105 protein-coding genes, 3 tRNA genes and 1 pseudogene (2 of these 109 cut by a window edge) are annotated in these 112,712 nt (G+C 64.4%); 38 read left to right on the top strand and 71 right to left on the bottom strand.

Translation table 11 applies throughout. From position 1 onward, the window contains the following. From NCT32_RS07270 to NCT32_RS07255, 4 genes are all read right to left on the bottom strand, one after another. Positions 1-661 carry the 5' portion of a hypothetical protein gene (locus tag NCT32_RS07270; protein ID WP_250490033.1) on the bottom strand. 119 nt of this gene lie to the left of the window's left edge, so 661 of the gene's 780 nt are visible here — the first part of the coding sequence; the start codon lies at positions 659-661; its stop codon lies off the left edge, out of view. 490 nt (positions 662-1,151) lie between these two features. Beyond that, positions 1,152-2,051: a DMT family transporter gene (locus tag NCT32_RS07265; protein WP_250490032.1), complete on the bottom strand. Its 900-nt coding sequence runs from the start codon at positions 2,049-2,051 to the stop codon at positions 1,152-1,154. 67 nt (positions 2,052-2,118) lie between these two features. Next, complete coding sequence (locus NCT32_RS07260; RefSeq protein ID WP_061117301.1) at positions 2,119-3,030, bottom strand: YihY/virulence factor BrkB family protein; 912 nt, start codon at positions 3,028-3,030, stop codon at positions 2,119-2,121. A gap of 82 nt (positions 3,031-3,112) precedes the next feature. Next, entirely contained in the window at positions 3,113-3,283 is a 171-nt protein-coding gene (locus NCT32_RS07255) for a hypothetical protein (RefSeq protein ID WP_250490031.1), read from the bottom strand. 164 nt (positions 3,284-3,447) lie between these two features. On the opposite strand from NCT32_RS07255, the gene NCT32_RS07250 reads away from it, so the two are divergent. Beyond that, entirely contained in the window at positions 3,448-4,923 is a 1,476-nt protein-coding gene (locus NCT32_RS07250) for an NCS1 family nucleobase:cation symporter-1 (RefSeq protein WP_250476667.1), read from the top strand. A gap of 7 nt (positions 4,924-4,930) precedes the next feature. On the opposite strand, the gene NCT32_RS07245 is transcribed toward NCT32_RS07250, so the two are convergent. Next, entirely contained in the window at positions 4,931-5,254 is a 324-nt protein-coding gene (locus NCT32_RS07245; protein WP_061117303.1) for a hypothetical protein, read from the bottom strand. Positions 5,255-5,455: 201 nt separating this feature from the next. Further along, positions 5,456-5,899, bottom strand: coding sequence for a diacylglycerol kinase (locus NCT32_RS07240; protein WP_250490030.1), 444 nt, complete (start codon positions 5,897-5,899; stop codon positions 5,456-5,458). 186 nt (positions 5,900-6,085) lie between these two features. Between NCT32_RS07240 and NCT32_RS07235 the strand changes: the two genes are divergently transcribed. After that, the gene (locus tag NCT32_RS07235; protein WP_250476665.1) at positions 6,086-6,355 is read left to right on the top strand and encodes a hypothetical protein; all 270 of its coding nucleotides are present in this window, start codon (positions 6,086-6,088) and stop codon (positions 6,353-6,355) included. 129 nt (positions 6,356-6,484) lie between these two features. Then, a complete protein-coding gene (gene tehA, locus NCT32_RS07230) occupies positions 6,485-7,534 on the top strand; it encodes a dicarboxylate transporter/tellurite-resistance protein TehA (RefSeq protein ID WP_250490029.1) in 1,050 nt (349 codons plus the stop codon). A 42-nt stretch (positions 7,535-7,576) separates the two neighbouring features. Here tehA and NCT32_RS07225 read toward each other — a convergent pair whose 3' ends face one another. The 7 genes from NCT32_RS07225 to NCT32_RS07195 all read right to left on the bottom strand — a co-directional run bounded on the left by NCT32_RS07225 (position 7,577) and on the right by NCT32_RS07195 (position 18,656). After that, complete coding sequence (locus NCT32_RS07225) at positions 7,577-8,362, bottom strand: 3',5'-cyclic-nucleotide phosphodiesterase (protein ID WP_061117306.1); 786 nt, start codon at positions 8,360-8,362, stop codon at positions 7,577-7,579. 20 nt (positions 8,363-8,382) lie between these two features. Next, on the bottom strand, positions 8,383-10,611 hold the full coding sequence (locus NCT32_RS07220) for a CHASE2 domain-containing protein (RefSeq protein ID WP_250490028.1): 2,229 nt from the start codon (positions 10,609-10,611) through the stop codon (positions 8,383-8,385). Next, the gene (locus NCT32_RS07215) at positions 10,608-12,866 is read right to left on the bottom strand and encodes a SulP family inorganic anion transporter (protein WP_250490027.1); all 2,259 of its coding nucleotides are present in this window, start codon (positions 12,864-12,866) and stop codon (positions 10,608-10,610) included. Before NCT32_RS07215 ends, NCT32_RS07220 begins: the two co-directional genes overlap by 4 nt. Before the next feature lie 11 nt (positions 12,867-12,877). Further along, positions 12,878-13,531 carry a FecR domain-containing protein gene (locus tag NCT32_RS07210; protein ID WP_250476661.1) on the bottom strand — a complete coding sequence of 218 codons (654 nt, stop codon included), beginning with the start codon at positions 13,529-13,531 and terminating at the stop codon, positions 12,878-12,880. An 8-nt stretch (positions 13,532-13,539) separates the two neighbouring features. Continuing rightward, positions 13,540-15,306, bottom strand: coding sequence for a ShlB/FhaC/HecB family hemolysin secretion/activation protein (locus NCT32_RS07205; RefSeq protein ID WP_250490026.1), 1,767 nt, complete (start codon positions 15,304-15,306; stop codon positions 13,540-13,542). After that, the gene (locus NCT32_RS07200) at positions 15,279-17,576 is read right to left on the bottom strand and encodes a filamentous hemagglutinin N-terminal domain-containing protein (RefSeq protein ID WP_250490025.1); all 2,298 of its coding nucleotides are present in this window, start codon (positions 17,574-17,576) and stop codon (positions 15,279-15,281) included. The genes NCT32_RS07205 and NCT32_RS07200 overlap by 28 nt, the downstream gene beginning before the upstream one ends. A gap of 162 nt (positions 17,577-17,738) precedes the next feature. Next, positions 17,739-18,656, bottom strand: a complete 918-nt coding sequence (locus NCT32_RS07195; protein ID WP_250476658.1) for a LysR family transcriptional regulator — start codon at positions 18,654-18,656, stop codon at positions 17,739-17,741. 215 nt (positions 18,657-18,871) lie between these two features. Here NCT32_RS07195 and NCT32_RS07190 point away from each other — a divergent pair, with 215 nt between their 5' ends. From NCT32_RS07190 to NCT32_RS07180, 3 genes are all read left to right on the top strand, one after another. Continuing rightward, a complete protein-coding gene (locus tag NCT32_RS07190) occupies positions 18,872-19,198 on the top strand; it encodes a hypothetical protein (RefSeq protein ID WP_250490024.1) in 327 nt (108 codons plus the stop codon). A gap of 30 nt (positions 19,199-19,228) precedes the next feature. Then, a complete protein-coding gene (locus NCT32_RS07185; protein ID WP_061117312.1) occupies positions 19,229-19,462 on the top strand; it encodes a hypothetical protein in 234 nt (77 codons plus the stop codon). A gap of 67 nt (positions 19,463-19,529) precedes the next feature. Then, positions 19,530-20,060, top strand: coding sequence for a cupin (locus tag NCT32_RS07180; protein ID WP_250490023.1), 531 nt, complete (start codon positions 19,530-19,532; stop codon positions 20,058-20,060). A 5-nt stretch (positions 20,061-20,065) separates the two neighbouring features. Here NCT32_RS07180 and NCT32_RS07175 read toward each other — a convergent pair whose 3' ends face one another. Next, entirely contained in the window at positions 20,066-21,016 is a 951-nt protein-coding gene (locus NCT32_RS07175) for a DMT family transporter (RefSeq protein WP_250490022.1), read from the bottom strand. A 356-nt stretch (positions 21,017-21,372) separates the two neighbouring features. On the opposite strand from NCT32_RS07175, the gene NCT32_RS07170 reads away from it, so the two are divergent. Next, on the top strand, positions 21,373-21,837 hold the full coding sequence (locus NCT32_RS07170; protein WP_250490021.1) for a YqjD family protein: 465 nt from the start codon (positions 21,373-21,375) through the stop codon (positions 21,835-21,837). 105 nt (positions 21,838-21,942) lie between these two features. After that, complete coding sequence (locus NCT32_RS07165; RefSeq protein WP_061117315.1) at positions 21,943-22,398, top strand: hypothetical protein; 456 nt, start codon at positions 21,943-21,945, stop codon at positions 22,396-22,398. A 41-nt stretch (positions 22,399-22,439) separates the two neighbouring features. Here NCT32_RS07165 and NCT32_RS07160 read toward each other — a convergent pair whose 3' ends face one another. Both NCT32_RS07160 and NCT32_RS07155 read right to left on the bottom strand, forming a co-directional pair. Continuing rightward, positions 22,440-22,715 carry a DUF1488 domain-containing protein gene (locus tag NCT32_RS07160; RefSeq protein WP_061117316.1) on the bottom strand — a complete coding sequence of 92 codons (276 nt, stop codon included), beginning with the start codon at positions 22,713-22,715 and terminating at the stop codon, positions 22,440-22,442. Between the two features lie 209 nt (positions 22,716-22,924). Next, entirely contained in the window at positions 22,925-23,149 is a 225-nt protein-coding gene (locus tag NCT32_RS07155) for a zinc ribbon domain-containing protein (RefSeq protein ID WP_061117608.1), read from the bottom strand. 159 nt (positions 23,150-23,308) lie between these two features. Here NCT32_RS07155 and NCT32_RS07150 point away from each other — a divergent pair, with 159 nt between their 5' ends. Continuing rightward, positions 23,309-23,854 carry a DUF4142 domain-containing protein gene (locus NCT32_RS07150; protein ID WP_250490020.1) on the top strand — a complete coding sequence of 182 codons (546 nt, stop codon included), beginning with the start codon at positions 23,309-23,311 and terminating at the stop codon, positions 23,852-23,854. Between the two features lie 48 nt (positions 23,855-23,902). On the opposite strand, the gene NCT32_RS07145 is transcribed toward NCT32_RS07150, so the two are convergent. Continuing rightward, positions 23,903-24,586 carry a carbonic anhydrase gene (locus NCT32_RS07145; protein ID WP_250490019.1) on the bottom strand — a complete coding sequence of 228 codons (684 nt, stop codon included), beginning with the start codon at positions 24,584-24,586 and terminating at the stop codon, positions 23,903-23,905. Positions 24,587-24,863: 277 nt separating this feature from the next. Here NCT32_RS07145 and NCT32_RS07140 point away from each other — a divergent pair, with 277 nt between their 5' ends. Next, positions 24,864-25,175 (top strand): zf-TFIIB domain-containing protein, encoded by a 312-nt coding sequence (locus NCT32_RS07140; protein WP_250490018.1) that lies wholly within the window; start codon positions 24,864-24,866, stop codon positions 25,173-25,175. Between the two features lie 67 nt (positions 25,176-25,242). Continuing rightward, positions 25,243-25,749 carry a CBS domain-containing protein gene (locus NCT32_RS07135; protein ID WP_061117318.1) on the top strand — a complete coding sequence of 169 codons (507 nt, stop codon included), beginning with the start codon at positions 25,243-25,245 and terminating at the stop codon, positions 25,747-25,749. A 168-nt stretch (positions 25,750-25,917) separates the two neighbouring features. On the opposite strand, the gene NCT32_RS07130 is transcribed toward NCT32_RS07135, so the two are convergent. From NCT32_RS07130 to NCT32_RS07110, 5 genes and pseudogenes are all read right to left on the bottom strand, one after another. Continuing rightward, complete coding sequence (locus tag NCT32_RS07130; protein ID WP_250490017.1) at positions 25,918-27,303, bottom strand: glycosyltransferase family 9 protein; 1,386 nt, start codon at positions 27,301-27,303, stop codon at positions 25,918-25,920. Positions 27,304-27,458: 155 nt separating this feature from the next. Then, positions 27,459-27,783: pseudogene (locus NCT32_RS07125) on the bottom strand (helix-turn-helix domain-containing protein); the annotation flags it as partial. A 161-nt stretch (positions 27,784-27,944) separates the two neighbouring features. Then, on the bottom strand, positions 27,945-29,249 hold the full coding sequence (locus NCT32_RS07120) for an RNA polymerase sigma factor (protein WP_061117321.1): 1,305 nt from the start codon (positions 29,247-29,249) through the stop codon (positions 27,945-27,947). Further along, positions 29,246-29,644, bottom strand: a complete 399-nt coding sequence (locus NCT32_RS07115) for a VOC family protein (RefSeq protein WP_061117322.1) — start codon at positions 29,642-29,644, stop codon at positions 29,246-29,248. Before NCT32_RS07115 ends, NCT32_RS07120 begins: the two co-directional genes overlap by 4 nt. Positions 29,645-29,731: 87 nt before the next feature. Beyond that, positions 29,732-30,085 carry a YciI family protein gene (locus NCT32_RS07110; protein ID WP_061117323.1) on the bottom strand — a complete coding sequence of 118 codons (354 nt, stop codon included), beginning with the start codon at positions 30,083-30,085 and terminating at the stop codon, positions 29,732-29,734. Positions 30,086-30,419: 334 nt separating this feature from the next. Between NCT32_RS07110 and NCT32_RS07105 the strand changes: the two genes are divergently transcribed. Next, positions 30,420-30,818 (top strand): DUF2917 domain-containing protein, encoded by a 399-nt coding sequence (locus NCT32_RS07105; protein WP_061117324.1) that lies wholly within the window; start codon positions 30,420-30,422, stop codon positions 30,816-30,818. 12 nt (positions 30,819-30,830) lie between these two features. On the opposite strand, the gene NCT32_RS07100 is transcribed toward NCT32_RS07105, so the two are convergent. Together NCT32_RS07100 and NCT32_RS07095 are read right to left on the bottom strand one after the other, a co-directional pair. Continuing rightward, positions 30,831-32,486, bottom strand: a complete 1,656-nt coding sequence (locus NCT32_RS07100; RefSeq protein ID WP_061117325.1) for a tannase/feruloyl esterase family alpha/beta hydrolase — start codon at positions 32,484-32,486, stop codon at positions 30,831-30,833. A 125-nt stretch (positions 32,487-32,611) separates the two neighbouring features. Beyond that, entirely contained in the window at positions 32,612-33,472 is an 861-nt protein-coding gene (locus NCT32_RS07095) for a LysR family transcriptional regulator (protein ID WP_061117326.1), read from the bottom strand. Positions 33,473-33,571: 99 nt separating this feature from the next. Between NCT32_RS07095 and NCT32_RS07090 the strand changes: the two genes are divergently transcribed. Both NCT32_RS07090 and NCT32_RS07085 read left to right on the top strand, forming a co-directional pair. Then, positions 33,572-35,008: a DHA2 family efflux MFS transporter permease subunit gene (locus NCT32_RS07090; RefSeq protein WP_284508493.1), complete on the top strand. Its 1,437-nt coding sequence runs from the start codon at positions 33,572-33,574 to the stop codon at positions 35,006-35,008. Positions 35,009-35,062: 54 nt separating this feature from the next. Next, on the top strand, positions 35,063-36,058 hold the full coding sequence (locus NCT32_RS07085; protein WP_250490016.1) for an aldo/keto reductase: 996 nt from the start codon (positions 35,063-35,065) through the stop codon (positions 36,056-36,058). Between the two features lie 7 nt (positions 36,059-36,065). On the opposite strand, the gene rarD is transcribed toward NCT32_RS07085, so the two are convergent. Further along, complete coding sequence (gene rarD, locus NCT32_RS07080; RefSeq protein ID WP_061117329.1) at positions 36,066-36,941, bottom strand: EamA family transporter RarD; 876 nt, start codon at positions 36,939-36,941, stop codon at positions 36,066-36,068. Positions 36,942-37,268: 327 nt separating this feature from the next. Between rarD and NCT32_RS07075 the strand changes: the two genes are divergently transcribed. Then, a complete protein-coding gene (locus NCT32_RS07075; protein ID WP_061117330.1) occupies positions 37,269-38,324 on the top strand; it encodes an AI-2E family transporter in 1,056 nt (351 codons plus the stop codon). A gap of 60 nt (positions 38,325-38,384) precedes the next feature. Here NCT32_RS07075 and NCT32_RS07070 read toward each other — a convergent pair whose 3' ends face one another. The 11 genes from NCT32_RS07070 to NCT32_RS07020 form a co-directional block, all read right to left on the bottom strand. Then, on the bottom strand, positions 38,385-40,049 hold the full coding sequence (locus NCT32_RS07070; protein WP_061117331.1) for a SpoVR family protein: 1,665 nt from the start codon (positions 40,047-40,049) through the stop codon (positions 38,385-38,387). Then, the gene (locus tag NCT32_RS07065; RefSeq protein WP_061117332.1) at positions 40,046-41,311 is read right to left on the bottom strand and encodes a YeaH/YhbH family protein; all 1,266 of its coding nucleotides are present in this window, start codon (positions 41,309-41,311) and stop codon (positions 40,046-40,048) included. Before NCT32_RS07065 ends, NCT32_RS07070 begins: the two co-directional genes overlap by 4 nt. A 216-nt stretch (positions 41,312-41,527) precedes the next feature. Further along, a complete protein-coding gene (locus NCT32_RS07060) occupies positions 41,528-43,450 on the bottom strand; it encodes a PrkA family serine protein kinase (protein ID WP_008349646.1) in 1,923 nt (640 codons plus the stop codon). A 409-nt stretch (positions 43,451-43,859) separates the two neighbouring features. Then, complete coding sequence (locus NCT32_RS07055) at positions 43,860-44,621, bottom strand: hydratase (RefSeq protein ID WP_061117333.1); 762 nt, start codon at positions 44,619-44,621, stop codon at positions 43,860-43,862. A 128-nt stretch (positions 44,622-44,749) separates the two neighbouring features. After that, positions 44,750-46,483: a methyl-accepting chemotaxis protein gene (locus NCT32_RS07050; protein ID WP_061117334.1), complete on the bottom strand. Its 1,734-nt coding sequence runs from the start codon at positions 46,481-46,483 to the stop codon at positions 44,750-44,752. Between the two features lie 178 nt (positions 46,484-46,661). Then, complete coding sequence (gene rbsK / locus NCT32_RS07045; RefSeq protein WP_250490015.1) at positions 46,662-47,612, bottom strand: ribokinase; 951 nt, start codon at positions 47,610-47,612, stop codon at positions 46,662-46,664. A 21-nt stretch (positions 47,613-47,633) separates the two neighbouring features. Beyond that, on the bottom strand, positions 47,634-48,656 hold the full coding sequence (locus NCT32_RS07040; protein ID WP_061117336.1) for a LacI family DNA-binding transcriptional regulator: 1,023 nt from the start codon (positions 48,654-48,656) through the stop codon (positions 47,634-47,636). A 185-nt stretch (positions 48,657-48,841) separates the two neighbouring features. Next, positions 48,842-49,831 (bottom strand): ABC transporter permease, encoded by a 990-nt coding sequence (locus NCT32_RS07035; protein ID WP_061117337.1) that lies wholly within the window; start codon positions 49,829-49,831, stop codon positions 48,842-48,844. Further along, positions 49,832-51,421 (bottom strand): sugar ABC transporter ATP-binding protein, encoded by a 1,590-nt coding sequence (locus NCT32_RS07030; protein WP_061117338.1) that lies wholly within the window; start codon positions 51,419-51,421, stop codon positions 49,832-49,834. It abuts the gene before it with no gap. Between the two features lie 244 nt (positions 51,422-51,665). After that, positions 51,666-52,628, bottom strand: a complete 963-nt coding sequence (locus tag NCT32_RS07025; RefSeq protein WP_061117339.1) for a sugar ABC transporter substrate-binding protein — start codon at positions 52,626-52,628, stop codon at positions 51,666-51,668. A 314-nt stretch (positions 52,629-52,942) separates the two neighbouring features. Continuing rightward, a complete protein-coding gene (locus NCT32_RS07020) occupies positions 52,943-53,224 on the bottom strand; it encodes a hypothetical protein (RefSeq protein ID WP_061117340.1) in 282 nt (93 codons plus the stop codon). A gap of 240 nt (positions 53,225-53,464) precedes the next feature. Between NCT32_RS07020 and NCT32_RS07015 the strand changes: the two genes are divergently transcribed. The 3 genes from NCT32_RS07015 to NCT32_RS07005 all read left to right on the top strand — a co-directional run bounded on the left by NCT32_RS07015 (position 53,465) and on the right by NCT32_RS07005 (position 55,438). Further along, entirely contained in the window at positions 53,465-53,761 is a 297-nt protein-coding gene (locus NCT32_RS07015; protein WP_061117341.1) for a PsiF family protein, read from the top strand. Positions 53,762-53,982: 221 nt separating this feature from the next. After that, positions 53,983-54,453, top strand: coding sequence for a hypothetical protein (locus NCT32_RS07010; protein ID WP_061117342.1), 471 nt, complete (start codon positions 53,983-53,985; stop codon positions 54,451-54,453). A 394-nt stretch (positions 54,454-54,847) separates the two neighbouring features. Then, positions 54,848-55,438, top strand: a complete 591-nt coding sequence (locus NCT32_RS07005) for a YSC84-related protein (protein WP_061117611.1) — start codon at positions 54,848-54,850, stop codon at positions 55,436-55,438. A gap of 97 nt (positions 55,439-55,535) precedes the next feature. On the opposite strand, the gene NCT32_RS07000 is transcribed toward NCT32_RS07005, so the two are convergent. The 9 genes from NCT32_RS07000 to mltG form a co-directional block, all read right to left on the bottom strand. Continuing rightward, the gene (locus tag NCT32_RS07000; protein WP_061117612.1) at positions 55,536-56,606 is read right to left on the bottom strand and encodes a glycosyltransferase family 4 protein; all 1,071 of its coding nucleotides are present in this window, start codon (positions 56,604-56,606) and stop codon (positions 55,536-55,538) included. Positions 56,607-56,872: 266 nt separating this feature from the next. Next, complete coding sequence (gene otsA, locus NCT32_RS06995; RefSeq protein ID WP_061117343.1) at positions 56,873-58,258, bottom strand: alpha,alpha-trehalose-phosphate synthase (UDP-forming); 1,386 nt, start codon at positions 58,256-58,258, stop codon at positions 56,873-56,875. 92 nt (positions 58,259-58,350) lie between these two features. Next, positions 58,351-59,589 carry a mechanosensitive ion channel family protein gene (locus NCT32_RS06990; protein WP_061117344.1) on the bottom strand — a complete coding sequence of 413 codons (1,239 nt, stop codon included), beginning with the start codon at positions 59,587-59,589 and terminating at the stop codon, positions 58,351-58,353. 182 nt (positions 59,590-59,771) lie between these two features. Beyond that, positions 59,772-60,128, bottom strand: coding sequence for a Rap1a/Tai family immunity protein (locus NCT32_RS06985; RefSeq protein WP_061117345.1), 357 nt, complete (start codon positions 60,126-60,128; stop codon positions 59,772-59,774). Positions 60,129-60,234: 106 nt separating this feature from the next. Then, the gene (locus NCT32_RS06980) at positions 60,235-61,023 is read right to left on the bottom strand and encodes an ankyrin repeat domain-containing protein (protein ID WP_250490014.1); all 789 of its coding nucleotides are present in this window, start codon (positions 61,021-61,023) and stop codon (positions 60,235-60,237) included. Positions 61,024-61,078: 55 nt separating this feature from the next. Beyond that, entirely contained in the window at positions 61,079-61,864 is a 786-nt protein-coding gene (locus tag NCT32_RS06975; RefSeq protein ID WP_061117346.1) for a TatD family hydrolase, read from the bottom strand. Between the two features lie 28 nt (positions 61,865-61,892). Then, positions 61,893-62,933 carry a DNA polymerase III subunit delta' gene (locus tag NCT32_RS06970; protein ID WP_061117347.1) on the bottom strand — a complete coding sequence of 347 codons (1,041 nt, stop codon included), beginning with the start codon at positions 62,931-62,933 and terminating at the stop codon, positions 61,893-61,895. A gap of 20 nt (positions 62,934-62,953) precedes the next feature. After that, on the bottom strand, positions 62,954-63,574 hold the full coding sequence (gene tmk / locus NCT32_RS06965; protein ID WP_061117348.1) for a dTMP kinase: 621 nt from the start codon (positions 63,572-63,574) through the stop codon (positions 62,954-62,956). Next, the gene (gene mltG / locus NCT32_RS06960; RefSeq protein WP_061117349.1) at positions 63,575-64,585 is read right to left on the bottom strand and encodes an endolytic transglycosylase MltG; all 1,011 of its coding nucleotides are present in this window, start codon (positions 64,583-64,585) and stop codon (positions 63,575-63,577) included. A 104-nt stretch (positions 64,586-64,689) separates the two neighbouring features. On the opposite strand from mltG, the gene NCT32_RS06955 reads away from it, so the two are divergent. Both NCT32_RS06955 and NCT32_RS06950 read left to right on the top strand, forming a co-directional pair. Beyond that, positions 64,690-65,688 (top strand): folate-binding protein YgfZ, encoded by a 999-nt coding sequence (locus NCT32_RS06955; RefSeq protein ID WP_061117350.1) that lies wholly within the window; start codon positions 64,690-64,692, stop codon positions 65,686-65,688. Positions 65,689-65,700: 12 nt separating this feature from the next. Beyond that, a complete protein-coding gene (locus tag NCT32_RS06950) occupies positions 65,701-66,522 on the top strand; it encodes an NRDE family protein (RefSeq protein WP_061117351.1) in 822 nt (273 codons plus the stop codon). A 5-nt stretch (positions 66,523-66,527) separates the two neighbouring features. On the opposite strand, the gene NCT32_RS06945 is transcribed toward NCT32_RS06950, so the two are convergent. The 9 genes from NCT32_RS06945 to NCT32_RS06905 form a co-directional block, all read right to left on the bottom strand. Next, on the bottom strand, positions 66,528-67,481 hold the full coding sequence (locus NCT32_RS06945; protein ID WP_061117352.1) for an alpha/beta hydrolase: 954 nt from the start codon (positions 67,479-67,481) through the stop codon (positions 66,528-66,530). Between the two features lie 50 nt (positions 67,482-67,531). Next, complete coding sequence (locus NCT32_RS06940) at positions 67,532-68,392, bottom strand: SDR family oxidoreductase (RefSeq protein ID WP_061117353.1); 861 nt, start codon at positions 68,390-68,392, stop codon at positions 67,532-67,534. 16 nt (positions 68,393-68,408) lie between these two features. Beyond that, positions 68,409-69,413: an NADP-dependent oxidoreductase gene (locus NCT32_RS06935; RefSeq protein ID WP_061117354.1), complete on the bottom strand. Its 1,005-nt coding sequence runs from the start codon at positions 69,411-69,413 to the stop codon at positions 68,409-68,411. Positions 69,414-69,443: 30 nt separating this feature from the next. After that, positions 69,444-69,923, bottom strand: a complete 480-nt coding sequence (locus NCT32_RS06930; protein ID WP_061117355.1) for a PaaI family thioesterase — start codon at positions 69,921-69,923, stop codon at positions 69,444-69,446. Between the two features lie 5 nt (positions 69,924-69,928). Then, positions 69,929-70,231, bottom strand: coding sequence for a Dabb family protein (locus NCT32_RS06925; RefSeq protein WP_061117356.1), 303 nt, complete (start codon positions 70,229-70,231; stop codon positions 69,929-69,931). 70 nt (positions 70,232-70,301) lie between these two features. Continuing rightward, positions 70,302-71,480 (bottom strand): acetyl-CoA C-acyltransferase, encoded by a 1,179-nt coding sequence (locus tag NCT32_RS06920; RefSeq protein ID WP_250490013.1) that lies wholly within the window; start codon positions 71,478-71,480, stop codon positions 70,302-70,304. A gap of 15 nt (positions 71,481-71,495) precedes the next feature. Continuing rightward, positions 71,496-72,131, bottom strand: coding sequence for a bifunctional nicotinamidase/pyrazinamidase (gene pncA, locus NCT32_RS06915; protein WP_409241523.1), 636 nt, complete (start codon positions 72,129-72,131; stop codon positions 71,496-71,498). After that, positions 72,124-74,208, bottom strand: coding sequence for a 3-hydroxyacyl-CoA dehydrogenase NAD-binding domain-containing protein (locus NCT32_RS06910; RefSeq protein WP_061117359.1), 2,085 nt, complete (start codon positions 74,206-74,208; stop codon positions 72,124-72,126). Before NCT32_RS06910 ends, pncA begins: the two co-directional genes overlap by 8 nt. Positions 74,209-74,374: 166 nt before the next feature. Next, positions 74,375-76,033 (bottom strand): 3-(methylthio)propionyl-CoA ligase, encoded by a 1,659-nt coding sequence (locus tag NCT32_RS06905; RefSeq protein WP_061117360.1) that lies wholly within the window; start codon positions 76,031-76,033, stop codon positions 74,375-74,377. Positions 76,034-76,139: 106 nt separating this feature from the next. Here NCT32_RS06905 and NCT32_RS06900 point away from each other — a divergent pair, with 106 nt between their 5' ends. The 5 genes from NCT32_RS06900 to NCT32_RS06880 all read left to right on the top strand — a co-directional run bounded on the left by NCT32_RS06900 (position 76,140) and on the right by NCT32_RS06880 (position 80,037). After that, positions 76,140-77,729, top strand: coding sequence for a YdiU family protein (locus NCT32_RS06900; RefSeq protein ID WP_061117361.1), 1,590 nt, complete (start codon positions 76,140-76,142; stop codon positions 77,727-77,729). A gap of 47 nt (positions 77,730-77,776) precedes the next feature. Beyond that, complete coding sequence (gene msrB, locus NCT32_RS06895; RefSeq protein WP_061117362.1) at positions 77,777-78,193, top strand: peptide-methionine (R)-S-oxide reductase MsrB; 417 nt, start codon at positions 77,777-77,779, stop codon at positions 78,191-78,193. 131 nt (positions 78,194-78,324) lie between these two features. Then, positions 78,325-78,861 (top strand): septation protein A, encoded by a 537-nt coding sequence (locus NCT32_RS06890; protein ID WP_061117363.1) that lies wholly within the window; start codon positions 78,325-78,327, stop codon positions 78,859-78,861. Further along, positions 78,858-79,172: a BolA family transcriptional regulator gene (locus NCT32_RS06885; RefSeq protein WP_061117364.1), complete on the top strand. Its 315-nt coding sequence runs from the start codon at positions 78,858-78,860 to the stop codon at positions 79,170-79,172. Before NCT32_RS06890 ends, NCT32_RS06885 begins: the two co-directional genes overlap by 4 nt. An 82-nt stretch (positions 79,173-79,254) precedes the next feature. Further along, positions 79,255-80,037, top strand: coding sequence for a peptidylprolyl isomerase (locus NCT32_RS06880; RefSeq protein ID WP_061117365.1), 783 nt, complete (start codon positions 79,255-79,257; stop codon positions 80,035-80,037). A gap of 132 nt (positions 80,038-80,169) precedes the next feature. On the opposite strand, the gene purL is transcribed toward NCT32_RS06880, so the two are convergent. After that, positions 80,170-84,207: a phosphoribosylformylglycinamidine synthase gene (gene purL / locus NCT32_RS06875; RefSeq protein WP_061117366.1), complete on the bottom strand. Its 4,038-nt coding sequence runs from the start codon at positions 84,205-84,207 to the stop codon at positions 80,170-80,172. 459 nt (positions 84,208-84,666) lie between these two features. Here purL and NCT32_RS06870 point away from each other — a divergent pair, with 459 nt between their 5' ends. The 3 genes from NCT32_RS06870 to pgi all read left to right on the top strand — a co-directional run bounded on the left by NCT32_RS06870 (position 84,667) and on the right by pgi (position 89,459). Continuing rightward, a complete protein-coding gene (locus NCT32_RS06870) occupies positions 84,667-85,959 on the top strand; it encodes an FAD-dependent oxidoreductase (RefSeq protein ID WP_061117367.1) in 1,293 nt (430 codons plus the stop codon). A gap of 108 nt (positions 85,960-86,067) precedes the next feature. Next, a complete protein-coding gene (locus tag NCT32_RS06865; protein WP_250490012.1) occupies positions 86,068-87,630 on the top strand; it encodes an NAD(P)H-hydrate dehydratase in 1,563 nt (520 codons plus the stop codon). A gap of 194 nt (positions 87,631-87,824) precedes the next feature. Next, the gene (gene pgi / locus NCT32_RS06860) at positions 87,825-89,459 is read left to right on the top strand and encodes a glucose-6-phosphate isomerase (RefSeq protein ID WP_061117369.1); all 1,635 of its coding nucleotides are present in this window, start codon (positions 87,825-87,827) and stop codon (positions 89,457-89,459) included. A 50-nt stretch (positions 89,460-89,509) separates the two neighbouring features. Here the strand turns inward: pgi and NCT32_RS06855 are convergent, their stop codons facing one another. Next, positions 89,510-90,325 carry an ABC transporter ATP-binding protein gene (locus NCT32_RS06855; RefSeq protein ID WP_409241524.1) on the bottom strand — a complete coding sequence of 272 codons (816 nt, stop codon included), beginning with the start codon at positions 90,323-90,325 and terminating at the stop codon, positions 89,510-89,512. On the opposite strand from NCT32_RS06855, the gene NCT32_RS06850 reads away from it, so the two are divergent. After that, entirely contained in the window at positions 90,210-90,878 is a 669-nt protein-coding gene (locus NCT32_RS06850) for an arylesterase (RefSeq protein ID WP_284508492.1), read from the top strand. The two genes, NCT32_RS06855 and NCT32_RS06850, sit on opposite strands and share 116 nt — an antisense overlap. Before the next feature lie 123 nt (positions 90,879-91,001). Beyond that, complete coding sequence (locus NCT32_RS06845) at positions 91,002-91,343, top strand: hypothetical protein (protein ID WP_061117372.1); 342 nt, start codon at positions 91,002-91,004, stop codon at positions 91,341-91,343. Positions 91,344-91,445: 102 nt separating this feature from the next. Here NCT32_RS06845 and NCT32_RS06840 read toward each other — a convergent pair whose 3' ends face one another. The 8 genes from NCT32_RS06840 to tig all read right to left on the bottom strand — a co-directional run bounded on the left by NCT32_RS06840 (position 91,446) and on the right by tig (position 100,647). Then, entirely contained in the window at positions 91,446-93,371 is a 1,926-nt protein-coding gene (locus NCT32_RS06840) for a SurA N-terminal domain-containing protein (protein ID WP_061117373.1), read from the bottom strand. 282 nt (positions 93,372-93,653) lie between these two features. Next, positions 93,654-93,730 (bottom strand) — tRNA-Asp (locus NCT32_RS06835). Between the two features lie 26 nt (positions 93,731-93,756). After that, positions 93,757-93,832, bottom strand: a tRNA-Val gene (locus NCT32_RS06830). Between the two features lie 77 nt (positions 93,833-93,909). Continuing rightward, positions 93,910-94,236, bottom strand: coding sequence for an HU family DNA-binding protein (locus NCT32_RS06825; protein ID WP_311394663.1), 327 nt, complete (start codon positions 94,234-94,236; stop codon positions 93,910-93,912). Positions 94,237-94,452: 216 nt separating this feature from the next. Next, complete coding sequence (gene lon, locus NCT32_RS06820; RefSeq protein WP_061117374.1) at positions 94,453-96,876, bottom strand: endopeptidase La; 2,424 nt, start codon at positions 96,874-96,876, stop codon at positions 94,453-94,455. 186 nt (positions 96,877-97,062) lie between these two features. Next, the gene (clpX, locus tag NCT32_RS06815) at positions 97,063-98,334 is read right to left on the bottom strand and encodes an ATP-dependent Clp protease ATP-binding subunit ClpX (protein ID WP_035498697.1); all 1,272 of its coding nucleotides are present in this window, start codon (positions 98,332-98,334) and stop codon (positions 97,063-97,065) included. A 174-nt stretch (positions 98,335-98,508) separates the two neighbouring features. Then, entirely contained in the window at positions 98,509-99,162 is a 654-nt protein-coding gene (gene clpP / locus NCT32_RS06810; RefSeq protein ID WP_008349755.1) for an ATP-dependent Clp endopeptidase proteolytic subunit ClpP, read from the bottom strand. A 138-nt stretch (positions 99,163-99,300) separates the two neighbouring features. After that, complete coding sequence (gene tig / locus NCT32_RS06805) at positions 99,301-100,647, bottom strand: trigger factor (RefSeq protein ID WP_061117375.1); 1,347 nt, start codon at positions 100,645-100,647, stop codon at positions 99,301-99,303. 529 nt (positions 100,648-101,176) lie between these two features. Here tig and NCT32_RS06800 point away from each other — a divergent pair. After that, positions 101,177-102,325, top strand: a complete 1,149-nt coding sequence (locus tag NCT32_RS06800; RefSeq protein WP_250490011.1) for a glycerate kinase — start codon at positions 101,177-101,179, stop codon at positions 102,323-102,325. A gap of 13 nt (positions 102,326-102,338) precedes the next feature. Here NCT32_RS06800 and NCT32_RS06795 read toward each other — a convergent pair whose 3' ends face one another. Both NCT32_RS06795 and NCT32_RS06790 read right to left on the bottom strand, forming a co-directional pair. Then, positions 102,339-103,778, bottom strand: coding sequence for a PepSY domain-containing protein (locus tag NCT32_RS06795; protein ID WP_250490010.1), 1,440 nt, complete (start codon positions 103,776-103,778; stop codon positions 102,339-102,341). 205 nt (positions 103,779-103,983) lie between these two features. Beyond that, positions 103,984-104,394 (bottom strand): DUF2946 domain-containing protein, encoded by a 411-nt coding sequence (locus NCT32_RS06790; protein ID WP_061117377.1) that lies wholly within the window; start codon positions 104,392-104,394, stop codon positions 103,984-103,986. 283 nt (positions 104,395-104,677) lie between these two features. Between NCT32_RS06790 and NCT32_RS06785 the strand changes: the two genes are divergently transcribed. After that, a tRNA-Leu gene (locus NCT32_RS06785) sits at positions 104,678-104,764 on the top strand. 59 nt (positions 104,765-104,823) lie between these two features. On the opposite strand, the gene NCT32_RS06780 is transcribed toward NCT32_RS06785, so the two are convergent. Continuing rightward, positions 104,824-105,015 (bottom strand): hypothetical protein, encoded by a 192-nt coding sequence (locus NCT32_RS06780; RefSeq protein WP_250490009.1) that lies wholly within the window; start codon positions 105,013-105,015, stop codon positions 104,824-104,826. 369 nt (positions 105,016-105,384) lie between these two features. Between NCT32_RS06780 and NCT32_RS06775 the strand changes: the two genes are divergently transcribed. Continuing rightward, the gene (locus NCT32_RS06775) at positions 105,385-106,227 is read left to right on the top strand and encodes a squalene/phytoene synthase family protein (RefSeq protein WP_061117378.1); all 843 of its coding nucleotides are present in this window, start codon (positions 105,385-105,387) and stop codon (positions 106,225-106,227) included. On the opposite strand, the gene NCT32_RS06770 is transcribed toward NCT32_RS06775, so the two are convergent. Together NCT32_RS06770 and NCT32_RS06765 are read right to left on the bottom strand one after the other, a co-directional pair. Beyond that, positions 106,224-107,138, bottom strand: a complete 915-nt coding sequence (locus tag NCT32_RS06770; protein WP_061117379.1) for a DUF1501 domain-containing protein — start codon at positions 107,136-107,138, stop codon at positions 106,224-106,226. The genes NCT32_RS06775 and NCT32_RS06770 overlap by 4 nt on opposite strands. Positions 107,139-107,153: 15 nt before the next feature. Beyond that, positions 107,154-107,519, bottom strand: coding sequence for a hypothetical protein (locus tag NCT32_RS06765; RefSeq protein WP_061117380.1), 366 nt, complete (start codon positions 107,517-107,519; stop codon positions 107,154-107,156). A 244-nt stretch (positions 107,520-107,763) separates the two neighbouring features. On the opposite strand from NCT32_RS06765, the gene ompR reads away from it, so the two are divergent. The 4 genes from ompR to NCT32_RS06745 all read left to right on the top strand — a co-directional run bounded on the left by ompR (position 107,764) and on the right by NCT32_RS06745 (position 111,270). Next, positions 107,764-108,489, top strand: a complete 726-nt coding sequence (gene ompR / locus NCT32_RS06760; RefSeq protein ID WP_008349770.1) for a two-component system response regulator OmpR — start codon at positions 107,764-107,766, stop codon at positions 108,487-108,489. Between the two features lie 61 nt (positions 108,490-108,550). Next, positions 108,551-109,915: an ATP-binding protein gene (locus NCT32_RS06755; protein WP_061117381.1), complete on the top strand. Its 1,365-nt coding sequence runs from the start codon at positions 108,551-108,553 to the stop codon at positions 109,913-109,915. Between the two features lie 195 nt (positions 109,916-110,110). After that, entirely contained in the window at positions 110,111-110,659 is a 549-nt protein-coding gene (locus NCT32_RS06750; protein WP_061117382.1) for a peroxiredoxin, read from the top strand. Positions 110,660-110,745: 86 nt separating this feature from the next. Continuing rightward, on the top strand, positions 110,746-111,270 hold the full coding sequence (locus NCT32_RS06745) for a carboxymuconolactone decarboxylase family protein (RefSeq protein WP_061117383.1): 525 nt from the start codon (positions 110,746-110,748) through the stop codon (positions 111,268-111,270). 39 nt (positions 111,271-111,309) lie between these two features. Here the strand turns inward: NCT32_RS06745 and ispF are convergent, their stop codons facing one another. Both ispF and ispD read right to left on the bottom strand, forming a co-directional pair. Then, positions 111,310-111,801, bottom strand: coding sequence for a 2-C-methyl-D-erythritol 2,4-cyclodiphosphate synthase (ispF, locus tag NCT32_RS06740; protein ID WP_061117384.1), 492 nt, complete (start codon positions 111,799-111,801; stop codon positions 111,310-111,312). Between the two features lie 26 nt (positions 111,802-111,827). Next, entirely contained in the window at positions 111,828-112,562 is a 735-nt protein-coding gene (gene ispD, locus NCT32_RS06735) for a 2-C-methyl-D-erythritol 4-phosphate cytidylyltransferase (protein WP_061117385.1), read from the bottom strand. A gap of 126 nt (positions 112,563-112,688) precedes the next feature. Here ispD and mfd point away from each other — a divergent pair, with 126 nt between their 5' ends. After that, positions 112,689-112,712, top strand: partial view of a transcription-repair coupling factor gene (mfd, locus tag NCT32_RS06730; protein ID WP_061117386.1) — the beginning only. Its footprint extends 3,450 nt past the window's final position; 24 of the gene's 3,474 nt are visible here — the first part of the coding sequence; its start codon is at positions 112,689-112,691; its stop codon lies off the right edge, out of view.

Below are 112,712 nucleotides of genomic sequence, written 5' to 3'. Positions count from 1 at the left end.
GCTTGCGCGCCTGCGCGTAGGAGTCGTTGCCGGCGCGATTCGCGGCGGCGGCCCGCGCCGTCGCCGATGGCGCGCCGCGGCGTTGCACGGCGGCGCCCTGGACGGGCGCGGCGGTCGATCCGTCGACCTGCGGCGGTCGTGTCGCGGACTGCGCGTAGGCCGTCGTCGCGAGCGTCGTGTCGGAGCCGTCCGTGCCGGTGTCGGCGACGGTGGGTTCGTCGGCGGCGTCGGCGACCGGCGCATTGTCGGCAAGCGATGCGGTGTCGATGGGCGCGGGTCCATCGTTCGACGCATAGCGGACCGCGTTGCCGGGAGCCCCGGCCAGGGGCGTTTCCACGGCCCCCGCCGACTGCGTTTGCGCGGCGATGGCGGGCTGGTCGATGCCGAGCGTGCGGCGCGCGCTCGCCATCGCTTCGGCGTACACCCGCTGATCGTGGTTGAACCACATGCCGTACGCCACGGTGCCGAGCACGCCGATGCCAAGCGCGGTCGCCGATGCCATCCACAGCGCGAGTCGCCCGAAACGCAATGGCATGCGCATGGGGCCGGGTTCGTCGTCGTAATCGATTGCAGTCTCGGGCGAATTGGTGACAGTGGGATCATTCGCGGGACTTGCGTGCTCCGCGATGCTCTCCTCGGGTAGCTTTGCGTGCTGAGGCATGACAGCGCTCTCCAGAACGTATTCGTCAGACAGCGGACCAGCGCGGACGCACGGCGCGCTCGCCCGATATTCGCCCCGCGCGTCCCATCATCTGAACAATGAATGCGATGTGCCTGCGCGGAACGTCACAGCCGGATGCCGGTTCAGCCTGCACTGCCGGGCCATTTTTTGCCAAACAATGTAACTCGCGCCACATACCGCGACAATCCGGGGCGGCGATGAGGCGCGTGAACGAAGATGCGGATGATCGCGCGCAACACCCGGCGAAAAGGGCGCGAGCAGGGTCGGACGGACCGGTGCGCCGTGATTTCACCGCATCGCGCGAGACGATGGCGAAGCAGGTTCGGCCACTCTGCAGCATTCTTCATTCCAGCCCCGATTTGATGAGCGGCGCATACATCATTCTTCAGAGGAAGTTCCCGCACGTATGTGAGGTGGCGCACATACGCGCGTGGCGGGACTTTCGGTGTGGAGTGCGAGCCTCATGCCCTCATCGGCGTTTGGACGATACGACGAGCGCGATGCCGCCGAGTATCGCGACCGCGCTCGCGGCGAGGCGCGCGGTCAGCGGTTCGCCGAGCAACAGCACGCCGCCCGCCGCCGCGATTACGGGCACGCTCAGTTGCACCGTGGCGGCCGTCGCAGGCTTCAAGCCTTTCAACGCCGCGTACCAGATGACATAGCCGAGTGCCGAGGTCAGCGCACCTGATGCGACGGCGTAGGCGAAGCCCGCAACATCGAAGCGCGCATGCGCGAATGCGAGCGCGAGGGCCGACACGGCGAGGGCGAAGGGCAGCGCGCGCCGGAAATTGCCCGCCGTCTCGGCGACGGGGTCGGACCGGCCGCGTCCGCGCAGCGAGTAGACGCCCCAGCCGATGCCCGCGGCGATCATCAGCGCCGACGACAGCGGATCCGGCGCGGCGAGTCCCGGCAGTACGAGCCACACGAGGCCGGCGAGCGCGAGCAGCAGGCCAAGCCACTGCGTCGCGGCGAGACGCTCGCCGATCGCGATCCCGTAGCCGATCATCGTCGCCTGCACGGCGCCGAAGAGCAGCAGCGCGCCCGCGCCCGCCGCGAGCCGCACGTAGGCGTAGGAGAACGGTGCAGCATAGACGATGAGCGCGAGCGCCGACGTCCAGTTGCCGGCGCGTCGCGCATCGTCGCGAACATGGCCGCCGCGCACGAGCAGCATCATCCACAGCACGAGCGCCGCCGACGCGATGCGCACGAGCGTGAAGCTCGCAGCGTCGATTTGCGTGCCCTTGAGCGCGAGACGGCACAAGAGCGAGTTGCCGGCGAAGGCGAGCATCGCGATGACGGTGAGCACGGCCACGCGCGTGCCATGCGGCGAGGACGCGGCTGAGGCGGCCGTAGACGTGAGCTTGGACATCGGAAGTGTGCCGGACGGTGCCGCATCACTGTAGCGCGGGCGCGCCGTGAAGGCATGCTGCAGTGCTTCAGCCGGTGGTGAAAGGCTGCGGCGGCGCATTGCCTTCGATGCCGAAGCGCTCGAATTCGGAAATCACCTGCGCGCCGAAGAGCAGCAGGGTGGCGAGCGCCTCGAGGCTGAACAGCACGACGATCGACGTCGTGAGCGAGCCGTACACGACGCTCACTTGCGAGAGCGTCGCGAAGTACCACACGAGCACGTGGCGCGTGATTTCCCAGAGCACGGCCGCCGTCACGCTGCCGAGCAGCGCGAGCCTCAGCGACGGCCTTCCGACCGGCATCACGAGATAGATCGACGTGAGCACGAAAATCTCGCCGGCGACGCCGAGCAGATAGAGCAACACCCGCGACACGCCTTTGAGCGACACCTCGACGCCGAGCAGATCGACGCTATTGCTGCCCATCGCCTGCAAGCCGTTCGAGACGAGCGTGACGATCAGCATGCCGACGCCGAGAAACAGGATGTAGCAGTACGGCAGGAGCGCCGAGAGCAGAAAATGCCGCCGCCGGATCGCGACGCGATGCACGAAGATCACGGACATCGCGTTCTCCAGCACCGTGAAAGCGAGCGAGCTGAAGAAAATCATCGTGACGAGCAGAAGCCAGCCGAGCACCGCGCGATGGGCGAGAAAGTTGGCGAGCTCACGTACCACTGCGCGCGCCTGGCCGGGCACGAGCCATTCGAGCAGATGCGCGAGCGTGTCGAGCAATTGCTGCTGTCCGATGAATTTCGACAGCACGATCACGATCAGGATCAGCAGCGGAACGATGGACAGAAGCGCGTAGTACGCGACCGCGCCCGCGAGCAGCATGCCCTGATTGGCGCGAAAAGCCCGCAGCGTGCGCATCGCGAAGGCGAAAGGATGACGTGCGACGCTTTTCACCTGCGGGCCCAGCACGGGGCCCAGAATCTTCGACATGGAACCTCCGCGGCGCGATGCTGCCCATCTTGTCCGGACGAGCAAGTATCGCTCCCGTTTGCGCTCGCGCGCACGGAAGATGTCAGCCCGGGCGACGCGCCTCGCTGCGTGCGGCCGCCTGCTGCGCGGCTTCTTCGAACGCAAGATCGAGCAGGGTGTCCACGTCCCCCGCGGGGAGCTCGGTGGCGTCGACGTTGCGCAGTCGGCAGAAAAGCGCGAGCGCCTCGGCTGCGGCGGCGAAAGCGTCGTTCATGTCGCGGGAATTAAGGCGTCGTTTTCTCATGGTTCACATAACGGCAGCCGCACGGCCGGACTTTAATATGCCGCGACGCAGCGCACTGCCGCATGCACCTTCATCTTTTGGATGGATTAATCTAGGTACATAACACGCGCCCGTCGAAGGCACAGGAGGACATCATGGCCGCATCCCACGCAACCTCCGCCGCCGACGCTCTCGGCGCCGACGCCGAAATCGTCAACGCCGACGAACGCCTCTACAACCACGATCTCGCGCCCGTACCGCGCGCGAAGCGAACCTGGACCGGCTACAGCATCTTCGCGATGTGGATGTCCGACGTGCACAGCGTCGGCGGTTATACCTTCGCCGCGAGCCTCTTTCTGCTCGGCATCTCCGGCTGGCAGGTGCTGCTCGCGCTCACCATCGGCATTCTCATCGTGTATGTGCTGATGAACTGGGTGGGCAAGCCAAGCCTCAGGCACGGCATTCCGTTTCCCGTGATGGCGCGCGTCTCGATGGGCGTGATGGGCGCCAATCTCGCCGCGCTGATCCGCGGCGTGGTCGGCATCGTGTGGTACGGGGTGCAGACGTATTTCGCGTCGAAGGCGGTCGCGACGCTGCTGCTTCTGTTCGTGCCGTCGGTCGCCGCGTGGCGCGATACGAGCTTTCTGCGCCTCGACATGCTCGGCTGGGTGAGCTTTCTTTTCATGTGGCTGCTGCAGCTCATCATCTTTCAGCGCGGCATGGAGATCATCCGCAAGTTCATCGATTTCTGCGGGCCGGCGGTGTATGTCGTGATGTTCGTGCTGATGGGCTGGATCCTGTACCGCGCGGGCCTCGGCAGCCTCAATCTCACGCTTTCGGGCAAGGTGCTGTCCGGCGACGAGCAACTGCACGCGATGGTCAACGCGACCCTGCTCGTCGTGAGCTACTTCGCCGCGTTGCTGCTGAACTTCGGCGACTTCTCGCGCTTTGCGAAGAGCGAGCGGCAGATGAAGATCGGCAATTTTCTCGGCTTGCCGTTCAATTTCGTTGCGTTTGCAATCATCACGGTGATCGTCACGGCGGGCAGCGAAAAGGTGTTCGGCACGATGATCATGGACCCGGTCGAGATCGTCTCGCGCATCGAGAACAAGGTGTGGGTCGCGATCGGCAGCATCACCTTCATCATCGCGACGATGGGCATCAATATCGTCGCTAACTTCGTCTCGCCCGCCTATGACATCGCCAATCTGTTCCCGAAGCATGTGGACTTCAAGAAGGGCGGCCTGATCGCGTCGATACTCGCGGTGATCGTGTGCCCGTGGATCTTCGTCGACAGCCCGAAGGCGATCACGATCTTCGTGTCCGTGTTCGGCGCCGTGCTCGCGCCGATGTACGGCGTGATGATGGCCGACTACTATCTCGTGAAGCGCCAGCAGGTCAAGACCGCCGATCTCTACACGATGCAGCCCGGCGGACGCTTCTACTACGATGGCGGCTGGAACAAGGTCGGGCTCGCGGCGCTCCTCTTGTCGGGCGCGATCTCGGTCGGTTGGGAGCTGTCGACCCAAATGCTCAAGCTCCTGCCGCCGAACAATCTCGGCTGGCTGATCGGCGCGGCCGCGGGCGCGCTGCTCTACGTCGTGCTGATGCGCATGGCGAATCGACAATAGAACGACTTCATTTGATCCACTTGCGCACGTCCTGCTCCCATTCGGGCTGGCCGCAGTTCGGCGGATTCTCCGGGCCGAGCACGGTGATGTAGCCCTTGTCCTTCATGCACGCCTCGTAGGCGCGCACCTGCACGCAGCGGCCTGCGCCGGCTTTCTTCGCGGCGGCCTTGCACGCGGACATCGAATTGTCCATGCCGCTGAAATCGGCATCGGCGTTGGCATCGTTCCATGAGGGCGGGTTCGCGCTCGCCGAGAACTCGACGGGCGTGCTGCACGCGGCGAGCGCCAGTGCGGCAGCGGGAAGAAAACACGAGCGGAAAAGTCCATTCATCTGCTTGAACTCCTTTTTCTTAAGCTCTTGTTGAAGGCCCACGATCCGCCGCCTATTATTCCCCGCTGTCGTGACGCGCGTCGCGTTTTTTATTCCGCCCGGAGCCTTCGATGAAACCCATGCCGCTCGCTCGCGTCGCTTGCGCGGCATATCGATGCATTCGTATCGAAGTGATTCGCCGCGCGCAAACGGCCTCGTTGCTTATGGATGCGCGTGCAGCCAGTGCCACGCGAGCGGGCCGCAGATCACGCCCCAGGTCATCGCGGCGATCAGGAGCGCGATCGTGACGGCGGCGCTGCCGCAATCCTTCGCCCGTCCGGAGAGTTCGTGACGTTCGAGCGAGATGCGATCGATCGCCGCTTCGATACTCGAGTTGAGCAGTTCGACAAGTAACACGAGCAGCACCGATCCTGCGAGCAGCACACGTTCCGCGGCGCTCACGTCGACGAGCGCGGCGATCGGCAGCAGCACGATCGCGAGGCACACTTCCTGGCGAAACGCGCTTTCCTCACGCCATGTGGCGGCCATGCCCGCCCATGAATGACGCAGCGCGAAGAGGGCGCGCAAGGGGCCGCGCCGCTTGACGTGCGCACCTTGCGTGGGCGTCGATGAAGAACGTGAAGTGGAATCAGTCGGCCGGTTCATGACGGGAATGTTATCGCGTTGGTCGGAGTGTATCGCACGTGCCGATACGAAAACGTTTGCCGATCCGAAGCGCACGTAGCGGCGATGAATGGGCTTGTCAGGGGATTCGCCGGACCTTCATACTGTCGCGCAATCGCGAGGCGAAAGCACTCACGCCGATAACTAAAAGAGAGCCGGGGAATCATCATGAAGTCACGCTTCACCGCTGTTCATCTACGTCCTGTCGAGCTTGCCGATCCGCATCTCGCGCATCTGTACATGGAGTGCGTCGATGCGCAAGCGCGCCTCTCCGGTGCGAGCAAGCTCGCGGCGGCAGCCGTGTTCGAGGCGCGCGAAAAGTCGCTCGATGTCTTGTGGTCACGTCTCGATGCGCTCGACCCGAGGCTATGCCGCGAACTGAAGCACGCGGTGCAGGACTGGCATGACATCGCGGTGAAGCTGCGCGGCGGCGAATGATTTGAGACGCGCGAGCAGCGCAACGAGACGCTGCGACATTCGCGCGGAAGGCCGCCGCCCTTAACCTTTCTCCAACGACACGACGCGCGCGCTCCTTCGCTTTCGTCGGAAAATTTACGGAGAAGGGCAATGGACAGCAACAATGGTACGAACAATCATGCACCGATGCCGGTCGCGTTCTTCGGCATCGCCGTCGGTTCGCTCGCGCTCGCGGGCGCATGGCGCGCGGCCGCCCGCGTATGGACGATTCCCGAGGCGGTGCCCGCGCTGCTGACGGCGAGTGCGCTCGTCGTCTGGCTCGCGTATCTCGTCGCCTACGGGCGCAAGTGGCTCGTGCAACGCGACGCGGCCGTCGCCGAGCTGCGTCATCCGGTGCAGTCTTCGTTCGCGGCCCTCGTGCCGGTATCGACGATGCTCGCCGCGCAAGCCGTGCAGGCGTATTCGCGCGATTTCGCCATCGCGCTCTTCGTGATTGGCGCGGTGAGCTCGCTTGCGCTCGGCGCGTATCTGCAAGGACGGTTCTGGCAAGGCGGCCGCAAGCCCGAGCCGATCACGCCCGCGATCTATCTGCCGACTGTCGCGCCGAGCTTCGTCGCGGGAACGGCAGCGGCCGGTCTCGGCTTCACGCAACTCGGCATGTTGTTCTTCGGCGCGGGTGTGTTCTCGTGGCTCGCGATCGAATCCATCGTGCTGCATCGCGCCGCCGTGCATGAGCCACTGCCCGAAGCGCTGCGCCCGAGCCTCGGCATTCAGCTTGCGCCGCCGGTCGTCGGAGGCGTGTCGTATCTCGCGATGACGCATGGCGTACCGGATATGTTCGCCTACATGCTGCTCGGCTACGGTCTTTATCAGGCGCTGATGCTGACGCGTCTCGTCCCGTGGATTCGTCAAACCGCATTCACGCCTTCGTACTGGGCCTTCAGCTTCGGCGCGGCCGCATTGCCGACGATGGCGATCCGGATGCTCGAACGCGGCGCGACGGGGCCGATGGTGTGGATCGCGCCGGTGGCGTTCGTCGTGGCGAACGTCGTGATCGGTCTCATGATCGCGGGGACGCTGCGGGCGATTGCACGAGGCACCCTGTTGCCGGTCTCAACGCCTGCTGCGCCCGCGAATGTGACACCGCTCAAGGACAACGTGCGCTCCATCGAAAGCCGTGCCGTAGCAGGCTCACGTTGAGCGCTGATGCAATCGATTAGCGATGCAACTATCGGCGGGACGTTACAAGATCAACACCTCGCCAGAGCGCAACGCACGTAGCGACACTCCCGGCAACGCGGCGCGCAGTTCATCGAGAATCTGCGCGCCGTGCGGCGGTTTCAGATGCGAAATCAGCAATTCGGCCTTCATCTCGACGCCGCGCACATCATCCGCGATGAGACTCGGGCAATAGTGATGCGCCGCATGCGCCAGCTTGATCTGCGCATCAGGAAACGCGGTCTCGACGATCACATGGCGTAATCCGGGCAACGCCGAAATCGCCGCCCAGAACGCGGGATTGGTCGTCGTATCGCCGCTGAAGGCGAGACACGCTGTCTCACTCGATACCGCGAAGCCCATCGACGGCACCGTATGTCGCGCAGGCAATGCCGCCACGGTGCGCTCATTCAACGTAATGCGCTCGCCGACCTCCAGTGCTTTGAACCGCACGCCCGGCGCCTGCGGCGAAGGAATGCGCGTGAAGTCCGGCCAGATCAGGTTGTTGAAGATATGCGCCTGCAGGATGTCGAGCGTCGCGCGGCTCGCGTGGACGATCAGTGGCGCGTCGCGGGCATCGCCCACGGCATCGATCATGAGCGGCAGATACGCGATGTGATCCAGATGCGAATGCGTGAGAAACACATGATCGACGCGCGCGAGCTCATCGTCGGTCAGAACAGCGACGCCTGTGCCGGCGTCGATCATGATGTCGTGATCGACGAGCAGCGCGGTCGTGCCGCCGGCGTCGTTCGCCGCGACCGGGCCGCTGCTGATCGCGCCGCTACAGCCGAGTACCCGAACCTTCATGATGCGCCCCGCCTGATGGTCTATTTCGTATCGAATGCGCTTACGCAGTCCCAGTCCTCGGGCAACGCGACGCCTCGCAGCGCATCGATACGCTTGCGATAGATCGCATACACCTGTCGCTCAGGATACTGCGCCGCGAGCGTCGCGAGTAGCGTTTGCGCTTCGTCCCACTCGCGCGCGCGATAGTGCGCGAGCGCCGCGTGCCAGCGCGCGAGCGCATCGGCATGTTCGTGCGGCGGCTGCGGCTCGAACACCGCGATCGGTGCGACGCGTCCCTTCACGCGCACGCGATCGATCTCGCGGAATACGACATCCGGCACCCGCTCGCGCGTCGCCTCGCCGACGATGATGTCGATATCGAAGCGTCGCGTCAGTCCTTCGAGCCGCGCCGCGACGTTCACCGCATCGCCCATCACGGTGTACGCCTTGCGCACGGACGAGCCCATGTCGCCGACCGTCATCGGTCCCGTATTGATGCCGATGCCGATCCACAAGGTCGGCCAGCCGCGCGCCGTGAGCGTGCGGTTCAGTTCGACGAGCGCGGCGCGCATGCCGAGCGCCGCGGCGAGCGCATGGCGCGCATGATCCGGATCGTCGACGGGCGCGCCCCAGAAGCCCATGATCGCATCGCCGATGTACTTGTCGAGCGTGCCGCGATGCGCGCGGATCACCTCGGTCATCGTGCCGAGATACTCGTTCATCAGCCGCGCGAGCGCTTCCGGCTCCAGTGTCTCGGCGATCGCGGTGAAGCCGAGCACGTCGCAGAAGAGCACGGTGAGTTCCGCGCGACGGCCCGCCATGCTGTAGTCCTCGGGATGCCGGCTCATCTCCTCGACCAGTTCCGGCGGCACGTATTGCCCGAAAAGCGCGGCGAAATAGCGTTTCGCGCGGGCCTCCACGAAATAGCCGTAGGACATGTTGAGCACATGGAGCGCGAGCACGGCAAGCAGCAGGGACGCCACGGGAATCGACCAGCCGAGCCGCGCGAACGCGAAGAGATCCGCCGCGACGATCGCAGCGAACAGCATCGCGCTGGAAAGCGTCGCGCGGGCGGGGCTGCGCCACGGCCACAGGAAGATCATCGCGAGGCCGGCGAGCACGAGCATCGACGCCTGCAACGCCGCCGCGAAAGACGGCTCGAAGCGGATCGTGCCGTCGAGCATGCCGGCGATGAGGTTCGCGTTCACCTCGACACCCGGATACACCTCGCCGACGGGCGTCGTGCGCTGATCCATCAGCCCCGGCGCCGTCGTGCCGACGAGCGCGATCTTCCCCGCGAGCGCGCCCGCCGGAATGCGCTGCCCGAGCACATCGGCGATGGAGTAGTAAGGGAAGCTGCCCGTCGTGCCGCGATAAGGCACGAGTGCCGCGCCGTTTTCATCGACGGGAATGACGCGCGTGCCGCGCGGCGTCGTGAGCGCGAGTCCCGCGAGCGGTGACGTTGGATCGGACGGATCGTCGAAAACGGGTGTGACCGAGGCATCGCCGAAAAGGGCGCGGAACACTTCGAGCGAGAGCGCGCCGTACACGCCGTCGCGAAATGCGCTGATGAGCGGCACGCGGCGCACGGAGCCATCGAAGTCGATCACCGGATTGAAATAACCTGCGCGCCGCGCCGCGCTTTGCAGCGCGCTCAGGTTGCCGCCATAACCCGTCCAGTCGAAGAGCGTGAACGGATGCGTGCCGAACGCGCGCTCGTTCATCAGCGGCGACGGAATCGCGCCGCTCGATGCGTCCCGATTCGAGAAGTAATAGCCGAGCACGACGGGACGACCCGCGAGGGCATCGGCGAAGCGCTGATCGTAATCCAGACGCGGCGCGAGCCGCTCGAGCGCCTGCCGGTAAGCGGCGTTGTCCGCGAGCGGGCCGCGCGCGAGCTCGTCGAGCACGGCGAGGCCCGAGCTCGCGTCGGCTTCCGCGAACACCATGTCGAAGCCGAGCACCGCGACATGCTCGCGCGAAAACAGCGTATCGGCGAGCGTCGCCATGCGCGCGCGATTCCACGGCCAGCGGCCGAGTTCCGCGAGACTTTTTTCGTCGATGTCGAGGATCGCGATGCGCGCATCGGTCGTGCGCGGCATGAAGAGGCGCACTTTCGCGTCGTAGAGCATCGCGGCCAGCGAATCGATGAAGCGGATGTCGTAGCGCGCGAGCGCGTGCCCCGCGAGCGCGACGACGATCGCGAGGCCCAGAACCCAACGCACGCCCGAGCGTTTGAGCACGGACGCAAAGGGTTCGCGCGCACTCATTGCGCGGCCCGGATCTGCTCGTTCGCGGCGACGAGCCGCGCCGCGAGCACCCGCGCGACGAACTTGTGCATGCGCGCGGCGAGCGCGGGATCGTCGCTTTCCAGTCGCTTCAGGGTCGCGAGCGCGAGGCGCAGCACGACGGTCGGCTCGTCGGCGACGACGTCCGCGCTGCGCCGCGCGCCGGTGTACACGGCCATTTCGCCGACGATCGTGCCCGCGCCGAAGCTGCGCAGCCGCAACGTGCGCCCCTCGCCGACGCTGAGCGCCACCGTCACGCGTCCCGTTTCGACGAAATAGATCGAATCGCCCGGATCGGCCTGCCGGAACACGTACTCGCCGGGCGCGAGCGCGAGCGTGTCGAGATGCGGGCGCAGCGCGTCGAGCGTGTCGGGCAAGGTCGATTCGAACCCGCCCGCGCGCGTCGCACGCGACGGATCCAGCGCGCGCAGCATCTGCGTTTCGATCCATTCGAGGCCGCTGTCCAGATCGGCGAATTCATGCGGGCCGCTCGCGCCTTTCGTATCGGTGATGCCTTTGGCGAACCACGCCTTCAGCCCCGGCGAAAGGCCGGTCAAAACGAGCTGCGCGTTCGCGCGCGCGCAGGCCTCGCGCAGCCTCACGAAGCTCGCGGTGCTCGACGCATCGACGCCATGCACGCGCGCGAAATCGACGAGCACGAAGCGCACGCCCGGGCGTGCATCGGGGGCATCGGCGCTCGCTTCGAGGCGTGCGAGGATATGCGTGAGGATCGAATACGCGGTGCCGAAGAACAGAAACCCCTGCAACGCGACGCCGTAGAGCGCGCGCGCCTCGCCATCGAGCGCGCGGCTTTCGTCGACGGTGCGCTCGACGTTCGAGCGCCGGCCACGCCCGTCGAATTCGAGGCGAAAGCAGCTCACGCGGCCATAGCGCACGACGAACAGCATGCACGCGGCGACCACGCCGAGGAGCACGCCCGCGACGATCCCATACACGGCGATGATCGCCATGATCGCGGGAATCAGCAGATAGTCGTGCCACGGCAGGCGCCGCAACGAGTTGATGAGCCATTCGTTCAGCATGGCCGCGCCGATGAAGATCTGCAGCCCCACGAGCACGGGCTTCGGCAATAGCGCCATCAGGCTCGGAAAGCGCGCGACCACGACGAGGCAGAAGAGCGCCGCCAGCACGCCCGCGCGCCGCTCTCGTACGCCGAGACGCCAGTTGGTGATCGTGCGCGTCATCGACTGCGCGCCGACGAGTCCGCCCGCGAGCCCGGTCAGCACGTTCGCGATGCCCGCCGCGCGCATCTCGCGATTGAAGTCGACATCGCGCGAGGTCGTCACGCCGATGCTCGTCGCGTTGAGCAGCACGGTCATCGACGAGACAGCGGCGACGGCGAGAATCTCGGGCGTCCGCGAGACTAGCGTCGGCAGCCAGGCGTCGTGCAGCAGCGGGAACGGCAGGCGCATGCCGGTGATCGACTCGTAGTGAAACAGCAGCCCCATGCGGCGCGCGTCTTCCAGACTCTTGCCCGCTCCGTGCAGCCCGCCGTAGAAGATCACGATGCCGAGCGCGATCATCGACGGCAACACGATCACGTAGCGCGACAGCGGCGTGATGCGCGTGAGCACGAAGAGGCCGACCCCCACGACGAGCGCGGGCACGCTCGCGAGCCACGGCAGCGCCATGAAAAGACGCGGCGTCGCGGCGCCGACGGGCGCATCGGTGAGCACGCGCAGCGCGCCTTCGAGCAAGAGCAGGCCGGTGCCCGCGAGAAAGCCGCCGATCACCGGAAACGGGATGTACTGGATCAGGTTGCCGCGTTTCCAGTGCGCGAGCGCGAAGAGCAGCGCGCCCGTCGTCAGCGACGACACCGCAATCAGCATCAGCACGGTGGCGAGCACGGCGCCGTCGTCGCCGCCCGCGGCATGCACCGACAGCGCGACGGACGAGGCCAGTCCCGCGAGCAGCGCCGTCGCGTTCGAATCCGGCCCCGCGATCATGAAGGGCACCGAACTCGTCAGCGCGACCACGGACGCGACGATCACGCAGCTCAGAAGCGCAGTCGGCATGCCGGCGGAGATCCACGGCGTGAGCCCGGCCGAGAAGATCGTCGCGCCATAGCCGGCGGCGTAGGCGAGCGCGAGCAGCGCGGTGAGCACGCCCGCGAGGGCATCGACGCCGAACGCCGCGATGGCCGAGCGACCGTTCGATGCGCTCGCATCGGTCCTCGCGCGCATGAGTTTCGTGTCGCGGCTCGCGTTCTCGCTCATCGCGGCTCCCGCTAGCGGCACGCCGCCGAGGGCACCACCGGCGTGACGCGCGACGCCGGGAGCACCCCGAACGGCGAGCGCGCGCTGATGACGATCGTGCCTTCTCCCGCGCGCACGATCTGCCGGTCCACCTGATTGATCACGACGATCTGCCCGTCATAGACGACGATCTGATCGCCCTTGCAATCCGCATTGCCGCCGGGTTCGAGGTTCGCGCAGTCCGTCACGGAATATTCGGTGCCGCGTATGCCGATGGTAGAAGTCGGCGTCTTCACGCGATAGTTCTCCGGCTTGCCTTCCTTCGCGACGAGCCCGTCCACGGCGCGCAATCCGCCTTTCACGAGCGAGAGAAAGCTGCGGTCTTCCTGCGGCGCGTTCGCCGCGTAGCGGAAATCGTCGACGCGAAAGACCGAGCCGGGCTTCAGATACACGCGTTGCTTGTCGGTGAAGATCATCACGATCTCGGACGCGACGCCCGTCTGCACGGTGTCGCCGTTTTCGATGTTGCCGCCGACCGCCGCCACGCGCTGCGCGCCGTTCGCGCCTTGAATCGCGACATTGCCGACGAGCGCCGTGATGGTGGCGACCGGCTCGGCCGCCGCCACGCGCACCGATATCGCCAGAAGGAGAAGCAGAAGCGGGAGGAATCGTCGGGCGCGCGTCATGATCGGTTTCAGAAGGACTTCGTGAGCGCGACCCAGAAGCGGTTCGCGTGGCCCGTGCCGAGGGTCGGCGGGACGTAGCCGAGGGTGTGCGCATACGACATCGACAGCAGGAACGCATGCGGCGCGGTGAAGGTGGCGCCGACGCCCAGTCCCGACAGCCTCACGTGATCGCTGCCGGGCACGACCGGATGCGCGACGATCCTGCCATCGGCGGTATCGATGAAACCGGCCAGCGTGACGAGCACCGGCACGAGCGATTGCCTGAGCGTCTGACGCACTTCGAAGGTCGCGATATACGCTTCGTCGACGGGCGCGTCGCCGGTCGCATAGGCGCGCACCGCGTAGGGGCCGCCGAGCGAGATCTGTTCGGACGAGTCGAGATTGCGCGAGGTCGCCTGGCCGCTGAGCGAGAAGTAGAGTTGCGTGCCGTTGGCCTGATCGCCGATCACCTGCGTATGCGTGACGGCGAAGACGAACTTCGTGAACGAGCCGGCGATCTGCGAGGCGACTTGCTCCGGCTGCGGCGACTTGAAGCGCAGGTTGCCTTGCTGGATGCCCGTGTCGAAGGTCGTGATGCTTTTTTCGAGCGTCAGATTGCCCGACAGCCCGAGGCGCGCGACATCGCTCGTCTTGTCGCTCACGGAATCGAACGCGCCCAGATGATCCGACAGCAGCTTGTGGTCGTAGCCGAGCGTCGTGTACACGTTTGCCGCGGGCGCGCGCAGCAGCGGATAGCTGACGAACGTCGAGAAGACGTTCGCGCTGCCGTAGGCGTCGAGTTCGTCGAACTGGCCGCCGACCGAATAAGTCGAGCGGGTATAGCCGATGCCCCACGCGAGGCCGCTGCCGCCGAGCGGCACCGTATAGCCGATGTTGCCGTAGAACTGCCCGGTGATCGAGCCGAGCAGCCGCGCACCCAGCTGATCGCCGATGCCAAGCGGATTGTTCCATTGCAGCGCGCCGATGAGACGCGCGGTGCCGGTCGTCGTCTGGCCGTAGTTGTCGGCCTGCATGCTGCCCGACAGGGGCTGCGCTTTCGGCACCTGCATCGTCATGTCGGACGTGCCGGGAAGCAGTCCGGGCGAGATCGTCGCGGTCGCGCCCGTCGTGCCGGCCGCGTCCTGCGCGAGCAGCGTGGCGCGGGTCAGCGCGTGCTCGTCGATCACGTCGCCCGGTTCGAGCCCGCCGAAAAAGCGCGCGATGACCGTATCGCGCGTGCGTGACCGATTGTCGATGCCGATGCGCCCATAGCGCCCCTCGCTGAGCGCGATGCGCACGATGCCGTTGTCGATCTGTTGCGGCGGCACGTAGGCCCGCGCGACCAGATAGCCATGCCGGCGATAAAGCGCGCTGACGCGATCGGCCGCGCTTTCTAGGTCGTCCAGCGAACGGTCCGCGCCGATGAGCGGGCGCACGACGTCGAGCAGCGTCGCGGCCGGAAAAAGCGTGTTCCCGGTGAACTCGAAGCCTTTCACCTCGAAGCGGATGCCGCCGGGCGCGCTCGACGCGGGCGGCGGCCCGGGCGCGGGCGTCACGTTCAGGCGAAGGTCGGAGGGCGGCACGGGCGCGGGCGATTGCTGCTGCTGTTCGCGCAGGATGCTGCCCGCGTTCGGCAGTGCCTGCGCGTGCGCCTCGCGCATGTCGCGCGCCGTCGCCGCGACGAGCGTCGCGAAAAGCACGGCGAGCCGGCGGGCTGCGCCGCTGCGGCGTCGTTCGCGGGGCCCGAAGCGTCGCACGCGCCTGGGCTTCACATGCGGCATACGTGACCGGGCCATGCGTCGTCAGGCAGGCGGCTGCCGTCGCTCGACGAATCGGTGCGCTGCTGCACGAGCGGCGCCGACTCGGGCTGAAGCCCGGGCGTCGCATTGGACAAAGGCGCGGGATTGGCGGCGTCGGTGCGTACGGAATCGAGAATGCCGGGCAGCGCCGCGGCGGTTGTGACGGCGGTTCCCGGCGTTTGCGGCACTTGCGGCGCCACCGGCTGCACGGGCGGCGTCACGGGTTGCACGGGCGCGCCGGCGATGCGCAGCGTGCCGCCTTGCGTCGTGATCTTGTAGCCCGTGGGGCCGCCCGTCGCGGTGATCGTGATCGCGTAGGTGCCGACCGCGGCGCCCGGCACCGCGCCCGTGCTCGTCACCGTGAAGACGAAAGGTTCGTGCTTCGTCGGACTGTCGGCGAATGCGCCGCCATAGTTCGCGCCGTTGTAGCGCAGCGCGAGCGTGACGTCGTTCGGTCCGAGCGTGCGGGGCACGTCGAACGGCACGTCGATGTTGATCGCCGTCAATGTGACTTGCTGGAGCGCATTGAACGCGAAACGGTTGCCCGGGGATGTTGCGGCGCGCGCATCGGCGCCGCCCGTGTACGCGTCGCCCCAGAGCGCGAGATTGCCGCTTTGCAGGCCGCCGAATGCGTCCGCATCGGGCGCGTCGGAGTAGACGAGCCAGCGTCCGTTCGGCGAGGAAAGGGCACGCGCGCCCGCGCGGTTCACGAAGGTCGCGGCCGCGAGCGTGATGGCCGTGCCGCTCGCGCGGCTCGCGATCGGCGCGGCGAGCGTGAGCAACGGCGCCGTGAGCGTTATCGCGCCGCTCGCCGAGACGCCCGTCAAACCCGCGACGCCGCCGATGGTGAGCGGCGCGTTATCGTCGAGGGCGATCGAACCGGCGTCGGCGGCGAGCGTGCCGATGCGATTGCCCGCGTTCGTCAGTCGATAGGCGCCGGTGCCGCCTCGCAGCGCGACATTGGCTACTTCGATGGGCGCGCGCTGCGTGGCCGTGCCGCCCGTCGTCATCGAGAGCGTGCCGCGCGGCGCGCTGATGGGCGCGTGGAGCCGGATGCCGCTTTGCGCCGCGAGCGAAAGCGTATTCGCGCCGCGCCACGCGACCGGGCCATCGATCAGGACGAAGCCGAACGGCTCGAAGCCCGAAGGCGATGCGGCGCTGATCGACACATTGGTCGATTCGAGCACGCGCGAGAGCGTCGCGCTCTGAATCGTGCCGAAACGCCGTCCGATGGGATCGTCCGCGCCGACGAGCGCCGCGAAGTCGCTCGCGATGCGCCACGTGCCGGTCTGTCCCGAGGCCGCCGCCGTCGTGACCTGCGCATCGGGCGCGACGCGCACCTGCGTGCCCGCCGTCTCGATGACGCCGCCCTTGCCGCCATTGGGCGCGGATGCGTCGAGCGTGCCGCCGACCTGCACGACGCCCGTGTCCGCGACGAGCCGGATCACGCCGTTCTGGTTCACGGCGCTGCGCGCGCGGATGATGCCTGTGTTGTTCACGACGTTGGCGAACAGCGCATCCTCGGCGCTCGCGGCGAGCCACGCCTGGCCGCCGTCGGCCTGAATCAGCCCGTGGTTGGCGGCGAGCGCATTCAGCGCGCCGCGCTCCACCGACAGGCCGATCATGCTGTGGTCGCCGAGCGTGACGGCAATGCGTTCGCCCGCCGCGAGCGCGGCGAAACCGCCGGGCGCGTCGATCGTGCCGGCGTTGATCGCGCGCGTGCCGATCAACGCGACATAGCCGCCGGGCGCGCTCTCGATCGTCCCGAGATTGACGACCGCGCCACCGCCGCGATGATGATGGTGGCGCTCGCCGCCCGCGAACGTGTAATGGCCGCTCATGAAGTCGTTCGCCGACAGATCGAGCGTCGACGCGAGCAATCCGCCGACGTTGACCTGCGCGCCCGGCCCGAAAATCACGCCGTTCGGATTGACGATGAAAACCTGTCCATTCGCGTCGAGCTTGCCGAAGAGCGCCGAAGGGTGCGGCCCGACGACGCGGTTGAGCGCGATCGCGTTCGCGCCCGGCTGATTGAACGTGACCGATTCGCCGGGACGCGTGCTGAATGAATGCCAGTCGATCGCCAGCCGGCCGCTATTCTGCTGAATGGACGTATTCGCGCCCGCGCTCGTAACAGAGCCCGAGCCCGCGACGATGCGCGCGCCGGTCGGCTCCGCGTGCGCAAACGTGAAGAACACGCTCAGGAGCGTGATGGAGCACAGCCGCAGCGCGGAGGAGGCGGGGCTTGCGCGCAGAGCCTTGATCATGTCGGCAGACTCCTTTCTGTTGCGCTGCATCGTCGTCACGAAATGCAGGCGCACCATCAAGCAGTTTAGTGTTCCGAACCATGCTTGCAACTACGCGTTTAGAGAATGTGTGAGCGCATCCCGCGCGTTATTTGTCTTAGGGATGCGATGTTTATATGACGTTCACGCCGGCTCGCGCGCGAGCGTGCCTTCGACGAACTCGCGCAGGAACGCAACCCACGTGCGGATCTTCGCATCGAGATACTGGCGGGACGCATACATCGCGTAGATCGTCATGGTCTGCAGTTCCCATTCGGGCAACACGCGCACGAGCGCGCCGCTTTGCAGCCACGGGAGCGCGGCGAGCATCGGCAACGGGGCGATACCCAGGCCGTTCGACAAGGCGACGGCGAGCGCGTCGGCGGAATTGACGCGCAGCCGGCCGGGCTCGAGTTCCACTTCCACCTGTCCGCGCGGGCCTTCGAAGACCCATCGGTCGACCGGGAAGAAGGTCGTCACGAGTTGCAGGCACGTGTGATCGGTCAGATCCTCGATGCGCTGCGGCGCGCCCGCTCGCTTCAGATAGCCGGGCGACGCGCAGAGAACGCTCGGCATCGAGCAGATTTTCGTGGAAACGAGCGCCGAGTCGGGCAGGGTGGACGTGGTGACTTGCAGGAAGACGTCGAAGCCTTCGTCGAGCATGTCGGGCACGTGCTGCGAGAGCGTCAGCTCGACGCGCACCTGCGGATGCTCCTCCAGATAGCGCGTGAGCGCCGGCACGACGTAATGCTGGCCGAAGGTGATCGGCGCATGCATACGCAGCACGCCGCTCGGCGAGACCTGCGCGTCGCCCGCTTCGGCCTCGGAGAGATCGACGAGCTCGAGCACCTCCTTGCAGCGGGTCAGATAACGGTTGCCGGCGTCGGTGAGCGCGACGCGCCGCGTCGTGCGATTCAGAAGACGCGTGCGCAGATGCGTCTCGAGTTCGGTGACGGCGCGCGATGCCTGCGCCGTCGTAATGTCCATTTGCTGCGCCGCGATCGTGAAGCTCGCTGCTTCCGCCACGCGCGCAAAGATCCTCATGCTGCGCAGTAAGTCCATTGGCCCGCCATCCGTTTGACGAAGCCGGAACTATCCCACGGCGGCAGAAGGGCGTGCAACCGGCGGCGTTTTCCGCACATTCGTTTCAGTGTTCACATCTGTTACAGGGCTTGTAACTCAGCGGGCAAGGGGCGCGGCTACTATCGATTCATGGCTGCATGCGAATTCAGGATCGCATCGCGGTCTGCTTGATCGACTTCTCGGAAGAGGACGAAATGAATATCAGGAGCTTGGTCGGGATCGGAGTCGCATTGTCGGCGGGCCTCGTTTGCGAAGCCGCGTCGGCGGGCGTGAATGTCGGTGTAAATCTCGGGGTGCCGGTCGCGCCGGTCTATGCGGCGCCGGTGTATGCCGCGCCTGCGCCCGTTTATCAGGCGCCGCCGCCTCCGCCAGTCGTGTATCAGCCGGCGCCGGTCGTCGTCACGCCTGCGCCCGCGGTTGTCGTCGGCTGGCATGGCGACCGGTACTGGGATGGTTATCGCTACTGGGGACGCCGCGACCGGTATGCGCATCACGGCGGCTATGGCTATCGCCACTGGTAAGCCGAAGACAACCGGAAGCAGGGCATCATCATGAAAAATTCAATTCGAACTCGAACCAGGGCGCTGATCGCGCCTGTCGCATTGGTGCTGGCCGCGGGGCTCGGCGGTTGCGTCTATGCGCCGCCTTATGGCTATGCGCCCGCGCCGGCGTATGGCTACGCGCCCGCTTATGGCTACGGATATGGGCCCGGGTATTACACGGCGCCGTCGGTGTCGCTCGGCATCGGCTTTTCTAACGGCGGCGGACACTGGCACGGGCGTTGAAGCGGCTCGAGACGAAGTGGAACGCCCGTTGCTGCGTTTTCCCAGACTCTTCGGGAGAATGCGCGAGATGGCTGAACAAACCGTAAACCTGCTCGCGCAAGGCGCGCGCTGCGAACACTTCATGCTGCCGCCCAACGGCTGGGTGCCGAACAATTCACGTCTGCCGGTACTCGTGTGGCGCGGCGCGGTCGACCCGAAAGGCGATTGCGCCGCGCGTTTCGAAGCCTTGTTCGCGCAGAACGGCTGGCCGCCGCAATGGCGCGACAGCGTTTTCGACTATCACCATTTTCATTCGACGGCGCATGAGGCGCTCGGCATTGCTTCCGGCGACGCTGAGCTTATTCTCGGCGGTCCGCACGGCCGCGTGATCGCAGTCAGCGCCGGCGATGCGCTCGTTCTCCCCGCCGGCACCGGCCATTGTCTGCTGACGGCAGGCCGCCGATTTCAGGTGGTCGGCGCGTATCCGCCCGGCCAGCAGTGGGATATTCGACGCGATGCGATCAGCGAGGCCGAACGCATCGCGATGGAAGCGTTGCCTTTCCCGAGCAGCGATCCGGTTGCCGGAGAAGACGGGCCGCTCGCACGTCACTGGCACTGACCGCCTCAGGCTTTACTTTCCTTCGCGCACGACGTCCGGCGCGCGCCGAGCAACGGCACGCGCTTGACGACGCCCGTTGCGAGCGCGGTGCCGATCAGCACGATCGAACACGCCACCGCCATCCCCACCGACACACGCTCGGCGAGAAACAGCGCACCCCACAGGATCCCGAAGATCGGAATCAGAAAGGTCACCGTGATCGCGCGCGCAGGCCCAGCCACCGCGATGAGATGGAAGAACATCATGTAGGCGACGCCGGTGCACGCGACGCCCAGTCCGAGCACCGCGCCCCACGCGTGCAGCGATACCGTCCCCGCGGGCCAGAAGAAGAGCGCGAACGGCAGGAGCACGAGCGTGGCCGCGCTCATCGTGCCGGCGGCGACCGTCAGCGAATCGACGCCCATCAGATGCTTTTTCGTATAGCTCGCGGCCACGCCGTAACTCGCGGACGCCGCGAGCGCGGCCAGCGCGGCGAGCGCGGTGGCCATCGGCGAAACGGGCGCGGCGCTCGCGTCGTGCGCGAACATCTGGTTCCAGACGAGCGCGAGCACGCCGGCGAAACCGATCGCGAGGCCGGCCACGCGCATGCCCGTGAGCCGGTCGTTGAGCCACACGTACGCGACGAGCGCGCCCCAGAGCGGGGTCGTCGCGTTGATGACGGACGTGACGCCCGCCGATAACGTCAGCTCCGCATACGCGAACAGACAGAACGGCGCGGCAGAGTTGAGCACGCCCACGACGATAAGCGGCCACGCGCGCTCGCGCATCGTCGAGAAAGCCTGTCGCGCCGTGCCGCGCAAGGCGAGCATCAGAAGCAGAAATAACGCGCCGATGCCGACGCGCAATGCCATCAGCGGCGCGACGCCGAGATCGGTCACGCCGACGCGGATGAACAGGAACGAGCCGCCCCACAGCGCGGCGAGGATGAACAGTTGAGCGAGATTGACGGGCTTCATGGCGGGCTTCGCAAAAGGAGTCGGGAGGCGAAGCCATCGTATCGGCGTGTGGCGGCCCGACGTTTCGGCCCGGCGTGAAACGAAAGATGCAGCGCTGTCGGCGTGGTTTCGGCTTCGCCGCTTCTTTCGGGACGCTCGCCCGGCTTCGCTCTACGCCGGCATCGTACGCGCGTGCGCTTACGCCGACAAACGAGCAATTCTCACCGTTATGTGAGAAAAATTGCCATGCGCGGCACGGGGTGCGTGGCGGCTTGCACGCGGGTTGCCGGCATGTGGATTCGGTGCGACTCTTGCTGTATTGAAAGTTGGATAGCGGATGTTGCAATGCGACGGACGCAGTCAACCGGAGAAAAGCCATGGACAATGCAAACGGCAGCGCATCCCCGATTCATTCGATGCAGGCGGGCGATCCGCCGCTCACCCGCAAGTCGGTCGAAAGCGCGATGGAAGCGGCACTCGCGCCCGGCATGGCGCACGGACAGGGCGCAAGCGTGACGCCGCTTCCGCCGGCCACGGCGCACGAGCCGGCGGCGTACGCGCCGTATCACGTGCACGGCAGCGTGCTCGAAGGCGGCGACAGCCCGACCGTGCTCGCGCAGCCCGCCGCCACGACGTCCGCGGGGCTGGGCAGTCAGTATCATCCGTCCCGGCCTATGCCGCGCCGCGCGCGCGACGTGCTGGCGGGCGCTCAGGATGTCGTCGCGACACGTTATCGGCAGGCAAGGGAAGGCACCGATGACTACGTCCACGAAAACCCCTGGAAGTCGATCGCGCTGGCGGCGGTCGGCGGCTTGATCGTCGGTCTGCTGGCCGCGCGTTGAACGAGCCGCCGACCGGGTTCTCGCGGCTCCTCGCGGATGACAGCGGGCCTCATCCTTGCTGAACTAGAGGTATCGGCATGTGCTTTTTCGCGGTGCCGGGCCGACATGGAAGAACGTTCGTACGACATCCGCACCGAGAAGTGCGAAATATTCAACCCGGTCACCACCGCGCTCGCCGGTCCGCGAAGGGTGTTGTTCGTACATTCGGAAACGAACGTCGGCGATTCGTTCGCGCTGCTGCTCGCGATGCGCGGGTTCGAGGCTTTGCAGATCGGCAATGCGCCCGGCGTCCTTCAGTTTCTCTGCAACTGGCGGCCCCAAGTGCTGTTCGTCGATACGCTCATCGGTGACGCGCACGATCACGCGTTGGCGCGCGCGCTGCGCGTCGCATTGACGGCGGATCGGATGGAAGGCGAAGTCGAGTTGCTGATCGCGCTGGCCGCCGATGCCCAACGCGACCCGCGCGATGCGCTCTGTGCCGCCGGCTACGACGGCTTTTGCAGAACGCCCTGTCCGGTATGGTGGATGATCGACGTACTGAAGTGCTTCTATGCCGATTGACGCAGGCGGCCGGCCGACGAGCCGCCGCCCGACCCGATGTTTCAGACCGCCCGGGATGCCTTGAAATCGCTGGTTTCCAGTTCGACTGACTGGCCGTGGTTGCGCTCGAGCGCTCGCCGGGCCGCGTCTTCTATTTGCACGCGTCCTCCTTCGAACGCGGAGAGGAGATCGTGCGACGACGTCCCGCTGTTGCCGAAGTGATCGTTGAGCGCATCGAGGGAGACGCTGCACCATACCTCGCGGCCGTCCACGCTGGCCTCGAAAGCGACACGCGCTGCCGCCACGACATGACGCCGCCCGCTGAACTCTATCGTCATCCTTATCACCTCCTGTTATCCGATCGGAACACGTTAAGCGCAATCACCGCGAAAACCGCAACTGTCAGCGGCCCGCGATGGCGATGCCCTCGACTGCGCGCGGCCTTGCGCACCGCGCATCGTCGTCTTGCATGATACGCCCGCCATGCGCGGGACGTTCGGCACGGTGGCTTTGCAATGGCCGTGCCCGCGGTGGCGGCGTAGCGGGGCTAGCGGCAGCAGAAGCAGCCGCCTCGATGCGACATGCCGTAGCTGCCGGCACCCTCCGCGACGTCGCCGGATGAACTCGCGCCGCCCACGCTCGGTGCGCCGATGGTCACGCGTGCCGCCGTCGCGCCGCAGTGCGGACAGGCCGCGGGATCGTCGCGCTCGGCGATGCGGCGGACGGCTTCGAATGCGCCGCAATCCGCGCACTCGTAATCGTAGACAGGCATGACGTTTTCCATTCGAAGAAGATCGCTGATCCAGTCAGTCTAGCAATCGAGACGCCAGCGCTTTTGTTCCGGGCGAAAAGGACGTGGCACCTTCATTGCTCGAACGAAACGGATCAATCGGGAATCAATCGGGAATCAACTGCTCAGGAGGCCATTCTCATGAATCGCAATGCAAAACTGCGCACGACACTCGCTGCGGCGCTCATCGCGACGCTGCCGCTCGGCGCGCTCGCACAAACAGAGGCGGCAAGCACGACCATGGCGAACGACCTGGCGCCCGTGGACAAGGCGTTCGTGCAGGCCGCGTCGGCGGCGGGATCGACCGAGATCGACGCCGCCAAGCTCGCCACGAAGCAATCGCAGGACAAGGACGTAAAAAGCTTCGCCCATCACATGATGGCCGATCACACCAAGCTCGCGATGCAGTTGAAGATGGCCGCGCCGCACGGCGTCACGGTGCCGAGGAACAACTCCGATACGTCGGTGCTCGACTCGCTGAAGCCGTTGCACGGCAAGGAATTCGATACCGCGTACATCCAGAAGGTGGGCGTGCAGGGGCATGAGGAGGCGGTGCAGGTCTTCCAGAAGGAGGCGAACGAAGGCCAGAACGCGAAGCTCAAGCAGTCCGCGCAAAAAGCGCTGCCGACGATTCAGCAGCACCTGAAAATGGCGCAGGATTTAGCCGCGAAGAAGGGCGCGCAGTAAAGCGACGACACGTGCCGCGCGTGGAGCACGCGCGGCGTCGCGCGAGCATCAGCGCGCGTCCTTGCGCAGCATGCGCAGGCGCGCTTCTTCCAGCGATTCGAACTTGCTGTCGGCTTCGTCGAAGACCGACACCTTGCCGCGTCCGATGTCGTAGACCCAGCCCTGCACCTGGAGCTTGCCGAGCGCGAGCCTGCCGGCGACCGCCGGATGCGTGCGCAGGTGAGTGAGTTGGAGGCGGATGTTCTCCTCGACCATCGCCTGGACGATGCGCTCTTCTTCCAGCTTTCTCGCCATCACGACGCTGCGTGCGGCTTCGGCATTGCGCAGCCACGCATGGACGGTAGGCATTTCATCGGCGATTGTTGCACCGGACGCGAGGCCTTTCATCGCGCCGCAGTCCGAATGCCCGCAAATCACGATTTGCCGCACGTTGAGCGCGAGCACCGCATATTCCACGACCGCCGATACGCCGCCGAGCATTTCGCCATAGGCCGGCACAATATTTCCGATGTTGCGGCATACGAAGAGTTCGCCGGGGCGCGTCTGCGTGATCATTTCCGGCGAGACACGGGAATCCGCGCAGGTGATGAAGAGTGTGTGCGGCGCCTGCCGCCGCGCGAGGCTCTTGAAAAGGGCTTCGCTGTCGGGGAAAACGAGGCGGCTGAATTCATCGGCGCCTTGCAGCAGATACAGGAGATCGGGCGCTTCGGCGCCGCCGCGTTCTTCGCTCATCGATTTGTCGGGCATCGTGGGGCCTTTGGTGTGCGGTTGCGGCGCGCGCGACGCGCGCCGTTTCAAACCGAGAGCTTGCGGGGTTTTGAGATGGATCGCAAGTGTTGTACCGCTCCGAGCACGCGTGAGCAGTCTATGCGCGCCCGCGCGGCCAATCCTCCGATGTGTGCCGCTTACTTCGGGTTTTCCGAACTGAAGCGCTCAAAATCTCCCATTTTTCGATCTCGATTCTTCCGTTAGATTGACTTTCATTGAAAGCAATCAGAAAGGAATCGACATGAAATGCCCCGTGTGCCCCGATACCGAACTGCTCATGACCGTGCGCGAGGGCATCGAGATCGACTATTGCCCGCAATGCCGCGGCGTATGGCTCGACCGTGGAGAACTCGATCAGATCATCCGGCGCGCGGCGCAGGCGTCGGCGGCCGAAGCGCAGGCGGGCGGACGCGAGGAGTGGCACGAGCGCGGCCACGAGCGCGAGCACCGCACCCATCGCCACGACGGCTACGAATACGGCGATCAGCGCGGCAAGCGTGAACACGCGCGTCGCAAGAAATCGTTTCTCGGTGACCTTTTCGATTTCGATTGAACGCGAAAACATGAGGCTCATGGGCAGGCTTTGAAACGCTACGGAAAACAGCAACGGAGAACGGCAAATGTCAACGGTGAAGCAAGTCCTGAAGGCGAAAAGCGACATGACGGTACACACCATCGACGCGGAGGCGAGCGTGTACGAAGCAGTGGCGCAGATGTCGCGGGCGGAAGTGGGCGCGCTCGTCGTCATGGTGGGCGACGCGGTGTGCGGCATCGTCACCGAGCGCGACTATGCGCGCAAGGTAATCCTGCAGGACAAGGCCTCACGCACGACCACGGTGTGCGAAATCATGACCGCGCCCGTGATGGCCGTGAGACTCGGAACGAACACCGACGAATGCATGGCGCTGATGACGCGGCACCGCATCCGTCATCTGCCGGTGATCGAGGGCGGAGGGCTCGTCGGCATGATTTCGATCGGCGACATGGTGCGGCATCTGATCGAGGAACAGCAGTTCGCCATCGACCAGCTGGAAAGTTACGTGCGCGGCCCGCGCCACGACATGCCGACGTGCGCGCTCACGCGGCGCAGCCCGATTCCGCAGACGCTCGCGGCGCGCTTCGCGTAGTGGATCGGGTTTGATCGGCTGTCCGCGGTTGGGCGAGTATGAAGCCGGCCGCGGATAGTTGGTCAGGAACGCTGACGTTTTCGAGCGCGGCAATCGTCGAGGTCGTGCTTTGCAGCGGCGCAGGGCGGGGCCAGCCGGCAACGCATCGCTAACCCGTTTGCACGACCGTCAGCGCATGTCAGAGACGAGATGCTGTTGCAGCTTGCGCACGACATCGTCCCAATCGCCGAGGCGACGGGCGCGCACCAGTTGCATCGTCGGATACCACGGCGTGCGATGCGGATCGCTTTCGTAGCGCCAATCCGCTACCTGATTGAGGAACAGATAGCAGCGCTTGCCGAGCGCGCCCGCGATATGGGACAGTCCGCCGTCGTTGCCGACGAACGCATCGAGTCTGTCGATGATGCTCACACTCTGCGCGAGCGTCATGTCCGGGGGCAGCGTCGTGAAGCGCTCGAAATCGTGCGCGCGTGGGTCGTTCAGCCAGCGCTTGCGTTCGAAACCGCGCTGCATGATGACCCAGTGAATATCGTTCGTACTGTCCAAAAGCGGCGCGAGATCGGGCAGGCTGAGACTGCGATTGGCGAAATTGTTCGCCGATTCACACGAGGACCAGAAGATGCCGACGCAGCGTCGTCCAGCCGCGCGCTGTCGCATTTCATCGACGACGGCATCGGTGGCGCTGGCATCGACTGGCTCGATGTAGCGCGTCGTGGACGCATAGCCGAGCACCGGGAAGAGTGCGGTGAAGAGGGCGAAAGGCTCCGTCCACTGGGAGCCATCGGGCGCCACGACGAAACCTGCTGCGCGCATGGCTTCGGCGTCTCGTTGCCGTTCGGCCTCGGGCATCACGAAACGATACGTGTGATCGGAGCCGTCGGCGTACGTGATCTGCACGCCCAGTGCCTGAAGCGCTCCGGCGTAGCGCGCCCAGTTGACGTGATCGCCGTGGCCCGACGCGATCGACACGAACGTCATGTGCGCCGGCAACGCGCGCGATCCGCACCAATAATGTTCGACGTCGACGTGCGGGAACAGCACGCGCCGCGCCTCGTGCGACGACCAGTGGCGATGCATCAACTCGACGCCGCTCGCGATGCCGTTCAGGCGCATCGCGCTGCGCCCCTGGTGATGGCCGAGCACGCACGCCGAATGTTCGTCGATGCCTTCCGCGCTCAACTGGAGGACGCGCGCGTCCTCGCCAAGGTAGTGCCAGCCGTAGACGCGCCACAAGAAGGCGCCGATGGGCACGGTGGAAGGTTTGCGCGCGAAGTATTCGATCAGGGTGAGCGCGACTTCTTTCAGGCCGAGGTGCGCGCATACATCGCTCATGCAATGAATCTGGTAACCGAACTCCGATTCACGCGTAAGCCGGCAGCAAATCTCGAGCGCCTCCTTGAAATCTCCGCCTCGCAGATGCGTGACCGCGCGCCAATGCCAGTAGTCCGAGAGGTGGCTGTCCTCCGCGGCGCGCTCGTCGAGAAAGCGGAAACATTCGTCGATCTCGCCTGCGAATAGTTTGGCGGAAAGCTGCACGTCGTATTGTTCGATCATGAGAGAGGCGTCAATTCCTTGATGCCGGATTATTGCGCGCACGCGCGCGCGGGCACGTTGGGACTACGTTATTGGCACAAAAATTTCAAAACGTTGATTAATGTTTAAGAAGGTCGACGATTTTCGAAATATGGAGCAACGTCTGATTCGTTTGAGTAGTTCAATGCCGTGGCATTCCCGTAATTTCTCGCACGCCAGCGTCGGACCAAATTCGGCATAGCGCTCACGGATCAGCGCGAGCGCACGCTGCGCCACGCCGTCCGGCAACCGGTGATTACTCGTGCGTCCGCGCTTTCCGGACACCAGACCGCGTGCACCGTCCGCACGATAACGCATGACAAGCCGTTCGATCTGCCGCACGCTCACGTGTAGCCGCTCGGCGGCACGGCCAGGCTTGAGTTGGCGTTCGGCGACGGCCTGAATCACTCTGAGTCGGTCCAGTTCGTGCATCGACATGGTGATGGTCCCGGTCGTGTTCATCGCCAGCGCTCCTGAAACGCTTGTCTGGCAACGAACCTACGTCAAAATGCGACATTTCTACTTGGCAGGAACGCGACATTAGGATAAAGCCGCAAAAAAGCCAAAATACGCTAATTTGTCTTATGTTAAATCACAAATGCGACTAGCTGAAGTCGAACCCATCACCCCATCTCCCCAGCCCGTCCCAACAAGAACTCCCGCTCCCGCACATTCTTCGTGAGCGCCGCAGCACGCTCGAATTCCGCGCGAGCCTCGTCCTTGCGCCCGAGCCTCGCCAGCAAATCGGCGCGCACGCTCGGCAGCCAGTGATAGCTTCGGAGCGCGGCCGTCCCGGAAAGCGCATCGACGATCGGAAGTGCCGCGTCCGGCCCATACGCCATGCTCACCGCGACCGCGCGATTCAGTTCCACCACCGGCGTCGGCGCGGTCTGCATAAGCGCGTCGTAGAGCGCGACGATCATCGGCCAGTCGGTGTCGGCGGCGGTCGGCGCGCGCGCATGGCACGCCGCGAGCGCCGCCTGCAGCGCGTACACGCCGAGCGCACCGCCGAGCGCTTCGGAGCGTTCCAGCGCCGCGAGCCCGCGCCGGATCAAAAGCGGATCCCAGCGGCTGCGGTCCTGATCCGGCAGGAGCACCGGCCGGCCTTCACGGTCGACGCGCGCCTTCGTTCTCGACGCCTGAATCTCCATCAGCGCGACGAGCCCGTGGACCTCGCTCTCGTCGGGCGCCAATTCGGCCAGGATGCGTCCGAGCCTGAGCGCGTCTTCACACAGGCCCGGACGCATCCAGTCGTCGCCGGCGGTCGCCGAATAGCCTTCGTTGAAAATCAGATAGATGACTTCGAGCACCGAGCCGAGCCGCGCGCCGCGCGCGTCGGCCTTCGGCACCTCGAACGGCACGCGTGCCGCCGATAGCGTGCGCTTTGCCCGCACGATGCGCTGCGCGATCGTCGGCTCCGGCACGAGAAACGCGCGCGCGATCTCATCGGTCGTGAGTCCGCCGATCAGGCGCAGCGTCAGCGCGGCGCGCGCATCGACGGATAACACCGGATGGCATGCCGTGAAAATGAGTCGCAGCAGATCGTCGCCGATATCGTTCTCGCGCGCGGCGTCGAGCGAATCGACGAAATCCGGCGTGATGTGCGCTTCCTGCGCGTCGAGATCGCGCCCGTATTCCTCGTGCTTGCGCGCGTGCAGCGCGTGCTGTCGCAGACGGTCGAGCGCCTTGTTCTTCGCTGTCGTCATGAGCCACGCTCCCGGCTTTTCGGGCACGCCCACGCCCGGTTGGCTCCAGTGCTCCAGCGCGGCGACGAACGCGTCCTGCGCCAGTTCCTCGGCGAGCGCGACATCGCGCACGACGCGCGCCACGCTCGCAATCACCTTCGCGGACTCGATGCGCCACACCGCGTCGATGGCGCGACGGGCCGCATCGTCCGCGGCGCCCCGCTCCTTCGCGCGCCCGCTCACGCCGCTTCCGGATTCATGTGAACGAGTTCCCAGATATGACCGTCCGGATCTTCGAAGCCGTGGCCGTACATGAAGCCGTGATCCTGCGGCTCGCGCGGCGCGCGTCCGCCCGCGGCGACGGCCTTCGCGACCAGTTCGTCGACTTGCGCCCTGCTCTCGCACGACAGGCACACGAGCGTCTCGGTGCTCGCGTGGGCGTCGGCGATCGGTTTTTCCGTGAACGTCTGGAAGAAGCGTTCCACGAGCAGCATCGCGAAGATGTTTTCGCCGATGACGAGGCACGCGGCGTCATCGTTCGTAAATGCCGGGTCGAAACTCAGGCCCAGTGCCTTGAAGAAGGTCATCGAGCGCTTGAGGTCGCGGACCGGCAGGTTCACGAAGATTTGTTTGTGCATGATGTGCGGTCTCCGGATTGGATCGTTACGCGGCATCGCAGCCGTTATATGCACGACGATCCGCGCGCGCCAAAATCGACACGAACGTCACAAATAGCAAGGCCCGACCTTGCGGACTTCGATGGTGCACCACGTCGCCGCCGGACATTCGGCTGCAATCGCCACGGCCTGCGCATGCGTTTCGCAATCGATCAGAAAAAAGCCGCCGATCATTTCCTTGGCTTCGGCGAACGGTCCATCGATGATGCGGGCATCGCCATTGGCGTTCGTGACGCGCGCCGCATCCTTCAGCGACGTCAGTGATTCCACCGCGCGCAGCACGCCGCGCGCCTTCAGCGCATCGGCGAATTCCGCCATCTGGCGATACGCCTCGCGCCCCTCTTCCTGCGTGCGACGGCCGCGCTGTGCGACCGGTTCCACCACGAGTAACAGATAAGCCACGACGAACTCCGAAAGGTTTGGATGGCGTCCAAGTTAAACCGTCGCGCGCGCGCCGGCAAGGTGTTGCCGGGCCGCGCATGTGCATCGCGCGTCTATCTCGATATTGACAAGCGTCATCGCGCCACACGATACTGCGACACATGCACGCAATCCTCACTCTCTCCATCGCCGCGATTAAAAACCGTATGAACGCCATCCGTGGCGGGTCATCGGGACAGCGTGTGCGCTAGCGAGACAGGCAAGCAAACGAATTCCGAAGGCCCCGCCGCAAGACGGGGCCTTCTTGTTTTTGCGTGCAAGGTTCCGTCTTCGGCTCACATCATGGAGAGCAGAGATGGAAGAGGTATCGCAGGTTTTCGCGCGTCATGGCGTCGGTCACGGCGTGGCGTCGGGCCGCCTGAGCGCATCGGGCGCGCGCGTCGTGGTCTATGTCGACGTGCATCCGCATCAGATGGTGTCGTGGCGGCTTACGCGCGATGCCGAATTGCGCATCGGCGGCGCGTCGGCGTGTTCGCTCTGGCTCACGCGTCATCGCGATCCGTACGACTACTGGATGAAGCCCGGCGATGTCGTGCGCCTGTCGCAAGGCGAGCGCGTATGGCTCACATCGGAGAGCGATCAGGCGATCGAGGTGTCGCTCACGTCGTATCGAGTCGCTACGCGCGGGTTCGTGTCGCGCTGGCTTGCCAAGTTCTGGCCACGCATCGCGGACCATCCTGCGAAGGCGCGCTGACGATGCAGTTGCTCAGGGCTCCATGCAGCGAAAGTTCGCCGCGAGGTTGATACTGCCCTTGCCGAGATAACGCGGATAGCCCGGATAACGGCAGATCGGTCGCGTGCGTCCGTTGGTGGCGGGCGCGATATCGCTGCCGAGGAGCGTTTCCGGCGCGACGCCGTTGCTCACCCATTCGTCGAGCGCGCCGAGTTCGTCCCACGCGGGAATGAACACGCCGTTGCCGTGCTGAAATCCCGGCACCATGTAGAGCCGCATGAACGAATCGACAGTGTCCTTCCCGTAGCGATCGATGAGCCCGCGATAGAACGCGATCGTCTGATTCGGGCTGATGACTTCGTCGGCGAGGCCGTGCATCGCGATGAGCTTGCCGCCGTGCGCAATGAACGCGGAGAAATCCGGGTTCATTGCGCCGACGGTGTACGCGAGCGTCACGAGGCGCTGCCTGAAGCGGCCGGGATTGTCGAGGTCGAATGTGAGGGCGCCGAAGTCGAGATCGCGCGTGACGAAGTGGCGGATATAAGCGTCGCCCTGCGCGAAGAGATAGCCGTTCGCGGCGAAAGTCGGCGGAGTCAGAAGCGTCGGCGAGTCGCCGAGTCCGAGCGTCCCGGAGAAGTCGACGCCCTGAAACACGTTGTAGCCCGGATAGGTATCGACGCCGTACGCGAGCGGATACGGCAGCGTGACGCCGTCGCGCAGCGTATCGAGCGTGTCGATCTGCGCGTCGGACAGGCAACTGTCGCGCAAGGAAGGACGCTGCCCGTTCGCGCAACGCAGCGATGCGATGATCTGCGGTTCCAGCTTCCTGCACGCCTCCACGTTGCCGACGATGCCGTCCGCCGCGCCGTCGAGCCGGTCGCACTCGTGCACGACGGTCTCGAACACGCGCCGCTGCTGCGCGACGCCGACGAAGCCTCCCGGCTTCGCATACGACGCCTGGCCCACTTTCACGCCCATGAGCCGCACGCCGGAGAAGTTGATCGCGGGCGCGTTGGCGATCACGCCGTCGTAGTCATTCGGAAAGCGCTCGATCACGGTGAACCCTTCGCGCCCGCCCGTCGAGCCGCCCGCGAAGTAGGTCTTGTCGGGCGTGCGCCCGTAGCCCATCTGGATCAGCGCGAGCGCGACGTCGCGCGTTTTCTTGAGATGACCGAAGCCGAAATTGACGATGGCTTCGTCGTTGCCCGCGAAGTCGGCGCGCCCCGCGTTGCCGACGTGGCCCGAATCCGAACCGAAGGTCGCATAGCCGCGCGCGAGCGGCGTCGAGTCGGGCGCGAAAGGCATCGGTTCGGTGCCGGAGACGATCGTGCCGTTGTACCCGCCGCCGCCCATCTGCAGCGCGCGGCCGTTCCAGCGGCTCGGCAGATTGACTTCGAAGCGGATATCGGGCGTCGAGTCCTGCAGCGCCTTGATGAAGCCGGTGATGCGGCAGTATTCGCCGTTGCGGTTGCCGGGCGCGGCCGCCTTGACGACCCACGCGGAAACGATCGTCGCGCCGCGCGTCGGCAGTCCGATGATCGACGCGGGCACGTTCTTGCCTTCGAGGTCGTCGCAATGCTTCGTCACGTACGAGGCCGCGTGGGCGTTCAAACACGCGGCGAGCGCGATTACCGCGAAGAGCGCACGGATGCTTACGTCGGACGAAAATAGGCGGAAGGAGCGAAACACGTCTTGGAAGTGGCTACTTCAAACGCCGCACAATATATAAGAACGAATTGGCGATAGCCATTCGGGTCTGCCGGTCGTTGCAGCGGCACAACCGGCCTCCCTGCCCTCGCGGGCTCCTTTCGATTTCATTCGCCGTCCCACTCGCCGCGAAGGTCGCTGTTTTCGAGAAGCTGCAGCAACGTTTCGGCCGGACGGCTCAGATGTTTCGCGCCGAACGCGATGAACTCCACTTCGGGCAATTCGGGCAGATCCGCGCGATTGACGGGCGCGGCCAATCCCCGGGCCGCGAGAAAATGCGAGCGCACGGTCAAGCCGAGGCCGCCGCGCGCCGCGGCAATGCAGCCCGCGTGACTGCTGCTCGTGCAAACCATTTGCCAGCTCGCGCCGCTCATCGCGAGCGAATCGAGTACGACGCCCCGCGTGACACTCGGTTCCGAGACGAGGATGAGCGGCAGCGGACCACTCGTATCGACGATGGTGCCCGGCTTCGCGAGCCATTCGAGCCGTCCGGAGAAAAGCCGCATGCCGCGTGCATCGCCGATGCGCCGCTTGCCGACCGCGAGATCGAGCTCGCCGGCGTCGACCATCTGATAGAGCCGCCCGGTCATGCCGATCGTGATTTCCAGCTCGACGTCCGGGTGCGTGTCGCGAAACGCCGCGAGCACGCTCGGCAGCGGCCCGAGCGCGATATCGTCCGATGAGCCGAGCCGAACGCGTCCGCGCAGTCGCGGCGAACTGAATTGCGACTGCGCGTGCGCCATCGCTTCGAGAATCACGCGGGCATGGACGAGCATCGCTTCGCCGTCGGCGGTGAGTGCGAGCGAATGCGTGTCGCGCACGAACAGGCGTCGGCCGACGCTCTCCTCCAGGCGCCGGATATGCTCCGAGACGCTGGACTGTCGAAGGCCGAGTTGCCGCCCCGCATCGGTGAAACTGTGCGACGCGGCCACGGTCGCGAACGTGTTCAGCCAGAGTGGATTGAGCATGCGCCATTGTGATCGGCATTAACGATGACAGTCAATGCGGTTAGCGGTCTTCCCGATGACTCGGTAAGTCATTAACATTTCACATATTGCGCGACGGGCTTGTTTCCAAGCGGTTTCTTCGTCGCGCGGCGACCACCACCCGCTTCCCACATGACCAAGAGTTCTTCGCACACGGCGCTCCTTTGGATCGTCGCCGTGGGCTTTTTCATGCAGGCGCTCGACACGACCATCGTGAACACGGCGCTGCCTTCCATCGCGCGCAGCCTCCATGCCGCGCCGCTCGCGATGCAGTCGATCGTCGTCGCCTACACGCTCACGATGGCGCTCTTCACGCCTGCTTCCGGCTGGCTCGCGGACCGCTTCGGCACGCGCCGGGTCTATCTCGTCTCGATCTCGCTCTTCGTGATCGGCTCGCTCGCCTGCGCAGGCGCGCATTCGTTGAACCAGCTCGTGCTTGCGCGCGTGCTGCAAGGCATCGGCGGCTCGATGCTGCTGCCGATCGGACGTCTCGCCGTGCTGCGCGCCGTCTCCGGCGAAGCCTACGTCTCCGCACTCGCGATGATCTCCGTCGCCGGCCAGGTCGGCCCGATTCTCGGCCCCACGCTCGGCGGCTGGTTCGTCGAGTCGTTTTCCTGGCACTGGATCTTCCTGATCAACGTGCCGATCGGCGCGGTCGGCCTCTACGCGGTGCAGCGCTTTCTGCCGAACGACACGCTGCACGATGCGCCGCCCTTTGACTTCATCGGCTGCGGCTTGCTGTCGATGTGCATGGTGTCGTTCTCACTCGCGCTCGACAGCCCCGTAGAGACGCATCGCGGCGCGGTGTCCGCGGCGCTCTTCGCGCTCGCGGCGGTGTCGGCGTTCGCGTATGTGCCCTACGCGCGGCACAAGCGCAATCCGCTCTTTCATCTCGCGCTCTTTCAGGAGCCGAATTTCAGCGTCGGACTGATCGGCAATCTGCTGTGCCGCATCGGTTCGAGCGCGGTGCCTTTCCTGCTGCCGCTTCTCATGCAGCTCGAACTCGGCTACAGCCCGCTGCATTCGGGCCTGATGATGCTGCCGATCGCCATCGCCGGGACGCTCAGCAAGCGCTGGATCGCGCAACTCGTGAAGCGCTACGGCTACGGCACGTTCCTGCTCGTGAACACGGCGCTCGTGGGCGCGTCGATCGTCGCGTTCGCGCTGTTCTCGCCGACCTTGCCGCTCGTCGTCGAGATCGCGATCCTCGTCGTGTTCGGCGCGTGCAACTCGATGCAGTTCGCGGCGATGAACAGCGTCACGCTCAAAGGCCTCTCGATCAAGGATGCCGGCAGCGGCAACAGCCTCTTTTCGATGGTGCAGATGCTCGCGATCGGCCTGGGCGTTTCCATCGGCGGCTCGCTCGTGCAGGTGTTCCAGGGGCCGTTCTCGACCGCGGCCGGCTTCAGGCTGAGCTTCGTCTGCATGGGCGTGGTGACGCTGCTGTCGGGCCTCGTGTTCCGTTACCTCGATTCCGCGCCGCACAGCGCCGCGCCCGTGCGCGCCGGCACGTCCTGACAGTTGCGGCTATTCTGACGGTCCCATCGAAATCGTTTCTTCTGGAGCGCAACCGTGCAATACCGCAAATTCGGCAATACCGGTCTCACCGTTTCGCGTCTCACGCTCGGCACGATGACGTTCGGCCTGCAGACCGAGGAAGACGTGTCGCGCAGCATCATGGACCGCGCGGCGGACGCGGGCGTCAATTTCATCGATACGGCGAACGTCTATCCGCTCGGCAGCGGACACGATCTCGCGGGCCGCACCGAGGAGATCGTCGGCCGCTGGCTCAAGGGCCGCCGCGATAATTACATTCTCGCGACCAAGGCCGTGCATGAAATGGGGCCGCTCGCGTGGCACAAGGGTGCATCGCGCAAGCATCTGCTCGATGCGATCGACGCGTCGCTCAAGCGGCTCGACACGGATTATGTCGACCTGTACCAGCTTCATAACGACGATCACGACACGCCGCTCGACGAGATGCTCGAAGCGCTCGACACCATCGTGCGGCAAGGCAAGGCGCGGTATATCGGCGTGTCGAATTTTCTGGCGTACCGGCTCGCGCGTGCGCTCGGCCGCTCGGACGTATTGCGCGCCGCGCGCTTCGTTTCCGTGCAGCCGCGTTACAACCTGCTGTTCCGCCAGATCGAGCGCGAACTGCTGCCGCTCGCGACTGAGGAAGGTCTCGCCGTGATTCCGTACAACCCGCTCGCGGGCGGTTTGCTGACGGGCAAGCATAGCTTCGATGCCGGCCCGAGCGAAGGCCGCTTCACCGGCGCGGTCGGCAAGGCGGGCGCGATGTACACCCAGCGTTACTGGCACGAGCGCGAGTTTCATACGATCGAGCAGATCAACAAGATCGTCGCGCCGACCGGGCGCTCGCTCGCGGGCACAGCGCTCGCGTGGGTCCTGGCCAATCCGGCGGTGAGTTCGGCGATCATCGGCGCGAGCCGGCCCGAACAACTCGACGAGACGCTTGCGGCCGTCGATCAGCCGATCGATCCGGACATCAAGGCGAAGCTCGACGAGGCGACGGTCGAATATCGTTCCGGCGACGCATTGCGCTGATCTCGTTTCAGACGCGGGCCGCGCGTGCGCGATACACGCCTTCGAGCGAGTAAATCGCGAGCGCGGCCCAGATCGCGCCATAGCCGATCAACTGATCGTGCCCGAAGAATTCCTGATAGATCACAACGCCGATCAGCAATTGCAGCGTTGGCGTGATGTACTGGATAAGCCCGAGCATCGATAGCGGAATGCGCCGCGCCCCCGCTGCAAAAAGCAGGAGCGGCACCGCGGTCACGGGCCCGGCCGCCGCGAGCAGCAGCTTCACACCGGGCGACGCGTGCGCGAAGCCGCTGCCGCCGTGCGAAGTCAGAAAGAAGAGATAAAGCAGCGCGACGGGACACAGCAGCATCGTTTCGAGCGTGAGACCTTCGAGCGCGCCGAGCGACGCGGTCTTGCGCAAAAGTCCGTAGCCGCCGAACGTCAGCGCAAGCGCAAGGCTGATCCACGGCGGTGCGCCGTTCACCCAGGTCAGCCACAGCACCCCGAGCGCGGCGATCGTCACCGCGATCCATTGCACCGGCCGCAGCCGCTCGTGCAGGAACGCCATCCCGAACACGACGTTGACGAGCGGATTGATGAAGTAGCCGAGGCTCGCCTCGACGATGCGCCCGTCGTTCACCGCCCAGATATAGATGCCCCAGTTCGCCGACAGCAGTACGGCGCTCGCGGCGAAGCGCGCAAGCAGGCGCCTGTCGCGCAGAACCGGGCCGAGCCACTTCCATTGACGGCGCACGGTCATGACGATCAGCAGGAAGACCATCGACCACGCCATGCGATGCGCGAGCATCTCGACCGCGCCGATCGAATGCAGGGCCTTGAAGTAGATCGGGAAAAGGCCCCAGATGACGAAGGCCGAGAATGCGTAGATGACGCCTGGATTCATTGTTCGATACGTAGAGCGGAGTGGCCGCGCACGAACGATCGGCTCGTTCGTGCGCGCTTGCCTGGCCGTTTGGCAGGAAAGCGATCCGCAAGGATTGGAAGCCGGATTTTAGTCGACGCGCGGGGTAGCGCTCCAGCGGCAATCGAACGATGGCTGATTCATGGCGAACCCTTGGACGATTTCTTGCTCGAATCGAGAGCGCGAACTGAGCGCGAACCGAGCGCGAACTGAGCGCGAACCGAGCGCGAAAGCCATTCGGAAGGCTCGTGTTAGCATGCCGCCGCGCGCTTGCCGTTCGCCCTCCCCGCCTGCCCCTATGGTTCCCTGATGAATAACCGCACCGTCCAGCAGAACTTCTTTCACATCTTGTTGTGCGCCGTGACCCTCGCGCTCGCGTGGGTGTTGCTGCCGTTTTTCGGCGCAATCTTCTGGGGCGCGATTCTCGCGATCCTGTTCCAGCCGATGCAGCGCTATCTCGCCGCGCGCTTCGGCAAGCGCCGCAATCTCGCCGCACTGACGACGCTGTCCGCCGCGATCCTGATCGTTATCATTCCGCTTGCGGTTGTCGCGGTGACGCTCGTTCAGGAAGTCGCCCTCGTCTACGCGCGGATCAAGAGCGGCGAGCTGAATTTCGGCCTGTATTTCCAGCACGTCCTGCACGCGCTGCCGGCATCGGCGCAGGCGCTCCTCGGGCGTTTCGGGCTCGACGACATCCCCGGCGTGCAGCGCAAGCTGATCGAAGGCGCGTCGCAAATCAGCCAGTTCGCCGCGACGCAAGCGCTGTCGATCGGGCAGAACACGTTCCAGTTCGTCGTGAGCTTCGGCGTGATGCTGTACCTCGTGTTCTTTCTGCTGCGCGATGGCGGCGAGATCGCCCGACGCATCCGGCGCGCGATTCCGCTGGATCCGGAGCCCAAGCAGCATCTCATCGCGAAGTTCACGGCGGTGGTTCGCGCGACGGTGAAGGGCAATATCGCGGTCGCGGCTGTGCAGGGCCTGCTCGGCGGGCTGATTTTCTGGATACTCGGCATCAACGGCTCCCTGTTGTGGGGCGTGCTGATGGGGTTCCTTTCGCTGTTGCCCGCCGTCGGGGCGGCGATCGTCTGGGTGCCCGCCGCGCTCTATTTCTTCATGACGGGACAGATCATCAAGGGTCTGATTCTCGTCGTGTTCTGTGTCGTGGTGATCGGTCTCGTGGATAACGTGCTGCGGCCGATTCTCGTGGGCAAGGACACGAAGATGCCCGATTGGGTCGTGCTCATCTCGACCCTTGGCGGGATGGCGCTCTTCGGCATCAACGGATTCGTGATCGGGCCGCTGGTGGCGGCGCTGTTCATGGCGAGCTGGGACCTGTTTTCGCAGGACGAGGCGGGCAATCAGTAGCCGCAACGAAAAACCGGCGCTGGATCAGCGCCGGTTTTCCGGGGTTGATGCTCGGGGAGTTCAGCGCGTATTCGGCGCCACATACCGGCACTCGAAGCGCTTTCTCACCGTGCCGTTCTCATCGACGCTTTCGAGATAGACATCGAACTGCCACAAGCGCGCCATGTGCTTGAGGACTTCGTCGCTGTCGTTCGAGAGATGGCGGTTGTCGGTCATGAAGTGACGCAGCGTCAGACTGCGATCGCCACGCGTATTCACCGAATACACCTGGATGTTCGGCTCGCGATGATGAATATCGTATTGCCGCGACAGCGCCTGACGAACATAGCGATAGCCGCTGTCGTCATGAATCGCCGACACTTCGAGTGCGTCGCGCATGTCGTCGTCGAGAATCGAGAACAGGCGCATCTCGCGAATCAGATGCGGCGACAGATATTGCGCGATGAAGCTTTCGTCCTTGAAGTTGCGCATCGCGTAGTGCAAGGACTCCAGCCAGTCGCTGCCCGCGAGGTCGGGGAACCACTCGCGATCTTCGTCCGTCGGGTTTTCGCAGATGCGGCGGATATCGCTCATCATCGAAAAGCCGAGCGCGTACGGATTGATGCCGCTGTAATACGGCTTTGTCACCGGCGGTTGATACACGACGTTCGAATGCGAGTGCAGAAACTCCATCATGAAGCTGTCTTCGAGACGGCCTTCGTTGTAGAGCGTGTTGAGCAGCGTGTAGTGCCAGAACGTCGCCCAGCCTTCGTTCATCACCTGCGTCTGCCGCTGCGGATAAAAATACTGGCCGATCTTGCGCACGATGCGGATGACTTCGCGCTCCCACGGCTCGAGCAACGGCGCGTTTTTCTCCGCGAAGTACAACAAGTTCTCCTGCGGCTCCGGCGGATAGCGGCTTTCGATTTCCTCCGGCGATGGCTCCTTTCCCTTGGGCAGCGTGCGCCACAACTCGTTGACCTGCGATTGCAGATACGCTTCGCGTTCGCGCCGCATCGCCGCTTCCTTCGCAAGCGATAGCTTTTGCGGCCGCTTGTAGCGATCGACGCCATAGTTCATGAGCGCGTGGCACGAGTCGAGCAGTTCCTCGACGCGATCCAGTCCATATCGCTCCTCGCATTCCGCGATGTAATTCTTCGCGTAGACGAGGTAGTCGATGATCGCGTGCGCGTCCGTCCAGAGCCGGAAGAGGTAGTTGCCCTTGAAGAACGAGTTGTGCCCGTACGCCGCGTGAGCGATCACGAGCGCCTGCATCGTCATGGTGTTCTCTTCCATGAGATACGCGATGCAGGGATTCGAATTGATGACGATTTCGTACGCGAGGCCCATTTGCCCGCGCCGATAGCCTTTCTCTGTCGCGAGAAAATGCTTGCCGAACGACCAGTGCCGGTAGTTCACCGGCATTCCGACGGACGCATACGCATCCATCATCTGTTCGGAGCTGATGATTTCCAGCTGAATGGGGTAAGTGTCGAGACCGTAACCGTTCGCGACGCGCGAAATTTCAGCGTCGTACTCCTCGATCAGCTCGACGCTCCAGTCCGACGGGCACGGCAGCGGTCGCCGTTTCTCCGAAACATTCATTCTGCCTTCCTCGTGCGCCTCGTCTGCCTCTGCGGACGCCTTGCGTTGCTCTGCCTCAGGCCCCAGTCTGGAAGCCGCACGATCGTCCGTGCCTTCCAGTTGGTACCCACGCGTCTCGTTCTGCCAAGGCCGTGTCGTCATGCGGCCGCCTGCTGTTTTTCGAACAGCTCGCGGAACACCGGATAGATGTCCGCAGCCGAATCGACTTTCTTCATGGCCAGTTCGGGCGCGCCCATCGCAAGCTGAGCATACTCCAACCAGAGATTTTGCTCCTCCGGCGCAACTTGAATATAGGCAAAATACCGGACCTTCGGCAGGATGTCTTCCGACAGCAGCCTGCGGCACTTCGGGGAATCGTCCGTCCAGTTGTCGCCGTCCGATGCCTGCGCGCCGTAAATGTTCCATTCAGTCGGCGAATAGCGCTCGTCCATGATCTTCTTCATGAGCTCGAGCGCGCTCGACACCACAGTGCCGCCGCTTTCGGTCGAATGGAAGAACGTGTCTTCGTCCACTTCCTCGGCGCGCGTATGGTGCCGGATGAACACGACTTCGATCTTTTCGTAGTTCCGTTGCAGGAACAGATACAGGAGGATGAAGAAGCGCTTGGACAAGTCCTTGCGCTGCTCGTCCATCGAGCCGGAGACGTCCATCAGGCAGAACATCACCGCCTTGCTCGATGGCGTCGGCTGCTTCACGCGGTTGATGTAGCGCAGATCGAACGGATCGATGAACGGAATGCGCGTGATCCGGCCCTGCATGACGACGATATCCGCTTCAAGACGCGCGATCTCCTCCGGATCGGCGTTCTCGTCTTTCAATTGCTCGAGCTGGCGCTCCATTTCGCGCAACTGCGACGCGAGCGGCCAGCCGAGCGCGATGCGCCGGCCGAGCGCGCTGCGCAGGGACCTGACCACGTCGATGTTGTTCGGCGTGCCTTCCGCCGCCCAGCCCGCGCGCACGTTCTTCCAGGTAGGCACCGCAAGCAGCTGGGTCTTGACGAGGCGCGGCAGTTCGAGGTCGTCGAAGAAGTACTGCATGAACTCCTCGCGAGACAGCTCGAAAACGAAATCATCCTGCCCTTCGCCTTCGTTGCTTGCGCTCTTGCCGCCGCCGCCCGCGCCGCCCGGCGGACGCGGAATCTTGTCGCCGCGAATGTAATCGGCGTTACCCGGATGGACATACTCGCGCTTGCCGCCCGGTCCGTGACGGAACGAGGGCTCGGAGATGTCCTTCTTGGGAATGGTGATGCTTTGGGTGCTTTGAATGTCTTTGATACTGCGATCGCGCACCGCGTCGGAAACCGCGCGGCGAATGTAACTCTTGACGCGTCGCAGGAAGCGTTCGCGGTTGGCAATGCTCTTGTTCTTGCCGGCTAACCTGCGGTCGATGATTTGGTGCAGCACATCCAGTCTCCCGCGTTATTGGCGAGCTTGGGAGGCGCTGCGCACAGCTTCGACTGATCGCAGCGTCTTTCGTCTCGCAATTCGTCCACTGTGCGGTCCGGACGCAATCCACGCACCCGGGCCGCAGGGGACATCCTGACTATCGCTTGCGCGGGACCGGAGTATGGCGCGTCAACGCCCACTCCCGTCGATTCCCCTATTCCTGTCCACTCTACATCATGACGACTTGCGCACGCGCAGATACCAGTCGCACAGGAGCCGGACCTGCTTCGGCGTGTAGCCCTTCGCGACCATGCGGTTGACGAAGTCTTCGTGCTTGCGTTGCTCTTCGGCCGAGCCTTTCGCATTGAACGAAATTACCGGCAGAAGTTCTTCGGTGTTGGAGAACATCTTCTTTTCGATCACCACGCGCAGCTTCTCGTAGCTGATCCACGCGGGATTCTTGCCGCCGTTCGCCGCACGCGCACGCAACACGAAGTTCACGATCTCGTTGCGGAAATCCTTCGGGTTGCTGATGCCCGCGGGCTTTTCGATCTTCTCCAGCTCGGCATTCAGCGCCGCCCGGTCGAAGCTCTCGCCGGTGTCGTGATCGCGGAACTCCTGATCCTGAATCCAGAAGTCGGCGTACGTCACATAGCGGTCGAAGATGTTTTGTCCATACTCCGAATACGACTCCAGATACGCGGTCTGAATTTCCTTGCCGATGAACTCGGCATAGCGCGAAGCCAGCACGTCCTTGATGAACGACAGATACTTCTGCTCCGTCTCCGGCGGGAACTGTTCGCGTTCGATCTGCTGTTCGAGCACGTACATCAGATGCACCGGGTTCGCAGCGACTTCGCTCGAATCGAAGTTGAAGACGCGCGACAGGATCTTGAACGCGAAACGCGTGGACACGCCCGTCATGCCTTCGTCGACACCCGCGTAATCGCGATACTCCTGATACGACTTCGCCTTCGGGTCGGTGTCCTTCAGGTTCTCGCCGTCATAGACCTGCATCTTCGAAAAGAGACTCGAATTTTCCGGTTCGTGCAGGCGCGTGAGCACGGCCATCTGCGCCATCATCTTGAGCGTGCCCGGTGCGCAAACCGCCTCGGCGAGGGACGAGTTGCGCAAAAGCTTCTCGTAGATCTTGATCTCTTCGCCGTAACGCAGGCAGTACGGCACCTTCACGACGAAGATACGATCGAGCAGTGCTTCATTGTTCTTGTTGTTGCGAAACGCCTTCCACTCCGACTCGTTCGAGTGCGCGAGGATGACGCCGTCGAACGGAATCGCGCCGAAGCCTTCCGTGCCCTTGAAGTTGCCTTCCTGGGTCGCGGTGAGCAGCGGGTGCAGCACCTTGATCGGCGCCTTGAACATTTCGACGAATTCCAGCAAGCCCTGATTGGCGAGGCACAGGCCACCGGAATAGCTGTATGCGTCAGCGTCGTCCTGCGAATAGGTTTCGAGCTTGCGGATATCCACCTTGCCGACGAGCGACGAGATGTCCTGATTGTTTTCGTCACCGGGCTCGGTCTTCGCGATGCCGATCTGGCGAAGGATGGAAGGATAGCGGCGCACCACGCGGAACTTGCGGATGTCGCCGTTGTATTCGTGCAGGCGCTTCACTGCCCACGGCGAAAGGATGCTCTTCAGATAGCGGCGCGGAATGCCGTACTGCTCTTCGAGGACGGGACCGTCTTCGTCGTAATCGAAGAGGCCGAGCGGCGACTCATTGACGGGCGAACCCTTCAGCGAATAGAACGGAACGCGCTCCATGAGCTGCTTCAGTCGTTCGGCGATCGACGACTTGCCGCCGCCCACCGGACCCAGCAGATACAGGATCTGCTTCTTCTCTTCGAGACCCTGTGCCGCGTGCCGGAAGTACGACACGACGTTCTCGATCACCTCCTCCATTCCGTAGAATTCACGGAACGCCGGATACACCTTGATGACCTTGTTCGCAAACACACGCGATAAACGCGGGTCGAGGCGAGTGTCGACCATCTCCGGTTCCCCGATGGCCGTCAACATGCGTTCGCCCGCTGTTGCATATGTGGCAGGATCTTCTTTGCAGAGCGCGAGATACTCTTCGAGCGAGAATTCCTCCTCGCGGGTTTTTTCGAAGCGGGTCGCGAAACTGCTGTAGATATCCATGCTACCTCCTCGCCGAAGTCAGAAAGCTATGTCGTGCGCAACGCGCGTAATCGAAACGACATCGCTTGAATTCATCCTAAACCCTTTCGAATTTTTTTTCACGCACTTGCGTTGTTCATTTGCTTCGAAGAATTACTAGCTTGGTGAGTTATTTTCGTTCACCTACAATCCTCATCCCAATGTCTCTATCCTGTTGCTCCGCATCGTCCCTGCCTGTTCGCTTCCCCGCGCACTTCGCTACTTGAGCACAGCTTCTGTCCGCCAATGCGAGGCGCGCCTCACTCGCGCGCATGCCTATATCGCTTCATGTCGAATACGTGCGCTCGCGCTCATTCGATGCGATACATGAATGACATCGACGCCCATGCGACAGCATCAAGAACCGTTCCCGATGCGGGATATCCCCGCGTCACGCGAGCACGAGTTCCAGTTCGCCGATGCGATCGATCGAGCCATGCAGCATCCCCGGTCCGTCAATGCGATACGCACCCGTATAAGAGCCCGTGGTGATGGTCCAGAACGGTTCGACGGTCAAACCCATGCGGCAACAATGGTTGACGAGCCAGGGCAGCAATTCGCGGGGATCGCCCGCCGGATTGCCGAGCGCTTCCGGCGCGATCGAAACGCCGTCCAGTGTGAATTCCAGGCGCGGCGTGAGGAAGTCGAAGCCCGGCGCGACGACGTCGTAGGGTTCCATGCCCGACACCACGAGCGCGCCATTGTTCTGTGAGTCGGCGAGCTGCGCGAGCGGGTCGAGATTGGGCCATTGCGCAAACCGGCTGTCGACCACTTCGAGCGCGACCGCGATGCCGCCTATCGCATCGAATACTTCCTCGCGCGTGTAAGGGTCATGTCGCGCGGGCAGCGCATAGGCGAAGCGGAACGCGACTTCGAGTTCCACCAGTACGCGAAAAAATGATTGAAAAGGCACGCGCGCGGGCGAGACGTGGACGAGCGCGGCGTCGATAGGCGCGCCCGTGGCGAGCGCATCGGGGGCGCGCGCGCCGATCTTCCATGCGCCGATGCGCGCATCCGACTCTCTCAGCATCTCATGCTGGATTGCGTAGGCGGTGGGCGCGTCGGCCGGGATGTCGGCGGGCTCCAGCGTTTCGATGAGCCGATGCCGGCGGCGGGCGTCCGCGAGCTTCGCGGCGAGTGTCGATCCGGTCATGTCGATATCCTCGTGTGAGCGGTGACGCACACCCCTCAGTGTACGGGTTACCGGATCGGCGTTGGTCGCGCGCGTGTGCATTCGCGCGCATTCATCTCCTGTTCGCGGCTACGCGCCCTATGCCGTGCTCAGAACGTCTCCCAGTCGCCGCCTGCGTCCGCGGTCGGCGACGCGCGCGTCACCGGCACGATTGCGGCGCGCTTCGCCTGCGCTGTCACGAGCGGCTTCGTCACGAGCGCACGCGTGTGCGCCGTCATCGTTGCACGCGATGCAACTTTCACCGCCGGCGTGGATGCGACCGCCGCCGTCGCGTGCGGCGCGCCGTCCGCCATCTGGAACACCGCCACCGCCTGCCGCAGGCGCGTGGCCTGATCCTCGAGGGACTGCGCGGCCGCCGCCGCTTCCTCGACGAGTGCCGCGTTCTGCTGCGTCACCTCGTCCATCTGCGTGACTGCGCGCGACACTTGCTCGATGCCGCTCGACTGCTCCTCGGACGCCGCCGCGATCTCGCCCATGATGTCGGTCACGCGCTGCACTGCGCCGATGATCTCGTTCATCGTGCGGCCGGCTTCATCGACGAGTGTCGTGCCCGTGCGCACGCGCGCCACCGACGTGTCGATCAGTTCCTTGATTTCCTTCGCCGCCGCCGACGAGCGCTGCGCCAGGCTGCGCACCTCGCCCGCGACGACTGCGAAGCCGCGCCCTTCCTCGCCCGCGCGCGCCGCTTCGACGGCCGCATTGAGCGCAAGGATGTTGGTCTGGAACGCGATGCCCTCGATGATCGTGATGATGTCCGCGATCTTCGACGAGCTGCCGTCGATCTCGCGCATCGTATCGACGACCTGCGTCACGACCGCGCTGCCCTTGCCCGCGATGTGCGACGCATTCGCCGCGAGCGCGCTTGCCTGCCGGGCGTTGTCGGCGTTCTGGCGGACGGTGCCGGTCAGCTCCTCCATGCTCGACGCCGTTTCCTGCAGCGCGGACGCCTGTTCCTCGGTGCGCGAAGACAGATCGGTGTTCCCGGCGGCGATCTGCTGCGTCGCGGACGCGATCGATTCGCTGCCCGTGCGCACGGTGCGCACGGTCGTGAGCAGGCTCGCACGCATTCTGGCGAGACCTTCGAGCAACTGCCCCATTTCGTCGCGTGACGTCACGGTGACCTCGCGGCGCAGGTCGCCCGCGGCGATCGCGTCGAAATGGGCGAGCGCGGCTTCGAGCGGCCGCGCGATCGCCCGCCGCAGCGACACCCACGCGAACGCGGCCGCCGCGATGCCGAGCGCGATCGCCCCGAGGCTCAGCGCACGGAACCACAGGAAACGGCTCTGGGTCTCCTCGTAGCTCTGCTTCGATGCTTCGGTCAGATACTTGCGCAGCGCCTCATTCGCGTTGGCGAGCTCGTTGTACATGGCCTGCATCGCCTTCGCGTTCGCGATGATGCCGTCGTGATCGTTCGCCATGACCGCGGCGACGCCCTTGTCGACGATGCCTTGCAGCGCGAGGCGTTTTTCCTGTGCGGCATCGGCGAGACGTTTTTCGCCCGGCGCTTGCGGCAACGACATGTATTCCTTCCAGTAGCCGTCCGCCCGTTCGCGCATCATGCGCGCGCGCTCGACGGTGGCGGCCACCTCCGGCGTGCCGGCGAGGAGCGCCGCGCGATCGAACACGAGCCGCTCGCGCGCGGCATACATCTCCGCGTTGCCGACTGCGATCGCCGCCGGCATTTGCACCGCGTAGGTATTCTGGAACGCGCCGTTCGAATGGCTCATGCCGGTGAGACCCAGCGCGCCGATCGCAATGAGCAGCGCACCCAGAAACGCCATCGACATGCCGAGGCGCGCCTTGATCGTCAAAGCCTTCTTCATTGTGTTTTCCCTGTTGTCGCCCGCGAGCGGTGTCGTCGTCTCCTGGCAGCGTGCGCGCGAGACATCACGCGGCCGCTAGCGATGTAAACGGCGCGAAAGCGCGAGCACTTGAGGGATTATTTCGTATGAAGTAAAACGGCGCGTCAGACGCGCCGTTTTTTCAACGAACATTGAAAAGTTATGCGGAAATTTCGCTGCGGTGCGGAATCGACGGCTGCGCGCCTTCGCGCGTCACCGCCACCGCCGCCGCCCGCTGACCGAACGCGATCGCGTCCAGCGGCGCGGCGCCCCGCGCGAGTTCGGCCGCGAAGCCGCCGATGAACGTGTCGCCGGCGGCGGTCGTGTCGATCGCCTCGACTTTCGGCGATGGCAGATGGACGCCTTCATCGTCCGCGCCATCGAGCAGCGCGAGCACGCCTTGCGCGCCGAGCGTCACGATCACGTTGCGCGCGCCCTTCGCCTTGAGCGCCTGCGCGGCGCGGCGCGCGTCGTCGGGCGTGTCGCTCGCCACGCCCGAGAGCGTCGCGGCTTCCAGTTCGTTCGGAATCAGATAATCGACGAGCGGGAACCAGTCCGGCGGCAATTTGCGCGCGGCCGGCGCGGGGTTGAGGATCGTGGTGCGCAGAAGACGCCGGCCGGCGGCGAGCGCGGCGCGCACGGTCTCGGGCGGCGTTTCGAGCTGGCACACGATGACATCGGCTTGCGCGATCAGCGCTTCCTGCGCCTCGATGCGCGCGGGCGTCACTTCGGCGTTGCTGCCCGCGACGATGACGATCGCGTTCTGGCTCGCGTCATCGACGACGATGAGCGCGACGCCCGTCGGCGCGTGAGCACTCGTCGCGAGCGCCGTGCAGTCGATGCCTTCCGCCTCCAGACTGCCCTTGAGCGTCGCACCGTTCGAATCGTTGCCGACGCAGCCGATCATCGCGACCCGTGCGCCGAGGCGCGCCGCGGCGACCGCCTGATTGCCGCCCTTGCCGCCCGGCACCTGGGCGAACGCATGTCCGGCGAGCGTTTCGCCCGGCCTCGGCAGACGCGGCGCGCGCGCGACGAGATCCATGTTGAGGCTGCCGACCACGGTCACGCGGCCGGTCTTGCTTGCATCGCCCGATTTGGCGCTATCTCCCATCTCGTTTCCTTTTGAACGGCACTACGCTTTGGCGCTGCGCGACTCGGGCACCACGGCGGTCGATTCGCGGCGCACGAGGCGCGGCGGGACCACGCGCCGGCGTGTCGTGCCGGTCAGCTTGCCAGTGATGCGGTCGATCAGCGTCTGCGCGGCCATTTCGCCGAGCGCGCGCACCGATTGTCCCACCGTCGACAAGGCCGGATAGGTGTAACGCGACAGCTCGACATCGTCGAAACCGATGATCGAGCAATCCGTCGGCACGTTGATGTGGCGCTCGGCCGCCGCACGCAGCGCGCCGATGCCCATCATGTCATTGCACGCGAAGATCGCGGTCGGCCTCATGTTGTCGAGCAGTTGCGACGCTGCCGCGTAGCCGCCCGTCGCGGAGAAGTCGCTCTGCTGAATCGCGTTCGGCTCGATCTCGATGCCGCGCTCGGCCATCGCGCGGATGAAGCCGTGCAGGCGCATCGCGGAGACGGCCGTCGCGACCGGCCCCGTGATGCAGCCGATCTTCGAATGCCCGAGCTGCAGCAGATGCCGCGTCGCGAGATACGCGCCCTTTTCGTGGTCGATCTGCACGAGGTCGGACTGCAGCCCCTCGATATTTCTATCGACGATCACGAGCGGCTCACGCGCGCCCGCGAGGCATTGCGCGAGCACGGAATCCTCGCCTGCCGAGGCGATCACCAGCCCGTCGATGCGCTTTTCCTGTAGCACGCGCAGATAGTTGCGCTGCTTGGCGGGATCGTCGTCGGAGTTGCAGAAGAATACGCAATAGCCGTTCTTCGCGCAGCCGTCCTCGACGCCGCGCGCCAGTTCGGCGAAGTACGGATTCGTCGCGTTCGGCACGAGCAGGCCGATGGTCGCCGTCGAGCGCGCCTTCAGCGAGCGCGCGACCGCCGACGGCACATAGTCGAGCTCGAGAATCGCCCGCTCGACTTTCGCCCGCACGTCGGCAGACACCGGCCGCGAATTGTTCACTACGTGGGATACCGTCGTAAACGACACCCCGGCAATGGCTGCCACGTCTTTGATCGTCGCCATACATCGTCCTTCGCTATCTTTGGTCCAACTGCTCTTATTGGTCGTAAGGCGTCCGGCGCCTAAACATGCTGTTCACGCGCCGCTTTGCTTTCCCCGCGCCCTGCCTGCTTTCATTGCCTGCTGCATCGGCTCTCGTGCGCCCATGCCGCTTGGCCACCGTCGCCGTCTCTCGGTCCGACAAACGATTACACACGCTTCCTTCTGCTGCGGTATGTATCCAGCACCACCGCCACCACGATCACCGCGCCGGTAATGATGCGCTTGGTCGGCTCGTTTGCGCCGATCTGCGCCAGCCCCGCCGCCAGCACGGAGATGATCAATACCCCGAAAAACGTGCTGATGACCGAGCCGCGCCCGCCCATCAGGCTCGTTCCGCCGATCACGACGGCCGCGATCACCTGCAGTTCCAGCCCGGCGCCCGCGTTCGGATCGGCCGCTTCCAGCCGCGAGATCTGAAACAGCGCCGCCAGTCCCGAAAGTGCGCCCATCAGCGCGAAAACAATGACCTTGTACGGCCGCGGATTGACGCCCGCGAGCCTCACTGCTTCCTCGTTCGTGCCGATCCCTACGAGATATCGGCCAAAAACCGTCCGGGTCAAGACCAGATGCGCAATTATCATCACCGCGACCGCGATCAGAAACGCGGGCGAGATGCCGAACGCGATTGGATTCGAAAGGAAATCGAACGCATCGCCGATATACGCCGTGCGCGAGTTCGTCATCTGATACGCGAGTCCGCGCGCGCCTTCAAGCACGCCGAGCGACACGATGAACGACGGAATCCGCCACGCCACCGTCACGAGGCCCGTGACCGTGCCCGTCAGCGCGGCGGCCGCGAGGCCGATCAGCGCGGCGGGAAACGCCGGCCAGTGCCACTTGAGCGCGGCCACGCTCACGACCGACGCCCCCAGTGCGAGCACCGAGCCGACCGACAGATCGATGCTCGCGATGATCAGCACGAACGTCATGCCGACCGACATCACGACGAGATCCGGAATCTGGTTCGCGATCGTGCTGAACGTGTCGTACGTCAGGAAGTGCGTGCTCAGCACCGAAAACAGCGCGATCATCGCGGCGAGCGCACCCGCGAGACCCAGGTAATTCGAAATGCCGAGGCGCGTGCCGACGCCTTTCGTGCTCTTCGGTGCATCGGCGGGCAGGTTCGCTTCGCTCATTCAGTGCTCCACGTTGTCTTCGGGCGCTTTCGCATCGGGCACGATCGGTTCGTGCAGGATCGCCTCGCGCTTCGCATAACCCGAGAACGCCGCGGCGAGCAGCGCGTCCTGCGTCCAGTTGGCGCGCTCGAACACGCCGGTCATGCGCCCGGCGGACATCACGCCGATACGGTCGCAGATCAGCATCAGCTCGCGCAGGTCGCTCGACACGACGACGAGCGCGCGTCCTTCGCGGGCCAGGGCGCCCATCAGCCCGTAGATGTCGAACTTCGCGCCGACGTCGATGCCGCGCGTCGGTTCGTCGAACAGCAGCACCCCACAGTCGCGTGCGAGCCAGCGGCCGATCACGACCTTCTGCTGATTCCCGCCGGACAATTCGGACACCGCCTGCGCCGGCCCGGACGTGCGGATGCGCATCGCGTCGATCTGGCGTTGCGCGAGCGCGGATTCCCGGCGCGTGTCGACAACGCCATGCCGCGCCACCGCGCCCAGGTTGCCCAGTGAAACGTTCGCGGCGACGGGCAGGCTCAACAACAGGCCCTCGCCCTTGCGGTCCTCCGTGATCAGCGCGATGCCTTCATCGACCGCATCCGACGGCGATTGCACCGACACGCGCCGCAGCGCCTCGCCGTTGCGCGCGATCGACACCGTGCCCGCGTCCGCGCGATCCGCGCCGTAGATGAGGCGCATCAGCTCGGTCCGGCCCGCGCCGATCAGCCCGCTCACGCCGAAAATCTCGCCTGCGCGAACGTCGAACGACACGTCGCGCACCACGGGCGCGCGCGTCATGCCCTCCACTTTGAGCGCGACGCCGCCGATCCGGCGCTCGCCCAGATCGATGCGCTCGCCGATCTCGCGTCCGACCATCAGCGTGACGAGACGGTCGCTCGTGAGCTCGTCCATGGGGCCGACGTGCACGAGGCGTCCGTCGCGCAGCACCGCCGCACGCTCGGCGATGCGCCGCAATTCCTCCAGCCGGTGCGAGATGTAGACGAGCGCGACGCCGCGCGCCTTCAGCCGCTCGACCTGCTCGAACAGCAGGTCGACTTCGCGGGCGGTGAGCATCGCGGTCGGCTCGTCGAGGATCAGCACCCGGCAATCGCCGATCAAGTTGCGCGCGATCTCGACCATCTGCTGATGACCAATGCCGAGACCGCCGACGAGCGTGTCCGGATCGATCGCGTCGAGCCCGACCTGCGCCATCGCATGGCGCGCGTCTTCCGCGAGCCGTTTGCGGTCGATCCAGCCGAAGCCTTTGCGCGGCAAGCGGTTCAAAAACAGATTCTCCGCCACCGACAAGGTCGGCAGCAGGTTCAGCTCCTGCATCACCATGCGCACGCCGAGCGCCTCGGCGTCCTTGCGGCTTTTCGGCGCGTACGGCTGGCCCGCGAGCGTCATGGTGCCCGTGGTCGGGTCCGTGAGTCCGCCGACGATCTTCGACAGCGTGCTCTTGCCCGCGCCGTTCTCGCCCGTGAGCGCGAGCACTTCGCCCGCGACGAGTTCCAGCGAGACGTCCGACAGCACCGGCTCGACATAGGTCTTGCCGATGCCGGTCACCGTCAGCACGTTCGCATCGTTCGATCCGGTCATGGGGCGATTCAAGGCTTCGCTGTGCATCCTCGTGGTGGTCCCGCGTGGCTTCGGCAAACGGGCCGGCGCATCGAGGCGCGCGGCCCGGACGTGTTCCGATGCCCGCGCGAAAAGCTTCCGGATGGCCGCTGACACTGCCCGCGCCGTCTGCCTTCCGCGCTCGTCAGTGTGTTATCGGCACGCTGGCCGCGAACTTTAGATTGTCGCGCGACACGGCGCCGGACGCCGCCGCCGCGCGCCCGCCTTACTTCGTCACCAGATCGACCGGCGTTTCGACGACCTGCGAAAGGTCCGACTGCTTCTTGTGACCGGCGATCGCCTTCAGCGCAACGTCGATGCCGAATACCGCCTGCTTCGCCGCGTACTGGTCAGCGGTCGCGAGCACGCGGCCGTCTTTCAGCATCGGCTTGATCGCGCCGATATTGTCGAAGCCGACGACCTGCACCTTGCCCGCCTTGCCTGCCGCGCGAATCGCCGACACGGCGCCGATCGCCATGTTGTCGTTATCGCACAGGAGCGCCTTTACGTTCGGGTTCGCGTTCAGGATCTGCGATGCGACCGCATTGCCCTTGTCGATTTCCCATTCGCCCGACTGGAGCGCGACGACCTTCATGCCGGCCGCGTCCATCGCTTCCTTGAAGCCCGCGCTGCGCGCCTGCGAGTTCGTGGTGGTCGTCACGCCTTCGATGATCGCGACTTCATCGCCCTTTTTGAGCTTCGGAGCGAGATAATCGCCGACCTTTCTCGCGCCCTTCTTGTTGTCCGGTCCGACGAACGGCACATTCAGATCCTTGGACTTGAGCACGTCCGGATCGAGCCGGTTGTCGATATTCACGACGATGATGCCCGCGTCCGCCGCCTTCTTGATCACCGGCACGAGCGCCTTCGAATCGGCCGGCGCGATGACGAGCGCGTTGACCTTGGAAACGATCATCTGCTCGACGATGCGAATCTGCGCCGCGGTGTCGGTCTCATCCTTGATGCCGTTGGTGATCAGGTCGAACTGGCTGGAGTTGTGCGCCTGATAGTCTTTCGCGCCGTTTTCCATCGTCAGGAAGAACTCGTTGGCGAGCGACTTCATGACGAGCGCGACTTTCGGCTTGCCCGCCGTTTGCGCGAACGCGGATGACGAGGCGAACGGCAATGCGGTGCAGGCGGCGAGCGCGACGGCGGCCGACAGGACGCGTCGGCGGAGGGGTCGATTCATGCGGATCTCCAGTGCTTTGTTCTGGTTTGTCTGGTCGTGCGAGATGCAGCGAACGTGAGCAAGGCGTGTCGACCCGCGCGGGGCCATGAAGGGAAGTGATCGCGGGCGCCCTGTCGCGCCAGCGCTTCGTGTCACGCACCCGAAAGCCTTCGATCGCCTTTCGGGTGCGGTTTCAACGTTTGCTCGCCGTCGATTCTCGTTGGAGAGACGCCGCAGGTCAATCGGGCTAACGTGTAGGCCACACGCGACAACGCCGTCGATTTAGGGATCGACGGCGTTGCGGGTTGTCCGTGGGCAACGGCTCGCTGCCCGCATCAGAGATCTTCGACCGATTGCCCGTCCACCTTGTTGTCGATGATGTCGCGCGCGTAGTCGATGCCCGCGCGCGTCGCGTCGATCGGGCTATCGAAGGGTTCCTGCTCGGGCACGCCGAACATCACCGCGCGGCCACTCTCACCATGCGCGCTCTTCGCGATCGTCACGACGATGTCGAAGTGGCGCGGACCGTCGTCCGGCTCGTCGCGCTCTTTCGCGCGCCGCAATGCCTGCACCTTGATTTCGAAGCCTTTGTAATGGTCGGACAGCGGCGTGGACATGAACCGTCTCCTTTGCGTTGACATGCATCGCACGATCATACGTCGGCTGCCTGCTCCGTGCGGAACGCCGATAGATGCAAGGCGCTTGCAAGCCTCGTTCCCGTGCCCTGCGCGCCCGCCTCCCGATTTCACCTTATCCCACACACCGTTCATATTCGGTTTGCCATAATGCGCGGGCGGCATGCCGCTATGGACAGGCGCCGTCGAAGAATAACCGTCACTCAAATCAGGGAGCGTCACATGACTATTCGAGCCACCGCCCTCATTGCCGTGCTGAGCCTGACGCTCGGCGCGAATGTCGCGATCGCCGCCAACAGTCAGCAAAGCAAGATGACCGATTGCAACAAGCAGGCTGGCGACAAGAAAGGCGACGACCGCAAGGCCTTCATGAAGAGCTGTCTGTCCGCCGCGCCCGCCGCCGCTTCCACGCCGATGACGCAGCAGCAGAAGATGACCGCGTGCAATCAGCAGGCAACCGACAAGAAAGGCGATGACCGCAAGGCCTTCATGAAAAGCTGTCTCAGCAACAAAGGCTGATCTCGCCGACAGTCACACTTGCGCCGCGCCAGTCGCGCGCGGCGACCCTTTCGTATTTACCCTCCCTACCGGCCGATATTGCACTGCACCCAAGCAAGTGATTCGCACCGTCGTCTTTTTCTCATAAGATGGCGCGAAGGCGGCCCCTCACGAATACAAGAAATACGCCATCGGCCGCCGCCGTTTCGAGCGAGGCGAAAGCCACGCATGGAGGCATCCGGATGGCATGGAGACATAAGAACCGCTGGTTCAGGCGCTGGCTCGTGACGATCACGTTCTGGTTCGTGCCGGTGCTGATCGTCGCGGTCAGTGAGGTGCGCGAGGAGATGGCGTACAACAACGCCGATCTTCAGAAAGCGCTCTCCGCCTGGGAACTGACGGACGCGCAACGCGCCGCCGGCGCCGCCGCGCACTGTCACGGGACATCCGACGAGGCCCGCGCCGCCGGCTGTCCCGAAGACGCCATCGCGGCCACCGAGGTGAAGCATCAGGAAGCGCTCGGCGAATATGCGCATCGCAAGGCGACGCTCGCGGATTATCTGTGGCACGCGTTCGTCGGCTATTGGATAGTGCCTGCTGTTTTCCTGCTCGTGCTCGGCATGCTGGTCGGAGGCATCAGACGCGCGCTGCGCCGCCCGCAAGGAACACACGCGGCGGCGTCCGCCGAGGTAAAAACGACGACCCATCCGTAAGCGTTGGCCAGGTACGGTCGTTGCTACTTCTCCATGCGGTTTTCTCGTACGACCTTAAGGACGTTTCACGAAATTTATGCTTACCTTGAGGAGCGTGTCGGGCGAAAACGCCGGTCCCTATTCAGTTTCGTCGAAGCGTCGTCTACCCTTTAGCAGACGCGGTTTCGATCGAAAGATGAATGTAATTTAGCGTACCGGTTGGCGGTTATGGGGCCGGATTCGGAGTAAGCTAGGCTGGACGTTTGCCCCGAATGTTGCGGAGCCTGAAACGCAAGCGTGACAAGGCTTTGGGCGCATGGATCGGGGCTCGTTTTTCAGGTTGCTGTGCTATAACTTGGCGTGCCTCACCCTCCCGCTCTATGGGGTTTCCTAAATTCCACGATGGAGAACAATGATGCAAAGACGAAACTTCATGCTCAAGTCGACGGCCGTTCTGGCGCTGGGAGGCCTCGCGCTTGCCGGCTGTACGACAAACAAGAACACCGGCAGTGAAGCGGCTGCGGGCGCTGCCGATGACCGGCGCTCCATCGACGCCGACGTCGACAGCACCATCCAGCGTCTCTACGCCACGGTGAACGGCTCGCGCGAACTGGTGGCGAAAGCGCGCGGCGTGCTGGTGTTCCCGTCAGTGCTTCAGGCCGGCTTCATCGTCGGCGCGCAATATGGCAAGGGTGCGCTGCGTGTCGGCGGCAGCAGCGTCGGCTATTACAGCACGACTTCCGGCTCTTTCGGACTGCAGGCGGGCGCGCAATCGAAGGCGCTGATCTTCCTGTTCATGACGCAGGACGCACTCGACAAATTCCGCAATTCCGACGGCTGGTCGGCGGGCGCGGATGCATCGGTGGCGCTGGTGAAGATGGGCGCGAACGGCGCGATCGACACGACCACGGCCACGAAGCCTGTCGAGGTGATCGTCCTGACCAACGCCGGCCTGATGGCCGATGTCTCGCTGCAAGGCACCAAGATTTCGCGCATCAAATACTGAGCGCGCGCCGCCTTCCTCGCGGCGAATGCAAAACCGCCCTCTGGCGCGACCTTCGGGTCGCACCACACGGCGGTTTTTTTTACGTCTTTTCGAACGATCAGGGGCTCGTCGCGCGGTCGATCACCTTGAAGCGCGCACGCTTTTGCGCGCGCACCACGGCCTGATATGCCTCGAGATACTGCCGGGCCATGCGATGCGACGTGAAGCGCTCCTCGAAGCGCGCGCGCACGCGCTCGCGCGACAAGGTGTGCAGGCGATTCACCGCAGCCACCGCGCCGATTTCATCCTCCACGATGAACCCCGAGACGCCTTCATCCAGCACTTCCGGCACCGAGCCTCGATTGAACGCGATGACAGGCGTGCCGCACGCCATCGCTTCGATCATCACGAGCCCGAAGGGCTCCGGCCAGTCGATCGGGAACAGGAGCGCATGGGCGCCCGACAGAAATTCGGCCTTCTGACTGTCGTTGATCTCGCCGACGTACTCGACATACGGCAACTTGAGAAGCGGTGCGATTTCGCGCTCGAAATACTCGTGATCGGCGAAATCGACCTTGGCGGCGATCTTGATCGGCAAACCGCAGCGGCCCGCGATGCGAATGGCCGTATCGACACGCTTTTCCGGCGAGATGCGTCCGAGGAACGCCAGGTACTTCTGCTCCACCGGCTGCGGCGTATAGAGCGTCTCCGGCAGGCCGTGATAGACCGTGCTGATCCACTTCGCCTGCGGCAGCGGATGACGCTGCGCATCGGAAATGGAAATCACCGGCGCCGTATTGAACGTATCGAACACCGGCTGCTGCTCGGGAAGATCGAGACGGCCGTGCATGGTCGTCACGAACGGCGTGTCCTGGCGCTTGAAGAGCGAGAACGAGTAATAGTCCATGTGGAAGTGCAGGACGTCGAACTCTTCGGCGCGGCGGCGCACGAGCTCCATCAGCAGCATGTGAGGCGCGATGCGGTCGCGGATCGCCGGATCGAGCCGCAACGCACGCGGCCAGACGGGTTCCAGGTTGGCGCTGGTCTGCGAATCGCCGGTGGCGAAAAGCGTGACGTCATGACCGAGCTCGACGAGCGCCTCGGTGAGGTACGACACGACGCGCTCGGTTCCGCCATACAGTTTCGGCGGCACCGACTCGGTCAGCGGAGCAATCTGGGCAATTCTCATCGTTGTCGTCTCCATGCGGATATCGGCGTGCAGCACGGACGTCGTACCGGCCCGGCGCGCATCGAGTATGACAGCGCGCCGAAAGGTCGGCCAACAAGGTTTGCCCTTACGCGTAATTCCGTCTCGCGTTGTCCGCCCGTGCCTGTCACGCGCCGGCAGTCGCCTGCGCGATGCACACCATATTGAGCGCGATGCCGACCGCCCGTGGCGTCTCTTGCACTTTCATCGCTCTGTTACAGGCGCGAAACATCCGTTTCGCGCGACGGTTACGCTTTGGCGTCGCCGCGCAGATCCGCGAGAAAGTCGTCGCGCCACACGCCCAGATCGTGCTTGCGCAACGCGGTCATGTTGGTTTCGTAGCGCTGCTTGCGCTCGGCGAGCGGCATCGCGAGCGCGCGCCCGATCGCCTCGCTCATGCCGACGATGTCGTGTGGATTGACCATCACCGCGCCGGTCATTTCGTCAGCGGCGCCGGCGAACTGCGAGAGCACGAGCACGCCGGGATCGTCCGGATTCTGCGCGGCGATGTATTCCTTCGCGACGAGATTCATGCCGTCGCGCAGCGGCGTGACGAGCCCGATCTGCGATTCGCGAAAGAGCGACATCAGTTTCCATCGGTCGTAACGCTGGTTGAGATAGCGTATCGGCGTGTAGTCGAGGCCTGAATAGCGCCCGTTGATACGCCCCGCTTCGTACTCCAGGTTCTGCCGGATCTGCTGATACGTTTCGACGTCCGAGCGCGTCGGCGGCGCGATCTGCACGAGCGTGACGTTGCCGCGCCACTCGGGCGACTTCTCCAGAAAATGCTCGAACGCGCGGAAACGCTCGACGAGCCCTTTCGAGTAATCGAGCCGGTCGACGCTCATGATGAGCTTGCGGCCTTCGAGGCTCTGCTTCAGATCCATCACGTCCTGGCGCGCTTCGCCGCGTTCGGCCTGTTCGGCGATTTCGTCCGGAAAAACGCCGATGCGATACACGTTCGTCCTGAGCTTCCTGCCGAACGCTTCGACGTGGCCGTCGGGCGTCGCGGTGCCGTGCGCATGCCGGATGATGTAGTCGTGAAACGCGACGCGGTCCCGCTCGGTCTGAAAGCCGACCACGTCATAGCAGCACAGCGACTTGACCAGTTCCTCGTGCGGCGGAATGTTCAGGAAAATCTGCGGCGACGGAAACGGGATATGCAGGAAGAAGCCGGTGCGATTGGTGATGCCCGCCGAGCGCAGCGCCTCGGCGAACGGGATCAGGTGATAGTCGTGAACCCAGATGATGTCGTCGGGCTCGAGCAGCTTGATGAGCTTGTGCGCGAGCCAAGCGTTCACGCGCCGGTAGCCGGCGTATTCATCGCGGTCGTAGACGGCGAGATCGTTGCGATAGTGAAAGACCGGCCACAGCATCGCGTTGGAGAAGCCGCGGTAATACTGGTCGTAGTCCTTCTTCGGCAGGCCGACGGTCGCGAAGGTCACCGCGCCGTCCTGTTCGAGCTTCGGCCCCTGATTGGCGACGGTTTCGCTCACCACGTCCCCGCTCCAGCCGAACCAGACGCCGCCACTGTCCTTCAGCGCGCCGAAGACGCCGACGGCGAGGCCGCCCGCGGAGCCCTTGGTTTCGGTCGGCGTGGCGACCCGGTTGGATACGACGACGAGACGGCTCATATGCTTTCCTTGTCCTCTTCGAAATTTTCTTGTTCAGGATAAACCCGAAATTTTCGACTGGAAAATGCGGTGCGGGTTTCCTGTCGATGCCGTCAGTGCTTTCCGGCAGGCGCCGGCGCGGTGGACGCCGACGAATGCGCGCGAGGGTCCGGGCCGGTCGGCTCACCGCGGCTCGCGACCGGATCGGCGGGCGTGTTTGCCGTGCTGCCGACATGCGTCGTGGCCGCGCGATCGAGCGGCGGCGCGAAGTCGACGTGATGTTCCCGGTCTGTCGACAAATCCGCGCGCGCGCGTGGCAGATACTGCGGATACGCGGCCTGCACGAAGTTCACGAGCCCTTCGCGCACGCGGCAGCGCAAGTCCCAGTTGAGTGCCGAATCGAAGGAACTGACGAGCACGCGAAGCTGCATCGCGCGGTCGGTGGCGTCGGTGACTTGCAGCACCTGCACGCGGCCGTCCCATTCCGGCGCGTGTGCGAGGATGCGCTCCAGTTCCTCGCGCAGCGGCGCGATCGGCATCCGGTAATCGACGAACAAAAACACCGTGCCGATGATCTGCGAGCTGTTGCGCGTCCAGTTCGTGAACGGATTCTCGATGAACCACTGTAACGGCACGATGAGGCGTCGCTGGTCCCAGATGCGAATCGACACGTACGTGCCGGTGATCTCCTCGACGCGCCCCCATTCGCCCTGAATCACGACGACATCGTCGAGGCGAATCGGCTGCGACAGCGCGATCTGCAATCCCGCGATCAGGTTGCCGAGCACCGGCCGCGCCGCGATACCGGCGACGAGACCGGCAACGCCCGCCGACGCCAGCAGGCTCGCGCCGATCTGCCTTACGCTCGGAAACGCCATCAGCGCCGCGCCGAAGCCGATGATCACGATCACCACCATCACCGAGCGCGCGAGCACGCGCGCCTGCGTGTGGATGCGGCGGGCGTTGAGATTGTCGTCGGTGTCGAGCGGATGCGCCTGCACGATCGCCTCGCCCACCGCGCCTGCGGAGCGCGCCGCGAGGAACGTGAGCGCGCCGATCAGCGCGACGGTTTCGACATCGCGCAGCACGCCGATGAACGGCAGCGTATCGGGCGCCTCGAAGATCATGAAACCGATTCCGAGGATGATGAGCAGGACGAGCGCGGGCGTGTCGACGTAGCGCAGAACGACGCTCATCAGCGGATACGGCCGCGCGATGCGCGTGAGGATGCGCGCGCCGATCCGATGCACGCCCACCGCGACCGCCACCGCGATGGCGGCCACGACGAGGGCGCCGGGCCACGTGCCGAGCGGCCGTTCTGCGAGGTTCAGGAAGTGATCGAATGAGAGCATGAGCGTCGCGGGATCAGCCTCGTGAAAGTGGAAGCAGCGAGGTGGATACGGCGGTCGCATCGCACGGATGCGGGATGCCGCGAAATGCAGCCGCGGTGGCCGCCCGGGCGCGGCCGTGGCGCATGTCGCGCCGGCAAGCACGACGCCGGGACGCGCGCTGGCGTCCCGGCGTCAAAAGACGTTCAGCGCTCCGCTTTGCAAGGGAACGCCTTGCCGAGGCCGAGCGAGACCATCGTGGTCGCGTTGAAATCGGCCTTGTCGGGATTATTGGCGATGTACTTGCGCACCGCGTCCGTAAGCTGCTGCGGCTTCACGTCCGCCGGCAGGCAGAAGTACTGGCCGATCTGCGGCCCGGAGGTTCCGCCGATCGCCTCGATCGTGTTGTAGATGCCGTCCGCCGCGCCTTCGATATAGGCCGCGCAGGCAGTCCGCGAGTTGGGATCCGTTTTGGTGCAGAGCTTGTTCAGATCGTTGCCGGTAAACGCAAACGCGCAGACGGGCGTCGCGAGAGCACAGGCGAGGACGAATTCCCGCAGCATGGTCTTCCTTTTATGGTGAGCGGCGGCTTGAATGGGGCAATCGGTTCGGGGCGATGCGCGGCCGCGCCTGGCCGCGCCTGCCCCGGAGCTTGACTGTCGCGCTGCGTTATTTTGCACCGTTTGAGCCGCTTTGCGGAGCGCCGCCGCCTTGCGGCATCGAATCCAGACGCGCCTGCAGGCCTTCGGCGACGTCCTTCTCGTTGTACTTGCGGGCGAAGTCGACCGCCGTCAGGCCGAGCTGGTTCTTCACGCGCAGATCCGCGCCTTCGTCGAGCAGCAGCTTGCAGGTCGAAAGATGACCGCCGCGCGCGGCCATCATGAGCGGCGTCGTGCCATTGGGCGAACCGGCGTCGATATAGGCGGAATGGTCGACCAGTATCTTCACGATGTCGTCATGGCCGTTGGTCGCTGCGTAGTGCAAAGGCGTCCAGCCCTTCTTGTTCACTTCGGCATCCTTTGCGATCAGCAGGTTCACGAAGGTCGCGTCGCCGTTGAGCGCGGCGAGCATCATCGCGTTTTCGCCGGCCGGGTCGAGCTTTTCCAGATCCGTCTTCGGGTTGTCGGCGAGCAGCTGGCCGACCTTGTCGGACTTCTCGCGCGCGGCGATCACGATGATCGGCGTGCCCGTGTTGTCGACCGTATTCGGGTCCGCGCCCTGCGCGAGCTGCTTCTTGACGGCGGATACGTCGTCGAACTTGACCGCCTTGATGAGCGAGTCCACGGATGCGGCCCAGACCGGCTGCGCAATTGCGCACGCTGCGAGGAGCGCACCGGCGACGAGGCCGCGCACGGCCGCGCTTTTTCGCGGATTGCGTGCGTGATGTGAATCGGGTGCACGGGAAACGTTTGGCTCGCTCGCCACGGACTGGGTGGAAACCATCGGGGAATTGTTCATAAGTGACCTTCGGATTGCCTTGAAACAGGTTGTTCGCGCGGCCGGCCGGCCGCCCTCAGGCTGGCCGCGCGATCTTGAAGAGCCGGAAGAAGTTGTCGGTGGTTGCCTGCGCGATGGCTTCTTCCGGCTGCTCGCGCAACTGCGCGATGAAACGTCCGACATAACTCACGTACGCAGGTTCGTTCGGCTTGCCGCGATACGGCACCGGCGCGAGATATGGGGAATCGGTCTCGATGAGCAGGCGCTCGAGCGGCACGCGGCGCGCAACGTCCTGCACATCCTTCGCGTTCTTGAACGTGACGATGCCGGACAGCGAAATGTGGAAGTTCTGTGCGAGCGCCCGTTCCGCGATCTCCCACGGTTCCGTGAAGCAATGCATCACGCCGCCCGGCACGCCGGCGCGCTCTTCCTCCATGATCCGCAGCGTGTCATCCGACGACGAGCGCGTGTGGATGATGAGCGCCTTGCCCGTCTTGTGCGCGGCCCGGATATGCGTGCGAAAACGCTCGCGCTGCCATTCCATGTCGGCGATGCTGCGCCCTTCCAGACGATAGTAGTCGAGCCCGGTCTCGCCGATCGCGCAAACCTTCGGGTGCGCGGCCAGTTCGACGAGTTCCGCGACGCTCGGCTCCTTCGCCTCCTCGTGATCCGGATGCACGCCGACGGACGCGTACACGTTGTCGTGCTTTTCGGCGATTTCGAGGACCGAAGGCAGCGTTTCCAGATCGACCGATACGCACAGCGCATGCGTCACCGCGCGCGTGCGCATCTTGTCGAGCACGTCGGGCAGACGGTCGGCGAGTCCTTCGAAGTTGATGTGGCAATGTGAATCGACGAACATCCGGTGCTCCTTAATGCAGGTGCTGCGCTCAGGCCGTATAGATCGCGCGGTAGCCGATGAACAGCTCCTCGAACACGAGGCGCGCATTGAGCGGGTGATTTTCCACCGCGCGCTGCCGCGTGACGGTCTTCATGTAGCGCGCGAGCGCGGCGGGATCGGCGCTTTGCGCGCAACGCGCGAGCGCTTTCGCCGCGCCGGGAAAATAGCGCGGCCGGCGCGCCGTGCGCTCGGCAAGCAGATCGTACAGCCAGCGTTGCAGCCAGCCGAGCACGAGCGGCACCGGCAGCTTCTGGAGGTTTTCTCCGCAGGCGAAGGCGTCGCAATTCGGGCCGGCGGCAAGTTGTGCGAGTGTGAAATCGCGCAACGCGTGGTTTTCGTCGTTGGCCAGCGCGAGCGCGGCAAGCGGCGCGCCGCCTGCCTGCGCGAGCAGTTCCGCCGGGTTGTCCACGCCCTGCGACGCGAGCCACGCGCTCGCCTCGTTTTGCGGCGGCACGCTCATCGGCCATTGACGGCATCGGCTGATGATGGTCGGCAGCAGCCGGTCCACGCGCGCCGACACCATCAGAAACACCACGCCCGATGGCGGCTCTTCGAGCGTCTTCAGCAACGCATTCGCCGCCGCGACGTTGAGCGCTTCGGCCGGATACAGCACCACGACGCGCATGCCGCCCCGATGGGAGCCGACACCGCAAAAGTCCAGCAGCGCGCGCACCTGCTCGATCTTGATTTCCTTGCTCGGCGTGCGGGTCTTCTTGCCTTCGTCGCCATCGGCTTTGTCGGCGGATGCTTCCGCTGCGTCGCCGTTGCCGGCAGCGAGGCCTGCAAGCGCTTCAGGCAGCACCGCCCGGTAGTCGGGATGATTGCCTTGCGAAAACCACAGACATGCCGGGCAAGCGCCACACGGCTCGCCATTTGCCGCGGGCGTCTCGCAAAGCAGTCCCTGCGCGAGATGCTGCGCGAACCGGAGCTTGCCGATGCCCGCTTCTCCGTGAAGCAACAGCGCAGGCGGCCAGTGCGCGCGCAATTGCTGGAGACGCTGCCAGTCGTCGGTTTGCCAGGGGTAGATCATCAGTATGTTTCTATATCAAATCAGAGGCTTGCAAGGACTTCTTGAAGTTCTTTCCGAATATCGTCGATGGACCGGGTCGAATCGACGATGAAAAATCGCTGCGGCGACTCCTCCGCGCGGCGCAGATACTCGTTGCGCGTGCGCTCGAAAAACGCCTCCGATTCGCTCTCGAACTTGTCCGGCGCCCGGGCCGCCGAGCGGCGCTGGCTCGCGGTGTCGGTCGACACATCGAAAAGCACGGTCAGGTCGGGCTGAAAACCACCCTGCACCCAGCGCTCCAGCGCTTCCAGCTTGTCCCGCGGCAGGCCGCGTCCGCCGCCCTGATACGCGAAAGTCGCGTCCGTGAAACGGTCCGACAACACCCAGTCGCCGCGCGAAAGTGCCGGCTCGATCACCTGCGCCAGATGTTCGCGGCGCGCGGCGAACATCAGCAGCGCTTCGGTTTCGAGATCCATCGGCTGATTCAGCAGGATGCCGCGCAGCGTTTCGCCGAGCGGCGTGCCGCCCGGTTCCCGCGTCATCGCCACACGATGTCCCCCCGGCTCCAGTTTCGCTTCGAGGCGCTGGCGGAACCAGTCCAGATGCGTGGTCTTGCCCGCGCCGTCGATGCCTTCGAACGTAATGAACTTGCCGCGCGCCATTCATTGACCCCGGATGTATTTGTCGACGGCCTTGTTGTGGTCGCCCAGATTGTCGGAAAAGATGCTGCTGCCGTCGCCGCGCGACACGAAATACAGCGCGTTACTCGCGGCGGGATTGAGCGTGGCATTCAATGCGGCCACGCCGGGCAGCGCGATCGGCGTCGGCGGCAGGCCCATGCGCGTGTAGGTATTGTACGGAGTGTCCGTCTGCAGGTCTTTTTTCCTGAGTTTGCCGCCGTAGGCAGGGCCGAGGCCGTAGATCACGCTCGGGTCGGTCTGCAGCGGCATGCCGATACGCAACCGGTTCGCGAACACCGCCGCGACGAGCGGCCGGTCCGAGGCGCGTCCCGTCTCCTTTTCGACGATCGACGCCATGATGAGCGCCTCATAAGGCGTCTTGTAAGGCAGATTCTGCGCGCGCGTGTTCCACGCTTCGGTGAGGCGCGCCTGCATCAGCCGATACGCGCGCTTGTAGACGGCGAGATCGCTCGTGCCCTTGTCGAAGAGATAGGTGTCAGGGAAGAACAGACCTTCGGCCGATGCCTTGTCGACTTCGGTCGCGCCGATCGCCCGCAGCAGGTCGGTGTCGGTCATGCCCGCCGTGTCGTGCGTGAGCGCGGGGTTGCTGTCGAGCTCGCCGCGCATCTTTTGCAGCGTCCATCCTTCGATGACGGTCGCGACATATTCGTTCACGTCGCCGCGCGCGATCTTCTCCAGCACCTCGTAAGGCGTGATGCCGCTCTTGAACGCGTAATTGCCTGACTTCAACTGCGCGGACAGCCCGAGCACGCGCGTCATCAGCACGAACAATTCGGGTTCGACGGGCACGCCGCCACGGTTCAACTGGGCGCTCACGCTGCGCAGGCTGCTGTGGGGCTTGATGGTGACGTCGAGTTCGGGCGTCGGCAGGGTCAGGGGCCGGTTGGCCCACCAGTAGAGGCCGCCCGCGACGGCCGCCGCGAGCATCGCGACGAACACCGCCGCCACGACGCATTTCTTGAAAAGGGACATGCGAAACACGCTTGAGATAAGACCAATATAATAACTTGCCACCTGCGTCAGAGCCGCTTTCTGCGGCTTGCGCCCAAACGATAGGATTGACAGCCCGCCCGCTCATGAATTCCCAGACCATCGCCCTCGCCCCCTCAGACTTCGAAGCCGTCAGGACCGCCGGCGCGTACATGCCGCTCACCAAGTTCGGCGTGATCGACGTCAAGGGCGAGGACGCCGCCTCGTTCCTGCATAACCAGATCACGAACGATGTCCAGCATCTCGATGCGTCGACCGCGCGCCTCGCCGGCTACTGCTCGCCGAAGGGTCGCCTGCTCGGCTCGTTCCTGATGTGGCGCACGGCCGATGCGGTGCGCCTCCTGATCGCGCGGGACGTGCAGGCCGCCGTGCAGAAACGCCTGTCGATGTTCGTGCTGCGCTCGAAGGCGAAGCTCACCGACGCGACGTCCGAAGTGGCGGCGATCGCCTTCGCGGGCGACGTGCGCGCGGCGCTCTCCGGCATTTTCGATGCGCTGCCCGACGGTGTGCACGTGAAGGTCGAAGGCCCGCACGGCTCGCTGATCCGGGTGCCGGATGCCGCGCATCGGCCGCGCTTTCTGTGGGTCGGAGCGAAGGCCGATGTCGAGGCGCAAGTCGCGAAGCTCGACGAAAAACTGACACGCGTGCCCGAGCAGATGTGGGACTGGCTCGACATCCACGCGGGCGAGCCGCGCATCACGCACGCGACGGTCGAGCAGTTCGTCCCGCAAATGGTGAACTTCGACGTGCTCGGCGCGGTGAACTTCAAGAAAGGCTGCTATCCGGGACAGGAGATCGTCGCGCGCAGCCAGTATCGCGGCACGATCAAGCGTCGCACGGCGCTCGCCCACGTCGACACGCGCACCGATGCCGTCCTGCCCGGCGCCGAACTCTTCCATTCCGACGATCCCGGCCAGCCGTGCGGGCTCGTCGTCAACGTGGCGCCTGGCGAAAAAGGCGGCGTGGATTGTCTCGTCGAGATCAAGCTCGCCGCGCTCGAAAACGGCTCGGTGCACGTCGGCGCGGCCGATGGCCCCACGCTCGGTTTCGTGCCGCTGCCCTACGCTTTTCCCGCCGACGCCTGAGGTTGCGCCCGCATGTGTCTGATCGTCTTCGACTGGCAGCCGGCGGCTTCGCAGGAAAACAGCCGCGCCTTGCTGACGCTCTCGGCCAACCGCGACGAATTCCTGCGCCGCGACGCCGAGCCGATGCACTGGTGGAACGATGCGCCCGGTGTCCTCGCGGGTCGCGATCTGACGGGCGGAGGAACGTGGCTCGGCGTCTCGCGCGACGGCCGTTTTGCGGCGCTGACGAACTATCGCGCGCCGGACGACATGAAGCCGAACGCGCCGACGCGCGGCACGCTCGTGAGCGCGTTTCTCACGGGCGAGCGTGTGGCGCCGCTCGACTATTTGCAGCACGTGGCGCGCGAAGGTCATCGATATAACGGCTTCAACCTGCTGTGCGGTGATTTCACGCGACGCGAGCTCGGCTGGTACGGCAATCGCGCCGATGCACCGCCTTCGTTGCTCGACGCAGGCGTGCACGGCTTGTCCAACAGTCTGTTAAACACGCCGTGGCCCAAGCTCGTCGCGCAGCGCGAGGCGCTGTGCGAGCTGATTCACGCCGATGAACGCCCGTCGCTCGACGTGCTCATCGGCACATTGCGCGATCCGCGCATCGCGAACGACGAGCATTTGCCGTCGACGGGCATTTCGATCGAGCGGGAGCGCGTGCTGTCGGCGGCGTTCATCGAAACGCCCGATTACGCGACGCGCAGCACGACGGCTTTGCGCGTGAACCTGTCGGCGCGCGGGTTATCGCTGGAAATCAAGGAACGGAGCGACGATGACGGCTCGCATCGGATCGTGCGGCCGGGGGCGTTCGAGCGGGCGTTTGCGTTCGAGATCGAAGGCTGAGCGCATCACTCGAACGCCGCCCGCAACGCCCTCACCGCTTGCGCGTGCGCCTCGGCGACTTCCGGCACGAATCCGCCGATCTTGAAGAACTCGTGAATCATGCCTTCATGGCGCGTGAGCGTGACCGGCACGCCAGCCTTTTCGAGCGTGGCGGCAAATGCGATGTCCTCGTCGTACAGCGGATCGTGATCCGCCGCTGCGATCCAGGCGGACGCGACGCCCGTGAAGTCGGGCACGCCGCCCGCCGCATCGAGCGGCGCGAAGCGCCAGTCGTCGCGGTCGCGGTCGTCGCGCAGATATTGCGCAAAAAACCACTGGATCGTCTCGCCGGAAAGCAGATAGCCATCGGCGAACCGCGCATGCGAGGCGCTCTTCTGCCACGCACTCGTGCCCGGATAAATCAGCAATTGCAGCCGCAAATCAATGCCGGCATCGCGCGCGAGCACCGCGCATACGATTGCGAGCGTGCCGCCCGCGCTGTCGCCGCCGACGGCGAGCCGCGCGGGATCGATGCCGAGCGTCGGCGCTTCACGGGCGAGCCATTGCAGCGCGTCGAAGGCGTCGTTCACCGCGACGGGAAACTTGTGCTCCGGCGCGAGCCGGTAATCGACCGATACCACCGCGCAGCCCGCGTCGTGCGCGAGCTTGCGGCACAGCGCGTCATGCGTCGACACGCTGCCGACCGTGAACCCGCCGCCATGCAGATACATGAGCCCCGCGACGGGCTCGGCCCAGCCCGGCTCGACCGGATGATAGATGCGCACACCGATCGTTTCGCCATCGCGCACGGGAATGAACAGATCTTCGACGCTGAACATCGGCAGCGGCGCGATGTCGAGGATCTGCGCGCTCATCGCGTAGGCGGCGCGCGCCTGTTGCGGCGTGAGTGTGTGATAAGGCGGTCGATTCGCGCGCGCGACCATCTCCAGGATTTGCGCGATCTTCGGATTGAGCGGCATCGGCGGTATGAGCGTCAAAGGGGCACGATGATGCCACGAACCGCGCGGCATCAGCGCGGTCGTTTCAGCGACATCGGGTCGGTCGGGTTGCGCAGTTGCGCGATGTCGTCGAGGCGCAGTCGCACCGACGGCATGATGTTCGGATGCGTGATGACATAGAAGCGCCCTTCGCGCACCGCATCGAACGTCAGCAGGGCGACGTCGCGCGCGGACAGCTTGCCGCCTTCCACCGCCCTCGTGAGCTGCCGCGCCGCGAGCTTTTGCGATGCCGTAAGAGGCGTTTCGTTGGCGAGCGCCTCGGGCCGAGAGCGTTCGGCCCGGGCAATGCCGGTCGGCACGAACGCGGGACACAGGAGCGACACACCGATCAGCGACGCGCCCGCGAGCCGCAAGTCGTGATGCAGCGTCTCGGTCAGCGCGACGACCGCGTGCTTCGATGCGTTGTAGACGCCCATGGCGGGCGCGGCGAGCAGGCCCGCCACGGACGCCGTGTTGACGATATGCGCCGGCTCGTTCTGTTCGAGCATGATCGGCACGAACGCGCGCAGCCCGTTCGCGACGCCCATCACGTTCACGCCGAAGACCCACTGCCAGTCGTTCGGGCTGTTCTCCCACACGAAGCCGCCCGCGCCGACGCCCGCGTTGTTGAAGAGCAGATGCACGCCGCCGTACGCATCGAGCGATGCGCGCGCAAGCGCTTCGACCTGAGCGGCGTCCGATACGTCCGTCGTGACGCCGATCGCGTCGCCGCCTTGGACGCGCACCGCGTCGACGGTCGCGGCGAGCGCGGCGGCGTCGAGATCGGCGAGCACGAGCTTCATGCCGAGCGCCGCGCCCTCCTTCGCGAACTCGCGCCCGAATCCGCTGCCCGCGCCGGTGATGACGGCGACCTTGCCTTCGAAACGATCCACGTGCGTTCCTTCGCGATCAGACGAGCTTCACGAGTTGCTTGCCGAAGTTCTTTCCGCGCAAGAGGCCGAGGAACGCCTCGGGCGCATTCTCCAGCCCTTCGGCGATGCTCTCGCGAAAATGCAGCTTTTTCGTCGCGACGCGCTCGGCGAGCTCCTTCAGCGCTTGCGGCCAGACATCCAGATGTTCGTAGACGATGAAGCCCTGCAGCTTGAGCCGCTGGGTGAGGATGAGTCTGGGCGCGTTCATCGGCATGGGCTTGCCGTCGTAACCGGAGATCATTCCGCACACGGCGACGCGCCCGAACGCGTTCATGCGCGCGAGCACGGCGTTGAGCGTTTCGCCGCCGACGTTTTCGAAGTAGCCATCCACGCCATTCGGCGTCGCGGCCTTCAGATCCTCGTAGAGCCTGCCCGCCTTGTAGTCGACGCACGCATCGAAGCCGAGCGTCTCGACGACATAGCGACACTTTTCCGCGCCGCCCGCGATGCCCACCGCACGGCATCCCGCCGCCTTCGCCAGTTGCCCGACGACGCTGCCCACCGCGCCGCTCGCCGCGGAGACGACGACCGTCTCGCCCGCTTTCGGCTCGATGATGCGATTGAGCCCGTACCACGCCGTGACGCCCGGCATGCCGACCGCGCCGAGATACGCGGACAGCGGCACACGCGACGCATCGACCTTGTTCAGGCCGCGGCCATCGGACGTGCCGTATTCCTGCCAGCCGAGCACGCCGACGACGCTATCGCCCACCGCGAACGCCGGATTGCGCGATTCGCTCACGACGCCCACGGTGCCGCCGATCATCACTTCGTTGAGCGGCTGCGGCGCGGCATACGATTTCGCATCGTCCATGCGGCCGCGCATGTACGGATCGAGCGACAGATAGTGATTGCGCACGCGCACCTCGCCGTCCTGCAGCGGCGCGAGCGGCGTTTCGACCAGCTTGAAATTCGACACCGACGCCTCGCCTTGCGGACGCGACACGAGCAGGATCTGGCGGTTGATTTGTGCATCTGCCATGCGGATTCTCCTTCGTATTTTTTTGACGACTCAGGCGTCGCTCGGACCGGGCGTCGCCTTCGGATCGGATCGCATCTTCTGCCTGACGATGTCGCGTCCGACCGCGAGCCGCTTCATGTACTTGAACGTGCCGAGCGCCTTCGCGACGAAGTGACCCTCGCTGTCGCGGATCTCGCCTTCGCAATAGGCCATCGTCGTCGAGCGATGCAGCACGCGGCCATAGCCGCGCAGTTCGCCGCGGCCGGGCTGCATGAAGTTGACTTTCATCTCGACGGTGACGACCCCGATGCCGTCGCCCGCGACGCTGCGCGCGGCGAGCGCAAGCGATGCGTCGAGCAGGGTCATCGTGACGCCGCCGTGCGCGATGCCCCAGGTGTTCATGTGCGCTTCCTGAAGCGGCATGCGCACTTCGCTCTCGCCGTCGGCGGCCTTGACGAGCTGCACGCCGAGGGCGTCGATGAAGGGGCTTTCGATTGAGACGTTGCCGGCGGATGGTTCGGAAGAGGACATCGCGCTCACACTTCGTAGTCGACGCACTGCCGGTCTTCGCGGATCGCCGCGACGAAGTCCTTCAACGCCTGATGCTTCGGATGAACCTGATAGGCTTCGAGCGCGGCCTTGTCGTCGAAGTCCGAGACGAGCACGACGTCGTACGTGCAATCGAAACCCGGCTGCGCGGTGCCGACTTCGAAATGTCCTTGCCCCTTGACGATGCTGCGGCAGGTTTCGAGCTTCGCCTTCAGTTTTTCGGCGTTCTCGGCGCGGCTCGCGCCCTCGGCATTTTCCTTCAGCTTCCACATGACGATGTGACGTAGCACGGCGGCTCCTGTTGTCGAACGAGACCTGAAGCGTAGCAAAAATCGCCATGCGGCGAAGGACGCGCAACCGTCACACGATTTCGAACAGCCCCGCCGCGCCCTGTCCGCCGCCAATGCACATCGTGACCACGACGAACTTCGCGCCGCGCCGCTTGCCTTCGATGAGCGCGTGTCCCGTCAGACGCGCGCCCGAGACGCCATACGGATGCCCGACCGCGATCGCGCCGCCGTTCACGTTCAGACGGTCGTCCGGAATGCCCAGCTTGTCGCGGCAATAGAGCACCTGCACGGCGAACGCTTCGTTCAACTCCCACAGGCCGATATCGTCGACGGACAAGCCCGCGCGTTTCAGCAGCTTCGGCACCGCGAAGACCGGACCGATACCCATCTCGTCCGGCTCGCAGCCCGCGACCGCGAAACCGCGGAAGATGCCGAGCGGGACAAGCCCCTCCTTCTCGGCGAGCGTCGCGTTCATCACGACGCACGCCGATGCGCCGTCCGAAAACTGGCTCGCGTTGCCCGCGGTGATGACGCCGCCCGGCAGCGCGGTCCGGATGTCAGACACGCCTTGGAGCGTCGTGCCGGCGCGGATGCCTTCGTCGGCGGCGAGCGTCACTTCCTTCGTGAACATGCGCCCCGTGGCCTTGTCGGCGATGCCGGCGAGCACGGTGATCGGCACGATTTCATCGTCGAATCTGCCTGCGGCTTGTGCCGCCGCCGCGCGCTGCTGCGAACGCACGCCGTATTCGTCCTGCCGCGCCTTCGCTATTTCGTAGCGCTTCGCGACGTTCTCGGCGGTTTGCAGCATCGACCAGTAGATCTCGGGCTTGTTCTGGTTCAGCCAGCCATCGGTCAGCATGTGACGGTTCATTTCGTTCTGCACGCACGAGATCGATTCGACGCCGCCCGCGACGTAGACATCGCCCTCGCCCGCGATCACGCGCTGCGCGGCGAGCGCGATCGTCTGCAAGCCCGACGAGCAGAAACGGTTCACCGTCATGCCGGGCACGAAGACGGGCAGCCCCGCGCGCAGGGCGATCTGCCGCGCGATGTTCATGCCGGTCGCGCCTTCGGGATTCGCGCAGCCCATGATGACGTCTTCGACGCGCGCCGGATCGATGCCCGCGCGTTCGACGACGGCCTTCGTCACATGGCCGCCGAGCGTCGCGCCGTGAGTCATGTTGAGCGCGCCGCGCCATGATTTGGCGAGCGCGGTGCGCGCCGTCGATACGATGACTGCATCGGTCATGTCGTCTCCCTTGCTTTAATTGAGTATGTCTGCCGACTTCACACGTTGTACGCCGGCGTCGCGCATGTCCTGCCATGCCTTGTCGAGCGAGCCCTCGAGATCGATCGCGCGGCACGCGTCCTCGATCACGATCACCTCGAAGCCCGCCGCGCGCGCGTCGAGCGCGGACCACGCGACGCAATAGTCGGTCGCGAGTCCCGCGAGCCAGACGCGCTTCGCGCCGACGTTGCGCAGATAGCCTTCGAGGCCCGTTGGCGTCGCGCGGTCCGCTTCGAGAAACGCCGAGTAGCTGTCGACATGTTCGTGATGTCCCTTGCGAATCACGAGCCGGGCATGCGGCACGTGCAGATCGCGATGCAGCGCCGCGCCTTGCGTGTCCTGCACGCAATGGACCGGCCACAACACCTGTTCGCCGTAAGGCAGCGTCATCGTCTCGAACGGTTGACGGCCCGCGTGATTCGCCGCGAACGACACATGCGCGCGCGGATGCCAGTCCTGCGTCAGCACAACGTGCGAGAACGCGGGGGCAAGCCGATTGACGACCGGCACGACTTCATCGCCGCGCGCGACGGCAAGCGCGCCGCCCGGCATGAAGTCGTACTGCACGTCGACGACGAGGAATACATCTTCAACGGGTTTCATCTCAGTCATTGAAGTGGCCATTCGATTGCGCGAGCGCCGTCACGAGCGCGGCGGGTTGCCACGCATCGCCGTTGGTCTGCTTCGCGTACTTGCGCATCGCGCGTTCGACGTTATAGAGGCCGATGGTGTCCGCATAGAGCATCGGCCCGCCGCGCCAGAGCGGAAAGCCGTAGCCCGTCAGATAGACCATATCGATATCCGACGCCTTGCCGGCGATGCCTTCCGCGAGAATCTTCGCGCCTTCGTTCACGAGCGACAGCACGAGCCGCTCGACGATCTCTTCATCGCCGAACTTGCGTCGCTCGACGCCACGTTCCTTCGAATACGCAACGATCATGTCGTCGACGAGCTTCGATGGCGCCGCGTCGCGCTTGCCCGGCTGATAGTCGTACCAGCCCGCGCCGGTCTTCTGCCCGAAGCGGCCCATTTCGCACAGGCGATCCGCGACGCGCGAATAGTGCAGATCCGGCTGCTCCCGATAGCGGCGCTTTCTGATCGCCCAGCCGATGTCGTTGCCCGCCAGATCGCTCATGCGAAACGGGCCCATCGCAAAGCCGAAATTTTCTATCGCACGATCGATCTGCGCGGGCAGCGCGCCTTCTTCCAGCATGAAAAGCGCTTGCCGGATGTACTGCTCGATCATCCGGTTGCCGATGAAGCCGTCGCACACGCCAGACACCACCGCCGTCTTTTTGATCTTCTTCGCGAGCTGCATGACGGTGGCGAGCACGTCCTTGTCCGTCTTCTCGCCGCGCACGACTTCGAGCAGCTTCATCACGTTCGCAGGGCTGAAGAAGTGCATCCCGATGACATCGCCGGGACGTTTGGTGAACGAGGCGATCTTGTTCAGATCGAGCGTCGATGTGTTCGATGCGAGGATCGCGCCGGGCTTGGCGACTTCATCGAGCTGGCGGAACACCTGCTCCTTCACGCTCAACTCCTCGAAGACGGCTTCGATGATCAGGTCTGCCTGCGCCAGATCGGAGAACGACAAAGTCGGCTGAATCAGCGCCATGCGCTCTTCGACTTTCTCCTGCGTGAGCTTGCCCTTTTTCACCTGGGCTTCATAGTTGCGACGGATCGTGGCGAGCCCGCGATCGATCGCGTCCTGCTTCGTTTCGAGCAGCACGACGGGCAGGCCCGCATTGAGGAAGTTCATCGCGATGCCGCCGCCCATCGTGCCCGCGCCGATCACGCCGATTTGCGCGATTTCCCTGACAGGCGTATTCGACGGCACATCGGCGATCTTGGCGGCTGCGCGCTCGCCGAAGAACGCATGCCGCAGCGCGCGGCTCTCGGGTGTCTGAACGAGTGCGAGAAAGCATTCGCGTTCGAAGGCGAGGCCACGCTCGAAGCCTTCCTTCACGCCCCTTTCGACCGCATCGATGCACTTGTGCGGCGCCGGGAAATGCTTCGCGGCCGCCGCAACGCCGTTCCTTGCGAACTGAATGAAACCTTCGGCGTTCGGATGCTCGATGTTGCGGTCGCGCACTTTCGGGTGCGGACCGCCCCGGTCCGCCGCCTGACTCGCGAACGACAGCGCGCGCGCCAGCAGATCGCCTTCGACGAGCTCGTCGAAGAGCGCGGTTCGCGCGAGTTGTTCCGACGGCACCGGTGTGCCCGACACGATCATGTTCAACGCCGTCTCCAGCCCGACGATGCGCGGCAGACGCTGCGTGCCGCCCGCGCCGGGCAGCAGGCCGAGCTTCACTTCCGGCAGCGCGATTTGCGCGCCGGGCGCGGCGATGCGGTAGTGCGCGCCGAGCGCGAGCTCGAGGCCGCCGCCCATCGCCACCGCGTGGATCGCCGCGACCACGGGCTTCGCGCTCGCTTCCAGCGCCTTGATCACGGTCATGAGTGTCGGCTCTTGCGTGGCTTTCGGCGTGTTGAATTCGGTGATGTCCGCGCCGCCTGAAAATGCCTTGCCCGCGCCGATGAGGACGATGGCGCGCACGTCGTCGTCATCGTTCGCGCGCTCGATGCCTTCGACGATGCCAAGGCGCGTCGAATGTCCGAGCCCGTTCACCGGCGGATTGTCGAGCGTGATGACGGCGACGCCGCCGCGGATCGTGTAGTCCACTGCCATGAAGGTGACTCCTGTCGACGGATACCGGATGAATTGTGGTTGATGCCCGCAGAATACACAAAAAAGCACGATCGTCCAATTAAGGTGAACGTGTGCTTTGCGAGGCGCTAATGCAGAAAGCCCCGGTACCGCGAGAGCGGACGGGGCTTTGATGCGCGCGGGCGGCCTAAACGGAGTTTTCTGCGGCGTTCGGCAGCACGTAGTCGCGAAACTGCTCGCGCAGACGCACTTTCTGGAGCTTGCCCGTCGCGGTGTGCGGCAGATCCTCGGCGAACACGACATCGTCCGGAATCCACCACTTAGCAACCTTGCCCTCGAAATGCGCGAGCAGCTCCTCGCGCGTGACGGTGGCGCCGGGCTTGAGGACCGCCACGATCAGCGGCCGCTCGGTCCACTTCGGATGCGCGCACGCGATGCACGCGGCCTCCGCCACCTGCGGATGCGACACCGCGATGTTTTCCAGATCGATCGAGCTGATCCATTCGCCGCCGGACTTGATCACGTCCTTGCTGCGATCGGTGATCTGCATGAAGCCGTCCGGATCGATGGTCGCGACATCGCCTGTCGGGAACCAGCCGTCGACGAGCGGCGACTCGTCACGACGAAAATAGCGGTCGATGACCCACGGTCCGCGCACGTACAGATCGCCGAAGGACTTGCCGTCCCACGGCAGTTCGCGGCCGTCGTCGCCGACCACCTTCATGTCGACGCCAAAGAGCGTGTGTCCCTGTTTCTCCAGCGAACGCCGCTGCTCCTCGAGCGGGCGCTGCTTCTGCTTGAAACTCAGGCGTGACAAGGTGCCGAGCGGTGACATCTCCGTCATGCCCCACGCGTGGATCACCTGCACGCCGTACTCTTCCTCGAAGATGCGCAGCATCGCGGGCGGACACGCGGAGCCGCCGATCACCGTGCGCTTCAACGTCGAAAACCGCAGGTTCTGTTGCTTCATGTAGTTGAGCAGGCCCATCCAGACGGTCGGCACGCCCGCCGAATACGTGACGCCTTCGGCTTCCATCAGTTCGTAGAGCGATTTGCCGTCGAGGTCCTTGCCCGGGAACACGAGTTTTGCACCGACGAGCGGCCCCGCATGCGGAATGCCCCACGCGTTGACATGGAACATCGGCACCACGGGCAGAATCGAATCGCTCGATGACGCGCCCATCGCATCGGGCAACGCCGCGCCGTACGCATGCAACACTGTCGAGCGATGCGAGTAAAGCGCGCCCTTCGGATTGCCGGTCGTGCCCGACGTGTAGCAGAGAAACGAGGCCTGACGCTCGTCGAGCACCGGCCATTCGTAGTCGCCGTCGTGCTCGCCGATGAGGCTCTCGTAGCTCATCACCGGCACGCTCATGTTCGATAGATGCTGGCCGATGCACGCGGCATCGCCGAGCGCGATCCAGCCTTTCACGTTCGGACATTGCGGCGCGATGAGCTCGACGAGCGGGCCGAAGGTCATGTCGAAGCAGACATATGAATCGTCGGCGTGATCGATGATGAACGCGATCTGATCGGGAAAGAGACGCGGATTGATCGTGTGGCACACGGCGCCCATGCCGCTCACGCCGTAGTAGCACTCCAGATGTCTGTAGCCGTTCCATGCGAGCGTGCCGATGCGCTCTCCCTGTTCGACGCCGAGCGCGGTCAGTGCCTGCGCAAGCTGCTTCGCGCGTTTCTCGCAATCGCGGTACGTGTAGCGGTGGATGTCGCCTTCGATGCGGCGCGACACGATTTCGTTGTCGCCGAAGTGACGCGAGGCATGGGACAGCAGGGACGACGCGAGCAGCGGTACTTCCATCATCTGGCCGTAAAGCGGCGACGTCATAGGCAGGGTCCTCGAATCTGTCGAATGCTGGTCGGATGGCCGGGCCGCGCTCGTGCAGGCCCGTGGGCGCGGAATTACAATATCGTTTAACTCAGAGGCGCTCAATATGTCGTTTTCCCCAAGCAATGCCGTGCGCGCGGCGCGCGACGAGACGCCCGCCGAGGCGCGTTCCATGAGCGAAATCGCCGGCGCGATTCGAGTCGGTGAACCTGGTTCGTTCGCTGCGCTCGGCAACGCGTTTCTCACGCGTCTTCCCGCCGCCCCGGTGCCCGATCCGTATCTCGTCGGGCTTTCGCGCGAGATGGCCGAATCGCTCGGTTTCGATCCGATCGTCGCCACCGGCGCCGAATCAAATGAATTCGCCGCATACTTCGCCGGCAATCCGACGCGCGACTGGCCGGGCGAATTGCTGCCCTATGCCGCCGTGTATTCGGGTCACCAGTTCGGCGTGTGGGCGGGTCAACTGGGCGACGGCCGCGCGCTCACGCTAGGCGAAGTCAGCGCCGGCGAGCGCCTCGAAGTGCAGTTGAAGGGCGCGGGACGCACGCCCTACTCGCGCATGGGCGACGGCCGCGCAGTGCTGCGTTCCTCGATCCGCGAGTTTCTGTGCTCGGAAGCGATGCACCATCTCGGCATTCCGACGACGCGCGCGCTAACCGTCATCGGCTCGGATCTGCCGGTGCGCCGCGAGACCATCGAAACGGCGGCGATCGTCACGCGCGTGTCGCCGAGCTTCGTGCGCTTCGGCCATTTCGAGCACTTTTATGCGAACGATCGCATCGACCATCTGAGGACGCTCGCCGATCACGTGATCGACCGTTTCCATCCGCATTGCCGCGACGCCGACGATCCCTACCTCGCGCTGCTCGGCGAAGCCGTGCGCTCCACCGCCGATCTCATGGCGCAATGGCAAGGCGTCGGCTTCTGCCACGGCGTGATGAACACCGACAACATGTCGATTCTCGGCCTCACGATCGACTACGGCCCGTTCGGTTTCATGGACGCCTTCAACGCGCATCACATCTGCAATCACTCGGATACGCAGGGCCGCTATTCCTATGGCCGCCAGCCGCAAGTGGCGTACTGGAACCTCTTCTGTCTCGCGCAGGCGCTCGTCCCGCTCTTCGGCGAGAACCTGCCGGAGGAAGGACGCGCCGAGCGCGTGGTCGAAGAAGCGCAGAAAGTGATGGAGCGATACAAGGATCGTTTCGGGCCCGCGCTCGTCGCTAAGATGCGCGCGAAGCTCGGGCTCGGTATCGAGCGCGACGGCGACGACAAGCTCGCCAACGGCCTCTTCGAAATCATGCATGCGAACCGCACGGACTTCACGCTCACGTTCCGTAACTTGTCGAAGCTTTCGAAATCGGACGCGAGCCACGACGCACCCGTGCGCGATCTGTTCCTCGACCGCGCCGCGTTCGATGCGTGGGCCGCGCAGTATCGCGAGCGCCTGGCGCACGAGCCGCGCGACGACGCCGCACGCGCCGAGGCCATGAATCGCGTGAATCCGAAATACGTGCTGCGCAATCATCTGGCGGAACAGGCGATCCGCCGCGCGGCCGAGAAGGACTTTTCAGAAGTGGAGCGCCTGCTGGACGTACTGCGCCATCCGTACGACGAACAGCCCCACTATGAGGCCTATGCCGGCCTGCCGCCCAACTGGGCGAGCGACCTCGAAGTCAGTTGCTCTTCGTAGGATCGCCCTCATATACACGGCCTTCCCGGCCAGACCAAAGGAAAGACATGAGCCACGACGACACCCCGACGAGCTATCCGCTGCAAAAGGACGACGCCACCTATCGCCGCGAACTCGACGACATGCAGTATCAGGTCACGCGCCACGCCGTCACCGAGCGTCCGTTCACCGGCAAATACTGGGATCACGACGAGCGCGGCGTCTATGATTGCGTCTGCTGCGGTACGCCGCTTTTCGAATCCGCCACAAAGTTCGATGCCGGCTGCGGCTGGCCGAGCTATTTCAAGCCGATCAACGGCGAAGTGATCCAGGAGAAAACCGACCGCTCGCACGGCATGCTGCGCATCGAAGTGCTGTGCAAGAACTGCGGCGCGCACCTCGGCCACGTATTCGAGGACGGCCCCGCGCCGACCGGTCTGCGGTATTGCATCAACTCGGCTGCGCTACAATTCGAACCCAAGTAAGCGCGAGCCCGGCACGCGCGCTCCGGGGAGCGACCGTGCATCAAGCCGTACCGGCGCCCGCTCCCGTTCGAGCGGGCGTTCTTTCCTCATGCGCCTCGCATCCATCCGATGCCCATCACGTCCGGACGCCAATGAAATTTCTGTTCGATCTGTTTCCGATCATTCTTTTTTTCGTCGCATTCAAGGTCTGGGGCATTTACACCGCGACGGCGGTCGCGATCGCGGCGACGCTCGTTCAGATCGCCTGGGTCGCGTTCCGTCATCGCAAGGTCGATCCGATGCTGTGGGTCAGTCTCGGCGTCGTCGTCGTATTCGGCGGCGCGACGCTCGTGCTGCACAACGACACCTTCATCAAATGGAAGCCGACAGCGCTCTACTGGCTGTTCGCGTTCGCGCTGATCGTCGCGCATATCGGCTTCAAAAAGAATCTGATCGAGGCGATGATGGGCAAGCAGATCGTCCTGCCGCATCGCGTGTGGGGACAACTGAATCTCGCGTGGGCGGTGTTCTTCGCGCTGCTCGGCATCGTGAACCTTTTCGTCGCGTACAACTTCACCACGGATCAGTGGGTGAATTTCAAGCTCTTCGGCGCGACGGGCTGTCTCGTCGTGTTCATCGTCTTGCAGAGCTTCTGGCTCGCGAAGTACATGAAGGAGGACGGACAATGAGCGCATCGTTCGATTTCATGAGCGCGTCGGCGAACGACAAGATCAGGCATCTCGAAGCGCGTCTGACCGAGGCATTGCAACCGCAGTCGGTGCATATCGACGACGACAGCGCCGCGCACGCGGGCCACGCCGGCGCGGCCGCCGGCAGCCACTACACGGTGACGATCGTCGCGGCGTGCTTCGCCGGCAAGGCGCGCGTGGCGCGGCATCGACTGGTGTATGATGCGCTGGCCGAGGAAATGCGGCGCGGCGTGCACGCGCTCGCGATCCGGGCTTACACGCCGCAGGAGTTCGCAAAACAATTCGAATAGACACGCGCGCGCGTCACCGCTTAAGCCTTGCTTCTTGAAACTCGCCTTTAAAGGCGTCTGTTTGTTCAGTTAGGAACCTCCGATGACTTTGAAAAAAACCCGCGTCTGGGTGTTGCTGGCTGCGTTCGCGGCTGCGCCCGCCTTTGCGCAAAACGTCGCCGTCGTCAACGGCACGCCGATTCCCACGTCGCGCGCCGATGCGCTCGTGAAGCAGCTCGTCGCGCAGGGTCAGCAGAATTCGCCGCAGCTTCAGCAAGCTGTGCGCGAGGAACTCATCAACCGCGAAATCCTGATGCAGGAAGCCGCGCGCGAAGGCGTCGCGACGCGCCCCGATGTCAAGGCGCAGGTCGCGGTGGCGCAGCAGACCGTCGTGCTGCGCGCGCTCATCGAAGACTTCGTGAAGAAGAACACGCCGACCGACGCCGAGATCAAGGCGCGCTATGACCAGCTCGTCAAGCAGAACGGCGGCGGCAAGGAACTGCATCTGCATCACATCCTCGTCGAAGACGAAGCGCAGGCGAAGGACCTGATCGCGAAGATCAAGGCCGGCGCGAGCTTCGAGGATCTCGCCAAGCAATATTCGAAAGACCCGGGATCGGGCAAGAATGGCGGCGATCTGGACTGGTCGTCGCCTTCGGCTTATGTGCCGGAATTCGGCGCGGCCGCGGAGAAGCTGAAGAAGGGAGAAGTGACGCCGGCGCCGGTGAAGACGCAGTTCGGCTGGCACGTCATCCGCCTGGACGATTCGCGCGAAGTCGCCCCGCCGCCGCTCGATCAGGTCAAGACGCAGATCGCGCAGCAGATCCAGCAGGAAAAACTGCAGGCGTTCGAAGAAGGTCTGCGCAGCAAAGCGGTGATCAAGTAAGCGCGCTTGCTCGATCCTTCAGTTCGCCATCTGCGAGCCATGACAAAGCCGCCCTCGGGCGGCTTTGTTGCTTCTGGCTAGCGCTAAAAAAAAGAAACACCCCTCGGGGTGTTTCGTCCGACGCCTTCGCAATCAGCCGAGGAAGCGTCGCGCGTTCTGGAAGGCCCGCAGCCACGGGCTGCCGTCGGTGGTCCAGTCATCGGGCGTCCAGCTCATCTGCACGTTGCGATGCACGCGCTCCATGTGCGGCATCAGCACGGTGAAGCGGCCATCGGGCGTCGTCACGGACGTGATGCCCTGCGGCGAGCCGTTCGGATTGAACGGATATTGCTCCGTCGCATTGCCGCGATGATCGACGTAGCGCATCGCGACAAGCGCCTGCGCCTGATCGCCCTGCTGCGAGAAGTCGGCGAAACCTTCGCCGTGCGCGACCGCCACCGGAATGCGCGAGCCTTCCATGCCGGCGAAGAAGATCGACGGCGAACGTTCGACCTCGACGAGCGAGAAGCGCGCCTCGAACTGTTCCGACTTGTTGCGCGTGAACTTCGGCCAGTTTTCCGCACCCGGAATGATCGACGCGAGACTCGACATCATCTGGCAGCCGTTGCAGATGCCGAGCGCGAAGGTGTCGCCGCGGCCGAAGAACGCGGCGAACATGTCGGCGAGGCGTTGATTGAAGCGGATCGTCTTCGCCCAGCCCTCGCCCGCGCCCAGCACATCGCCGTATGAGAAGCCGCCGCACGCGACCGCGCCCGCGAAGTCGGCGAGCGTCGCGCGGCCCTCGAGCAGATCGCTCATGTGGACGTCGTGCGCGTCGAAGCCGGCACGGTCGAATGCGTAAGCTGTTTCGAGGTGCGAGTTCACGCCCTGCTCGCGCAGAATCGCGACACGCGGACGTTTTCCCGTCGCGATGAACGGCGCGGCGACGTCTTCGGCCGGATCGAAGGTTAGCTGAGGCGAAAGGCCCGGATCGGCGGCATCGAGCAGCGCGTCGTATTCGGCATCCGCGCAGGCCGGGTTGTCGCGCAGACGCGCGATGCGCCAGCTCACTTCGCTCCACGCGCGGTGCAGCTCGACGCGCGGTGCATCGAAAATCTTCTTCGCGTCGCGATAGATCTCGATCGCGCCGCTCTCGTTCGGCTTGCCGATCACATGCGAGCACGCCGACAAGCCATGCTCGCGCAGCGCGGCGAGCACCGCGTCGCGGTCCGATGCGCGCACCTGCACCACCGCGCCGAGTTCTTCCGAGAACAGCGCGCGGATCGTGCGGTCGTCGCGTCGGCCGCTCGTCTGCTTCGCCCAGTCCTTCGCGTCGCCGTAATCGGATTCGTGTTCGGCGTCGAGCGTCAGCATGTCGACGTTCAGCGACACGCCAACATGACCCGCAAACGCCATTTCGCAGACCGTCGCCCACAGGCCGCCATCGGAGCGGTCATGGTAGGCGAGCAGCTTGCCTTCGGCGTTGAGCGCCTGGATCGCGGCGAAGAAACGCTTCAGATCCTCGGGGTCGTCGACGTCGGGCACCGCATCGCCGACCTGCTGCGTCACCTGCGCGAGGATGCTGCCACCCATGCGGTTGCGGCCGCGGCCCAGATCGATCGCGATCAGCACCGTGTTGGCGTCATTGACGAGCTGCGGCGTCAGATGACGGCGCACGTCTTCCACGGGCGCAAACGCCGAGATAATCAGCGACACCGGCGACACGACTTCGCGGGCACCGCCGCGCGCGTCCTGCCACTTGGTGCGCATGGACAGTGAATCCTTGCCGACCGGAATACTGATGCCGAGCGCCGGACACAGCTCCATGCCGATCGCCTTCACCGTTTCATAGAGCGCGGCATCTTCACCCGCGCTGCCGCACGCGGCCATCCAGTTCGCCGACAGCTTCAGCTTGTTCAGCGATTCGATCGGCGCGGAGGCAATGTTCGTCACCGCTTCGCCCACCGCCATGCGTCCCGATGCGGGTGCGTCGATGACGGCGAGCGGCGTGCGCTCGGCCATCGTCATCGCTTCGCCGCGAAAGCCTGCGTAGTCCATCGTCGTGACGGCGCAATCGGCCACGGGCACCTGCCACGGGCCGACGAACTGATCACGCGCGGTCGTACCGCCGACCGAGCGGTCGCCGATGGTGATGAGGAAGGACTTGCTCGCGACCGTGGGATGCTTCAGCACATCGACCGCCACCGCCGACAGCGGCAGACCGGTCACGTCGACCGGCGTGAACTGCGCGTGCTCGCGCTTCACGTCGCGATGCATCTTGGGCGGCTTGCCGAGCAGCACGTCCATCGGCATATCGACGGGTTCCTGACCTTCGTTCGCTTCGTCGATCAGCTTCAACTGCCGCTCTTCGGTCGCCACGCCAACGACTGCCACCGGGCAGCGTTCGCGTTCGCAGATCGCCTGAAACGCGGGCAGATCGGCGGGCGAGATCGCGAGGACATAACGTTCCTGCGCTTCGTTCGACCAGATTTCGCGCGGCGAGAGACCGCTTTCTTCGAGCTGGACCTTGCGCAGCTCGAAGCGCGCGCCTTTGCCCGCGCCATCGACGAGCTCCGGGAAGGCGTTCGAAATGCCGCCCGCGCCGACATCGTGAATCGACAGGATCGGATTGCCCTCGCCCATCTGCCAGCAGGTGTTGATGACTTCCTGCGCGCGGCGCTGAATTTCCGGATTGCCGCGCTGGACCGAATCGAAGTCGAGCTCGGCGGTGTTCGCGCCGGTCGCCATCGACGACGCCGCGCCGCCGCCCATGCCGATGCGCATGCCCGGACCGCCGATCTGGATCAGCAGCGTGCCGGCCGGCAGATCGTTCTTGTGCGTGTGCTGGTCCGAAATATTGCCGATGCCGCCCGCGATCATGATCGGCTTGTGATAGCCGCGCACGCGGCCCGCGACGTTCTGCTCGTAGGTGCGGAAATAGCCGCCGAGGTTCGGACGGCCGAATTCGTTGTTGAAGGCCGCGGCGCCGATCGGCCCGTCGATCATGATCTGCAACGGCGAGGCGATGCGGTCGGGCCGGCCGTATGGCTCGTTCTGGTCGGCCGGATTGCGCGATGCGAGCGGCACCGCGGCATCGCGATCGTTTTCCCACTTTTCGCGCGCGCCGGGCAAATCGAGGTTCGACACGGTGAAGCCGGCAAGACCGGCCTTCGGACGCGCGCCGCGGCCCGTCGCGCCTTCGTCGCGGATTTCGCCGCCGGAGCCCGTCGCCGCGCCCGCGAACGGGGAAATCGCGGTCGGGTGATTGTGCGTCTCGACCTTCATCAGCGTGTGGGTCAGTTCCACATGACGCTGATACTGCTCGTCGCGACCGCGCGGGAACCAGCGCTGCGCGATGCCGCCGCGCATGATCGCCGAGTTGTCCGAATACGCGACGATCGTGCCTTCGTGATTCAGCTTTTCGGTATTGCGGATCATCTGGAACAGCGACATGTCCTGCTTCTCGCCGTCGATGGTCCATTCGCCGTTGAAGATCTTGTGGCGGCAGTGTTCGCTGTTGGCCTGCGCGAACATCATCAGTTCGACGTCGGTCGGATTGCGCTTCAGCCCTTCGAATGCGTTCACCAGATAATCGATTTCGTCTTCCGCGAGCGCGAGGCCGAGTTCGGTGTTCGCGGCTTCGAGCGCCTTGCGTCCCGCGCCGATGATATCGACCGTCTGCAAGGGCTTGGCGGGCAGTTCATCGAAGAGATGCAGCGCCTGATCGCGCGATGCCGCGACGCTTTCCGTCATGCGGTCGTGCAACGCATCCGCGACGGCGGCGCGCGCTTCGTCCGACAGCGCCTTCTTGCCGCCGAGAAAACCGCTTTTCATGATGACCGAGTACTCGACGCCGCGCTCGATGCGCCGCACCTTATCGAGCCCGCAGTGATGCGCGATGTCGGTCGCCTTGCTCGCCCACGGCGAAACCGTGCCGAAGCGCGGCACGACCAGGAAGGTCTCGACCTGGCCGCGCTCCTTCGATGCGTCGAAAGGCGCGCCGTAGTGCATCAGCGCATCGATGCGGCTGTTGTCATCGTCGGTGAGCGGCTCGGACGCGTTGACGAAATGCAGGAACTGACCGCGCACGCCGACGATATTCGCGTCGATGCGGGCGAGCGTTTCGAGAAGGCGGGTTTGACGAAAATCGGAGAGGGCCGAAGCGCCGGGGAAACACGAGAAGTGGGCCATTGTGACGGTGCGTCGATGACGTCTGTGTGCCGCTCGCGCGACGCTCGCTTTTTTGCGAATCGAAAAAATCGCAAATTCGGACTCGAGCGCGCAAAACGGCGTGAGGCGAAAGGAAGACCGCGATTATAACCCGGAAGCGTCTCGAAATCGGGCCGGGCGGTCCGTCCCGGCGCTGTGCGGCGGCGCGCGGCGAGGCGAACCCAATCGGTTCTCATCCCGAAATCACCTGGACGCACAAGGCCGGGGCAAACTTGATGAGTCACGCACCGCATGACCGCGCGGGTTGCCGTCCCTCGCAAACGATTTTGGCGCTATCATGGCGCGCTCTTCGGGTCCGGCGCGCCGAGCCGCGCTTCAGGATCCGTCGTTTTACCGTCAAGGCGCGCGGCGTCGGGCGCTTCGCTCCCGCGCGTCACACCGCGCAGCACTGCAATCTCGCGCCTTCGGGCACAAAAAGTCATGGATGTCATCGTCATCGGCGGAGGAATCGCCGGCATCGCCACCGCCTGCCAGTTGCACGCGGCAGGCCATCGCGTTTGCGTGATCGAGCGCCACGCGACCGTCGCGCAAGGCGCCACCTACGGCCAGGGCGGCGCGCTGCTGCCATCGCCGCTCGATGTCTGGTTCGGGCCGACCTTCATGGCATCGAGCCGCTCGAAGCAAAGCGGCATGGTGGTCAAGACCGGGTTCGACTCGGCCGCCCGCGACTTCATCAAGCAACTCGCGGCGCTTCGCGATCCCGAGGCGTTCGCTGCGCAGTACGCGCATCTGCAGCCGCTCGTCGATCTGTCGCGGCGCGTGCTGGCGGACATCGAAAGCCGCCTGGAACTCGATTTCGAACAACGCCGCGGCATGCTGCACGTGTTCCGGCAGCCGCGCGAGCTCGAAGACGCGCAACCGGCCATCGATCTGCTCAAGGGCTGCGGCGTGCCGTATCGGCTGCTGACGCCCGAGGAATGCGTCGCCGTCGAACCTTCCGTGCCGGACTACCCCGAGTTCGCGGGCGGCGTGCTGCTGCCCGAGGAGCGCACCGCGAACTGCCCGCTTTTCACGAAGCAACTGAAGCAGGTGCTCGAAGACGATGGCGTGCAGTTCCGCATGCACCGGAGCGTCGCGTCGGTGCGGCTCGACGGCGCGCGCGCCGCCGTCGAACTCGCCGATCCGAGCGAGGGCAAGAAGCGCAGGGCCGAGGTGGAGCTGATCACCGCGGACGCGATCGTCGTCGCGGCGGGCACCGGCACGCCCGGGCTCATCGGCGGCATCCGGTCGGCGTCCTCGCTTTTTCCGCTGCGCGTGCACACGCTGACTGCGCCCGTCGCCTATGAGGAGCGCGTGCCGCATCTCACGGTCGTCGATACGATCAAGCGCATCACGATGACGCGCGTGAACCAGCGGCTGCGCGTGGGCGGCGCGGGCGTGTTTCAGAGCGCCTCCAAAGCCGACAAGCCGCTCGACGCCACGCTGGCCCGGCGCGCGCTCGATTTGCTCGGTCAGGGCACGCACGACTGGATTCCGGGCGCGGCGCGAGTGTCCGCCGCGCGCGCGTGGGATGGTTTGCGACTGATCACCGCCGACGGGCTGCCGGTCGTCGGCGCGACGCGCCATCCGCGGCTTTTCGTCAACGCGGCGCACGGCCCGGCCGGCTGGGGCCTCGCATGCGGGTCTGCTAAAGTGATCGCGGACCTCGTCTCCGGCGTTACGCCCGACATTCCCGCCAGCGCGCTCGCGGCGATGAGCATCGAGCGCTTCTAGCAAGCAGCAGTCACCGCGCGGCGCGCACCGCCGCGACGGGCACGATTGCTGCGGCGACGCCGGATTCCCGACCGACTCGATTCTCGAAGCGCCCTTCCGCCCGCCGCCATGACCGCTGCCCGCTCACCCTACTTCAGCCCCAAAGACGATCCCCTCGCGCTGCTGACGCTTACCGAGCTGCGCGCGCTCGAAGCGCGTGCGGCTGCGGCGCTGCCGCCGCACACGCTGATGGCGCGCGCGGGGGCGGCCGCCGCGCAATGCCTCATCGACGTGCTCGAGAACGATCCCGACTCCCGCGCACGGCCGGTGTGGCTCGTGGCCGGCCCCGGCAACAACGGCGGCGACGCGCTCGTGATGGCGGAGCAACTGCATCGCGCCGGCATTGCGGTACGTGTGTGCATGCCGGTCGAGGTCAAGCCCGACGACGCACGCTGGGCGCTCGAATCGGCGCGCGCGGCGGGCGTGCCGATCGACGGCCAGCCGCCCGCATCGTTCGACGGCTTCGGCTGGCTCGTCGACGGCATGTTCGGCATCGGCCTCACGCGCGCGCTCGACGGCGTATTCGCGGATATCGCCGCGCGCATGACGCGCCGTTCCAGCGCTTCAGGCCGCGTGCTCGCGCTCGACATCGCAAGCGGCCTGAACAGCGACACCGGCACACCCGTGAACGGCGGCGAAGCCGTGCGCGCGACGGACACCATCACGTTCATCGGCGCGAAGCCGGGGCATTTCACGTCACAAGGCCGCGATCTGACGGGACGGCTTTTCGTGTCGACGCTGGAGGTCGATTCGAGCACCGCGCCTTCGATCACGCTCAATGCGCCCGCACTCTTCGGCGCATGCATGCCGCCGCGCGACAACGCGACCAACAAGGGCACGTTCGGCTCGCTCGCGGTCATCGGCGGCGACACCGGCATGTGCGGCGCGCCGATTCTCGCCGCGCGCATGGCGCTCTACGGCGGCGCGGGAAAGGTTCACGTCGCGTTTCTGGGCGAAGGCTTTCCGCCCTATGATCCGCCGCATCCCGAGCTGATGCTGCATCGCGCCGACGGCTTCGCGCCCGACAGGATGGACGCGCTGTCCATCGGCTGCGGCATGGGCACGAGCGAGCGCGCGAAAAACGTGCTGGCGGACGCGCTCAAGCTCGACATCCCGAAGCTGCTCGATGCCGACGCGCTCAATCTCGTCGCCAAAGACGACGCGCTCGCCTCCGCCGTCGCGACACGCGGCGCCAAGGGCGATCCGTGCATCCTGACGCCGCATCCGCTCGAAGCGGCGCGTCTCTTGCAGACTGACGCGAAATCCGTTCAGGCCGACCGCATCGCCGCCGCGCGCCAGCTCGCCGCGCGCTATGCGGCGATCGCGGTGCTCAAGGGCTCGGGCACCGTAATCGCGTCGTCCGACGGACGTGTCTGCGTGAATCCAACCGGCAACGCCGGTCTCGCGACAGGCGGCACCGGCGACGTGCTCGGCGGATTGATCGGAGCATTGCTCGCGCAGAAACTGCCGGCCTACGAAGCCGCGCTCGCGGGCGTCTATCTGCATGGCCTTGCCGCGCAGACACTTACCGACGACGGCATGGGCCCGGCGGGATTGACCGCGGGCGAACTCGCGCCGGCCGTGCGCGGTCTCATCAACCGCCGCTTTTACGCGCAGCACGCGCGAAGCTGAAGGCTTGCGGGCGCACGCCCGCGAAGTCCCGTGACGCTTTGCAAGCATCCGGTCATGCATCGTCGCTATACTCTTTTTTGATTCGGGCAACCGCGGCCGTTTAGTCGCGTTCACCAAACACGACACGCACAGGCAAGCCGGGCCGCAATCGCACGAACGTATTCCTCTGTCACTCTCAGACTATCGGACCGCTCATGACCCAAAACTCGATGCTCAATTCGCTTCCTGCCTGGTCGGCGCTCCAGTCGCATTACGATGCCATCTCCGGCGAGCGCCTGCGCGACTGGTTCGGGCCTCAGAACGACACCGCGCCGACGCGCGCCGAGCGCTTGACCTTCGAAGGCGGCGGCCTCGCAATCGACTTCTCCAAGAACCGCGTCAAGGACGAAACGCTCAAGCTGCTCGTCGAGGTCGCCCAGCAGGCCAAGGTCACCGAACGCCGCGACGCGATGTTCCGTGGCGATATCGTCAACATCACCGAACATCGCGCGGTGCTGCATACCGCGCTGCGCGCGCAGTCGCCCGACGCGCCTTTCTACGAGCAGGTGCAGAAGGAAAAGGCCAAAATGGCCGCCTTCTCCGATCGCGTGCGCGACGGCTCATGGAAAGGCTATAGCGGCAAGCGCATCCGTCACGTCGTAAACATCGGTATCGGCGGCTCGGACCTCGGACCGAAGATGGTCGTGCATGCGCTGCATCATCTCGCTTCGAAGGATCTCGACACGCACTTCGTATCGAACGTCGACGGCGCCGATCTCTGGAACGTCCTTCAGCAAGTCGACGCCGAGGAGACGCTGGCGATCGTCGTCTCCAAGACCTTCACGACGCTCGAGACGATGACCAACGCGCATTCGATGCGCGACTGGTTCCTGAAGTCCGGCTGTCCCGAAGATCAGTTGTCGAAGCATTTCGTCGGCGTCTCGGCGAATCCGGCTGAAGTCGTCAAGTTCGGTATCGCGAAAGAAAACGTGTTCGAGATGTGGGACTGGGTCGGCGGCCGTTACTCGCTGTGGTCGGCGGTGGGTCTCTCGATCATGCTGTCGGTCGGCCCGAAAAATTTCGACGCGCTCCTGCAAGGCGCGGCTGCGATGGACGAGCACTTCCGCACCGCCCCGCTCGACAGGAACCTGCCCGTGCTGATGGGCATGATCGGCATCTGGTATCGCAACTTTTTTGGCTCACAGAGCGATCTGGTGGCGCCGTATTCGCAGGCGCTGCACTATCTGCCTTCATACCTCCAGCAGCTCGAGATGGAGAGCAACGGCAAGTCCGCGCGCCTCGACGGCAAGATGGTCGACTATCCGACGGCGGCCGTCATCTGGGGCGAGCCGGGCACGAACGGCCAGCACGCGTTCTTCCAGATGCTGCATCAGGGCCCCACGCTCATCCCGATCGACTTCATCGCCGTGCTGACGCCGGAGCATCCGCTCGTCGATCATCACGCGAAGCTGCTCGCCAACTGCTTTGCGCAGAGCGAAGCGCTGATGCTCGGCCGCACGCTGGAAGAAGCAAAGAAGGTTGCCGGTCCTGGCAAGGAAGAACTGGCGACGCATCTGAGCTTCCCCGGCAACCGGCCAACCACGACCATCATGCTCGATGCCCTCACGCCGCAGACGCTCGGCGCGCTCATCGCGCTCTACGAGCACAAGGTGCTCGTGCAGGGCACGGTGTGGGACATCAACTCGTTCGATCAGTGGGGCGTTGAGCTCGGCAAGATTCTCGGCAAGGTCGTCGAGGCCGATATCACTGCCGCGAGCGTCGATCCGGCCAGGCACGACTCGTCGACATCGGCGTTGATCGCGCGTGCGCGCAAGGCGCTGAAGCGCTGACGCTCCCGTAGTCGTCGATGGCCCGCGACGCTTGCGCGTTGCGGGCTTTTTTACACGCCGAGACCGTTGACGAGGCGCCCCGCTTCGATCGTCACCGTGGCATCGCAACGCTCGGCGAGTTCCTGATCGTGCGTAACCAGCACGAGCGTCGCGCCGTTGCGCCGATTCATCTCGAACATCAGGTCGATGATTGCGCAGCCGGTTGCGGCGTCGAGGCTGCCGGTGGGTTCGTCGGCGAAGAGCACGACAGGATGCGTGACGAACGCGCGCGCGAGCGCGACGCGCTGCTGTTCGCCGCCGGAAAGCAGCTTCGGATAATGGCCGGTGCGTTGCGACAGCCCGACCTGATCGAGCAGCGAACGGGCGCGCGCTGCGATTTCGCTGTGCGGAGTCTGAGCGCGCAGCTCGAGGGGCAGCATGACGTTCTCGAGCGCGGTCAGATGCGGCATCAACTGGAACGACTGGAACACGAAGCCGACCGCGCCGCTTCTGAGCGCGGCGCGCTCGTCTTCGTTCAACGTGGCCAACTCCTTGCCAAGCAGACGAACCGAGCCCTCGCTCGCGCTGTCCAATCCGGCGAGCAAGCCGAGCAATGTCGACTTGCCCGAGCCCGATGCTCCGACGATCGCGACGCTGCTACCCTTCGCAATCGACAGATCGACCTGATCGAGAATCGTGAGCTCGCCCGTTGCGTCCTTCACTCGCTTGCTTAATCCCCGAACTTCGATGACCGGCTCGATATTGTTTTGCATGGACACCCTGAAAAAGAACTTGCGCGGCTTTGCGACCGCCGCGCTGATGGCGGCATGTTGTGCGACCGCGCACGCGGCAGACGCGCAGGCGGCATCGCAACCGAAGCCCGCAATCGTCGTGCTGGGCGATAGTCTGTCGGCCGAATACGGTCTGCCGCGCGACACTGGCTGGGTGAATCTGCTGCGCGAGAAGCTGGCGAAGGAGCGTTTCGATTATAGCGTCGCCAATTCGAGCATCAGCGGCGACACCACAAGCGGCGGGCGCGCGCGTCTGACCGCGGTGCTGTCGCGCATCAAGCCGGCTGTCGTAATCGTCGAACTCGGCGCGAACGACGCGTTGCGTGGCGTGCCGCTCGCGACGACGGAGACGAATCTGCGCAGCATCGTCGAGGCATCGCAGGCCGCGCATGCGAAGGTTTTACTCATCGGCATGTACGTTCCACCCAATTACGGCCCCGACTACACGCAAAAGTTCCACGCGGTCTACGAGAGTATCGCGAAGGACAAGAACGTGCCGCTCGTGCCGTTTCTGCTTGCCGGCATCGCTGACAAGCCTGCCATGTTCCAGGCCGACCAGATTCATCCGACCGTGCAGGCCCAGCCTTTGCTGTTGGATAACGTCTGGCCAACCTTGAAACCCTTGCTGGGCGCCAGTGCGTCGCATTAACGAAGACGCCGGACGCGACAGCTTCAGCAACCGACGCGGAGCATGGCCAAGATTCAGATATCTGAGACTTTCGCGTAACTCTTATAACCCCGCTCGTCGTGAGCGACTCTACAAGGAGGTCACGTGAAATTTATCCCTCTTCTCGCCCTGACCGTTGCGATTTCGGCCTGTGCTGCTCAGCCGCCCGCCGGTGTGCAGCAAGTCGGCACGAGCCAGAAAGCGCCGAAGGTCGTCGCGCAATGCGTCGCCCAGAAATGGGCGGACTCGTCGCAGCAGCAGGTCGTGTCGCAGAACACGCTCGCGAACGATCAGGCCGTCGACGTGTACGTGCCCGGCCAGCAACCGCCGACCGGCGCGGCGGCCATTGTCCGCCCGGCATGGTCGGGTTCGGGCACGTGGGTCGGTTTCCGCGCCTCGGGCGCTGCCGGCAGTCAGGCAACCGGCGATATCCAGGCTTGCCTGTAAGCGAAGCTCGGACGGCTGCTTGCTGCCTCATGGCGGCATAGCCGAACAAAAAAGCCCCGCATTCTTTCGGAAGCGGGGCTTTTTTTATGAAGCCAGTATCGATCAGTTTGACGACGACGGCGGGGGCGCCTGGCTCAGCTTGACCTTCGAGCGCGCCTTCAACGCGTTGATGTACGCCTCCATGTCGGCCTGCGCATAGACCTGCGCGACCTGCTGCTGCGCGCCCGCGAGGCGATCGGCTGCGACCGGCGCACCCTTTTCGATCCCGTTCACGCGATAAATCGCGTAGCCGTCCGCGCCGAGATCCACGCCGACATAAGCCGGAAGTTTCGATGCGTCCACCTTGAAGATCGCGCTCAGCGCGGCGGGCGGCAAGCCTTGCGCGTCGTTACGCAAGACCGTGACCGGCGACGTGAAGCCATCGGCCGACTTCGACTTCTGCAGGTCCGCCAGCTTCGCTTCGCCGTCCTTCTTTGCCATCGCAGCGGCCAGTTCCGCGACCACCTTCTTGCGGACGTCGTCCTTTACGACGTCGAACGCCGGGACGGAAGACGCCTTGTAGTCGGTCACGCGCGCGGCAATCAGCGTGTTGTTGCCGACGTCGATGGCCTGCGTGTTGTTGCGATCCTTCACCGCGTCCGGCGCGAAGACGGCCGTGAGGAACTTCGGATTGTTGAGCGGATTGTCCTGTGGCAATTGCGGATTCGGCTTCGGGCCGACCGTCGCCGTCTGGATCGTGAGCTTGTATTTGTCCGCGGCGGGTTGCAGCGACTTCGCCTTCTCGTAGACGAGGTCGGTGAAGCCCTGCGCGTCTTCCGCGAAGCCCTTCGTGCCTTGCTGGGCCGCATAGTCCTTCGCGAGCGAGTCCTTCACTTCATCGAACGGTCTTGTGACCGATGGCTTAACGTCGGTCGCCTGGATGATGTGATAGCCGAAATCCGATTCGACGATATTGCTCACCTCGCCCTTCTTCAGGCCGAATGCGGCATCGTCGAATGCCTTGCCGCCCGCGATCTGCCCATGCGCGAAGTAGCCGAGATCGCCGCCCTTGCTCGCCGAGCCAGGATCGTCCGAGTTCTTCTGCGCGATCTGCGCGAACTGGTCGGGATGAGCCTTGACTTGCGCGAGCAGTTCTTCGGCTTTCTGCTTCGCCTTCGCCTTGTCGGCCGCGCTCGCGTCCTTCGGCGCGTTCACGAGAATGTGGCTCGCGCGCACTTCCGCTTCCGTCCGATAGCGCTGGATGTTCTCGTCGTAATACTTCTTGAGATCGGCGTCGCTCGGCTTCGATGCCGCCGCGACCGTCGACGGCGACAGCAGGAGATACTGGATCGTGGCCGTCTCGGGCGTCGCGAAGTCGTTGCGATGCGCGTCGTAGTATGCCGTGAGCTGCGCGTCGGTCGGCTGGATCTTCGCGGTGTAATCGGCCGTGCGCAGCGACAGGCCTTGCACCGAGCGCTTCTGCTCTGCAAGTTCCGTCAGGCTCTGTGCGAGCGACTTCGACGTGAACGAAGTCGCCTGGATGCTGCCCGGAATCTGCTCGGTCGCGATCGTGTAGCGCATGCGCTCGTCGTACTGCGCGGGCGTCATGCCCTGCATCGCGAGCAGTTGCTTGTAGCGATCGAGGTCGATGCTGCCGTCGGGCTTCTTCAGCGACGAAATCACCGGATCGGAAAGCAGCGCGCGACGCACGGCGTCATCCGACGCGGTCAGATGCAGACGCTGCGTTTCGTCGGCCATCGCGCGTTGCTGCACGAGACTGTCGACCATCGCGGCGCGTGCCTCGGGCGTGTCGAACATCTTGGCGTCGAACTGTGCGCCGAGCATCGAGCGGGCGCGGTCCACTTGCTGACGGAAGGCGCTGTCGAACTCGGCGCGCGTGATCTTGTGGCCATTCACGCTGGCGACGTAGGAACTCTCGTCGAAATAGTTGCTGAAGCCCTGAATCCCGACCATGCCCAGACCGGGCACGACGATCAGGATTAGCAGAGCCATCATCAGGCGCTGGTGATTACGGAAGAAGTCGAGCATGCGTAACGCTGCGTGGTTATAACAAAACGCTCGATATTACAACAGTGGGCGGGGAAAAGGCGAAAGGCGGGTGGGATTTGCGTTGCCCAAGGCGAAATTGTCGTGCTGATCCTTGTAATTAAAGGTGTCGCGCCCCAGGATGCCGCCCTGGGCGGCGCATCCAAGTGCTCGGAACCGTGCTTCTTTGACGCAATCATTAGTATTCTTAACGACAGCGCGAGCGCACGTAAAACAAAAAAGTCCTGCAAGCAATGCAGCTTGCAGGACTTTTTTGTTTGATTCTGGCGGAGCGGACGGGACTCGAACCCGCGACCCCCGGCGTGACAGGCCGGTATTCTAACCAACTGAACTACCGCTCCTGGGTAGCGCGCAATGAACTGAGACCTGGTGGGTGCTGAGAGGCTCGAACTCCCGACCTACGCCTTGTAAGGGCGCCGCTCTACCAACTGAGCTAAGCACCCGGTCCGCAAATTCACTCGGTTTGCGCCTCGTTAAACTTAACGCTTCGTTTTGAGAAGCGCCGCATCCAGCGAGTCCGCTAGTTTAGCGCATCCTTCAGCGCTTTGCCAGGGCGAAATTTCGGAACCTTCGCGGCCTTGATCTTGATCGCGTCGCCCGTGCGCGGATTGCGGCCCGTGCGCGCAGTGCGCTTACCGACGGCGAACGTGCCGAAGCCGACGAGCGTCACGGTGCCGCCCTTCTTCAGCGTCGCGCTTACGCCGCCGATCACCGCTTCGAGCGCTCGGCCGGCGGCGGCCTTGGAGATATCGGCTTGCTGCGCGATATGGTCGATCAGTTCCGTCTTGTTCATTGTGATCCCCGAATCAGTATTGGCACGTTTTAATCGATCTGGTCCAGCATCGATGCGAATGGCATCTCGATATGATTGGATGCGGCGCTCATTTAACTTAGCCGAAAGCAGCGTGTCAACGAGGGTTGAGCCTTATTCGGTGCGGGTTCGAGGCGTTTTAGAAGAGCTCCTCGGTAAAGCCGCGCGCGCAAAGAAAAACCCGCGGGCATACACCCGCGGGTTTTAGCTTCGATCACACGACACGGCGATGAACCGTGTTGCAGGAAGCGCTCAGTGCTTCACGACCTCGCCCGGTGCAGGCGCGTCCTTCTGCTGTTCGGCCGCGACCGGCGTCGCCTTCGCTTCGTCTTCAGGCAACGACTCCGGCGTACGTTCGAGCGCCAGTTCCAGCACGCGATCGATCCAGCGAACCGGCACGATCTCGATGGCGTTCTTCACGTTGTCGGGAATCTCGGCCAGATCCTTCGTGTTCTCCTCGGGGATCAGCACGAGCTTGATGCCGCCGCGATGCGCCGCCAGCAGCTTTTCCTTCAACCCGCCGATCGGCAGCACTTCGCCGCGCAACGTGATTTCGCCCGTCATCGCAACATCGGCGCGAACCGGAATGCCCGTCAACACCGACACCAGGGCCGTGGTCATCGCGATACCGGCGGACGGACCGTCCTTCGGCGTCGCGCCTTCCGGCACGTGGATGTGAATGTCCTTCTTCTCGAACGACTCATCCGTGATGCCGAGACGACGCGAACGCGAGCGAACCACCGAACGCGCCGCTTCGACGGATTCCTTCATGACGTCGCCGAGCGAACCCGTGCGGATCACGCCGCCCTTGCCGGGCATCACCGCTGCTTCGATCGTCAGCAGATCGCCGCCGACTTCCGTCCATGCAAGGCCCGTTACCTGACCGATCTGGTTGTCCTTCGCGGCCAGACCGAAGTCGTACTTGCGCACGCCGAGGAAGGTGTCGAGGTTGGAGCCATCGACCTTCACGGCGCCTTCGGCCTTCTTCAGCAGCAACATCTTCACGACCTTGCGGCAAATCTTCGACACTTCACGCTCGAGCGAACGTACGCCCGCTTCACGCGTGTAGTAACGAATGATGTCGCGGATGGCTTGTTCCGTGACGTCGATTTCGCCGTCCTTCAGCCCGTTGTTGCGCTTCTGCTTCGGCAGCAGGTAACGCGTCGCGATGCTGACCTTCTCGTCTTCCGTGTAACCCGACAGGCGGATGACTTCCATCCGGTCGAGCAGCGGCGGCGGAATGTTCAGCGAGTTCGACGTCGCCACGAACATTACGTCCGACAGGTCGAAGTCCACTTCGATGTAGTGGTCCGCGAACGTGTGGTTCTGTTCCGGGTCGAGCACTTCGAGCAACGCAGAGGCAGGATCGCCGCGGAAATCCATGCCCATCTTGTCGACTTCGTCGAGCAGGAAGAGCGGATTGCGTACGCCTACCTTCGCGAGGCTTTGCAGGATCTTGCCGGGCATCGAGCCGATATACGTACGACGGTGACCGCGAATCTCGGACTCGTCATGCACGCCGCCCAACGCCATGCGCACGAACTTGCGGTTCGTCGCACGCGCGATCGACTGGCCGAGCGAGGTCTTGCCGACGCCGGGAGGCCCGACGAGGCACAGGATCGGCGCCTTCACCTTCTCGACGCGTTGTTGAACCGCGAGGTACTCCAGAATGCGTTCCTTCACTTTCTCGAGGCCGAAGTGGTCTTCATCCAGCACGCGCTCGGCGTTCGAGAGGTCGTTGTTGACCTTGCTCTTCTTGCGCCACGGCAGGCCGATCAGCGTGTCGATGTAATTGCGCACGACGGTCGCTTCCGCGGACATCGGCGACATGAGCTTCAGCTTCTTCAGCTCGGCATCGGCCTTCTTCTTGGCTTCCTTCGGCATGCGCGCGGCGGTGATGCGTTTCTCGAGTTCTTCGAGGTCCGCGCCCTCTTCGCCTTCGCCCAGTTCCTTCTGGATGGCCTTGACCTGTTCGTTCAGGTAGTACTCGCGCTGGCTCTTTTCCATCTGGCGCTTCACACGCCCACGAATGCGCTTCTCGACCTGAAGGATGTCGATTTCGGCTTCGAGCTGGGCGAGCAAATGCTCCAGGCGCTCGATCACAGGGAACATCTCGAGGATGTGCTGCTTCTGATCGAGCTTGAGCGGCAGATGCGCGGCGATGGTGTCGGCAAGACGACCCGCTTCGTCGATACCCGACAGCGACGTCAGGATCTCCGGCGGAATCTTCTTGTTGAGCTTCACGTACTGATCGAACTGGGAAACAATCGCGCGGCGCAGCGCTTCGGTTTCAGCGCTGTCAGCGTGATCCGGCTCGAGCGGCATCACATCGCATGAAAACTGCGTTTCCTGCTCTTCGATCGAGAGCGTCTTCGCGCGCTGCAGCCCTTCGACGAGCACTTTTACGGTGCCGTCAGGCAGCTTCAGCATTTGCAGGATGTTGGCGACACACCCTACTTCGTACATGTCCTTTTCGGTCGGCTCATCTTTCGCCGCCGTTTTCTGGGCGACGAGCATGATGTGCTTGCCGCCTTCCATCGCGGCTTCGAGGGCCTTGATCGACTTGGGCCGCCCGACGAAGAGCGGAATCACCATATGCGGGAAAACGACTACGTCGCGCAGCGGGAGCAACGGCAGCGTAATGCGTTCCTGCGGGAGGAGTTGGGTTCCTGACATTTCATTTCCCCATTAATGGAATCAATTCAATCGTAAGTAAGGCCGTTCAGAGCTATTGCAAGCCTTTATCGGAAGGGAAAAGTCGTTAGTCAAAGATCGCGTCAGTAACGTCCACAAGATAAACCGAAAAAAATAAAAGGCCGTTCACGTCGCCATGAACGGCCTTTCGCCGACACACAGCCTGCTTCAGTTCGATCCTGCTACTTTCGGTGCGTCTTCGTAGATGAGGAGCGGCTTGCCGTCGCCGTCGATCGTGTTGTCGTCGACGATCACCTTCGAAACGCCCTTCATGGTCGGCAGTTCGTACATCACGTCGAGCAACGCCTGTTCCAGAATCGAACGCAGGCCGCGCGCGCCGGTCTTGCGGCGAATCGCCTTCTGCGCGATGGCCTGCAGCGCAGCCGGACGGATTTCCAGTTCCACGCGTTCCATCGCGAAGAGCTTGTGATACTGCTTCACGAGCGCGTTCTTGGGCTCGATCAGGATCTTCACGAGCGCGGCTTCGTCGAGCTTGCCGAGCGTCGCCACGACGGGCAGACGGCCGATCAGCTCCGGAATCAGACCGAACTTGATCAAATCCTCAGGCTCGACTTCACGCAGCACTTCGCCCGCATCGCGATCCTGCTTGCTCTTCACGCTTGCGCCGAAACCGATCCCAGTCTTCTCGGTGCGATCCGTGATGACCTTTTCGAGTCCGTCGAACGCGCCGCCGCAGATGAACAGGATGTTGGTTGTATCGACCTGGATGAAATCCTGATTCGGGTGCTTGCGTCCGCCTTGCGGCGGCACCGATGCCATCGTGCCTTCGACGAGCTTGAGCAAAGCCTGCTGCACGCCCTCGCCCGACACGTCGCGCGTGATGGACGGGTTGTCAGACTTGCGGCTGATCTTGTCGATCTCGTCGATGTAAACGATTCCGCGCTGCGCCTTGTCGACTTCGTAGTTGCAGTTTTGCAGCAGCTTCTGAATGATATTCTCGACGTCCTCGCCGACATAGCCGGCTTCGGTCAGCGTCGTTGCATCCGCGATCACGAACGGCACGTTCAGCATGCGCGCGAGCGTCTGCGCGAGCAGCGTCTTGCCCGAGCCGGTCGGCCCGATCAAGAGAATATTGCTCTTCGACAGCTCGATCTCGTCTTTCTTGTCGAGATGCTTGAGCCGCTTGTAATGGTTGTACACGGCCACCGCGAGAATTTTCTTCGCGCGTTCCTGGCCAATGACGTACTGATTGAGGATATCGCTGATTTCCTGCGGGCTCGGCAGGTCGGACCTGGTCAGCCCGGCCTCCTCCGCCGCACCCGCTGCCTCGTCGCGAATGATCTCGTTGCACAGATCGATACATTCATCACAGATGAACACCGACGGCCCAGCAATGAGCTTCTTCACCTCATGCTGGCTTTTTCCGCAGAACGAGCAATACAGCAGCTTTTCGCTGCTGGAACCTTTTTTGTCCGCCATAAATGTGTAAGCCTCCGGACACTCTTGTTACATGATACGCCCTTCGATTCGACGACGCAGATTCGCACCTGGAGGTCGAACGAAGCGCGTTTTGGCGTTGCGCCGCATGCGCGACTTCGCATTGCTGGCCGGTATCCGTCTCCGAGCACCGGCGCGGCGCCGCTCCGGACGCCTTCAGGGACGCTTGTGAAGCACCTGGTCGACGAGGCCGTAAGCTTGTGCGTCGTCGCCCGACATGAAGTTGTCGCGATCCGTGTCGCGCGCAATGCGCTCGACCGGCTGCCCCGTGTGATGCGACAGCAACTGATTCAACCGCTCCTTCAGGTACAGGATTTCCCGCGCCTGAATTTCGATGTCCGATGCCTGACCGCGCGCGCCGCCGAGCGGCTGGTGAATCATCACGCGCGCGTTCGGCAGCGCGACGCGCTTGCCCTTCGCGCCCGCTGCCAGCAGGAACGCGCCCATGCTCGCGGCGAGACCCATGCACAGCGTGGAAACATCGGGCTTCACGAACTGCATGGTGTCGTAGATCGCCATGCCGGCCGAAACGGAACCGCCAGGGCTGTTGATGTACAGGCTGATGTCCTTGTCCGGGTTCTCGCTTTCGAGAAACAGCAGTTGCGCGACGACGAGGTTCGCCGACTGGTCATTCACCTCGCCGACGAGAAACACCACGCGCTCCTTGAGGAGACGCGAATAAATGTCATAGGCTCGCTCGCCGCGGCCGCTCGTTTCCACGACCATCGGAACGAGGCCGAGCGCCTGGGCTTCGAAGTCCCGCGGTGCGTGGGACGCCAACGTATCGAGCAATTCAGCGCGAAAGGTCATGCAATTTCCTTGTTCGGAATAGGGATACTGAACGACAAAGGAACATCCACTAGAACGGCATGCAAACGCCCAACTTTAATGCAAAAAAGGCGTGCGGGCCGTCAGTCCGACGACTCCGCACGCCCCTTGCTCAACGCGTCAGGCTTGCGCCGTTGCGCTGGCCAGTTCCTCGAAGCTGACTTCCTTGTCGGTCACCTTGGCCTTGCCCAGGACGAAATCGACGACGTTGCTTTCCACGACGTACGCTTCCATCTCGGCGAGGCGCTGCTGGTTCGAATAATACCAGCGGACGACTTCCTTCGGGTCTTCGTAGCTCTTGGCGAATTCGTCCACTTCAGCGCGGATCTGTTCGGGCTTCGCCTGCAGTTCGTTGGCCTTCACCAGCTCGGCCAGCACGAGGCCCAGCTTCACGCGGCGCTCGGCCTGCTCGGCGAACATTTCAGCCGGAATCGGCGCGTCGGCGGCGTTCGGCACGCCGCGTTGCTGCAGGTCCTGGCGCGCCATTTCGACGAGACGCTGCTGATCCTGCTCGATCAGCGCCTTCGGCACGTCCAGTTCGGAGATCTTCAGGAGCGCGTCCATGACCTGGTTTTTCACGATCTGCTGCGTGCGGCGCTTCGCTTCACGCTCCAGGTTGTCCTTGATCTCGGTGCGCATCTTCGTGAGATCGCCGTCTTCGATGCCGAGCGATTTCGCGAAATCCGCGTTGATTTCCGGCAGATGCGGCCACTCGATTTTCTTGACCGTGATCGTGAACTGCGCCGTCTTGCCCGCGACGTCCTTGCCGTGGTAGTCCTCAGGGAACTTGAGATCGAACTCGCGCGTTTCGCCGACCTTCAGGCCCGTCGCGGCCTGCTCGAATTCGGGGAGCATGCGGCCTTCGCCCAGCACGAATGCGAAGTCCTGTGCGCTGCCGCCTTCGAACGCGACGCCGTCGATCTTGCCGACGAAGTCGAGCGTCACGCGGTCGCCGTCGGCCGCTGCGGTGCTCGGGCCGCCGTCGCCGTGCTCGCCCGCTTCGCCGCGCGCGTGAAAGTGCACGCGCTGCTTGCGCAGGATGTCCAGCGTGCGATCGACTTCAGCTTCGGAGATGGTGGTGACCGTGCGTTCGATTTCAGCGTTCGCCACATCGCCCAGTTTCACTTCGGGGTAGACCTCGAAGGTCGCGTCAAACGCGTAGGCGTCAGCTGCGACTTCCGACTTCGGCGCGAAGCTCGGCTGGCCCGCAACACGCAGGTTTTCCGCGCGCGTGACGTCGAAGAATTCCTTGCCGACCTTGTCGCTCAGCACTTCTGCCTCGACCTGGCCGCCGTACTGCTGCGTCACCATCTTGAGCGGCACCTTGCCCGGGCGGAAGCCCGGCATGCGCACGTTCTTGGCCAACTGGCGGATGCGCGAATCCACTTCCTTCTGCACCGTGTCTTTCGGCAGGGAAATCGTCACGCGGCGTTCGAGCTTGCCGAGGTTCTCAACTACGTTAGCCATGGCTGAAATCGTCCTAGATTAAATCGTAAAATTCGGTGTTCGGTTCTTCCGCGGTTCTAAAGGCGCGGGTCCGGATGCGGGCTCTGCGTGAGCCGGCCGTAATCGACGCCTGGCGCCGAAAGACGCGCGCTAAAACGCGTCTCGCGGGAGTGCCGGAACGTCGCCCGACACAGTGTCAGTCAACAGAGCCGGGTATTTTAGCAAACTATTCGGGGCGGCCCCGCCGACTAATTTGGCAACACGCCGTTTCGGCGCGATTTGCGTCGAAAAGTGCCCGTTTCGCAGCCAGATTTCGGCGTAAGTCCGCGTTTTTCGGACGCGCTCGTACGCGCACAATTCCGGCTATCCGCGCGCGGCTATTTTGCGGCGCAACGCGCGCTGATAAGCTTGCCGGCGCATGATTCACGCGACGAACGCCCTCGCCGTGCAATCCATTGCTGCAAGGCATGGAGCGCATGCAACAAGCGAATAAATTGAGGCACGCCGCGGTTTTTCAACGGTCCTTTCACACCAGAACATTTGAGACACCATGCCTAACGCCATGTCTGCCGCTCCCGTAGTTGTCATCGCTCCCGATTCCTTCAAGGGCTCGCTTTCCGCGGAAGGTGTCGCGAACGCCATCGCGGAAGGCATCAGGCGCGCACGGCCCGATGCCGACATCCGCATCCGCCCGATGGCCGATGGCGGCGAAGGCACGCTCGACGCGATGCTCTCGGCGGGCGGCGGGCGCCGCATGCTCAACGTGCGCGGCGCGGCCGCCGCGCGCCGCGATGCCGCGACCGGCCTGCTCGACGATGGCGGCGCGATCATCGAGACGGCGGAAGTCGTCGGCATCACCGATCCGGATGGCATGGCCGTGCCGGTCACCGAGCGCAGCACGCTCGGCATGGGCGAGGCGATTCGTGCGCTGCTCGATTCCGGCGCGCGCAAGTTCTACATCGCGCTCGGCGGCAGCAGCACGAACGACGGCGGCGCGGGCCTGCTCGTGGGCCTCGGGCTCAAACTCTTCGATGCGGCCGGCCAGGCCCTCGATCCGGTGCCGTCGGCGCTCGCGCAGATCGCGCGCATCGATGCGTCGGGACTCGATCCGCGTGTGAAGGATGCGGAGTTCGTCGGCATGTCGGATGTCGATAATCCGCTCACCGGCGACCACGGCGCGACCGCGATTTTCGGTCCGCAGAAAGGCGTGACGCCCGAACAAGTGGCGACGATCGACGCCGCCCTCGCCCATTTCGCCGATCTCCTCGAACCCGCGATGGGCGTCGTGAAGCGCAACGAACCCGGCGCGGGCGCGGCGGGCGGACTCGGCTTCGCGCTGCACATGCTCGGCGCGCGCTTCGAGACGGGCGCGGAAGTAGTCGCGCGCGAAATCGGCCTCGATGCCGCGCTCGAAGGCGCGAACTGGCTGATCACGGGCGAGGGCCGCTCGGACGTCCAGACGCTGCACGGCAAGGCGCCCTTCATCGCCTGCAAGCACGCACGCGATCAGGGCGTGCCGGCGTCGCTGCTCTCGGGCGCGGTCGATTCGGCCGCGCTGCCGCGGCTCTCCGAATTCTTCAGCGGCTGCTTCTCGCCCGCGCCGGGCCCGATCACGCTCGATACGGCGATTCGCGACGCCGCACGGCTGCTCGCAAACGAAGCCGAGCAACTCACGCGGCTCAAATTCGGCTCGATCTGAGCGTCGGAAACCGCTAGAAGGCCGCGCGGCTCCTGCCGAAAGCGAGGCGGTCGATGCACCAGACGGCGAGCATCGTCGCGCCCATCAGCGGGAAAATCACGCCCAGCAAGGTCAGGCCGCCGCGCCACGTGCGCATCGGCGGCCGCTTGACCGGCCGTGCCGGTGCGCCGAGCTCACGCGCGGGCCGACGCTTCCACCACATGACGAAGCCCGTCACGGCGAGCGCCGCCAGCCCGAGCGAGATCGTGGAGCAGACGACCTGGTTCGCGAGCCCGAAGTAACGTCCCATATGCAGCGACGTCCCGTACGAGATCCATTGCGCGACTCGTCCGTAGCTCGCGTAATCGATGTCGGACAGCACGCGGCCGCTGTATTGATCGATGTGAAGCGTGCGTTCGGCGCGCGGATCGGCGGGGAAATACGATACCGTGTAGACGCCCGTCGGCTTGTCGGGCAGCGCGATGCCGTAGTCGTCGGCAATACCGTTTTTCGCGGCGAGCGCGATCACGTCGTCGACCGACACCCGCGCGGCCGGCGACCGCGGGTCGCCGCTATCCGGCACGGTCGTCGCACCGACGGCCCACGGTGTCTGATGCAGCGGCAGATCGTCCATCTTCATGTGCATGCCGTGCAGCGCGTCTTCGTCCGTGTTCTTCGATGCGGCGCCCGGCGCGGCCGAATGCACATGCGCTTCGCCCCACGCGCCCTTCGGATAGCCGAGCGACGCGGAGGTCGCGAGCGCCTTGAACTCCTTGCCCCACGATCCCGACCACGGCAGCCCGGAAAGCACGAAGAACAGCGCGCCGATGGCGAGCCAGATGCCGCCCACCGCGTGTAGATCGCGCCACCACGCGCGTCCTTGCAGCGACAGACGCGGCAGCCACACGCCGCCCTGCCGCGCATTCGATCGGCTGGGCCACCACAGCGCGATGCCCGTGCCGATCATCACGAGCGTCCAGCAGCCCGCCAGCTCCATGACGAGTTCGCCGGTCTTTCCGAGCATCAGTCCGCGATGCAGAGTGCGCACCTGCTTCATCAATCGATGCTCGACGGAGAGTGTGCCGAGGACCGTGCCGTCATAGGGGTTCACATACACGCTTTCGCTCTCGCCCGATGGAAGGCGAAAGACGAACTCGGCGCTGCGCGTGCGATCGGCGTCGATCTGCGCAAGCGTCGGCACGGCGCCGCGCGGCTCGCGCGCGGCGGCCTTCGCGAGCAGGACGTCGCGGGAAAGCTGGGGGCCGTGCGTATCCGCGACGATCATCCGGTCGCGATACAGAAGCGGCTCGATCTGCGGCTGAAAGCAGTAGATCGTTCCGGTGATCGCGAGCACGATGAGCAGCGGCATCACGAAGAGTCCTGCATAGAAATGCCAGCGCCAGAGCGTGCGACGATGCGCGATGACCTCCGCGTTCGACGCTGCTGCCGGAGCGTTCAGGTTGGATGCAAGCATGGCGATTTTGGTTGAATGTGTGCGGTTCAGTTGAAGAGCATCGGATGCCAATGCGAACTTCGAATGTGATCGAGCGCCCTGGTGGAGCGCGTGCGCGTTGCGCGGGCGCCATGCGCCTGCAGCGGTATCGGCAGGCATGCGCACGAATGCGCGTCGGCTGCGCTCGTGCGCGCGGCGAACGCCAGACGATCGACGAAGGATAGCTTCAGGAGATTGCGGGAGGCGCGCGCGGGCTCGCGGCGTTGAAGGATTTCGAAGCGACGGGATCGGCGCTCGCAAACGCCGGAGCGCGCGTGACGCGTTCGATCAATGCGACGCCATGCGCGACGCCCGTGCCGATGGGCAGGTTGTGCGCAAGCAGTCCGCAGTAAGAGCAGGCGTCGAAGTGATTCGGTGCGTCGTGATGGCCCGTCTGCGCCGTATGGTCTTGCCCGGCCGCGTGATGCCCTTCGTGCGCATCCGTTGCGGATGAATCGACTGCGCACAGGATCGCTTGCGGGTCGCTCGCGGCGTTGCGTGCGTCGAGCGTCTGGCTGATGACCGGCGCGACGATCGCGAGCCACATGGCGGCAATGCCGAGCCATGCGACGAAGCGATTGCGCGCGTTGCGAGTCATGAGAGGAAGGTCGGGTGTGGAGACGGACGAATGAACGAGATTGTAGGCAGCCGCTCGAGAAGCGGCAATCTTCCGGCGTGTATGTCCGGGATCGGCGCTTGCGCGCGCTTACAAGCCGATCCGCAAGCCGCTCCGCAGCGCAAAAAAGCGTTGACGCAATTTCGCAGACATCGCCAGATGAATCGGTTAGAATCTCGGGCTTGGCACAGTGGACCGGTGCCTGACACGGCGGCATCGCCGGGCGCGGGTCATCACCGAACAAGCCCAGAGCGCCTGCCGTGCTGCGAGGATGGCGAAATTGGTAGACGCACCAGGTTTAGGTCCTGACGCCCGCAAGGGTGTGGGGGTTCGAGTCCCCCTCCTCGCACCACAACGAAACCCCTTTCATCGGCAAAGGGGTTTTTCGTTTTGGAGCCGGGCTTTCGTCAATCAGATGCCGCTGTCGCCCAGCCCGATCGCCATCACCTCGCCTTTCGCCTGCGAGCGGCCCGCGAAGTCGATGCCCGCCCTGTGCATCACCCGCCTTATCTCATCCGGTATCTGCTCGCTCGCGCGGACAGCGGCGATCGGCCGATCGACGTGCGACAAGAACCGCCGCACGCACGTCGGCTGCCAGATCACGAAGACGTTGAGCGGACACGTGAGCTTGCGTCGGCACGGCGGTTGGCGGTGATATGCAGGGCTGTCGTCGGCGAGACGTGCATCTGCCTCGCACACACGCGAAAGTCGAAGCCGGAATCCGTCGCCACGCTTCTCATGCGGCCATGGATGCCTCTTGGCTGCGCGCGCAGATGGAGTCGATTGCCGCAGTCTTGCGCACGCGAAGCGCAGCGTCATTGGCTCGGCGCACAATCTTGCGGCGAACACCGGGCGGCAGCGAACCCGCGCCTTGCCGGATAAAATGAGCGTTCGTGCGTCGGTCCGCCGCGTGACGAACCGCAAGACGACACCCCACGACGCCTTCCTTTCGAACTCCCACAAGCCCCGTTCGTGAATTTCGACGACTATTGCCAGCAAAAGGCCGCCCCTGAAGGGTCGGGCACGTACTACGCGCTGCGCCGCGCGCCGGCCGCGAGTCAGCCGCTTCTGACCGCGCTCTACGCGCTCTATCGCGAACTCGAAGAGACCGTGAAGGAAACCAGCGATCCGACCATCGGCCGTACGAAGCACGCCTGGTGGCAGAGCGAGCTCGGCCGGCTCGATGGCGGCGAGCCGACGCACCCGGTCACCAAAGCGTTGCAGGCGCATGCGGGCGATGCCGCGCATCCGGTTCTGGACGATGCCGGGCGCGCGTCGCTCGCCGCGGTCGTCGACGGTTTCGGCATGGACCTGGATCAGGCGCGCTATCTAGACTGGCCCGGTTTCAAGCGTTATCTCGATCAGACGGGCGGCGCGTTCGCGACGGCGCTTGCACGTGCGAGCGCGCGCGATCCGGACCAGGCCGACGCGTGGTCCGCCCCGCTCGGTTCGGCGCTGCTGCTCGCCGAGCGCGTTCAGGAGGTCGGCGGCGATGCGCGCAACGGCCGCATCTATATCCCGATCGACGAGTTGCAGCGCTTCAGCGTGACGGCCGCCGACGTCATCAATCGCAAGTACGGCGATGCCTTCACGGATCTCATGCGCTTTCAGACCGGCCGCGCCCGGCAAGCGCTCAACGATGCATTGGACGCCATTCCCGCTTCGGAACGCGCGACGCAGCGCGTGTTGCGCGCGCAGGCCGCGTTGTCGCTCGCGCTTTTCGACGAGATCGAACGCGAAAACTTTCAGGTGCTGCATCAACGCATCGCGCTCACGCCGATCCGCAAGTTGTGGATCACATGGCGCACGCGTTAGACGCGAAGAATCGGTAGCGGCTCGAAGCGGGCTCCAAGGATCGATGCGGAACCGCTTTGCCAACATGCGTCGAGGACCATCGCATACAGTCTTCTGAAGTCGATGCCGACGGGCAAGCCGCCGTCCGCGTCGAGTCGATCGAGTCGTGGCGGCATGCCGAACAGGCCGCCGCGCACGCCTCCACCCATTAGGAAATGCGCCGCAGCCGCGCCGTGGTCCGTGCCGCCCGCGGCATTCTCGCGCGCGGCGCGTCCGAATTCCGAACGCGTCATCACGAGCGTGCGGGCCCACGCGCCGGACGCGATCAACGACGCGCGCAGCGATGCGAGTCCTTCAGCCAGCCGGGCAAGACACGCCGCATGCCGACGCGCCTGATTCTCGTGCGTATCGAAGCCGTGCAGCGCGAGGCGGACGACGTTGACTTCGTGAGACGAGGCGCGCGCGACGGCGTCGCATGCGGCGTTGAACGTCGCAACCTCGGTGATGACGCTCACGCGATCGAGCCAGCCATCGGCACGATATTCATCCGCGTGCGACGCGGTATCCCAGATCTGGCGCGAGCGGTAATGCGACCGGTTGGGCGCGTCATAGCCAACCCCCTGCACGATCGCCAGATCGTTCGCGCGCCACGCGCTCATCAACGGCGACAGCGACGGATGCAAGGCCGTGCGGATATCGAGCGGCAATGCCTGATCTCTGGATATCGCGAGATTGGGCCTCACTGCGCGATACAGAGGATCGGCAAAAGGAATGACGGTGTTCAGCCCGTCGTTGCCGCCGTCGAGATCGACGAGCACGAGCGAGCGAATGAAAGAGGAAGAACCGGAATGTGCGATAGCGAACGCTTCCCCTGCGCTGCCCGCACAACCCGCGAAGGCGCCGGCAATCGAGAGGAATTGACGTCGGTTCATCGCGGGTCGCGCCGCTTACCGCTTGTAGAGATCGCGCACCGCTTCTTCGATGTGCTGCCTTAGGAGACGCCGCTCGTCAGCGGTCATTACCGTGTGACGCGGCGGGCGCGCGGGCGGTGTCTGATCGACCTGCTGGATAGGCTGCATGGCCGGCGTTTTCGGATCGTGGCTCGAAGGAGCCGAGCTTTTACTCACGCGTTGCTGGGCGCGAATCATGCGGCCATCGAAACGATTCGGTGAACCGGTGATGCCGCGATCGAAGCCCGCCGACTGTGCATAGACGTGAGGTGTGCTCAGTACTGCGTAGAGCGCACTGGCAAGAAGTGTCTTTCTGAAGATGCGCTCGGTGCGCACGGGTCCGCGCTGCCGCGCTCCCTTCATGTTGTTCCCTTCGTTGCTCGACAACCGGACAGCCTCATTCTTTTCGCGCGCGTCGCGCCATGGCTTGGTCGGGCCGCATGACGCGCTGGTCTAATGGAGTATCTACCGAATGGCGGGCTTAGGTAAAGCAGTGTACGCACCAAACCCTTAGGCCGTGCCACAGGCTCCGTAAATTTTGTAACCAACTGTTACACTTGCTTTTGTTACAAACTCGGCGTTTGATCAAACGCGCTAAGATGCCGCCATGGAAACCAAGAACCCTTCAAAAATTCTCGTCGTCGACGACGATCCGCGCCTGCGCGATCTGCTGCGGCGCTACCTCGGTGAACAGGGCTTCAACGTGTACGTCGCAGAAAACGCACCGTCGATGAACAAGCTCTGGGTGCGCGAGCGTTTCGATCTGCTCGTGCTCGATCTGATGCTGCCCGGCGAAGACGGCCTTTCCATCTGCCGGCGTCTGCGCGGCAGCAACGATCGCACGCCGATCATCATGCTCACCGCGAAGGGTGAAGATGTCGATCGCATCGTCGGACTCGAAATGGGTGCGGACGACTATCTGCCGAAGCCATTCAATCCGCGCGAGCTCGTCGCGCGCATTCATGCGGTGCTGCGTCGCCAGACGCCGTCCGAATTGCCGGGCGCGCCGTCGGAAACCACTGAAGTGTTCGAGTTCGGCGAATTCGCCCTGAATCTCGCGACGCGCACGCTCACGAAAAATGGCCAGGAAATTCCGCTGACCACCGGCGAGTTTTCGGTGCTGAAGGTGTTTGCGCGTCATCCGCGTCAGCCGCTCTCGCGCGAAAAGCTGATGGAGCTTGCGCGCGGACGTGAATATGAAGTGTTCGACCGGAGTCTCGACGTGCAGATCTCGCGTCTGCGCAAGCTGATCGAGCCCGACCCCAGCAGCCCGCGTTTCATTCAGACTGTATGGGGCCTGGGCTACGTCTTCATTCCCGACGGCGCAGCCTGATCGACACTGAGCGAGTTTCGCCACGCTTTCTCCCCTCTACCGAGCTGAACCCGACAGACCCATGCGCATCGACAGGCGGCTACTGGCGCTCGCGTTCGGCGGCCTGTTCTGGCGAACCTTCGCGCTGATCGCGCTGCTCATCGCCGTCAGTCTCACGGCGTGGTTTCAGAGCTTTCGCGTGATCGAGCGCGAACCGCGCGCACAGCGCGTGGCGCTCCAGCTCGTCGCCGTGGTCAAGCTCACGCGCACCGCCCTGCTCTACTCCGACCCCGATCTGCGTCGCGCGCTGCTTCAGGATCTGGAGAGCAACGAGGGCGTGCGTGTGTATCCGCGCGAGACCACCGATAAATACAAGCTGCAACCCGACGAATCGCTCAACCGGCTGATTGAGCGCGACGTGCGCGGCCGGCTCGGCAACGAGACGATCATCGCGCAATCGGTGAACGACATTCCGGGCGTCTGGATCAGCTTCAAGATCGACGACGACGATTACTGGGTCGCGCTCGACCGCGATCAGCTCGACACCGTCACCGGCCTGCAATGGGCCGGCTGGGGCGTGTTCGCACTCGCGCTGTCGCTGTTCGGCGCGGCGTTCATCACGAGTCTCGTGAACCGGCCATTCGCGCGCCTCGCGCTCGCAGCGCGCAAGGTCGGCTCGGGGCAGTCGCCGGAGCCCTTGCCCGAGCGCGGCATGGGCGTCGCAGCTGAAACGAATCGAAGCTTCAACCAGATGGTGCAGGATCTCGAGCAGCTCGAAGCGGATCGCGCCCTGATGCTCGCGGGCATTTCGCACGACTTGCGCACGCCGCTTGCACGCCTGCGTCTCGAGACGGAAATGAGCCCGTCGGACGAAGCGACCAAGCTCGCGATGATCGACGACATCGAGCAGATGGACATGATCATCGGCCGCTTCCTGGACTACGCGCGGCCGATGCAGCGCATGCCCGAAGCGGTGGATCTTTCGATGATCGCAAGCGAGCTTGCCGCGCGCTTTCAGGCCGACGACGGCGTCGTGATGCGCACCGATCTCGCGCAGGGCGCCGTGATCGAAGGCGATCCGACAGATGCCCGCCGCGTCGTCGGCAATTTGCTCGAGAACGCGCGCAAGTACGGACGTAGCGAGCAGGACGACATAGCACGCATCACGCTGCAGACGCGGGTCGCGCATGGCAAGGTGGAACTTTCCGTGATGGACGAAGGCCGCGGCATTCCCGACGATCAGGTCGCGCTCATCACACGCCCGTTCTATCGCGTCGATACTGCGCGCACGCAGGCGAACGGCACGGGTCTCGGCATGGCCATCGTTCAGCGCCTGGTCACGCGTCAACGCGGCACTTTGCGGCTGCGCAACCGCACCCCGCTTCCCGGCTTCGAAGTGACCATCGATTTCCCGCCGATGAAAGGCGGCGCGCGCTTCGACGGTTAGACTTGGCTCCCGTCGACGGTTTCGTCAGAATCTATCCGACTCGTTAGTTAAAAACTATTGAGTTGATTTTTTAAATAAAGTTAAGATGAACCGGGTTAACGCTCGAGGTCTGGCATGAAAGTGTCACGCGAGCGTTATGGCGATCCAGTAGTTTGGCTGAGCTTGTCCTTTCAACGATTTCACAGGAGTTACTGCATGAAGACCGTTGGCGATAAAGTCGAAGCATTCACCGTCACCGCTGCGAAGCCGGGTTTCAATCATCACGAAGAAAACGGCCAGTCCGCTTTCGAGGAAATCACCGAACAGTCATTCCCTGGCAAGTGGAAGATCATCTACTTCTATCCGAAGGACTTTACGTTCGTGTGCCCAACGGAAATCGTCGAGTTCGCGAAGCTGGCGAAGGACTTCGAGGACCGCGACGCGGTGCTGCTCGGCGGCAGCGTCGATAACGAGTTCGTCAAGCTGGCATGGCGCCGCGAGCACAAGGATTTGAACAGGCTGAACCACTACGCTTTCGGCGACGTGAAAGGCGAACTGATCGACCAGCTGGGCGTGCGCGACAAGGAAGCCGGCGTTGCGCTGCGCGCGACCTTCATCGTCGATCCGGACAACGTCATCCAGCATGTGTCCGTCAACAACCTGAACGTGGGCCGCAGCCCGGAAGAAGTCCTGCGTATTCTCGACGGCTTGCAAACGGACGAACTGTGCCCGTGCAACCGCGCGGTCGGCGGCTCGACGCTGTAAGCGTTTCTCATGCCGCAAAGCCCGCTCTCGGCCGAGTGTCCTCGGCCGCGGCGGGCTTTTTTAACGCCATCGAACTGGAGAAAACAATGGAATTCCTGTCTGCGATCAAGGAACTCGTGCCCGACTACGCGAAGGATATTCGCCTGAACGTGGACGGTACGATTGCCCGCTCGTCGCTCGAAGGCAATGATGCGGTCGGCGTCGCGCTTGCCGCCGCCTATGCCGCGAAGGCGACGAAGCTCACCAGCATCATCCGCAACGCGGGCGTACTGTCGCCGGAGGAGACCAACGCCGCGCTGACCGCCGCCGCGCTGATGGGCATGAACAACGTCTGGTATCCGTATCTGGAAATGGCCGACAACGCGGATCTCAGGACGCAGCCCGCCGGCCTGCGCATGAATGCCTATGCATCGCACGGCGGCGTCGACAAGCGGCGCTTCGAGATGTACGCGCTGGCGGCATCGATCATCGGCAAGTGCCACTTCTGCGTGAAGTCGCACTACGAGAATCTCGTGGCAGAGGGCATGTCGACGACGCAACTGCGCGATGTCGGCCGCATCGCGGCGGTGATCAACGCCGTGGCGCTGACGATCGAAGCGGAAAAGAGTTGAATCTTCGAAGACGCCACGGCTCGACAGCGCGGCGTCGTTTTATCCGTCGATCGACGTCCGGCGCAGCAGCACCGCCGCTTGCGCCTCGATGCCCTCCTTGCGGCCGAGATAGCCCAGCTTCTCGTTCGTTTTGGCCTTGACGTTCACGCGGTCGATCGAGAGATCGAGGTCCGCGGCGATGTTCGCGCGCATCGCATCGATATGCGGTGATAGCTTCGGCGCCTGCGCGATGACCGTGCTGTCCACGTTCGCGATGGCGAATCCGGCTTCCGACACGCGCTTGAACGCCTCGCGCAGCAGCACGCGGCTGTCCGCGCCGGCGAATTCGGTTGCCGTATCCGGAAAATGCCGGCCGATATCGCCGAGCGAAGCCGCACCGAACAGCGCATCGGTGATCGCGTGCAGAAGCACGTCGGCGTCGGAATGGCCGAGCAGGCCGCGCTCATAGGGAATCGTCACGCCGCCGATGATGAGCGGGCGGCCCTCGACGAGCTGGTGGACGTCGTACCCTTGTCCGATTCTGAAATCCATCGATTCAAACCTTGGTTGAGTGTGAGTCAGGCGTTCGCGGAAAGGAACGCGCCCGCGAGCGCGAAATCTTCCGGATAAGTCACCTTGAAGTTGCGCAGGCTGCCCTGAACCAGCTTCGGCGAATGCCCGAGCCATTCGACGGCACTCGCTTCGTCCGTCAGGTCGTGCCCGTCGTGGCGCGCACGTTCGATCGCTTCGCGCAACATGCCGAGCCGGAACATCTGCGGCGTCTGCGCCTGCCACAGTCCGTCGCGCGATTCCGTGCGCGCGATGCGCGCTTCGCTTTCGCCGGCAGCGGACGGCACATCGGGCATGTTCGGTGCGACGCGCTTCAACGTATCCGCGAGCGGCAGGGCGAGAATACCGCCGACCGTATCATCGCGCAGTTCCGCGACAAGTTTGCGAATCAGCTCCGGCGTGATGCCGGGGCGCGCAGCGTCGTGCACGAGAACCCAGTCGTCCTCGCGCGCGCCGAATTTCGCGAGCGCGATGAGCCCGTTGTACACCGACGCCTGCCGCGAGGCGCCGCCGCAGCGCTCCACCGCGAAACGCAGTCCGGCGAAGCGGCGGGCGTCGAAATGGTTGTCGTCCGGTGCGAGCACGACGAGTGTCTGCGAGAATTCGGAGCACGCGTCGAACGCTGCGAGCGAATACGCGAGCATCGGGCGGCCCGCGACAGTCTGGTATTGCTTCGGCATCGGCGCGCCGGATCGGCTGCCGGTTCCGGCGCAGGGAATCAGTGAGAACAGGCGCGAAGTCACGGGCGAATAATGTGGGCAAGTCAAAGTTGAAGCCCGGATTTTATAATAGGTCCTTCGCGACCACGTCCCGCACACGTCGGTTCGACTCCCGAACCCGCGTTCGCCGGACGGCTCCACGCACACTCTATGCCTTCCAAAGCCGTCAACGCG

The organism is Caballeronia sp. INML2, from assembly GCF_023631365.1.
Classification (GTDB): domain Bacteria; phylum Pseudomonadota; class Gammaproteobacteria; order Burkholderiales; family Burkholderiaceae; genus Caballeronia; species Caballeronia turbans.
The sequence above is the reverse complement of the archived record's forward strand: the minus strand, read 5'-3'. Positions and strand labels throughout refer to the sequence as shown.

Excerpts from the sequence above, each read along its gene's own strand:
- NCT32_RS07015 (WP_061117341.1), top strand. The coding sequence starts at position 53,465 with ATGACTATTCGAGCCACCGCCCTCATTGCCGTGCTGAGCCTGACGCTC.
- NCT32_RS07150 (WP_250490020.1), top strand. The coding sequence starts at position 23,309 with ATGAATCGCAATGCAAAACTGCGCACGACACTCGCTGCGGCGCTCATC.
- NCT32_RS06950 (WP_061117351.1), top strand. The coding sequence starts at position 65,701 with ATGTGTCTGATCGTCTTCGACTGGCAGCCGGCGGCTTCGCAGGAAAAC.
- NCT32_RS06865 (WP_250490012.1), top strand. The coding sequence starts at position 86,068 with ATGACCGCTGCCCGCTCACCCTACTTCAGCCCCAAAGACGATCCCCTC.
- lon (WP_061117374.1), bottom strand. The coding sequence starts at position 96,876 with ATGTCAGGAACCCAACTCCTCCCGCAGGAACGCATTACGCTGCCGTTG.
- NCT32_RS07025 (WP_061117339.1), bottom strand. The coding sequence starts at position 52,628 with ATGAATCGACCCCTCCGCCGACGCGTCCTGTCGGCCGCCGTCGCGCTC.
- NCT32_RS07060 (WP_008349646.1), bottom strand. The coding sequence starts at position 43,450 with ATGGATATCTACAGCAGTTTCGCGACCCGCTTCGAAAAAACCCGCGAG.
- NCT32_RS06750 (WP_061117382.1), top strand. The coding sequence starts at position 110,111 with ATGAAGACCGTTGGCGATAAAGTCGAAGCATTCACCGTCACCGCTGCG.
- NCT32_RS07010 (WP_061117342.1), top strand. The coding sequence starts at position 53,983 with ATGGCATGGAGACATAAGAACCGCTGGTTCAGGCGCTGGCTCGTGACG.
- msrB (WP_061117362.1), top strand. The coding sequence starts at position 77,777 with ATGAGCCACGACGACACCCCGACGAGCTATCCGCTGCAAAAGGACGAC.
- NCT32_RS07035 (WP_061117337.1), bottom strand. The coding sequence starts at position 49,831 with ATGAGCGAAGCGAACCTGCCCGCCGATGCACCGAAGAGCACGAAAGGC.
- NCT32_RS06790 (WP_061117377.1), bottom strand. The coding sequence starts at position 104,394 with ATGACTCGCAACGCGCGCAATCGCTTCGTCGCATGGCTCGGCATTGCC.
- NCT32_RS06990 (WP_061117344.1), bottom strand. The coding sequence starts at position 59,589 with ATGCTCTCATTCGATCACTTCCTGAACCTCGCAGAACGGCCGCTCGGC.
- NCT32_RS06880 (WP_061117365.1), top strand. The coding sequence starts at position 79,255 with ATGACTTTGAAAAAAACCCGCGTCTGGGTGTTGCTGGCTGCGTTCGCG.
- tmk (WP_061117348.1), bottom strand. The coding sequence starts at position 63,574 with ATGGCGCGCGGCAAGTTCATTACGTTCGAAGGCATCGACGGCGCGGGC.
- tig (WP_061117375.1), bottom strand. The coding sequence starts at position 100,647 with ATGGCTAACGTAGTTGAGAACCTCGGCAAGCTCGAACGCCGCGTGACG.
- NCT32_RS07235 (WP_250476665.1), top strand. The coding sequence starts at position 6,086 with ATGAAGTCACGCTTCACCGCTGTTCATCTACGTCCTGTCGAGCTTGCC.
- tehA (WP_250490029.1), top strand. The coding sequence starts at position 6,485 with ATGGACAGCAACAATGGTACGAACAATCATGCACCGATGCCGGTCGCG.
- NCT32_RS06900 (WP_061117361.1), top strand. The coding sequence starts at position 76,140 with ATGTCGTTTTCCCCAAGCAATGCCGTGCGCGCGGCGCGCGACGAGACG.
- NCT32_RS06905 (WP_061117360.1), bottom strand. The coding sequence starts at position 76,033 with ATGACGTCGCCGCTTTACGGCCAGATGATGGAAGTACCGCTGCTCGCG.
- NCT32_RS07185 (WP_061117312.1), top strand. The coding sequence starts at position 19,229 with ATGAAAAATTCAATTCGAACTCGAACCAGGGCGCTGATCGCGCCTGTC.
- NCT32_RS07070 (WP_061117331.1), bottom strand. The coding sequence starts at position 40,049 with ATGACGACACGGCCTTGGCAGAACGAGACGCGTGGGTACCAACTGGAA.
- NCT32_RS07130 (WP_250490017.1), bottom strand. The coding sequence starts at position 27,303 with ATGATCGAACAATACGACGTGCAGCTTTCCGCCAAACTATTCGCAGGC.
- NCT32_RS07075 (WP_061117330.1), top strand. The coding sequence starts at position 37,269 with ATGAATAACCGCACCGTCCAGCAGAACTTCTTTCACATCTTGTTGTGC.
- NCT32_RS06800 (WP_250490011.1), top strand. The coding sequence starts at position 101,177 with ATGCCTAACGCCATGTCTGCCGCTCCCGTAGTTGTCATCGCTCCCGAT.
- NCT32_RS07140 (WP_250490018.1), top strand. The coding sequence starts at position 24,864 with ATGAAATGCCCCGTGTGCCCCGATACCGAACTGCTCATGACCGTGCGC.
- NCT32_RS07115 (WP_061117322.1), bottom strand. The coding sequence starts at position 29,644 with ATGCACAAACAAATCTTCGTGAACCTGCCGGTCCGCGACCTCAAGCGC.
- NCT32_RS07145 (WP_250490019.1), bottom strand. The coding sequence starts at position 24,586 with ATGAGCGAAGAACGCGGCGGCGCCGAAGCGCCCGATCTCCTGTATCTG.
- NCT32_RS06935 (WP_061117354.1), bottom strand. The coding sequence starts at position 69,413 with ATGGCAGATGCACAAATCAACCGCCAGATCCTGCTCGTGTCGCGTCCG.
- NCT32_RS07165 (WP_061117315.1), top strand. The coding sequence starts at position 21,943 with ATGGAAGAACGTTCGTACGACATCCGCACCGAGAAGTGCGAAATATTC.
- NCT32_RS07190 (WP_250490024.1), top strand. The coding sequence starts at position 18,872 with ATGAATATCAGGAGCTTGGTCGGGATCGGAGTCGCATTGTCGGCGGGC.
- NCT32_RS07220 (WP_250490028.1), bottom strand. The coding sequence starts at position 10,611 with ATGAGTGCGCGCGAACCCTTTGCGTCCGTGCTCAAACGCTCGGGCGTG.
- NCT32_RS07055 (WP_061117333.1), bottom strand. The coding sequence starts at position 44,621 with ATGACCGGATCGACACTCGCCGCGAAGCTCGCGGACGCCCGCCGCCGG.
- NCT32_RS06930 (WP_061117355.1), bottom strand. The coding sequence starts at position 69,923 with ATGTCCTCTTCCGAACCATCCGCCGGCAACGTCTCAATCGAAAGCCCC.
- NCT32_RS06765 (WP_061117380.1), bottom strand. The coding sequence starts at position 107,519 with ATGAAGGGAGCGCGGCAGCGCGGACCCGTGCGCACCGAGCGCATCTTC.
- pgi (WP_061117369.1), top strand. The coding sequence starts at position 87,825 with ATGACCCAAAACTCGATGCTCAATTCGCTTCCTGCCTGGTCGGCGCTC.
- NCT32_RS06885 (WP_061117364.1), top strand. The coding sequence starts at position 78,858 with ATGAGCGCATCGTTCGATTTCATGAGCGCGTCGGCGAACGACAAGATC.
- NCT32_RS06970 (WP_061117347.1), bottom strand. The coding sequence starts at position 62,933 with ATGATCTACCCCTGGCAAACCGACGACTGGCAGCGTCTCCAGCAATTG.
- NCT32_RS06975 (WP_061117346.1), bottom strand. The coding sequence starts at position 61,864 with ATGTTCGTCGATTCACATTGCCACATCAACTTCGAAGGACTCGCCGAC.
- NCT32_RS07000 (WP_061117612.1), bottom strand. The coding sequence starts at position 56,606 with ATGAGAATTGCCCAGATTGCTCCGCTGACCGAGTCGGTGCCGCCGAAA.
- NCT32_RS07260 (WP_061117301.1), bottom strand. The coding sequence starts at position 3,030 with ATGTCGAAGATTCTGGGCCCCGTGCTGGGCCCGCAGGTGAAAAGCGTC.
- NCT32_RS07040 (WP_061117336.1), bottom strand. The coding sequence starts at position 48,656 with ATGGCGACGATCAAAGACGTGGCAGCCATTGCCGGGGTGTCGTTTACG.
- NCT32_RS06955 (WP_061117350.1), top strand. The coding sequence starts at position 64,690 with ATGAATTCCCAGACCATCGCCCTCGCCCCCTCAGACTTCGAAGCCGTC.
- NCT32_RS07030 (WP_061117338.1), bottom strand. The coding sequence starts at position 51,421 with ATGACCGGATCGAACGATGCGAACGTGCTGACGGTGACCGGCATCGGC.
- clpP (WP_008349755.1), bottom strand. The coding sequence starts at position 99,162 with ATGACCTTTCGCGCTGAATTGCTCGATACGTTGGCGTCCCACGCACCG.
- NCT32_RS06840 (WP_061117373.1), bottom strand. The coding sequence starts at position 93,371 with ATGCTCGACTTCTTCCGTAATCACCAGCGCCTGATGATGGCTCTGCTA.
- NCT32_RS07210 (WP_250476661.1), bottom strand. The coding sequence starts at position 13,531 with ATGACGCGCGCCCGACGATTCCTCCCGCTTCTGCTTCTCCTTCTGGCG.
- ispF (WP_061117384.1), bottom strand. The coding sequence starts at position 111,801 with ATGGATTTCAGAATCGGACAAGGGTACGACGTCCACCAGCTCGTCGAG.
- NCT32_RS07170 (WP_250490021.1), top strand. The coding sequence starts at position 21,373 with ATGGACAATGCAAACGGCAGCGCATCCCCGATTCATTCGATGCAGGCG.
- NCT32_RS06870 (WP_061117367.1), top strand. The coding sequence starts at position 84,667 with ATGGATGTCATCGTCATCGGCGGAGGAATCGCCGGCATCGCCACCGCC.
- purL (WP_061117366.1), bottom strand. The coding sequence starts at position 84,207 with ATGGCCCACTTCTCGTGTTTCCCCGGCGCTTCGGCCCTCTCCGATTTT.
- NCT32_RS07095 (WP_061117326.1), bottom strand. The coding sequence starts at position 33,472 with ATGCTCAATCCACTCTGGCTGAACACGTTCGCGACCGTGGCCGCGTCG.
- NCT32_RS07155 (WP_061117608.1), bottom strand. The coding sequence starts at position 23,149 with ATGCCTGTCTACGATTACGAGTGCGCGGATTGCGGCGCATTCGAAGCC.
- NCT32_RS07240 (WP_250490030.1), bottom strand. The coding sequence starts at position 5,899 with ATGAACCGGCCGACTGATTCCACTTCACGTTCTTCATCGACGCCCACG.
- pncA (WP_409241523.1), bottom strand. The coding sequence starts at position 72,131 with ATGACTGAGATGAAACCCGTTGAAGATGTATTCCTCGTCGTCGACGTG.
- NCT32_RS07105 (WP_061117324.1), top strand. The coding sequence starts at position 30,420 with ATGGAAGAGGTATCGCAGGTTTTCGCGCGTCATGGCGTCGGTCACGGC.
- NCT32_RS06985 (WP_061117345.1), bottom strand. The coding sequence starts at position 60,128 with ATGCTGCGGGAATTCGTCCTCGCCTGTGCTCTCGCGACGCCCGTCTGC.
- NCT32_RS07265 (WP_250490032.1), bottom strand. The coding sequence starts at position 2,051 with ATGTCCAAGCTCACGTCTACGGCCGCCTCAGCCGCGTCCTCGCCGCAT.
- NCT32_RS07175 (WP_250490022.1), bottom strand. The coding sequence starts at position 21,016 with ATGAAGCCCGTCAATCTCGCTCAACTGTTCATCCTCGCCGCGCTGTGG.
- NCT32_RS06910 (WP_061117359.1), bottom strand. The coding sequence starts at position 74,208 with ATGGCAGTGGACTACACGATCCGCGGCGGCGTCGCCGTCATCACGCTC.
- NCT32_RS06795 (WP_250490010.1), bottom strand. The coding sequence starts at position 103,778 with ATGCTTGCATCCAACCTGAACGCTCCGGCAGCAGCGTCGAACGCGGAG.
- NCT32_RS07200 (WP_250490025.1), bottom strand. The coding sequence starts at position 17,576 with ATGATCAAGGCTCTGCGCGCAAGCCCCGCCTCCTCCGCGCTGCGGCTG.
- NCT32_RS07245 (WP_061117303.1), bottom strand. The coding sequence starts at position 5,254 with ATGAATGGACTTTTCCGCTCGTGTTTTCTTCCCGCTGCCGCACTGGCG.
- NCT32_RS07225 (WP_061117306.1), bottom strand. The coding sequence starts at position 8,362 with ATGAAGGTTCGGGTACTCGGCTGTAGCGGCGCGATCAGCAGCGGCCCG.
- NCT32_RS06770 (WP_061117379.1), bottom strand. The coding sequence starts at position 107,138 with ATGAACCGACGTCAATTCCTCTCGATTGCCGGCGCCTTCGCGGGTTGT.
- NCT32_RS06980 (WP_250490014.1), bottom strand. The coding sequence starts at position 61,023 with ATGAACAATTCCCCGATGGTTTCCACCCAGTCCGTGGCGAGCGAGCCA.
- rbsK (WP_250490015.1), bottom strand. The coding sequence starts at position 47,612 with ATGGGAGATAGCGCCAAATCGGGCGATGCAAGCAAGACCGGCCGCGTG.
- NCT32_RS07255 (WP_250490031.1), bottom strand. The coding sequence starts at position 3,283 with ATGAACGACGCTTTCGCCGCCGCAGCCGAGGCGCTCGCGCTTTTCTGC.
- rarD (WP_061117329.1), bottom strand. The coding sequence starts at position 36,941 with ATGAATCCAGGCGTCATCTACGCATTCTCGGCCTTCGTCATCTGGGGC.
- NCT32_RS07160 (WP_061117316.1), bottom strand. The coding sequence starts at position 22,715 with ATGACGATAGAGTTCAGCGGGCGGCGTCATGTCGTGGCGGCAGCGCGT.
- NCT32_RS06745 (WP_061117383.1), top strand. The coding sequence starts at position 110,746 with ATGGAATTCCTGTCTGCGATCAAGGAACTCGTGCCCGACTACGCGAAG.
- NCT32_RS06850 (WP_284508492.1), top strand. The coding sequence starts at position 90,210 with ATGGACACCCTGAAAAAGAACTTGCGCGGCTTTGCGACCGCCGCGCTG.
- NCT32_RS07020 (WP_061117340.1), bottom strand. The coding sequence starts at position 53,224 with ATGTCCACGCCGCTGTCCGACCATTACAAAGGCTTCGAAATCAAGGTG.
- NCT32_RS07195 (WP_250476658.1), bottom strand. The coding sequence starts at position 18,656 with ATGGACTTACTGCGCAGCATGAGGATCTTTGCGCGCGTGGCGGAAGCA.
- NCT32_RS07005 (WP_061117611.1), top strand. The coding sequence starts at position 54,848 with ATGCAAAGACGAAACTTCATGCTCAAGTCGACGGCCGTTCTGGCGCTG.
- NCT32_RS06945 (WP_061117352.1), bottom strand. The coding sequence starts at position 67,481 with ATGCCGCTCAATCCGAAGATCGCGCAAATCCTGGAGATGGTCGCGCGC.
- NCT32_RS07180 (WP_250490023.1), top strand. The coding sequence starts at position 19,530 with ATGGCTGAACAAACCGTAAACCTGCTCGCGCAAGGCGCGCGCTGCGAA.
- ompR (WP_008349770.1), top strand. The coding sequence starts at position 107,764 with ATGGAAACCAAGAACCCTTCAAAAATTCTCGTCGTCGACGACGATCCG.
- NCT32_RS07135 (WP_061117318.1), top strand. The coding sequence starts at position 25,243 with ATGTCAACGGTGAAGCAAGTCCTGAAGGCGAAAAGCGACATGACGGTA.
- NCT32_RS07050 (WP_061117334.1), bottom strand. The coding sequence starts at position 46,483 with ATGAAGAAGGCTTTGACGATCAAGGCGCGCCTCGGCATGTCGATGGCG.
- NCT32_RS07250 (WP_250476667.1), top strand. The coding sequence starts at position 3,448 with ATGGCCGCATCCCACGCAACCTCCGCCGCCGACGCTCTCGGCGCCGAC.
- NCT32_RS07205 (WP_250490026.1), bottom strand. The coding sequence starts at position 15,306 with ATGGCCCGGTCACGTATGCCGCATGTGAAGCCCAGGCGCGTGCGACGC.
- NCT32_RS06890 (WP_061117363.1), top strand. The coding sequence starts at position 78,325 with ATGAAATTTCTGTTCGATCTGTTTCCGATCATTCTTTTTTTCGTCGCA.
- otsA (WP_061117343.1), bottom strand. The coding sequence starts at position 58,258 with ATGAGCCGTCTCGTCGTCGTATCCAACCGGGTCGCCACGCCGACCGAA.
- NCT32_RS06755 (WP_061117381.1), top strand. The coding sequence starts at position 108,551 with ATGCGCATCGACAGGCGGCTACTGGCGCTCGCGTTCGGCGGCCTGTTC.
- mltG (WP_061117349.1), bottom strand. The coding sequence starts at position 64,585 with ATGTCCCTTTTCAAGAAATGCGTCGTGGCGGCGGTGTTCGTCGCGATG.
- NCT32_RS07215 (WP_250490027.1), bottom strand. The coding sequence starts at position 12,866 with ATGAGCGAGAACGCGAGCCGCGACACGAAACTCATGCGCGCGAGGACC.
- clpX (WP_035498697.1), bottom strand. The coding sequence starts at position 98,334 with ATGGCGGACAAAAAAGGTTCCAGCAGCGAAAAGCTGCTGTATTGCTCG.
- NCT32_RS06920 (WP_250490013.1), bottom strand. The coding sequence starts at position 71,480 with ATGACCGATGCAGTCATCGTATCGACGGCGCGCACCGCGCTCGCCAAA.